This window comes from Cypionkella sp. (assembly GCF_030652235.1).
Lineage (GTDB): Bacteria > Pseudomonadota > Alphaproteobacteria > Rhodobacterales > Rhodobacteraceae > Cypionkella.
This window is the reverse complement of sequence record NZ_JAUSBA010000034.1, coordinates 224,821-338,074: the sequence shown is the minus strand read 5'-3', so window position 1 is coordinate 338,074 and position 113,254 is coordinate 224,821. Positions and strand designations below refer to the sequence as shown.

The 113,254-nt window shown below is 59.7% G+C and carries 111 protein-coding genes, 2 tRNA genes, 1 other RNA gene and 2 pseudogenes (2 of these 116 running past the window's edge); 47 read left to right on the top strand and 69 right to left on the bottom strand.

The window, feature by feature from the left end; all coding sequences use genetic code 11:
* From Q7V03_RS12240 to Q7V03_RS12195, 10 genes are all read right to left on the bottom strand, one after another.
* Positions 1–514: the 5' portion of an OmpA family protein gene (locus tag Q7V03_RS12240; protein ID WP_304925871.1), read on the bottom strand. Its footprint begins 455 nt before the window's first position; the window shows 514 of its 969 coding nt (coding positions 1–514); it begins with the start codon at positions 512–514; its stop codon lies beyond the left edge, outside the window.
* Positions 514–2,547: a hypothetical protein gene (locus Q7V03_RS12235; protein WP_304925870.1), complete on the bottom strand. Its 2,034-nt coding sequence runs from the start codon at positions 2,545–2,547 to the stop codon at positions 514–516. Before Q7V03_RS12235 ends, Q7V03_RS12240 begins: the two co-directional genes overlap by 1 nt.
* Before the next feature lie 123 nt (positions 2,548–2,670).
* The gene (locus Q7V03_RS12230; protein ID WP_304925869.1) at positions 2,671–5,304 is read right to left on the bottom strand and encodes an AAA family ATPase; all 2,634 of its coding nucleotides are present in this window, start codon (positions 5,302–5,304) and stop codon (positions 2,671–2,673) included.
* On the bottom strand, positions 5,301–6,425 hold the full coding sequence (locus Q7V03_RS12225; protein WP_304925868.1) for a metallophosphoesterase: 1,125 nt from the start codon (positions 6,423–6,425) through the stop codon (positions 5,301–5,303). The genes Q7V03_RS12230 and Q7V03_RS12225 overlap by 4 nt, the downstream gene beginning before the upstream one ends.
* A gap of 155 nt (positions 6,426–6,580) precedes the next feature.
* Complete coding sequence (locus tag Q7V03_RS12220) at positions 6,581–7,906, bottom strand: McrC family protein (protein ID WP_304925867.1); 1,326 nt, start codon at positions 7,904–7,906, stop codon at positions 6,581–6,583.
* Positions 7,903–10,536 carry an AAA family ATPase gene (locus Q7V03_RS12215; RefSeq protein WP_304925866.1) on the bottom strand — a complete coding sequence of 878 codons (2,634 nt, stop codon included), beginning with the start codon at positions 10,534–10,536 and terminating at the stop codon, positions 7,903–7,905. Before Q7V03_RS12215 ends, Q7V03_RS12220 begins: the two co-directional genes overlap by 4 nt.
* Positions 10,537–10,920: 384 nt before the next feature.
* Positions 10,921–11,700: a metallophosphoesterase gene (locus Q7V03_RS12210; protein WP_304925865.1), complete on the bottom strand. Its 780-nt coding sequence runs from the start codon at positions 11,698–11,700 to the stop codon at positions 10,921–10,923.
* Between the two features lie 133 nt (positions 11,701–11,833).
* Positions 11,834–12,865 (bottom strand): MBL fold metallo-hydrolase, encoded by a 1,032-nt coding sequence (locus Q7V03_RS12205; protein ID WP_304925864.1) that lies wholly within the window; start codon positions 12,863–12,865, stop codon positions 11,834–11,836.
* A complete protein-coding gene (locus Q7V03_RS12200; RefSeq protein ID WP_304925863.1) occupies positions 12,862–13,842 on the bottom strand; it encodes a hypothetical protein in 981 nt (326 codons plus the stop codon). Before Q7V03_RS12200 ends, Q7V03_RS12205 begins: the two co-directional genes overlap by 4 nt.
* A 344-nt stretch (positions 13,843–14,186) precedes the next feature.
* On the bottom strand, positions 14,187–14,588 hold the full coding sequence (locus Q7V03_RS12195) for a hypothetical protein (RefSeq protein WP_304925862.1): 402 nt from the start codon (positions 14,586–14,588) through the stop codon (positions 14,187–14,189).
* A gap of 101 nt (positions 14,589–14,689) precedes the next feature.
* Here Q7V03_RS12195 and Q7V03_RS12190 point away from each other — a divergent pair, with 101 nt between their 5' ends.
* The 6 genes from Q7V03_RS12190 to Q7V03_RS12165 all read left to right on the top strand — a co-directional run bounded on the left by Q7V03_RS12190 (position 14,690) and on the right by Q7V03_RS12165 (position 20,436).
* Positions 14,690–15,667, top strand: a complete 978-nt coding sequence (locus tag Q7V03_RS12190) for a YafY family protein (RefSeq protein WP_304925861.1) — start codon at positions 14,690–14,692, stop codon at positions 15,665–15,667.
* Positions 15,668–15,743: 76 nt separating this feature from the next.
* Positions 15,744–16,439, top strand: coding sequence for a HEPN domain-containing protein (locus tag Q7V03_RS12185; RefSeq protein WP_304925860.1), 696 nt, complete (start codon positions 15,744–15,746; stop codon positions 16,437–16,439).
* Between the two features lie 196 nt (positions 16,440–16,635).
* Entirely contained in the window at positions 16,636–17,223 is a 588-nt protein-coding gene (locus Q7V03_RS12180) for a hypothetical protein (RefSeq protein WP_304925859.1), read from the top strand.
* Complete coding sequence (locus Q7V03_RS12175) at positions 17,129–18,466, top strand: hypothetical protein (protein WP_304925858.1); 1,338 nt, start codon at positions 17,129–17,131, stop codon at positions 18,464–18,466. The genes Q7V03_RS12180 and Q7V03_RS12175 overlap by 95 nt, the downstream gene beginning before the upstream one ends.
* A 6-nt stretch (positions 18,467–18,472) precedes the next feature.
* Complete coding sequence (locus Q7V03_RS12170; RefSeq protein ID WP_304925857.1) at positions 18,473–19,615, top strand: ImmA/IrrE family metallo-endopeptidase; 1,143 nt, start codon at positions 18,473–18,475, stop codon at positions 19,613–19,615.
* A gap of 50 nt (positions 19,616–19,665) precedes the next feature.
* Positions 19,666–20,436 (top strand): HNH endonuclease, encoded by a 771-nt coding sequence (locus tag Q7V03_RS12165; protein WP_304925856.1) that lies wholly within the window; start codon positions 19,666–19,668, stop codon positions 20,434–20,436.
* A gap of 76 nt (positions 20,437–20,512) precedes the next feature.
* Here Q7V03_RS12165 and Q7V03_RS12160 read toward each other — a convergent pair whose 3' ends face one another.
* The 4 genes and pseudogenes from Q7V03_RS12160 to Q7V03_RS12145 all read right to left on the bottom strand — a co-directional run.
* Positions 20,513–21,523 carry a hypothetical protein gene (locus Q7V03_RS12160; RefSeq protein ID WP_304925855.1) on the bottom strand — a complete coding sequence of 337 codons (1,011 nt, stop codon included), beginning with the start codon at positions 21,521–21,523 and terminating at the stop codon, positions 20,513–20,515.
* 304 nt (positions 21,524–21,827) lie between these two features.
* Entirely contained in the window at positions 21,828–22,454 is a 627-nt protein-coding gene (locus Q7V03_RS12155) for a hypothetical protein (RefSeq protein ID WP_304925854.1), read from the bottom strand.
* The gene (locus Q7V03_RS23875) at positions 22,441–22,656 is read right to left on the bottom strand and encodes a recombinase family protein (protein WP_370651115.1); all 216 of its coding nucleotides are present in this window, start codon (positions 22,654–22,656) and stop codon (positions 22,441–22,443) included. Before Q7V03_RS23875 ends, Q7V03_RS12155 begins: the two co-directional genes overlap by 14 nt.
* A 291-nt stretch (positions 22,657–22,947) precedes the next feature.
* A pseudogene (locus Q7V03_RS12145) lies at positions 22,948–23,217 on the bottom strand (transposase); the annotation flags it as partial.
* 12 nt (positions 23,218–23,229) lie between these two features.
* Here Q7V03_RS12145 and Q7V03_RS12140 point away from each other — a divergent pair.
* The 3 genes and pseudogenes from Q7V03_RS12140 to Q7V03_RS12130 form a co-directional block, all read left to right on the top strand.
* Positions 23,230–23,643, top strand: a pseudogene (locus Q7V03_RS12140) (ATP-binding protein); the annotation flags it as partial.
* Positions 23,644–23,831: 188 nt separating this feature from the next.
* Entirely contained in the window at positions 23,832–24,026 is a 195-nt protein-coding gene (locus Q7V03_RS12135; RefSeq protein WP_304925853.1) for a hypothetical protein, read from the top strand.
* Positions 24,023–25,618 carry a UvrD-helicase domain-containing protein gene (locus Q7V03_RS12130; protein WP_304925852.1) on the top strand — a complete coding sequence of 532 codons (1,596 nt, stop codon included), beginning with the start codon at positions 24,023–24,025 and terminating at the stop codon, positions 25,616–25,618. Before Q7V03_RS12135 ends, Q7V03_RS12130 begins: the two co-directional genes overlap by 4 nt.
* Positions 25,619–25,648: 30 nt before the next feature.
* On the opposite strand, the gene Q7V03_RS12125 is transcribed toward Q7V03_RS12130, so the two are convergent.
* The 14 genes from Q7V03_RS12125 to Q7V03_RS12060 form a co-directional block, all read right to left on the bottom strand.
* Entirely contained in the window at positions 25,649–26,917 is a 1,269-nt protein-coding gene (locus Q7V03_RS12125; protein ID WP_304925851.1) for a tyrosine-type recombinase/integrase, read from the bottom strand.
* 173 nt (positions 26,918–27,090) lie between these two features.
* A tRNA-Ser gene (locus Q7V03_RS12120) sits at positions 27,091–27,180 on the bottom strand.
* 202 nt (positions 27,181–27,382) lie between these two features.
* Complete coding sequence (locus Q7V03_RS12115) at positions 27,383–28,105, bottom strand: alanyl-tRNA editing protein (RefSeq protein ID WP_304925850.1); 723 nt, start codon at positions 28,103–28,105, stop codon at positions 27,383–27,385.
* Entirely contained in the window at positions 28,102–30,540 is a 2,439-nt protein-coding gene (locus Q7V03_RS12110; protein ID WP_304925849.1) for a DUF3772 domain-containing protein, read from the bottom strand. Before Q7V03_RS12110 ends, Q7V03_RS12115 begins: the two co-directional genes overlap by 4 nt.
* Positions 30,537–31,571 carry a cysteine synthase A gene (locus Q7V03_RS12105; RefSeq protein ID WP_304925848.1) on the bottom strand — a complete coding sequence of 345 codons (1,035 nt, stop codon included), beginning with the start codon at positions 31,569–31,571 and terminating at the stop codon, positions 30,537–30,539. The genes Q7V03_RS12110 and Q7V03_RS12105 overlap by 4 nt, the downstream gene beginning before the upstream one ends.
* A gap of 440 nt (positions 31,572–32,011) precedes the next feature.
* Positions 32,012–33,397: an aspartate aminotransferase family protein gene (locus tag Q7V03_RS12100; protein ID WP_304925847.1), complete on the bottom strand. Its 1,386-nt coding sequence runs from the start codon at positions 33,395–33,397 to the stop codon at positions 32,012–32,014.
* Positions 33,398–33,518: 121 nt separating this feature from the next.
* Positions 33,519–34,187 carry a GntR family transcriptional regulator gene (locus Q7V03_RS12095; protein WP_304925846.1) on the bottom strand — a complete coding sequence of 223 codons (669 nt, stop codon included), beginning with the start codon at positions 34,185–34,187 and terminating at the stop codon, positions 33,519–33,521.
* A 447-nt stretch (positions 34,188–34,634) separates the two neighbouring features.
* Positions 34,635–35,768, bottom strand: a complete 1,134-nt coding sequence (locus Q7V03_RS12090; RefSeq protein ID WP_304925845.1) for a Gfo/Idh/MocA family protein — start codon at positions 35,766–35,768, stop codon at positions 34,635–34,637.
* Positions 35,769–35,771: 3 nt separating this feature from the next.
* Positions 35,772–36,527, bottom strand: a complete 756-nt coding sequence (locus Q7V03_RS12085; protein WP_304925844.1) for a sugar phosphate isomerase/epimerase — start codon at positions 36,525–36,527, stop codon at positions 35,772–35,774.
* A 10-nt stretch (positions 36,528–36,537) separates the two neighbouring features.
* On the bottom strand, positions 36,538–38,928 hold the full coding sequence (locus tag Q7V03_RS12080) for a glycoside hydrolase family 2 protein (RefSeq protein WP_304925843.1): 2,391 nt from the start codon (positions 38,926–38,928) through the stop codon (positions 36,538–36,540).
* Positions 38,929–38,932: 4 nt separating this feature from the next.
* Positions 38,933–40,015 carry an ABC transporter ATP-binding protein gene (locus tag Q7V03_RS12075; protein WP_304925842.1) on the bottom strand — a complete coding sequence of 361 codons (1,083 nt, stop codon included), beginning with the start codon at positions 40,013–40,015 and terminating at the stop codon, positions 38,933–38,935.
* A gap of 3 nt (positions 40,016–40,018) precedes the next feature.
* Positions 40,019–40,945 (bottom strand): carbohydrate ABC transporter permease, encoded by a 927-nt coding sequence (locus tag Q7V03_RS12070; protein ID WP_304925841.1) that lies wholly within the window; start codon positions 40,943–40,945, stop codon positions 40,019–40,021.
* Entirely contained in the window at positions 40,938–41,831 is an 894-nt protein-coding gene (locus Q7V03_RS12065; RefSeq protein ID WP_304925840.1) for a carbohydrate ABC transporter permease, read from the bottom strand. Before Q7V03_RS12065 ends, Q7V03_RS12070 begins: the two co-directional genes overlap by 8 nt.
* 85 nt (positions 41,832–41,916) lie before the next feature.
* Entirely contained in the window at positions 41,917–43,146 is a 1,230-nt protein-coding gene (locus Q7V03_RS12060; RefSeq protein WP_304925839.1) for an ABC transporter substrate-binding protein, read from the bottom strand.
* Between the two features lie 350 nt (positions 43,147–43,496).
* Between Q7V03_RS12060 and Q7V03_RS12055 the strand changes: the two genes are divergently transcribed.
* Genes Q7V03_RS12055 through Q7V03_RS12045 form a run of 3 tightly spaced genes read left to right on the top strand, consistent with a single transcriptional unit; the run spans position 43,497 to position 46,757 of the window.
* Positions 43,497–44,528, top strand: coding sequence for a LacI family DNA-binding transcriptional regulator (locus tag Q7V03_RS12055; protein ID WP_304925838.1), 1,032 nt, complete (start codon positions 43,497–43,499; stop codon positions 44,526–44,528).
* A 9-nt stretch (positions 44,529–44,537) separates the two neighbouring features.
* On the top strand, positions 44,538–45,593 hold the full coding sequence (locus Q7V03_RS12050) for a sugar phosphate isomerase/epimerase (protein WP_304925837.1): 1,056 nt from the start codon (positions 44,538–44,540) through the stop codon (positions 45,591–45,593).
* A 3-nt stretch (positions 45,594–45,596) separates the two neighbouring features.
* Positions 45,597–46,757 (top strand): Gfo/Idh/MocA family protein, encoded by a 1,161-nt coding sequence (locus tag Q7V03_RS12045; protein ID WP_304925836.1) that lies wholly within the window; start codon positions 45,597–45,599, stop codon positions 46,755–46,757.
* 76 nt (positions 46,758–46,833) lie between these two features.
* Here the strand turns inward: Q7V03_RS12045 and Q7V03_RS12040 are convergent, their stop codons facing one another.
* From Q7V03_RS12040 to Q7V03_RS12020, 5 genes are all read right to left on the bottom strand, one after another.
* The gene (locus Q7V03_RS12040) at positions 46,834–47,979 is read right to left on the bottom strand and encodes an NUDIX domain-containing protein (protein ID WP_304925835.1); all 1,146 of its coding nucleotides are present in this window, start codon (positions 47,977–47,979) and stop codon (positions 46,834–46,836) included.
* A complete protein-coding gene (locus Q7V03_RS12035) occupies positions 47,955–48,395 on the bottom strand; it encodes a TrgA family protein (protein WP_304925834.1) in 441 nt (146 codons plus the stop codon). The genes Q7V03_RS12040 and Q7V03_RS12035 overlap by 25 nt, the downstream gene beginning before the upstream one ends.
* Before the next feature lie 27 nt (positions 48,396–48,422).
* On the bottom strand, positions 48,423–49,652 hold the full coding sequence (locus Q7V03_RS12030; RefSeq protein WP_304925892.1) for a cyclopropane-fatty-acyl-phospholipid synthase family protein: 1,230 nt from the start codon (positions 49,650–49,652) through the stop codon (positions 48,423–48,425).
* Positions 49,652–51,100 carry a deoxyribodipyrimidine photo-lyase gene (locus Q7V03_RS12025; protein ID WP_304925833.1) on the bottom strand — a complete coding sequence of 483 codons (1,449 nt, stop codon included), beginning with the start codon at positions 51,098–51,100 and terminating at the stop codon, positions 49,652–49,654. The genes Q7V03_RS12030 and Q7V03_RS12025 overlap by 1 nt, the downstream gene beginning before the upstream one ends.
* 126 nt (positions 51,101–51,226) lie before the next feature.
* Positions 51,227–52,459 carry an aminotransferase class V-fold PLP-dependent enzyme gene (locus Q7V03_RS12020; protein ID WP_304925832.1) on the bottom strand — a complete coding sequence of 411 codons (1,233 nt, stop codon included), beginning with the start codon at positions 52,457–52,459 and terminating at the stop codon, positions 51,227–51,229.
* 423 nt (positions 52,460–52,882) lie between these two features.
* On the opposite strand from Q7V03_RS12020, the gene Q7V03_RS12015 reads away from it, so the two are divergent.
* From Q7V03_RS12015 to Q7V03_RS11975, 9 genes are all read left to right on the top strand, one after another.
* Entirely contained in the window at positions 52,883–53,932 is a 1,050-nt protein-coding gene (locus Q7V03_RS12015; protein WP_304925831.1) for an extracellular solute-binding protein, read from the top strand.
* Positions 53,933–54,099: 167 nt separating this feature from the next.
* Positions 54,100–54,457: a transfer-messenger RNA gene (ssrA, locus tag Q7V03_RS12010) on the top strand.
* 122 nt (positions 54,458–54,579) lie between these two features.
* A complete protein-coding gene (locus Q7V03_RS12005) occupies positions 54,580–55,380 on the top strand; it encodes a sulfurtransferase/chromate resistance protein (RefSeq protein WP_304925830.1) in 801 nt (266 codons plus the stop codon).
* Positions 55,377–56,624 carry a chromate efflux transporter gene (chrA, locus tag Q7V03_RS12000; RefSeq protein ID WP_304925829.1) on the top strand — a complete coding sequence of 416 codons (1,248 nt, stop codon included), beginning with the start codon at positions 55,377–55,379 and terminating at the stop codon, positions 56,622–56,624. The genes Q7V03_RS12005 and chrA overlap by 4 nt, the downstream gene beginning before the upstream one ends.
* A 62-nt stretch (positions 56,625–56,686) precedes the next feature.
* A complete protein-coding gene (locus Q7V03_RS11995) occupies positions 56,687–57,142 on the top strand; it encodes an SspB family protein (RefSeq protein WP_304925828.1) in 456 nt (151 codons plus the stop codon).
* Between the two features lie 26 nt (positions 57,143–57,168).
* Positions 57,169–57,723 carry a class I SAM-dependent methyltransferase gene (locus Q7V03_RS11990; RefSeq protein ID WP_304925827.1) on the top strand — a complete coding sequence of 185 codons (555 nt, stop codon included), beginning with the start codon at positions 57,169–57,171 and terminating at the stop codon, positions 57,721–57,723.
* Between the two features lie 80 nt (positions 57,724–57,803).
* On the top strand, positions 57,804–59,198 hold the full coding sequence (gene fumC / locus Q7V03_RS11985) for a class II fumarate hydratase (protein ID WP_304925826.1): 1,395 nt from the start codon (positions 57,804–57,806) through the stop codon (positions 59,196–59,198).
* A complete protein-coding gene (locus Q7V03_RS11980) occupies positions 59,198–59,386 on the top strand; it encodes a DUF4169 family protein (protein WP_304925825.1) in 189 nt (62 codons plus the stop codon). Before fumC ends, Q7V03_RS11980 begins: the two co-directional genes overlap by 1 nt.
* A complete protein-coding gene (locus Q7V03_RS11975) occupies positions 59,383–59,598 on the top strand; it encodes a ribbon-helix-helix domain-containing protein (RefSeq protein WP_304925824.1) in 216 nt (71 codons plus the stop codon). The genes Q7V03_RS11980 and Q7V03_RS11975 overlap by 4 nt, the downstream gene beginning before the upstream one ends.
* Here Q7V03_RS11975 and Q7V03_RS11970 read toward each other — a convergent pair.
* The 3 genes from Q7V03_RS11970 to Q7V03_RS11960 all read right to left on the bottom strand — a co-directional run bounded on the left by Q7V03_RS11970 (position 59,595) and on the right by Q7V03_RS11960 (position 62,958).
* Entirely contained in the window at positions 59,595–60,938 is a 1,344-nt protein-coding gene (locus tag Q7V03_RS11970; protein WP_304925823.1) for a cytochrome P450, read from the bottom strand. The two genes, Q7V03_RS11975 and Q7V03_RS11970, sit on opposite strands and share 4 nt — an antisense overlap.
* The gene (locus tag Q7V03_RS11965; RefSeq protein ID WP_304925822.1) at positions 60,935–62,155 is read right to left on the bottom strand and encodes a hypothetical protein; all 1,221 of its coding nucleotides are present in this window, start codon (positions 62,153–62,155) and stop codon (positions 60,935–60,937) included. The genes Q7V03_RS11970 and Q7V03_RS11965 overlap by 4 nt, the downstream gene beginning before the upstream one ends.
* A gap of 62 nt (positions 62,156–62,217) precedes the next feature.
* The gene (locus Q7V03_RS11960; RefSeq protein WP_304925821.1) at positions 62,218–62,958 is read right to left on the bottom strand and encodes a cytochrome c biogenesis CcdA family protein; all 741 of its coding nucleotides are present in this window, start codon (positions 62,956–62,958) and stop codon (positions 62,218–62,220) included.
* Positions 62,959–63,094: 136 nt separating this feature from the next.
* Here Q7V03_RS11960 and Q7V03_RS11955 point away from each other — a divergent pair, with 136 nt between their 5' ends.
* On the top strand, positions 63,095–63,322 hold the full coding sequence (locus Q7V03_RS11955) for a sulfurtransferase TusA family protein (RefSeq protein ID WP_304925820.1): 228 nt from the start codon (positions 63,095–63,097) through the stop codon (positions 63,320–63,322).
* Positions 63,323–63,369: 47 nt separating this feature from the next.
* On the opposite strand, the gene Q7V03_RS11950 is transcribed toward Q7V03_RS11955, so the two are convergent.
* The 7 genes from Q7V03_RS11950 to Q7V03_RS11920 all read right to left on the bottom strand — a co-directional run bounded on the left by Q7V03_RS11950 (position 63,370) and on the right by Q7V03_RS11920 (position 72,749).
* The gene (locus Q7V03_RS11950) at positions 63,370–66,111 is read right to left on the bottom strand and encodes a ribonuclease E/G (RefSeq protein ID WP_304925819.1); all 2,742 of its coding nucleotides are present in this window, start codon (positions 66,109–66,111) and stop codon (positions 63,370–63,372) included.
* 455 nt (positions 66,112–66,566) lie between these two features.
* Positions 66,567–67,895: a sigma-54 dependent transcriptional regulator gene (locus tag Q7V03_RS11945; protein WP_304925818.1), complete on the bottom strand. Its 1,329-nt coding sequence runs from the start codon at positions 67,893–67,895 to the stop codon at positions 66,567–66,569.
* 7 nt (positions 67,896–67,902) lie between these two features.
* The gene (locus tag Q7V03_RS11940; RefSeq protein WP_304925817.1) at positions 67,903–69,666 is read right to left on the bottom strand and encodes a sensor histidine kinase; all 1,764 of its coding nucleotides are present in this window, start codon (positions 69,664–69,666) and stop codon (positions 67,903–67,905) included.
* A gap of 46 nt (positions 69,667–69,712) precedes the next feature.
* Positions 69,713–70,381 (bottom strand): phosphoribosylformylglycinamidine synthase subunit PurQ, encoded by a 669-nt coding sequence (gene purQ / locus Q7V03_RS11935; protein WP_304925816.1) that lies wholly within the window; start codon positions 70,379–70,381, stop codon positions 69,713–69,715.
* A 129-nt stretch (positions 70,382–70,510) separates the two neighbouring features.
* On the bottom strand, positions 70,511–71,548 hold the full coding sequence (locus Q7V03_RS11930; protein ID WP_304925815.1) for a zinc-dependent alcohol dehydrogenase family protein: 1,038 nt from the start codon (positions 71,546–71,548) through the stop codon (positions 70,511–70,513).
* A 133-nt stretch (positions 71,549–71,681) separates the two neighbouring features.
* Complete coding sequence (gene purS / locus Q7V03_RS11925) at positions 71,682–71,921, bottom strand: phosphoribosylformylglycinamidine synthase subunit PurS (protein ID WP_304925814.1); 240 nt, start codon at positions 71,919–71,921, stop codon at positions 71,682–71,684.
* Between the two features lie 63 nt (positions 71,922–71,984).
* Entirely contained in the window at positions 71,985–72,749 is a 765-nt protein-coding gene (locus tag Q7V03_RS11920; protein WP_304925813.1) for a phosphoribosylaminoimidazolesuccinocarboxamide synthase, read from the bottom strand.
* Positions 72,750–72,964: 215 nt separating this feature from the next.
* Here Q7V03_RS11920 and Q7V03_RS11915 point away from each other — a divergent pair, with 215 nt between their 5' ends.
* Together Q7V03_RS11915 and bmt are read left to right on the top strand one after the other, a co-directional pair.
* Positions 72,965–73,279, top strand: coding sequence for a DUF1476 domain-containing protein (locus tag Q7V03_RS11915; RefSeq protein ID WP_304925812.1), 315 nt, complete (start codon positions 72,965–72,967; stop codon positions 73,277–73,279).
* Positions 73,280–73,479: 200 nt separating this feature from the next.
* On the top strand, positions 73,480–74,496 hold the full coding sequence (bmt, locus tag Q7V03_RS11910) for a betaine--homocysteine S-methyltransferase (RefSeq protein WP_304925811.1): 1,017 nt from the start codon (positions 73,480–73,482) through the stop codon (positions 74,494–74,496).
* Positions 74,497–74,588: 92 nt separating this feature from the next.
* Here the strand turns inward: bmt and Q7V03_RS11905 are convergent, their stop codons facing one another.
* Positions 74,589–75,674, bottom strand: coding sequence for a PA0069 family radical SAM protein (locus tag Q7V03_RS11905; RefSeq protein ID WP_304925810.1), 1,086 nt, complete (start codon positions 75,672–75,674; stop codon positions 74,589–74,591).
* A gap of 153 nt (positions 75,675–75,827) precedes the next feature.
* Here Q7V03_RS11905 and Q7V03_RS11900 point away from each other — a divergent pair, with 153 nt between their 5' ends.
* The 3 genes from Q7V03_RS11900 to Q7V03_RS11890 all read left to right on the top strand — a co-directional run bounded on the left by Q7V03_RS11900 (position 75,828) and on the right by Q7V03_RS11890 (position 77,396).
* A complete protein-coding gene (locus Q7V03_RS11900) occupies positions 75,828–76,523 on the top strand; it encodes a B12-binding domain-containing protein (protein WP_304925809.1) in 696 nt (231 codons plus the stop codon).
* Between the two features lie 88 nt (positions 76,524–76,611).
* Entirely contained in the window at positions 76,612–76,767 is a 156-nt protein-coding gene (locus Q7V03_RS11895; protein ID WP_304925808.1) for a hypothetical protein, read from the top strand.
* Positions 76,758–77,396: a DUF1638 domain-containing protein gene (locus tag Q7V03_RS11890; RefSeq protein WP_370651112.1), complete on the top strand. Its 639-nt coding sequence runs from the start codon at positions 76,758–76,760 to the stop codon at positions 77,394–77,396. The genes Q7V03_RS11895 and Q7V03_RS11890 overlap by 10 nt, the downstream gene beginning before the upstream one ends.
* A 73-nt stretch (positions 77,397–77,469) precedes the next feature.
* Here the strand turns inward: Q7V03_RS11890 and recN are convergent, their stop codons facing one another.
* The 14 genes from recN to Q7V03_RS11820 form a co-directional block, all read right to left on the bottom strand.
* Entirely contained in the window at positions 77,470–79,107 is a 1,638-nt protein-coding gene (gene recN, locus Q7V03_RS11885) for a DNA repair protein RecN (RefSeq protein ID WP_304925807.1), read from the bottom strand.
* 50 nt (positions 79,108–79,157) lie between these two features.
* Positions 79,158–80,012, bottom strand: coding sequence for an outer membrane protein assembly factor BamD (locus Q7V03_RS11880; RefSeq protein ID WP_304925806.1), 855 nt, complete (start codon positions 80,010–80,012; stop codon positions 79,158–79,160).
* 126 nt (positions 80,013–80,138) lie between these two features.
* Positions 80,139–81,056, bottom strand: a complete 918-nt coding sequence (gene lpxC, locus Q7V03_RS11875; RefSeq protein WP_304925805.1) for a UDP-3-O-acyl-N-acetylglucosamine deacetylase — start codon at positions 81,054–81,056, stop codon at positions 80,139–80,141.
* Between the two features lie 376 nt (positions 81,057–81,432).
* Entirely contained in the window at positions 81,433–83,061 is a 1,629-nt protein-coding gene (ftsZ, locus tag Q7V03_RS11870) for a cell division protein FtsZ (RefSeq protein ID WP_304925804.1), read from the bottom strand.
* Positions 83,062–83,274: 213 nt separating this feature from the next.
* Positions 83,275–84,609, bottom strand: coding sequence for a cell division protein FtsA (gene ftsA, locus Q7V03_RS11865; protein WP_304925803.1), 1,335 nt, complete (start codon positions 84,607–84,609; stop codon positions 83,275–83,277).
* Entirely contained in the window at positions 84,606–85,511 is a 906-nt protein-coding gene (locus tag Q7V03_RS11860; RefSeq protein ID WP_304925802.1) for a cell division protein FtsQ/DivIB, read from the bottom strand. Before Q7V03_RS11860 ends, ftsA begins: the two co-directional genes overlap by 4 nt.
* The gene (locus tag Q7V03_RS11855; RefSeq protein ID WP_304925801.1) at positions 85,499–86,419 is read right to left on the bottom strand and encodes a D-alanine--D-alanine ligase; all 921 of its coding nucleotides are present in this window, start codon (positions 86,417–86,419) and stop codon (positions 85,499–85,501) included. The genes Q7V03_RS11860 and Q7V03_RS11855 overlap by 13 nt, the downstream gene beginning before the upstream one ends.
* Before the next feature lie 43 nt (positions 86,420–86,462).
* Positions 86,463–87,386 (bottom strand): UDP-N-acetylmuramate dehydrogenase, encoded by a 924-nt coding sequence (murB, locus tag Q7V03_RS11850; RefSeq protein ID WP_304925800.1) that lies wholly within the window; start codon positions 87,384–87,386, stop codon positions 86,463–86,465.
* Between the two features lie 48 nt (positions 87,387–87,434).
* Entirely contained in the window at positions 87,435–87,680 is a 246-nt protein-coding gene (locus Q7V03_RS11845; RefSeq protein WP_304925799.1) for a DUF2484 family protein, read from the bottom strand.
* Complete coding sequence (locus Q7V03_RS11840; RefSeq protein ID WP_304925798.1) at positions 87,677–87,943, bottom strand: DUF2484 family protein; 267 nt, start codon at positions 87,941–87,943, stop codon at positions 87,677–87,679. The genes Q7V03_RS11845 and Q7V03_RS11840 overlap by 4 nt, the downstream gene beginning before the upstream one ends.
* The gene (murC, locus tag Q7V03_RS11835; protein WP_304925797.1) at positions 87,940–89,349 is read right to left on the bottom strand and encodes a UDP-N-acetylmuramate--L-alanine ligase; all 1,410 of its coding nucleotides are present in this window, start codon (positions 89,347–89,349) and stop codon (positions 87,940–87,942) included. Before murC ends, Q7V03_RS11840 begins: the two co-directional genes overlap by 4 nt.
* A 9-nt stretch (positions 89,350–89,358) precedes the next feature.
* Positions 89,359–90,438, bottom strand: a complete 1,080-nt coding sequence (locus Q7V03_RS11830) for a glycosyltransferase (protein WP_304925796.1) — start codon at positions 90,436–90,438, stop codon at positions 89,359–89,361.
* Positions 90,438–91,601: a putative peptidoglycan glycosyltransferase FtsW gene (locus tag Q7V03_RS11825; protein WP_304925795.1), complete on the bottom strand. Its 1,164-nt coding sequence runs from the start codon at positions 91,599–91,601 to the stop codon at positions 90,438–90,440. The genes Q7V03_RS11830 and Q7V03_RS11825 overlap by 1 nt, the downstream gene beginning before the upstream one ends.
* 174 nt (positions 91,602–91,775) lie before the next feature.
* Positions 91,776–92,693: a fatty acid desaturase gene (locus Q7V03_RS11820; RefSeq protein WP_304925794.1), complete on the bottom strand. Its 918-nt coding sequence runs from the start codon at positions 92,691–92,693 to the stop codon at positions 91,776–91,778.
* 68 nt (positions 92,694–92,761) lie between these two features.
* Between Q7V03_RS11820 and Q7V03_RS11815 the strand changes: the two genes are divergently transcribed.
* Positions 92,762–93,661, top strand: a complete 900-nt coding sequence (locus Q7V03_RS11815) for a helix-turn-helix domain-containing protein (protein ID WP_370651111.1) — start codon at positions 92,762–92,764, stop codon at positions 93,659–93,661.
* On the opposite strand, the gene Q7V03_RS11810 is transcribed toward Q7V03_RS11815, so the two are convergent.
* The 3 genes from Q7V03_RS11810 to Q7V03_RS11800 are packed head-to-tail and all read right to left on the bottom strand — an operon-like array spanning position 93,655 to position 95,714.
* The gene (locus Q7V03_RS11810) at positions 93,655–94,146 is read right to left on the bottom strand and encodes a lipocalin family protein (protein ID WP_304925793.1); all 492 of its coding nucleotides are present in this window, start codon (positions 94,144–94,146) and stop codon (positions 93,655–93,657) included. The two genes, Q7V03_RS11815 and Q7V03_RS11810, sit on opposite strands and share 7 nt — an antisense overlap.
* A complete protein-coding gene (locus Q7V03_RS11805; RefSeq protein WP_304925792.1) occupies positions 94,134–94,661 on the bottom strand; it encodes a hypothetical protein in 528 nt (175 codons plus the stop codon). The genes Q7V03_RS11810 and Q7V03_RS11805 overlap by 13 nt, the downstream gene beginning before the upstream one ends.
* Positions 94,662–94,670: 9 nt before the next feature.
* Positions 94,671–95,714 carry an aldo/keto reductase gene (locus tag Q7V03_RS11800; protein ID WP_304925791.1) on the bottom strand — a complete coding sequence of 348 codons (1,044 nt, stop codon included), beginning with the start codon at positions 95,712–95,714 and terminating at the stop codon, positions 94,671–94,673.
* Between the two features lie 151 nt (positions 95,715–95,865).
* Here Q7V03_RS11800 and Q7V03_RS11795 point away from each other — a divergent pair, with 151 nt between their 5' ends.
* The 7 genes from Q7V03_RS11795 (at position 95,866) to Q7V03_RS11765 (ending at position 102,320) form a co-directional block, all read left to right on the top strand.
* Positions 95,866–96,426 carry a YceI family protein gene (locus tag Q7V03_RS11795; RefSeq protein WP_304925790.1) on the top strand — a complete coding sequence of 187 codons (561 nt, stop codon included), beginning with the start codon at positions 95,866–95,868 and terminating at the stop codon, positions 96,424–96,426.
* The gene (locus Q7V03_RS11790) at positions 96,427–96,984 is read left to right on the top strand and encodes a cytochrome b (protein WP_304925789.1); all 558 of its coding nucleotides are present in this window, start codon (positions 96,427–96,429) and stop codon (positions 96,982–96,984) included.
* 64 nt (positions 96,985–97,048) lie between these two features.
* Entirely contained in the window at positions 97,049–98,767 is a 1,719-nt protein-coding gene (gene metG / locus Q7V03_RS11785; RefSeq protein WP_304925788.1) for a methionine--tRNA ligase, read from the top strand.
* 47 nt (positions 98,768–98,814) lie between these two features.
* Complete coding sequence (locus Q7V03_RS11780; RefSeq protein ID WP_304925787.1) at positions 98,815–99,822, top strand: GlxA family transcriptional regulator; 1,008 nt, start codon at positions 98,815–98,817, stop codon at positions 99,820–99,822.
* Between the two features lie 256 nt (positions 99,823–100,078).
* Positions 100,079–101,389, top strand: a complete 1,311-nt coding sequence (hisD, locus tag Q7V03_RS11775) for a histidinol dehydrogenase (RefSeq protein ID WP_304925786.1) — start codon at positions 100,079–100,081, stop codon at positions 101,387–101,389.
* A complete protein-coding gene (locus tag Q7V03_RS11770; RefSeq protein WP_304925785.1) occupies positions 101,386–101,865 on the top strand; it encodes a UPF0262 family protein in 480 nt (159 codons plus the stop codon). The genes hisD and Q7V03_RS11770 overlap by 4 nt, the downstream gene beginning before the upstream one ends.
* A 2-nt stretch (positions 101,866–101,867) precedes the next feature.
* A complete protein-coding gene (locus Q7V03_RS11765) occupies positions 101,868–102,320 on the top strand; it encodes a low molecular weight phosphatase family protein (protein ID WP_304925784.1) in 453 nt (150 codons plus the stop codon).
* Between the two features lie 79 nt (positions 102,321–102,399).
* On the opposite strand, the gene Q7V03_RS11760 is transcribed toward Q7V03_RS11765, so the two are convergent.
* Complete coding sequence (locus Q7V03_RS11760) at positions 102,400–102,765, bottom strand: helix-turn-helix domain-containing protein (RefSeq protein ID WP_304925783.1); 366 nt, start codon at positions 102,763–102,765, stop codon at positions 102,400–102,402.
* A 104-nt stretch (positions 102,766–102,869) separates the two neighbouring features.
* On the opposite strand from Q7V03_RS11760, the gene Q7V03_RS11755 reads away from it, so the two are divergent.
* From Q7V03_RS11755 to Q7V03_RS11715, 9 genes are all read left to right on the top strand, one after another.
* Positions 102,870–103,706 carry an SDR family oxidoreductase gene (locus Q7V03_RS11755; RefSeq protein WP_304925782.1) on the top strand — a complete coding sequence of 279 codons (837 nt, stop codon included), beginning with the start codon at positions 102,870–102,872 and terminating at the stop codon, positions 103,704–103,706.
* Positions 103,707–103,831: 125 nt separating this feature from the next.
* The gene (locus Q7V03_RS11750; RefSeq protein WP_304925889.1) at positions 103,832–104,239 is read left to right on the top strand and encodes a nuclear transport factor 2 family protein; all 408 of its coding nucleotides are present in this window, start codon (positions 103,832–103,834) and stop codon (positions 104,237–104,239) included.
* A complete protein-coding gene (locus tag Q7V03_RS11745; protein WP_304925781.1) occupies positions 104,236–104,841 on the top strand; it encodes a GNAT family N-acetyltransferase in 606 nt (201 codons plus the stop codon). Before Q7V03_RS11750 ends, Q7V03_RS11745 begins: the two co-directional genes overlap by 4 nt.
* Positions 104,842–104,914: 73 nt before the next feature.
* Positions 104,915–105,805: a carbon-nitrogen hydrolase family protein gene (locus Q7V03_RS11740; protein WP_304925780.1), complete on the top strand. Its 891-nt coding sequence runs from the start codon at positions 104,915–104,917 to the stop codon at positions 105,803–105,805.
* 201 nt (positions 105,806–106,006) lie between these two features.
* On the top strand, positions 106,007–106,225 hold the full coding sequence (gene infA, locus Q7V03_RS11735) for a translation initiation factor IF-1 (protein WP_054005112.1): 219 nt from the start codon (positions 106,007–106,009) through the stop codon (positions 106,223–106,225).
* A 55-nt stretch (positions 106,226–106,280) separates the two neighbouring features.
* Entirely contained in the window at positions 106,281–106,856 is a 576-nt protein-coding gene (locus Q7V03_RS11730; RefSeq protein ID WP_304925779.1) for a nucleoside triphosphate pyrophosphatase, read from the top strand.
* Positions 106,853–107,878, top strand: coding sequence for a ribonuclease E/G (locus tag Q7V03_RS11725; protein WP_304925778.1), 1,026 nt, complete (start codon positions 106,853–106,855; stop codon positions 107,876–107,878). The genes Q7V03_RS11730 and Q7V03_RS11725 overlap by 4 nt, the downstream gene beginning before the upstream one ends.
* Positions 107,875–108,051, top strand: coding sequence for a DNA gyrase inhibitor YacG (locus Q7V03_RS11720; RefSeq protein WP_304925777.1), 177 nt, complete (start codon positions 107,875–107,877; stop codon positions 108,049–108,051). Before Q7V03_RS11725 ends, Q7V03_RS11720 begins: the two co-directional genes overlap by 4 nt.
* A gap of 98 nt (positions 108,052–108,149) precedes the next feature.
* Positions 108,150–108,225, top strand: a tRNA-Phe gene (locus tag Q7V03_RS11715).
* A gap of 53 nt (positions 108,226–108,278) precedes the next feature.
* On the opposite strand, the gene Q7V03_RS11710 is transcribed toward Q7V03_RS11715, so the two are convergent.
* The 6 genes from Q7V03_RS11710 to Q7V03_RS11685 all read right to left on the bottom strand — a co-directional run bounded on the left by Q7V03_RS11710 (position 108,279) and on the right by Q7V03_RS11685 (position 110,907).
* Positions 108,279–109,376 (bottom strand): tyrosine-type recombinase/integrase, encoded by a 1,098-nt coding sequence (locus Q7V03_RS11710; protein ID WP_304925776.1) that lies wholly within the window; start codon positions 109,374–109,376, stop codon positions 108,279–108,281.
* The gene (locus Q7V03_RS11705; RefSeq protein ID WP_304925775.1) at positions 109,376–109,615 is read right to left on the bottom strand and encodes an AlpA family transcriptional regulator; all 240 of its coding nucleotides are present in this window, start codon (positions 109,613–109,615) and stop codon (positions 109,376–109,378) included. The genes Q7V03_RS11710 and Q7V03_RS11705 overlap by 1 nt, the downstream gene beginning before the upstream one ends.
* The gene (locus Q7V03_RS11700; protein ID WP_304925774.1) at positions 109,615–110,076 is read right to left on the bottom strand and encodes a hypothetical protein; all 462 of its coding nucleotides are present in this window, start codon (positions 110,074–110,076) and stop codon (positions 109,615–109,617) included. The genes Q7V03_RS11705 and Q7V03_RS11700 overlap by 1 nt, the downstream gene beginning before the upstream one ends.
* A gap of 284 nt (positions 110,077–110,360) precedes the next feature.
* Positions 110,361–110,495 carry a hypothetical protein gene (locus Q7V03_RS11695; RefSeq protein ID WP_304925773.1) on the bottom strand — a complete coding sequence of 45 codons (135 nt, stop codon included), beginning with the start codon at positions 110,493–110,495 and terminating at the stop codon, positions 110,361–110,363.
* The gene (locus Q7V03_RS11690; RefSeq protein ID WP_304925772.1) at positions 110,495–110,707 is read right to left on the bottom strand and encodes a hypothetical protein; all 213 of its coding nucleotides are present in this window, start codon (positions 110,705–110,707) and stop codon (positions 110,495–110,497) included. Before Q7V03_RS11690 ends, Q7V03_RS11695 begins: the two co-directional genes overlap by 1 nt.
* The gene (locus Q7V03_RS11685) at positions 110,704–110,907 is read right to left on the bottom strand and encodes a hypothetical protein (RefSeq protein ID WP_304925771.1); all 204 of its coding nucleotides are present in this window, start codon (positions 110,905–110,907) and stop codon (positions 110,704–110,706) included. Before Q7V03_RS11685 ends, Q7V03_RS11690 begins: the two co-directional genes overlap by 4 nt.
* Before the next feature lie 87 nt (positions 110,908–110,994).
* Between Q7V03_RS11685 and Q7V03_RS11680 the strand changes: the two genes are divergently transcribed.
* From Q7V03_RS11680 to Q7V03_RS11670, 3 genes are all read left to right on the top strand, one after another.
* Complete coding sequence (locus Q7V03_RS11680) at positions 110,995–111,228, top strand: helix-turn-helix domain-containing protein (RefSeq protein ID WP_304925770.1); 234 nt, start codon at positions 110,995–110,997, stop codon at positions 111,226–111,228.
* Positions 111,218–111,652, top strand: a complete 435-nt coding sequence (locus tag Q7V03_RS11675) for a hypothetical protein (protein ID WP_304925769.1) — start codon at positions 111,218–111,220, stop codon at positions 111,650–111,652. The genes Q7V03_RS11680 and Q7V03_RS11675 overlap by 11 nt, the downstream gene beginning before the upstream one ends.
* Positions 111,653–111,794: 142 nt before the next feature.
* Entirely contained in the window at positions 111,795–112,379 is a 585-nt protein-coding gene (locus tag Q7V03_RS11670) for a hypothetical protein (RefSeq protein WP_304925768.1), read from the top strand.
* Positions 112,380–112,606: 227 nt separating this feature from the next.
* On the opposite strand, the gene Q7V03_RS11665 is transcribed toward Q7V03_RS11670, so the two are convergent.
* On the bottom strand, positions 112,607–113,254 hold the end of the coding sequence (locus tag Q7V03_RS11665) for a Mu-like prophage major head subunit gpT family protein (RefSeq protein ID WP_304925767.1). 861 nt of this gene lie beyond the right edge of the window; only the last 648 of its 1,509 coding nucleotides appear in the window; its start codon lies off the right edge, out of view; the stop codon is at positions 112,607–112,609.

Sequence of the window (113,254 nt, the reverse complement as noted above, 5' to 3'; positions counted from 1 at the left end):
AGCCTGATCGAAACAGCCCATCGCCCTGAAAGCGCAGTGCATCGGACTCCTCGCTGAGGATCACATCCAATTCAGGAAAGTCGAGCATGATGCTGTCGCGTAGCGTCTCCAATATTCTTTTGCGCTCGGCAAGACTTCGGTTGATATAGGTTTCCAGCGGATCCGGCGCTTTCAACTGGGCAATTTCGGCCTCTAGCTGCGCGATCTTCTGCCGTAATTCGGCGACGATCAGGCGGGTGTGATCCAGCTCTTGCCGCAGCGCCACGTTGATCGTCTGCTGCAACTTCAGCTTTTCCTCAAGCGCTTTCAGCTGTTCTAACAAAGCATCACGCTCGGCCAAAACGGATTTATGCACGGGAAGCGGCACGGTGGTCGAAGGATCATACTGGCTGGCAAAGAACGCCAACAGCAGAATAACGATGAACAGAAAGCCCACCGTCATATCGGTCATCGACACGAAGGCGGATTCTTCCTCGTCTTCGTCATGTCTGCGCCGGATAACCCCGCCGCGCATTATCGGCGCACCTGTTGAGGTTGAAATTCTTGCAGCCCGTCAAGAATGGTCTGCAATGTCGCCAAGGCGGCGTTCAGCCCCTTGGACATCTCGTCTACATGGCTGCGCACCGATTGCATCGCCTGTTCGGTTTGCGTGGTGTAAAGATCAAAGGCCGTTCCCAGCTTTTGATCAATGGTGTCCATCCGATCACCCTGCCCGCGCATCCGCCCCAGCATGTCAGTGACCGCGGCCAAGGAGGCATCAATTCCACGCCGCTCGGCTGCCAGTGTCTCGCGTGCTGTGGTCAGTGTCTGGGCTGCACTTTCCGCCGTCGCCCGCGCGCTTTGGGTGACTGTCGCGACGGCATCCCTTGTGCCATCGGCCATTTGGCGCAAAGCCCCCTCGATACGTTCCGACGTTGCCCGCACCGGGCCCGCCGCGGCAACCAGATCTTGCGAAGCGCCGAGGAAACTGCCCGCAGCCTCGGCCCCGGCTTTGGCACCATCGCGCACACCATCCACAAGGCGGCGCATCTCGGTCGCACTGTCGGCCAGCGCCATCACCATATCTTCCAGTTGATCGGCGATTGCCCCGATCGGCTGCACCAGATCCGCCCCGGCTTTGGCTGACAACTCCTCGGTCAGCCTTGCAATATCGCCGCCCGCCTTGCCAAAAGCCGCCATCATCGACTGGCCCGCAGCGCCGATGGCGGCCCCGGCCTCATCCCCCGCCACCTGCATCCTCGCCCGCGCCGCTTCTGCGCCCGATTGCGCAGCACTTTCCATGTCGCTGCGCATCGCACCTGCGGCTTCGCGCATATCAGTAGCCGCAGACGAGATCGCCCGCGCGCCTTCAGAGGTATTGTCGCGGATGCCCTCTAGTGTCTGGTTCATCACCGCCAACAACTGCTCGGCCCCTTGGGTAAACGCCCCCGAAGTGCTCTGCGCCGTGTTAGCCATTGCGCCGCGCAGATCATCCACCGCTTGCGCCACCCGCGCGACTGCCGTTTCCATCTCGGTGCCCATCCGCCCCGAGGATTGATCCATCCGGTCAGCCAATTGCCCGATTTTGTCACCTGCCGTGGCCAAACGCTCACTCGCCGCCGTCAATGCATTGCCGACACCCGAGGACAGTTGCTGCGAAATATCCGCCGCCATCGTTGACATGCTGTCCGAGCCCTGCTGGCTGACCTTATCCAGCAACGGCTGCATCGCGTTGCTGATTGAGGTTGAAATTGCCAATGGCAGCTCGTTTTTCAACGGTCCACCGATTTCGGCAATCATCTGAAGCGTCAGCTGGCGATGATGCTCGCGGTCTTCCACCATTGCAGCCAACTGGCGCATGCCAATTTCTTCAAGGCTGGCAAAGGTCAGCTGCTTTTCCAACACCCGGCACAGCTTGTGCAAAGTGTGATCCAAAGCCCCGGTGCGTTTACGCAACAAGATGGTCAGCACAATCGAGCAGACCAGCCCCGTCAGCGACATGATGAACTTGGCCGAGGCGATGCCCAGCAACCGCTTCATCGTCTCATCGTCGATGCGGTCGCCTTGCGACATCTCGGTCAGTGCGGCAATTAGGCCAAGAAAGGTTAGCGCAAGGCCAACCGACACGAACACACCGGGCAACACGCGATAAATACCGGCGCCAAAATGCAGATCGTCCAGATTGAAAAACGCAGCCGGACGCACTGCATTGCGCAGCACAGGTTCGCCTTGGGTCTCATCAATGAACAGGGTTTCGTTGAACTCGTCCCACGCATCCGACAACGACTCGGCTGCGGTGCCTTTGGGTTGCCCCATAAACCACGCCGAGATCGCCTCACGCCCCTGAAGCAACGAGCCGCCTGCCTCTGGCTTTGCCAGCTTGGCGGTAAGGCGGTTCACTGCATTGATGCGTCTTTGGAAAGTCGCATAGGCCAATGCCCCGCAGATCAGCGCCACCAAGCTGATTGCCAGAACCACCAACCCCGGAAAAGCGTCCCCCACCAAAAGCGAAGCAAAGGCAAGAATGTGGTCTTTTACAAAAATACCCAAAACAATAAAATCTGGCATATGGTCCTGTCTAATTTTAGCGCATTTCAACCGTGCATGGCGGCGGTTCAGCCTTCAAGCCTACAAAAACACTATGTTTTTTCTTTGCTGCAGTTGTCACTGCATTGCCACAACCTCGAGGTGTCAGGCTTGTGTAACAACCACCTTGGCGCGCTCGCCTCCTAAGGCGGCAAAGGCGCGTTGACGGCAGGTCAGCACCAGAATTTGCTGATCTTTCGCCACGCGGTGCAGGGCGGTGAACATCGCTTCGATCCGGTCGTCATCACTGTGGACCAGCGCATCATCCAGGATCACCGGCACCGTCTGACCGCCGCGCGCAAACAACCGCGCAAAGGCAAGTCTGGTGAGGATTGCCAGCTGCTCGCGGGTGCCGCCCGACAGGATATCCAAAGCTTCCGGCTGACCGTCGCGAGTCAGTGCCACCGGCAGCAGGCTTTGATCGTCGATCAGCAAGGCGGCACCGGGATGCAGGATCGCAAGCAGCGGCTCTAGTTCTCGCATCACTGGGCCGAAATAGGCGTCACGCGCTTTGGCGCGGGCATCTTCCAGCGCGCGGCGCAGACGGCTTAACGCCTGCACTTCAGTCTCATAGCGCCCGGCGCGCGCTTCGGCGGCGCTGCGGGTGCCGATGATCTCGTCCAGGGTTTCCTCGATGCCCTGTTCGGCCAGCAACTCGATCCGGGTGTTCAGGCTGGCGAGTTCCTCGCGCAGCGCATCCGCTTCGCGTCGGGCCTGATCGCTGGCAGTGCTTGCACGCGCCAGCCGCGCCGCCGCAGTTTCCAGATCAGGCGCCTCGGCTTTCAGACGCGCCGACAGTGCCGCCGCTTCGGCCGCGCGTTGCGCCAACTCTGGCAAAGCGGCCCGCAGATCGGCCAAACCCTGGGCCAAAATTGCCAGATCACCCGCCTCGTCCGCAGCCTCGATCGCCGTGCGGTGGGCAGATTTCTGATCGGCCTCGGTCTGGGCGCGGTGCTCGCCCGCTGCCACAGCCAGTGCATGCGCCGTTTTGGCGATGGCCACCTGTTCGGCCTCTGTCCTTTCGGCAGCAGTGACCATGACTTCCAATGTGGCGGCATCTTCTGCGGGGCCATCCGCATCGCCTGCTTCGGCTAGCGCTGTGACATGCGCTTGGCGCAGCGCATCCACCCCGTCAGGTGCGACGTCGGCCAAAAGCAGCGCGGTTTGTTGCAAGGCACCATCCAACCGCTGCGCGTTTGCAAGATGCCTTCGCGCCTCGGGAAGATCTGCGGCATCACAGGCCGCAAGGTGCTTCGCCAACGCCGCAGTCGCCTCGGCGATGCTGGTGCCAATATCACCACCGCGTGCGATACCGGGGTCAATCCGCAAGCGCCCTATGCCGGGAAGGCTGAATTCGGTCGCCTCTTGCAGCCGTTGCGGCGTATCATCGACGACGCGCGCAGAGCTTATAGCCCGTGCATCCCCGCTGTAGCTGAATTGCAGCAGCACCGCTTGGGCTTCGGATTGCGCCGTCAGGCGATCAAATAGATTCTGTGATTTTTCTGCTGAAGCAATGGCTTGCGGTGTGATCTTCAACAAACCTCCCAAGGCGTGATCAGCTTGCAGCTGCTGCTGCAATTCCAGCGCGCGGGCCAGCAAGCGCGCCAATTCGCCCGCCCTTTGCCGGGCAGAGCTTGCCAGTTGCGCCTTTTGCGCAACCGCCAGACGCAGCCGAAAGCCGCGCGACACCCCTGTGGCCGCGGCGGCGATTTCGGTAGCGCTGCGGTCTTTAGCCGCCAGTTCCTCGGCGCGGCTATGGGCCAGACTGGCCTTATCCGATGCGGCCTTCTGCGCCTCTGCCGCCACCCGCACCCGTTCAGACAGGCGGTCCAAACGGGTGATATCTTTGGAGGCGGCATCTAACGTCAGATCAGCCAGCGTCAGATCACGCGCGGCGGCCTGGCGTTTCTCAACATGTGCCAAAGCGGATTGATGGGCTGCGCGCGCATCCGCAACGGCGGTGTCGCGCGCAACGACGGCTTGGGGATGCGCCAAAGCGGCTTGGCTGCGCATCACCTCGCTGCGCCGCCGCAGACCGTCGCCCAGTTGCAGCATCTTCGCGCGCAGACCCTGTTCCTGCGCCGCCAATGCTGCGGCTTCATCCACCGCGCGCGCCCATTCGCCACCCGCTTTGGGCTTGCCGGTTGTGGTTGCAAGCCGCGTCAGCGCCGCATTGGCACGGTCCAGCACGCCATCCATCCGACGCCCGCCGGTCATCATATCAATCTCGCCCGCGACCGATGACATCAGATCGCGCCGCGCCGCAAGGCCGCGTTCACGCTCGCGATTATCTTCGGCGCTGCGGCCTTCGGGTTCCAGCCCCATCAACCCCTGCCTGACCCACAAAAGCCCCGACGGCCCCGCAAGCCCTGCCCCCAAAAGCTGCGCTATCCATGCCTCGGCCTCGTCGTCCAGCGCCACAATGCGGCCATTGGCATCGCTGACGCGGGCCATGGCGCGCGACAGCCAGCGCTTGCTGATTTGAAAGCGGCCATCTGGCAGATCAACCTCGACCGTGACTTCCGGCGCACCGCCCGCATAAGGTTGCAGCGCCTTGACCGGGGCTTTGCTGCTGCGGTGCTTTTCAAAAAACAACGCGTGCAGCGCATCGAAAAAGGTGGATTTGCCGAATTCATTCGGTTCAGACAGCACAGTGATGCCATCGCCAATGCCCGACAGGCTGGCACGACGACCTGCGAAATGGCGGATGTTGCTTAACTCAATCGCGCGGATTTTCATGGCCGTTCCTCTTGCGCATAGGCGTATAGCCGCGACAGCGCGCTTGCGGCGACATCGCGGGCGGATTGCGCAAGGCTTTGATCGCTGGCCTCTGCCATCAGCGCCTCGGCGGCCTGACGCAGCGCCCCAGCGCGGTCGATCAGGTCGAGATCATCGGGGTGCGCGTCAACCGCCAGAGACGCAAGATCACTGGCGAACCAGCCGAAATCGGGTGCAATGCGCGCAAGTTCGACCTCAAACGCCGCGCGTTCGGCCAAGGCCAAACGGCCCGTCGCGGCAAGGCGGATCAACTGATCGCGCCGCCCCTGTGGTGCGGGTAAGCTGTCTTGCAAGCGGGCAAGCACATCGTCCCCCGGCAACAGATCAAGGTTGGTCGCGATCCACACCAACGCCCCGGTTTCAGCCACCGACACCTGCGGCACAGCACCCGGCCCATCCAATGTCACCAGCAGCGCCCCCGGCGTAAGCGCATGCTTGAAGCCGTCGCATTCGGGCGTGCCGGAATACCATGTCGACAGGTTGACCTGCATCCGGCCGTGCCAATCGCCAAGCCCCAGATAATCCAGCCCCGAGCGCGCCGCCCGATCTGGCGGGATGATGCCCGCGACACCTTCCTCGCCCGAGAAATCGGTGATCGCGCCATGTCCCAGCCCGATGCGGATCGCAGCCTCGGGTGTTGCCGTATCCATCGCCTCAGTCAGATCGCGCCCCGGACGGCGCTGCGTGCAAGGCGCTGGTAGCATGTAGGCGTTGGGCGCAAGCGCCAGTGGTTCAGTTGACAGAACAGGCCGCAGGTTGGTGGGACCATCGGCGGCGATCTTGCGCCAAAGCTCGGTGGCAGCCAGACTGTCATGATTGCCCGGCATCATCAGCCAAGTGATATCGGCCTCGTCTGCCATCGCGCTCAGAGCATGGCGCAAGGTTTCTGGTGCCGGAGTTTCCGCATCGAACGTGTCGCCCGCCAGCAGCACGGTCGCCGCCCCGCCTTGCCGCGCCGCTTGCGCCAACCGGGCGATAGAGCCATGCCGCGCCTCACGCAGACGGTTGCGGATGGCTTCGGGATAGCCGCCAAAAGCCTTGCCCAAATGCAGATCTGACGTGTGCAAGAACCGAAAGCTCATATGTTTTCCTTACGAAAGAGCGATGCAAAAACAGCCGCCCAAAATAATTCCAGCGGGCGCACAACAAAAATCTTAGGTCATAAGGGTTTGACAATTTGGCAAAGCGATACATCGCGCCGCCCGCCCCGCAAACCCTGAACTGATGTTCACAACCCTCATGCCGTTGTTCGAGCGACTGACGCGCCGCCCGCCAACAGCAGGCGTAGTCGGCCAAGGATGTTATTGCTATTCGACACATCAATGCTGGCCGTCTCCAAAATCACATTGCGCCCGGTAATCTTATGCCTCGCATGGATGTCTTCCATGTCCCCCAGCCCCAAGTGATATGGATAGAGCAGCGTTAGTCTAGCCGCTCCATATAGCTGGCTATACGCCATCATTTGGTAAATGTCGGCCTGTGAAACGCCCTGTTTGGGATCATCAATCCGCGACGAGAGCCGTTTCCACTTGGTATCAATCACATGCGTGACGATGCCAGCGGAGCGTATCAGTATATCGGGCTTGGTCTGGAAAAGGCCGCGCTGAGTGTCCTGTGCCGCCAGACAGTAAAGCCGTCCGCCTTGCAACGAAACGCTGGTGCCACTGCCCGCGACCGCGCGCATCAGCAGACGGCCAATGTAGTCTTCAAAAAGCGCATTCATTTCAAACAGCAGCGCAGTGCCCTGTCCCGCGCCCCGCGTTGTCGATTGATAAAGATTCTGCAGGAAAAGCCGCGCCATGCCGAACAGATCCTGCCAACGCCGATTTGTGCGGTCGATCACGATATCATCCCATCGCAGCGCCGAGACTGGGACATCGGTTATCTCTGCATAAACAAAGGAAAGCTCGCGCAGGCGGCGTTGGTTGGCTGGGCTTCGCGACAGCCGCGAAAGCTGGCCAACCGCCGCCTTCATGACGCGGTTGAGTGTGATGTCCTCAGACAGAATATCAAAGCGGCACGCCAGTTGCGACGGATTTACAGCATGCCGGGTGAACTGGCGCGCGATGTTCAACGTGCCACGCAGGGCGGCAAGATCATCCTCGTGCTGCAGATAGCGGCGCGGCATTCCCTGCCGGACGGCATCGGTTAGCTTTTCACAAAAAATGCGGATCAAGATTTCCAGCAAAGTTTCGCGCTGAAACTCCAGTTCGGTGATAAGCCCGGTGTCGATCTTCAGATCAAGCGCCACCGCGAGCATATGGATCAAACGCCGCCGGATTGCTGCGTTCTGTTGATCGGTTGTCTGTGCCGCTGCGGTGTCAGCCGGAATTTCAATTTTCGGCAGTATTTCCAGCGTGCAGCCCTGCACGGCCAGCACCCCGACCACACCTCGCGCCCGCAAGGCGTGCCGTCCATGCTCCAGCACGCCACCACCACCCCGGCCCGCCAAAGACGATCCTGCCGCGACAACAGCAAGTTTATCCGCCAGATTGGCAGGAATTTTCTCCTCGCCATCGCCGTAAGGCAACGTTTCCCATTCGCGGATGGTGCGGCGGATCATGGCGCTTGGAATTTCGCAAAGTCGAATTCTGCCTTGACGCTCCACCGCCATTTTTCTTCGGCCATATCGTCTGCCCCCAGACTGTCGGGGGGTGCAAGACGCTTGGCCTCGAGAAAATGCGTCTGCGCAGCGTCAGGACGATCTCCCAAAACCGCCGCCACTTTTGACCAATCGTCGTAGAAATATTCCGACAGCAGCGGAATGACCTTGTGCTGCATCACGTCTTCAACGCCCGCTTTGTCGCTGCAGCCGGTGAAAAAGCCATGGCCAATCTGATGATCGCGGTCAAACAGATATTCGATCCGCTCATTGAGGGTGGTCAGCATCCTGCACAGATTGATACCGTCCAGATTGTCCGCAGCAAGTCCACGCTCGGCCAAAGCCGCGCGCAGGGCGTTCACATCGGGCATAAGTTCCCGAAACGTAAACCTGCGGCGCAGCGCGGTATCCAAAAGTGCAATCGAGCGGTCCGCGGTGTTCATCGTGCCAATAATATGCAGGTTCGACGGCACGCCAAAACTCAGCCCCGAATAAGGCAGCCGCAACCGCACCTCGTTCAGACACCCCAGACGCTTGTCGGCCTCTAGCAAAGTGATCAACTCGCCGAAAACCTTCGAGATATTGGCGCGGTTGATTTCATCTATGATCAATACGAAGTCACGCGCGCCAGCGGTGGGCGGCAAAGCATCGCGCTTGTAAGCGATGCTTTCCAAACCATCCCAGTCTATCGCCGCATCATCCAGCTTGTAGATTGGTTGAAATGCGCTGAATTTCTCAGGATAAAAGGCTGATCTGTCGGCCCCCTCGATGTCTGACCAAATCCACTCCACGCTGCGGGCATGGGGAAATTCGTCCTCTGCGGAAATAAACTCGTAAGCGCCGGTCACGCGCCCGATAGCCACAATCTGATTTTTGCCTACGGTCAGAACGACATAATCGTCAATTTCAACGCCCGCTCTGAAATACCAACTGCCGCTGATATCCGCGTAACGTCCATTCGCATCGGGGTGGTCCTCGCGCCACTGCGCTTTAATCGCTTCGAACTGTTCATATTCCGAGGGCGACCAATCAACTCTGCCACCGAATCCCCAAAACATCTTGCTGTCTTCAAGCGATTTTTCCAGCCGAGCTCGCCAATCACTTCCGATCAAGCTCAGCTTAAACAGGTTCCGATTCCGATCAAGCCGGTTTTCGGCGCTGCTGCCGGTGTTCTCCGCAGTGCTGCCCGTATCAAGGCGGGCACGTTCGCTGATTTGCTTAAACACGCCGGCATGGGGTTTCAGACTGAACCCAGCCGATGCGGGCGCCTCTGACTCTGTGTCGTCTTTGGCTTTGTCCGTCGTCGGTCGCAGCCCCTCAACGAAATCCTCATAGGAAAACGATTGGTGGAAGGTGACAAACTCGATGCGACCCTCACTGACAAGTTTGCGATAAAGCGTCATCAGCTCAGCGCGATCACTCCGCAGCGTCACGGCAACCGCGTCGCCCAGGCAAATTCGCACCGCTTCATAGGCCGTGGCGAAAGTCTTGCCCGTCCCGGGAGGGCCATAAAGGATGATGTTTGTCGGTGCGGTCATAGCGGCATTCCTTGCGTCAGCAATAGGTTGGGTGGGGGGCATCACGGCCGCATCTTTGGCGTTGAAAGCCACCCAAAGCAGGCTTTGCACATCCATCAGATCACGCGGAGCCAAGCCTTTGTCACGCAACGCGTCTCGGATGCGGTGGGCAAAGCCAAGTTCGGCGGTATATTCCGGCGCCGCCTCACCGCGCGGAAAGCGCAGGCCGGTGGCTTCAAAATACATGGCATCCAGAAAACTGCGCCGCAGCAGCAGTGCCTCTGCGGGGTTCAACAGCATCAGGGCGAATTCGGCAACCTGCCGGGCGCTGTCGCGTGTTGGATTGGGGCAATGCTGCATCCATGCGGCAATGAAAGACGCGACCGCAGCCGCGTGCCTTGGTGCATCGGGGACAGCCGCGATCAGTGCGGATACCGCCAGCGACATCGCGGCATGGTCGCAGTCACCCTTGGGCGAAAGCGGCCAATAGACCTGCCATTGCAGCAAATTGATCCCCGCCATCGCGCCATGCAACGCCTCCAACCTTGCGCGGTCATCCTGTGCTGCCGCCAGCGCCTGCCGCAGCTTATCGGCGGCTGCGTCTTTATACTCGCGCTCGTCCGCTTCAAAGGCGGGGTCAGCTGGCACAAAGCCTTGCCAGTTTGGAAATCTGGCTTTCACGCGCTGGATCCAGCGTGCCAGCGCGCGGGGGAACGGATCGCCTGACAGCGCGTCCAGCAACACCAGATCCTCTGGTTTGCGCAGCTCAAGCGCTGGCCCTTCATACGAATCCAGATAGGTTTTGCGCGCCGAATGCAGCTTTATCGGCAACGTGCTGCGCACCTCTGGCGGCAGCAGCGCCGCCACCTCCGCCGTCAGATAGAAATTCTGCATCCCCGTCGACCCGATCCCCCACAACATGCGCCTGCCCGCCGCATCACCCAACACCACCACCTTCTTCAGGATTGCTTCGGGAATAAACCCAGAACAATCGCGCAAATGGGCGATGATCTGGGCACGAAACGGCGTCGCGGAGTCTTGTGGCATCTGGGCTTCGATTTCAGACCAGTTCATTATAGGATTCCTATCTTGGGCAATTTGTTCCAAGCACACAGCTTATGTTCCGGACCGGTGCCCCGCGCGGGGGCCATAACCAGGATCGCTGCATGCGCGCAGCCCATAGAGCGCTTCAGGTTTGACCCTGACAACAATGTGCGGCCGTCGAGAATTCTCATTACTTCTCCAACATTTACCCAAAATCAATCGCCGAGGCGATCGGCTCGACGGACCTCAATTTTAGCAATAACCGAGCAGGGTGACATTTTTTGGCATGGCCAAATCGCGCTTTGGAAATAATTTCTGTGCTTTGCGTTGGCTTAGTGGCGGCTTTGCGGCCTTATGGCGAAGCTTATCGCGTGAGGCGTCCGGGTAATCGGGTTTCGAAGCCGCCGCCTTCGCCTACAAGATTTGTGTTACCTTTGGATCCCAAGGCAACGGCACCACAAAACCCTCCTGATAGCCCAACGCCCGGAAATGCGTGTCATCAAACTGCGCCTCCCATCCGTGATGCCAGTGGCCGAACATCCACAACTGCGGCGCTAGAATCTGCACCACTTCGGCAAGAAAGGCGCGGGTTCGGGTCGGGCGAATTTCCAAGCCCGGCACGGCCCTGTCGCTATTCATGTCTGCGTGCAGCGCTTGGGCCACAAATTGTGGAGCATCGTGGCTGATCACAACCCTGATCTGTGTCTTGACCTTGTCCAGTTGTGACAAAATGTGGTCGGCCGCCCGTGCCGTTATCTCGGTATCCTCGCCGAGCAGACCGCCGTCAGCCCCACCCAGAAACAAAACCGACCCGGAAACCGCCCCATCCGGTAAAAACCCCGGCGCCGCATGGATCAGCGAGGGCGCGTCATGATTGCCACGCAGGAACCGATGTCTGGGATGCCTGCGGTGAAACTGCTGCACCTCGCGCTCTTCGCGGGGCGAAAAATGGCCAAACCCGTAGTCACCGACATGGATTGACGGCAGCGGCCCGCCAAAGCGCGCCTCCTCTCGGTCAATCAATGCGCGATAGGTGTCAATATCAGCATGCGTATCACCGATCACGATGGTCGGAATCAAGGGCAGACGCACCCGGCCCTGCGCATCATCCCCTTCAAACATAGACAGGTTGACCGTCTGCAACGCGGGCAAGACCGCTAAAGCCTTGTCCTTCGTGGTCCCAGTTCGTGCCATGCACTGGCACAATCTGACGTGCCGCGATGGATGCCGCAAAGGCGCGCAGATCTGCCGGGCCGGCATGGCCGCTGGTGTGAATATACCGTAAATCTGCGCCACCGCTGCGGCACCACTCAACTGCGGTGGAGGGTTAGTCGAGATAGCCGCGCCACATCGACCAAACCACAGCATCCGCCGCAGTCGGGTCCACGCCGCTGGCACGATAGTCGCGCACCAAACCATCGCGCAGCATCACAACAGACCGACTGCCCTTGATCGCCCGCGCTGACATGCCATACTTGGCCATCCGATCCACGAACGCGCCACACCCGGAATTCCGGTAGTGATTTGCAAGACCTCGTGTGATCACAACCTTCAGCTGATCCATGCCCGGGCGTGGCAGGCGCGTGCCTTGTGCAATCGTGTCCAACACCTCTGCCGTGTAAAGGTCAATAACCAGAGTCCGCCCCGTCTTTAGCGCCGCCCGGTAAAGTGTTACGGTGCGGTCAATGTTCTGCCCAGACCAGCAACAGAACACCTGCCCCTGCACGCGGCTGAAAAGTGACACGAAATCCGCCTCAAGCGATGCTTCAGAAATGACAGGCTTGTCGGTTCCAAGGTTGGTGCCTTCAAGGATCAGCAGATCAACGGTGCCAATTCCAGCCTGCATAAGCCGATCAACAAGGGCTGATTTTCGGCCATGCCTGCGAAAATCGCCGCTGTAAAGCAAGCGCTGCCCAGCGCCTTCGATCAGCAGCATATAGGCATCAAAGGCCGAGTGATCCGTCAGGATCGGCGTCACCCGAAACGCCCCAACGCTGAATGCACCGCGACTGTTCCAGCGGTTCAACACCCGCCCAAGTGGGGCGCGCGCCAGCCCCGCGGTGATCTCGATCAGCTTGGCCGAAGCAGCACCGCTCCACACCGGCCAGGCCAATGGCAGCTCGTTGATCAGCCCCGAATGGTCCTGATGCGAGTGGCAGATCAGCACCGTGGCTTGCCCCGAGAGATCAAGCGTCCTAGGCAGCAACCCGGTTGCGTCTTTCGGTGCGTCGAGCGGCCGCCCGGCATCAAGGATCAGGCGTTCTCCATTGGGATGGCGAATCTCAATGCAGGTGCCGCCAATTTGGTAGCCGCCACGATGCACTGTCAGTTCAAGTTGCGTTGAGGTGGCGTGGATCAAGGCAGTTCCAGCTTGGCGTTGGGGTTGACCATATGCACCGCAACCGGGCTTTGGTCTACGGGAAGGCGCGCCGCTTCTGTTAGCTTAGGCAGATGGGCCTTGCAGAAAAGCGCGTCATTCTCGCGGTTGTCGATCAGCAAACGCACGTTCGGATCGACCCCCACCAGCTTTGACGGATCAGCCGCGACGGCGCGAATGGCGGCGCCCAAAACCGGAATTGGCTTGCCCTCACTGGCCCATACCGCTGCGGCAATCTTGTGCAACGCGACCAGGATCTCGCAGTTTTCCCGGTAGGCATCTCGCACCACGTCCAACGATCCGGGCGCATCGAACCATGTCGCATAGCTGGCGAGTTGCCTGAAAACCTCTGGCGTGGTGGTGGAACGGATGCGCCCGTCCTTCACATGCTTGGCTTCCCAAAACACCACTTTCCATCCGTCGCCCGATGGCTCCAGTGCCACCAGATCAATGCGTGGAGCCACCCGTTCGATCGCACCATGTAGCGCCGGAAGTCCCATCTCCAGATCAATGATTTGTGCATTCGCACCGACAACAAGATCAACAAATATCTTCTCGATGCCTTGATAGCCATGCGTGCGGCGGATCCAGCAATCCAGATCACCCGCATCCGGGAAGTCTTGCGCAATCGCATCGAAGCGAATGTATTTTTGCGCGTCGCCACCCCCAAGGTATTTATTATGGACGCGCGCAGTAATCTTTGAACCGAAATCAGCCTTAGCAACCGATTGCCCGCCGCAGTAAAAATTCACATAGCCATTGCGGATCGCAAGCCGCAGCTGAACTGGCCGAGCTCCCTCCGATTTTTTATCACCGTTCTTGGGCTTCCAATTTTCGCTTTGGGCCGCCGTCCCGGCTGGCTGCCAGCGCAGCAACAACTCCCGCAACCAAGGTTGCGCTTTCAACTCTGGATCAGCCGCCAAAGCACCCAAGTTCAACACCCGCTTGAAGTCACTCATGTCCCGCACCTTCACTGTTAAAGACATCGCCGAGAATCAATTCGACAAACCGCCAGCCGATACATACGCCGCAATGGTGTCAATTATTGTCATGGACCGGGCATAATTTCACTTTGCGACATTCGAAAAACTATAAGTCATTGTGAAACCTATACTTTCTGCACAAAGCTTGACCACTGCTGCACTGCCTGTTCGCGGCTGGCAATCCAATGGCGCAGATCGCGGGTGGCAAGTATGCCGCTTCGCACAGCCTCAATCTGCGCGTCGAAATCAATGAAATGATCCAGCTTTAAGGCGGAAGGGGAACAGGATCAGCCTGACCAGAACCGGCTCGTTGTCTTCACTCATCTCAAGCGCGCCCAAGCGGCGGCCCCTGCTGCGCGCGCATCAGCCACATGATGAAAGCGCCCCTCACATGCCACCCCCATCACCTCGACCGAATAGACCTCTTTATCGTCGGCTTTATGCGTAGTGCGCTTCAGGATGGTCGCAACACGGCGGGTGCCTTCGGGGTCGGCATAACCGTGACACTGCGGGAAATCGGCGTCATGGGGCTCCCACCACAAATCGCCCTCCCGCCTGATGCGGGCCACACGGCGGCGCGCAAACTCGGCCCCTATCCCAGCCCGCAGCAGTGCTGCATCCGGCTGTCCGCGCAGAGCAGATCGCCCGACATTCCCCAACAAACGCTTCAGCGCCGCATCCGTTATGCCTAGCAGTGCGGCAAGCCTTTTCTCGATCATCATTGTCTGCTCCGGCCTCCTTCGGCTGGGCGAAAGAATCGCCTTTGCCGCCTGTCCGATCAGGACTAGCGTTAAGCCATGCCAGAACTTGTCATGGATCCTTGATGTCATTTTCCAAAGCTCAGGATCTGCTGCGTCTCGCACTGATGGCATCAGCGCGCCACGGCGGCGTCAGCCTTGAAGAAATCGCTAATGAATTCAACATCTCGCATCGCACCGCCCAGCGGATGACCGATGCGCTAGAGACGCTGTTCCAAACCGACACCCAAGACGGCCCCGACCGCAAACGCCGCTGGAGACTGCAAGATCAGCGCCCGGCCCGCCTGCCGACACGCGCCGAACCCACGATCGAGGCGCTGGATCTGGCCATCCGCGCCGCCCGCAGCGAAGGCCGCATTCCCCACGCCGACACCCTGTCGATGCTGCGCGATGAGTTGGTCGGGCGGATGCGGCCCAGTGACGCCCGCCGCGCCGAAGCGGATGCCGAGGCACTGCTGCAATCCATGGGCCATGTCGCCCGCCCCGGCCCCCGCGCCGTGATCCCGCCCGATGTGCTTGCCCCGATCACCGATGCTTTGCGCGGCCCGTTCCAACTTCTAGTCCGCTATCACAAGGATACCGCACCGCGCGTGCTTGAACCGCATGGGCTGCTGCTGGGCCACCGCGCCTATCTGGTCGCCCGCCAACCGTCCCGCAGTGATCAGCTGATCAACTTCCGGCTTGACCGTATCCACGAAGCCCAGTGCTTGACGACAAGTTTCGCCATCGACGCGGGATTCACCATCGAAGCACATGCAGCGCAGGCGTTTGGAGTCTGGCAGAATCCCGATCAGCTTGGCGAAGTGGTCTGGCGTTTCGCACCGGACGCCGCCGACCATGCGCAGGGTTTTCGCTTTCACCCCAGCCAAACGCTGGAACCGCAGCCAGATGGCAGCCTGATCGTGCGGTTTGAAGCCTCTGGCTGGCTGGAAATGGCTTGGTTCCTGTATCAATGGGGCAATAAAGTCGAGGTTCTGGCCCCCGAGGGCTTGCGCAAATTGGTCGAAAACCACCGCCGCGATGATTTTGACGGATTGCCGTGACATTATCACCCTGATTTCGCCTGATTTATCGTAGCAACTGATTTCGCGTAAAGATTGTATGGGGACGAGATAGGGTATGCTGACATTCACAGCTTTGAAGGAAAAAGAACGACATCTGCGCGCTGATTTCCCCGAAACCATGGGCCTGCGCGTGCATCGGGCGATTTCATGGATCGGGCGGGCGCAGAAAGAACCAGACGACCCGGATGCGGCTTTCCTGTTCCATTGGATCGCCTTCAACGCGGCCTATGCCGACGAGACAGAGTTTCAGTCGATCCCCTTAGGTGAACGCGCTGCTTTCACCGATTTCTTCAGCCGCGTGGTGCGGCTTGACACATCCCGCCGGATTTATCGCGCGATCTGGAGCACTTATACCGGCCCGGTGCGCCTGCTGTTAGAGAACCGCTTCGTGTTTCACCCGTTCTGGCAGCATACCAACGGCATCCCCGGCCATGAAAATTGGCAAGACCGCTTTGAGGCGTCGCGCAAGGTGTTCCACAAGGCGACGCAAGATGGCGATACTGCAAAGATGCTCAGCTTGGTGTTTGATCGGCTTTATGTGCTGCGCTGTCAGTTGGTGCATGGCGGCACAACTTGGGGCAGCTATGTCAACCGTGGGCAGGTCAAAGACAGCGCCGCGATCCTTGGCACACTGATGCCGCTGATCGCCGATATCATGCTCGACAATCCCACCGAGCCTTGGGGACGCCCGTTTTACCCGGTGATCGATGCTCCAGAGGCTGGGGTTTCGGGGTCGGCAAAACTTGGGTGACAGAATTTGCCACCCATTAGCCGCCTAATGGCATCGTAACTTTCTCTGATTCTGGTTGATTGAATGCGCATTGCACCATTGATGACCCGCGCGCCACTGGCTGGCGCAACAAGGCCCGTGACCTCAGGTCTGCTGCGCGACGCCTATCTGGTGCCTGCAAGCAAACCCGTTGATCTGCAAAAGCTGCTAACCGGGCGTGCAGCGCCTTGGTCAGACAGCTTTGCCGCAGCCCCTGCCGACAACCGAGGATGTCTGGCAAGCGCTGGACAACGGTCAGGTCTGGGGCCCGCTGATTGGCCGCGCCACCGTCGCCCGCACCGCCCGCGCCCTGCACTGGCCGCTTGAATTCCCCGATGTTATGGCAAAAGGCGGCTTTGATGTTGTGCTGGGCAACCCGCCGTGGGAACGCATCAAACTGCAAGAGCAGGAATTTTTCGCCGCCCGCTCCCCCGCCATTGCCAATGCTGCCAATAAGTCCGCGCGTGAGGGGCTGATCAAGGCGCTGGCCGCCGCCCCCGAGGGAAGCGCCGAGCGCGCGCTTTATGCCGAATTCCAGACCGCCAAACGCGTGGCCGAGGCCAGCAGCGAATTCGCCCGCACCCCGGCGGAAGAAGAGTTCACCACCCGCGAACGCAAGGTGGTGCTGCGGCCCGTGGGGGGGGCGTTTCCCGCTGACCGGGCGGGGCGATGTGAACACCTATGCGCTGTTTGCCGAACATTTTTCCCGCCTGACCGGGCCAAAGGGGCGCGCGGGCATCATCGTGCCCACGGGTATTGCCACTGAGGCTACAACAAGCCACTTCTTCGCTGAGTTGCAACGCGAAAAGCGCATAGCAAACATTTTTGATTTCGAAAACCGCGGTCACATTTTTTCTAGTCTTCACACCAAAACGAAATTTTGTCTGCTTACGATTTCTCGTGCGGCCGTGAAACAAGTTCAGATGTGTTTTATGGCGACCACGGTCTCGGATGTGACTGACACAAGAAAAGTCTTCAACATGGAGGCCCAAACTGTCGCACTATTCAATCCAATTACCCTTACCTTACCCATTCTCCGAAGCAGGGAAGACGCTAGGATACTGACAGACATATATCGCGGCGTTCCGATCTTATTGACCAACGCTGAAAGCATCACGGCTTGGCATGTTAACTTTGGCACCATGTTCCATATGTCAAACGACAGTGATTCATTTGTGAATCATTCCGAAATTTGCTTGCTTCCGTTATTCGAGGCGAAGATGTTTTGGCATTTCGACCACAGGTGGTCGTCGTTTTCAGATGCCGAAGATGAGGGCGCTGCATTGAACATGCGTCGAGACGAGAACTATGAACCCTCGCCTCGCTATTGGATCGCGGAACATCAAGTGTTGGCAAGACTTTCAGAAAAGAATTGGTCCAGAAAATGGATGATAGCTTCGCGCAATGTCTCAGACTCGCGCAATGAAAGGACTTTCGTCACGGCAATACTGCCAATTGGCGGGCTTGGTCACAGCGGTTCAGTGCTGGCACTGAAAAACGACGATCCTGCACTCGCATCATGCTTAGTTGCAAATTTTAACAGTCTCGTTCTGGATTTTGTCGCCAGGCAGAAGATCCCCGGGATGAACATCAGCTACTTTATGATCGAGCAATTCCCCATCCTCCCCCCCATTTACTACACGCCCGAGCACCTCGTCTTCCTCACCCCCCGAGTCCTCGAACTCACCTACACCAGCCACGCCCTCGCGCCCTTCGCCCGCGACCTTGGCCACAACGGCCCGCCGTTCGCATGGGACGAACCCCGTCGCGCGCAGTTGCGCGCCGAACTCGACGCCTTCTTCGCCCGCGCCTATAACCTCACCCGCGACGATCTGCGCTACATCCTCGACCCCGCCGACGTGATGGGCCCAACCTACCCCTCCGAAACCTTCCGCGTGCTAAAAGACAAAGAAACCCGCACTTACGGCGAATACCGCACCCGCCGCCTCGTGCTGTCTGCATGGGACGCGATGGCGGAAGACGGCACGTTCAAAGCGATGGGGATGTAGGAAGCTATGACCGTCAAGCCTGACGACAATGTGGAATTTTATCTTGCGATGGCAATCATCCAATGGTCGAAGGTCTCAGACTCGGTCGCTGTCGCCGCAAAATCTGTCGCTGATGCCCTCGTCGGTGATTGGGACTGTAGTGACGCGACGCGCATTTATGTTCTTGATGCGGTGCCCACTTTGCTGGCAAGGCTCCATCAAGGTGACAAGACAGCATTCGAGCAAGCTTATTTAGCGCTCGATGAATTCGGGCCTGATGAAGTCGCAGAACACTTGGATCGTTGTGTCGCGATTCAAAATGCAGCTGCTTTGCATACTAACCGCTCATTGATCGACGAACTAATCCAGCAGACCAACCTTTACGCCACCTCGGCCTCATTCATCAGCCTTCTGGAATTTGTTGCAAAGATGCGCGGTTTCGCCCCGTTCAACGCCATGCTGCTGCACGCGCAAAAGCCCGGCATCACCCATGCCGCAACGGCCACTGATTGGACCAGAAAATTCAACCGCACGCCCAAGCCCGACGCGCGCCCCTTGATCGTATTGCAGGTCATGGGGCCAGTTGGCTTTGTCTTCGATATTCTGGATACCGAAGGCGATGACCTGCCGCCTGACGCCTTTGCTTTCCCGACCCTTGGCGATCTTTCGGCGGCGCAGATGGCAGAAATTGTCACGGCCATAAAACGCGCCAAGATTGCGGTTGAGTATGTCGACAAAGGCGATGGCGCTGCGGGGTCAGTCTCGCGCACGAACGTCATGCTCAAAGGTGAGGAACGCCCCGTTTGGAAAATTCGGCTGAACCAAAATCACGCACCCCCTGTGCAGTTTGTAACCTTGGCGCATGAATTGGCGCATTTGTTTCTTGGCCATTTAGGGGCAGATCACGTGCGCCATATTAGCGCGCGCAGCCATCTGAAACATGATTTGCAAGAGGTCGAGGCGGAAACCGTGGCTTGGTTGGTTGCCCACCGCAACGGGTTAAAACCGAAAAGTGAAGCCTATCTTGATCAGTATAAGCTGGCTTTCAAGGCCCTGGATGTCGCTACCATACTGCGGGCCGCAAACGCCGTTGAAACCGCAATGGGAATTTCGGCAGCGCAGTTGGCAAAGGTTTCCAAAGGTGAACAAAACCTTAACACTCCTCATTAAGCCATTGATTTTACACAGCCCAAAAAGGCGCCACGCGTGGACACATTGAAATGACCCCACAAAACCCACCCGGATTCCTGATCGAAACCGAGGCGAACAAGGCCGCCTATCGCATGGGCTGGCGTATCCCTGCGGTAATTCAGGGAGCATGGCTGCCCTACACCTCGCACACCATCCCCGGCACCCTCTACCTCGCCGCCGTCCACCCCGAAGGCCCGTGGATCGCAGCCCTATCCGACCCCACCCAACTCCCCGTCCCGCCCTCGGATATTCCCGGCCCCGGCACCGTTCGCCTCGTCATCCCAACCCTCGCCCAGCTTCACACCATCCTAGATCAAATCTACCTCCAAGCCCTGCTACCCCCCACCCCCCTACAAACCTTCCAATCCCTCACCGCCACCCTGCCCCGCGAAACCGAAGCTGAAAGGCTGCGCGTGGAACGGATCGGCCAAGACATCTTCCGCGCCCGCCTGCTGCAAATCTGGAACCACACCTGCCCACTGACCGGCATCACCGAACCCGCCCTCCTCCGCGCCAGCCACATCATCCCCTGGGCCGCCTGCGACACCGACGCCGAGCGCCTGAACCCCGACAACGGCCTGCTCCTGTCAGCTCTATGGGACGCCGCCTTCGACCGCGGCCTCGTCACCTTCACCGATGAAGGTTCCCCTATCTTCCACGAAACTCTATCCGCCGCCGCCCGCGCGCAGCTCACCCACACGGCCCGCCTGCCACTCACAGCAGCCCAACAATCGCGCATGGCACGCCACAGAAATGAAACCTTCGCCTTACCGACTGCGTCTCCAGCCCTACATGCCTAAACTGGGCGGAGCTATGCCATGTGATGAGATAGAAGGGTTGTGGGCGCGACAAAATGCGCGCGCGCATTGGACCATTTTACTGCTGAGGTTCTGATGTTAAAGTGCCCGCAACATATTTGCCGCTCTCAGTAAGAATGTAACCGCCAGATGAATGCAACTTCCAGACACCGCTTCCAACTGCCTCAAAAATATTTCCGGTGGATTTGTCGCCCGAAATACCGACAATGTAGAGACAAAGCACTACGCCAATAATCACCGAAGCGGAACCTCCTGCCTTTCCCGGATTGATGAGGATCCATCGGCCTAAAGTATATAAGCTTATTACAAAAATATTAGCTTGGATGAGAATACGCTTAAGTTTGGATTTGCTCTGCCAAGCCACTCGCTCAGCTTGGACATACGCAGCATTGGCGGCGACTTCTGCGTTCCGTTTGCTTCTGAACTCAATGACAAGCTTATTGGGGGTATCAGGTATATCGCCTCGCCAAAACAATAACGTAAATATTGCGACAATCATCAAAAAGATGAAGGCTGCCGATGCAACACTTTGCTCGTTTATGATAGCATAAAGCAAACCTGATAGAAGCATGGCAGCTGACAGCTCCGACCGAAGTGTCACGGGAAATATCTTAATCGCAACAACGACGCAGAGACAAGCGTTAGCAAGGAGGAAAGCAGGCGACAAAATACCAAGTCCGTAGGCTCCGCCAGGCGGAAACCATATTTCACCATATCCGATTGGCGGCGACAAAGTATCTGCGAAAAGATGGATACTTATGGCAGCAAGAATAATGGCTATCGCGAACTTGGCCGCGACATACCGACGCAACGTCAGGCACAATATCCCCGGAATAAGAATAGAATGTGTTATAATTGAACGATGATGTAACAGCGGTTCCATGCTGAAATCAACGTCAGGTAGCCACGATATCGACGACGTTACGAAGGATATCGCGACCACAAATGCGAAGAACTTTAAAAACATAAAGATCACCGACGCATAGAACCGCGCCGAGGGGAAATGTCGGAATTCAGGAGCGGTTGCCTGTGAAATTTCCTCCCCAATGTCTACTGCTTCTTCAATCATTTTCCGCCTTAACTCCGGATCAGTTTCCAATGACACTATGGTCAAGCTTGGAATGTGACCAGCAGAAAAACTGAACTCACTGCGGCAGGAATGCGCTTAATATGTAGTCCAGTCACGCCCCACGCGGATTGGCTGACATCATTTCGGGGCCCGGCATTACTAGAACTGCGATGATCACTTCGACCGAGGCGCGCTATCTACAGCTGTCTGTCAAGCAGGGTGGACGCCCAGAGAGCCTATATTGATCTTCAGCGCCAAAGGCTAGCCCGAACATTTTATGATCAGCCATGGCTTGCCGACATGTTCAGAAGTCGCCCGAGCCGGGAATGTCAGGCTGCTGCGCTGCTTGGGGTTCAGTCGCCTTAGTGACGGCGGCCTTCGTATCTGCGCCTATCGGAGTTTTCAGTGCTTCAACTTGGTCGACGTCTGACGCCATCGCAATGTCCACTTCTTCGTCATCGCCGAGCCGGGCTTGAATTACTTCGAGCGCGGCCTTGCGCGCCCGTTTGACCGACGCAGGCGTCCACTCTCTGCCCCAGCCTGATCGAACTCCACGCCGGTTCAACAGCTTAGCCAGCGCTGGCACTGATAGATCAACGTATGCAGGGTCTTCCCTCATCATGTCAGCTATCTGAAACACGATCTCTTCCGCGCGCTCTGCACGCACCTTGGCTGAAGCCTTGTTTGCTGCTGACTTGTCGCTAGGCGAACCGAGAGCAACCCCCGCGCACTTGCGACCCTCCAGAGCCAGCTTAGTGCCTTCACTGATGTTTCGCGCGGCGACGGCACCTTGCTTGATGTGTTCCACCACCGTCACATGATCAACAACACCGCCATTGCTGATCGAAAACAGCGGCACTAGGAGCGTTCCCAACGACTCAGAAATCGAGAGAAGATTGCGATCAAGCCGGGTGAGATCAGTGACCAGCAAACCAGCACCTTCGTTGTTCGCAAGCGTGATCGTCCATCAGCCCATCGCGCCCCGACGAATTTCCGTCTGCCACAGCTGAACCAACATCTTCGTAGATGGAGAGGCAGGTAAGACCTCTTTCTCGACAGAACTGCCTGATCCTCTCTGCTTGACGTTCGAGCCCATCCGCTTCTGCATCCTGCCTCTCCGTCGATACCCGCATATATCCAACGATTGTATCAGGGAGGGGATGGCCTGCTGTTATGGTCATGGTGTGGGCCTTTGGGTGGAGCATTTACATACGGTTTTGGAGAAAGACGGTGCGGTCACATCCGTAATTGATCCCATATCGGATCATTTACAAGTATCAGGGCGATATTTTCTCCTGATCGTGAGACGGAACATTTGCTGGCTCTTCGGCTGAGGCATGGCACGCTGCCATCGGGGCGCGCAGCGCCGTTGCCGTCATACCTCCGCGCAATACAGCGCGGCCATGGTTGGAGACTACACCCGGCGCTCGGGGACTCACCGAAACTGTCCGCACCAGCATCGGTGGCTTGCGCGTCAGCATCTCGCCCAGCCATGTGCCCGGGAGGGCCGAGGCGTGGACATGTCGTTTGATGATGACGCTGTTGGCATCGATGATCAGCAGGCGTCGCAGCGATCGCTCGCCCATCTTCGTCGTGACCCCGAGGCGCTGCTTGCCACCGATCGAACGCTGCCGGGGCGTAAGGCCGAGCCAGGCCACAAAATCGCGCGCCTTGCGGAATGTCTCAGGTGACGGGAGTGTCGCGGAATCCCGATGCTGTCGCAACTGCTGAAGGCGGAGTTGGCCGAACGCGAAGTCCGCTCCATTGCCTATCAAATGAAGTCCGCGCGGTTCCCGGCCTACAAAGATCTATCAGGCTTCGGCTTCGCCGCCAGCGAGATCAACGAGGCCCCCGTCCGAACCCTGCACCGGTGCGAGTTCACGGATTGTGCGCAGAACGTCGTGCTGATCGGCGGTCCGGGCACAGGCAAGACCCATGTCGCAACAGCCTTGGGCATCCGGGCCATTGAACATCATCGCCGAAAGGTCCGCTTCTTCTCGACCATCGAACTGGTTAACGCCATCGAACAGGAAAAGGCCGAGGTCAAGGCCGGGCAAATCGCGGAAGGCTTGACCAAGCTCGACCTCATGATCCTGGACGAGTTGGGATACCTGTCTTTCCACTTGGGGGCAGAAGCTTGGAAACGATGGGATATTCGTCTCCATGATAAATTGGATCGAGGTGCTGCCGGTTGACATCTTTGACGACATCGACCTAAAAATCTTTGGAAGCAGGAATACACATGCGATATCTTGTCAATATGTGCGATTTATTCGCCGACTATCGGTGTCTACACGCACGATATAATATGAATGAGCTGGGTTCAGAAGATGTGGCTGCGGAGCACCCTGCTAAACGGCAGCCATTGAAGGCGACGACCTCACTCAATTTTCACGCCAGCTATTTCCGCCAGTCCGGGTTCTTGATGAGTATTGGCAACGTGTGGCCGATCAATGGGATTTCAATGATCGCAGGAACGCTACCGGCTGGCGCTTTCCTGTGATCGAATGGCTTGCCTTGGGAGCGGTTGCTTTGCTCAGCAATATGTTCGGCTCGGAGACCAAGAAATCTGCGGGTCCAAGCGGCGGATCGATACTTTCGCGTTTTAACGAAGATGAGTGGAAACGAAAACGCGAAGCCGGTGTGGTGGCTTGGCGCGAGAGCTGGGAGAAGGAGATCGATCGAAGCCGATGGATTCCACAGAGCACTGCCCATCGAATCGTCGAGGCATATCCTCACCCTAATTCCGAGAGCGGCCTTATTTCCTTGAATTTGAAACCGAGTATTTTGCGCGACCTGCTGGCTGAGTTCGCAACGCATAACCTTGAGCACCTCGCCGGCCAGAAGACCAAGCTTAAGAGCTTTTTTGATACCGTGGAGGCATCGTCGCTTACTGAAGAGCAGACCGATGCTTGCATTTGCATGGACGACGCCGTTCAAATTGTTGCGGCTGCCGGATCAGGCAAGACCTCCACCATGGTTGCGAAGACGGGATACGTGCTTCACGAGGGACTAGCGAAGCCCGAAGAGATCCTATTGCTAGCCTTTAACTCGAAGGCGGCTGAGGAACTGCGTCAACGCGTCCATGGGCGCCTGAGCGGGTTCGAGGGATTAGATAAGGTCACTGTGTCGACTTTCCACGCATTCGGCCACAATCAGGTTCTCGGAAAGACCCGTGACGTCGCCAGGTGGGTTGGTTCACCTACCCAAGAAAAAGAGATGATCGCTGCGATCGTGCAGGATCTGCGTATGCGCGATCCTACGTTTGGAAATGAGTGGGACCTTTTCCGCACCGTCTACGGCCGTGCTGTCGACCAGCTCAGGGATATGGTCCAACCGCGTGACGACGGACGTGGCAACATCAGGACTGCTAATGGTGAATGGGTGAAAAGCCAGGAAGAGCGGCTTATTGCTGACTGGCTCTTTTTTCATGGCGTCCGTTACCAATATGAACGCGATTACGAGCATCCCACGAGGACGCAAGACCATCAGCAATACCGTCCCGATTTCTACTATCCTGACGCAAAGCTTTACCATGAGCACTTCGCATTGGATCGCAACGGAAAGGCACCTCCTCACTTTAGTGGCGACTACATAGCCGGCGTGCGATGGAAACGTCAGTGCCACGCCGAGTATGAGACCGATCTGTTCGAGACGACGTCGGACAGCCTGCGCAACGGAAAGGGATTTGAGCAACTTGCCAACGTCCTGAGAGAACACGACGTCGAACTTGTTTTTGATGCCGAGCGGCCGACAAAGGGGCAGCCGCCCCTTTCCACGCTTGAATTAGCAGGGTTAGTCCGAGCCTTTCAGCAGCACATGAAGAGCGGCGGTATCGCCACCGACGATATTGCGAAGGCACTCAAATCTGACAGTGCAAGCGATGCACATGTATCTCGTGCGTCGAGGTTTCTGTCGCTTTATGACCGGATCGCCAAGGAGTGGGAGCACCGTCTGCAAGAAGCCAACTGCATCGATTTCGACGATATGCTCAGCCTTGCTGACTGTGGCGAAATTGGTAGACGCAGATCCGGTCTATCTTCCGCTTTTCGAACGCCTAGAAATCGAGATCGCGCTGGACGAGTCGATGGGTGACGCGATCACACGGGCGCGCTTGATCGCGCGTCAGAGGGCAATGGTCTGAACGACCTGTTGAAGGTGCTCCATGGTGGCGCCCTTGCCGTAGCGTTCTCGGTCCAGGGCGTGACCAAACAGATCGCGCCGGATCCGTTCATCGACGCCAGCGGCGAGCATCCTGTCTTCAAACGCATGACGTAAGCTGTAGAGGGTGTGGCCAGGCGTCTCCATCAGGCCGTTCTCACGCATGAACTTGTTCACGGTCGCTGAAAGGGAAGGGTTGTCGCGATAGCGCGGAAACCCTTCTGGACACTCACGAAACGCTTCCAGGCTAATCCCGGCCAGCGGGATCACGCGCTTGGCGTGCTTGCTTTTCAGCTGACGACCTGCAGGTTCGATTGAAATATGCGGCACCTTAGCGGCCAAGTTGATATGTGCGCCCAGCAATCCCGCGCCCTCACTCGGACGATATCCGGTGTTCACCATACCTAGCACAATGCAACGCGCTTCGGTGTTCAAGCCAGCTAGCGCGCCAGGTGCCAAGATCTTCTCCTTGATCCAGTTCACCGAGAATGGCGGCCGCTGGCGTTGCTCGCCTTCTTTGATTGCCAAATCGGACAGCGGCAACACCAAGCCCAGCCGCTTCATCCGGTTCACGGTCTTGAAGATGTCGCCGAGGTGAACGAGGTCCTTGTTGCCGCTGTTGGCGGTCAGATCCTCAAGTTCCATCCGTTCCATCCACCAGCTGCGGAAATCAAGCATGTCATCGCCAGTGATCTTGGCGAGCGCCTTGTCGCCGATGAGATCGATGAAGTTTTTCACCGCCTTCAAGCGTGGGTTTTTCCAGCGGCGCAACTGATCCTCGCTTTTGCCAAAGGTTTTGTCCTTGGCGAGCGTCCAGTAAAGCTCCAGCGCCTTGCTCACCGAAATCTCCGGTTCAACAGCTCCGCCTAGGATCGCCGCGGCCTCGATCAAATTCGGGCCTGATCTCGTCTGCGTGACCGCCTCTATCCGGGTCAGTAGTTCCTCGCGCTCTAACTTGGCGACATCGGTTACCTTCATGAAACGGAAACCGCGGGCGGATGCCAGCTCCCGCGCGGCCTCGAACCGCGTCTCAGCATCACTGCTATCCCCAGCGAGGAGCGCTTCCCATCCCTCGACCATGTTGGCCCAAGCGGTCACCTCCTTCGTGGTGGCAAGGGCTTCCGAGTCCGTGTGAAGACTTACCCAGACAAACTGACGCGGCTCGACACCCGCATAGCGCTTCGGAACGCGCCTATAAAGATACTGAGTTTTGCCACGCTTCTTGATTGCCATGATGCCGCTGACCTCGTTGAGTAGGTCAAGGATGCGTCGCTGAACACGAGGTGTAAAGCAAAATGTAGCGCAAAATGTATAGCACTCAATGGTTTTGGATTGAAGCCAGTCGATTAAAAATCAATATAAGGCCGTATTTTCAATAACTTACAGCAAGAAACTAGCAATGAAAATGGCGGATCGATAGGGATTCGAACCCTAGAGACGGTTCCCCGCCTACACACTTTCCAGGCGTGCGCCTTCGACCACTCGGCCACCGATCCGTTGCGGGTGTTTAGCCTGCAACGCAGCGCGGGCGCAAGGGGGGAAACTTGGGTTTTGCTGCGGTTTTTGCGGGACTTTCGGCGGGGTTTAGAGCGTGTTGCGGTCGATTGGGGTCATGCATCCACGCTGCCGCCGAGGCAGCGATTGTCTTTGCAAACGCGCTCAGAGGGCAAAGTGACTGCGGATAAACGCGGGCATGCCCTAATCGACGAGCAACAGGTTGACCCGGCGGTTTTGTTTGCCTTTGTTCTCGATACGGCCGATCTCAACCCGGCCAATCTCGGCGGTGCGCGCGACATGGGTGCCGCCGCAGGGTTGCAGGTCAATCTGCGCCGCGCCCTGCCCGATCCGCACCAAGCGGATACGGCCCTGCCCCATTGGCGGGCTGACCGACATGGTTTTGACAAGTTGTGGATTGGCCAGCAATTCGGCCTCGCTGATCCAAGAGTCTGTGATCGGAAGATCACGCTCGATCAACAGGTTAAGCGCGGTGTTCAGGGCTGCAACATCTTGCGGCGGCTCTGGCATCATGAAATCCAGACGGCCCTTGTCGGCACCGATCTGCCCCCCCGTCACCGGCAAGGGGATCACCACCGACAACAGATGCAGCGCGGTATGCACCCGCATGTGGCGGTGGCGGCGGTGCCAGTCAAGGCGCTGGGTGATTTTGCTGCCCACCGGCGGCAAGGCGGTGGCCTCGGCTGGCACCAAAGCGATCAGCCCGCCTTCAACCTTCACCGCCGTTGCAATCGGCATCCGCCCGCCCGACCAAACGATCATGCCGCTGTCCCCCGGCTGCCCACCTGCGGTGGCGTAGAAGATTGAAGCATCCAGCACGATGCCACCTTCCGGCGTATGGGCCAGCACGGTCGCCTCAGCTTCACGCAGATAGGCGTCGTCACGAAACAGCAGTTGAGTTGTCATACGTCAGGTTTTCCTTGCGCAGGCGGAAGAATACCAATTTTTTGCAACTCTCGCAGGGCAGCAGCCAGCTCATCGACGTTGCGCAGATGAATATCCTGCTGGGTAAACGGAATCTCGATCTTGTTTTCGGCAAAGCAGCGGACGATTTCATGGTTGATTTCTGAGCGCACCTCCAAGCTGAAATTTACATCCCGCAGGATCATCCTGATTTCAAAGTTAATCGAATCTGCGCCAAAGCCGATCAGCGCAATCACCGGCGGCGGGTTCAACACCACCAACGGCTGTGCCTCGGCGATCTCGCGCAACACCTGATCAACCCGCCGGGTATCCGAGCCGAAAGCCACGCCAACCGGCACAATCAGCCGCCCTGACATGTTGAAGCGGGTAAAGTTTGTCACTGCCCCCGAGATCAGATCCGAGTTCGGCACGATCACGTCGGATCGGTCGAAAGTCTGGATTCGGGTGGAGCGCACCGAGATTGATTTGACGATGCCCGTTGTGGTGCCAACCTCGATCCAGTCACCCTCGGACACCGGGCGTTCGACAAGCAAGATCACGCCCGACACAAAGTTCGACACAATCGTCTGCAAGCCAAAACCGATGCCGATCGACAAAGCCGAAGCCACCAGCGCAAAGCCCGACAGATCAATCCCCGCCGCCGTGATCGCCAGCAGCGCCGACAAAAACACCCCAGCGTAGCCCACGCCCGAAACGATGGCATTTCGTCCGCCCTGATCCAGCGAGGTGCGCGGCAGGATTGAGGATTTCAAGCCGCCCTGCACCAGTCGCGTCACCGCATAGCTGACCCCAAACACCGCGACGAGGACGATGAAATTCGTCGGTGATATCCGCACCCCGCCCAACGAGACGCCAGAGCGGAACGAGGTCCACAGATCGACCAGATCAACAACCCGCGCACCCCAGATCAGCGCCAACAGCGGCAGCGCCGCACAGGTGATCACCAGGCCGGCAATGATCGGCATCAAGCCATCGTGCCGGGCCTCAGGCGTGCGCGCCACCGTCACATACAATTCGGCAAAGAAGCCTTGCACCACCACCACCATCGCAAACAGCGACAACGTGTTGATCGCAGGCCAGATCAGCGCATTGGCGGCACTGACATAGCCGATCAGGCCCAGCGCCGGGGCCACCACCGCGATGGCGATGGCGGCAGAGGAGACCCAATAGATCAGCTCAAACCGGAACGCGCCCTCGCCGCCACTCCGCCCAGCCGCACTTTGCCGCCGCAAGATCTGGCCCAACCGATACAGCGCAACCGCCGCGAACACGTGTAACGGCACCACGATCACCGAAATCGCCGCATCGGTCGCCTGCGCCACCTGCTGCGCACGATCTGCGGCGATATTGCTGGCCGCCCCGCCGAGGAAATTCGCCGCCCGCGGCACGATCCACGTCGCCATCAGATCGTAAAGCGCCACCGAGACCCCCAGCAGCACCGCCTGCAACCGCCCCTCGGCACGGTCCTCTAGCCCAAGGCCAATAGCGCTTTCCTGTTCGGGGTCGGCCGGGAAGACATGATGCGCCAGCCAGCGTGTCAGGAAGATCACCAACACCACAGCGGGCAGCGCTGAAAACAGCGACAGGATGATTGGCCCAAACAGCGAGGCCCGCTCCAGCGCCATATACAGCAACACCGCCCCTGCCACGGGCAAAGCCACTTGACCCAAAGACATAATGCCGGAAATCAGGTTGCGCCCGCGCATCTGGGTCTTGGACAGCAGCCAAGTGGTCAGACGCCGCATCCAACGGCCGCCGCGCACCAACAACAAAAGTGCCGCCAACACCAAAACCACGATCAACGGCGCATTGTCGCGCAACTGGTCGACATTCATCGGCCGCGTGAAGCGCCAACGGGTCTCATCCCAGATCCACTGCCCCATCCAGCGGAACATCGACACCGCTGTCGGCCAATTCACCGGGTTCAGCGCCGAGGGCGACAGGCGCAGCAATTTATCGGCGTGCCGTTCGCGGATCAGCTTGTCAATCGAGGCGATGGTGCTGTCGGCGCGGGTGGTGGCCTCGGTGGCGGTCAGCACCGGGGCTTGCAGCTTGGCCAATTCGGCGCTCAACTCGACACGCCGCTTGGCGATCATCGCATCTTCGGTCTGCCCCTCGGCGGGCACCGGGCCCAGCGCCGCGATCTGGTTTTTCGCGGTGGCAATCTGGTCGGCATTGCTGCCCTGTGCGGCACTAAAGGTCGAGCGCCATTTCACCATCTCGGCGCGCATATTGCTCAGGCGTTCGTCATCGACCTGCGCTTTGACCACAACATCCTCAATCTGCGACACCGTGGTGTCGAAGGTCTTGTAGTCATCGGCTTTAAGCGCATCCTGGGCAGCGACTGGGCCAGCCGGCCCCAGCGCCGCCAGTAGCACCAGAACCAGCAGCAGCCTGCGCAGTAAAGGCGCGATCATGCGTCTTCAAACACCGTCGGGATATTCGACGGCCCGCGATCCAGCCACTTCGGCACTGGCAGACCCTTTTCCTTCAGGAACGCCGGGTTATACAGCTTGGACTGATAGCGGTTACCATAATCGCATAGGATGGTGACAATGGTATGGCCCGGCCCCATCTCGCGCGCCATCCGCACCGCCCCTGCAATGTTGATACCGGATGATCCGCCCAGACAAATGCCTTCCTCCTCCAGCATCTCAAAGCACAAAGGCAAAGCCTCGACATCCGGAATGCGATAGCTGAAATCGGGGGTGAAGCCTTCCAGATTGGCGGTAATCCGGCCCTGCCCGATGCCTTCGGTGATCGAGTTTCCGGGGCTGTCAAACTGACCCGTGGTGTAGAACGCATGCAAAGCCGCCCCCTCCGGGTCCGCCAGACCGATCTTCACGCCTTTGGGCTGCAACGCCAAGGCAACCCCCGCCAAAGTGCCGCCAGAACCCACAGCACAGATAAAACCATCAACCTTGCCGCCGGTCTGCTCCCAAATCTCTGGCCCGGTGGTCTCAACATGGCTCAGCCGATTGGCGACGTTGTCAAACTGATTGGCCCAGATCGCACCATTCGGCTCGGTGCGCGCCAAAGCTTCCGCCAGACGGCCCGAGTAGCGCACATAGTTGTTCAGGTTCTTGTAGGGTGCCGCCGGCACCTGCACCAATTCGGCACCCGCCAAGCGCAGCATGTCCTTTTTTTCCTGCGATTGCGTCTCAGGAATAACGATCACGGTGCGAAATCCCATGCTCGCACCAACCAGCGCCAAACCGATCCCGGTGTTGCCCGCCGTCCCTTCCACAATCGTGCCGCCCGGCTGCAACTGGCCTTTGGCGACCGCATCGCGGATCATGTAAAGCGCCGCGCGATCCTTCACCGATTGGCCGGGATTAAGAAACTCACACTTGCCCAAGATCGTGCAGCCGGTGATCTCTGACGCACGTTTCAGCTTCAAAAGCGGGGTGTTGCCGATCGTGTCAGCCAAGTCACTGTGAATCCGCATGGGAAAACCATCCTTTATACCGTTGCTAAAGGAATAGGCGAGCAGGCGGGCAAACTCAAGCGCAGCCAGACCGAAAAGGAAATCCGCACGGCTTGCGCTGGTGGCGTTGAACCGCGTTCCAGCAATCCCCCACCAGCCCAAACAATCCCCACCCCAGCGATTTCATACTGGCTTAAACATTCCCGCGCGGCGCTTAGACACAAACCCCAAGAACCGTCCCCGCAGAACATCCAGAGCCGGTTCCGATTTTTGAGAAAAATCGTGGCCACATCCTGACCCAGTCGCGCCTATGGCCTGCGACACAGATGAACAAATCCTAAACATAAATATTCAACCTATTGATAACACAGCACAACCAAATCTGTCCACGCGGGGACACCCCAAAGAAAAGGGCGGAGCCTTTCAGCCCCGCCCCAATTCCGCTCAAAACCAGCCTCAGATCACTTAAACAACCCGTCTGCCTTAAGACCCGCATAGCATTCATCCAAGCTGGTCTTCGCCCGCGCGATCAACACGTCGATTTCTTCCGGCGTGATCACCAGTGGCGGCGCGATGATCATCCGATCGCCCACATGCCGCATGATCAGATTGTTGGCAAAGCACCGCTCACGGCAACGATAGCCGACAGTGCCGGTCTCGCTGGAAAACTTCGCCCGCTTCTCTTTATTCGGGGTCAGCGCAATCGATCCCATCAACCCCACCAACTGCGCGTCGCCCACCATCGGATGATCCGCCAGCGCCGCCCATTTCGCAGCCAGATGGGGATGCGCCACATCGCGGACGTGCTCGACGATGCCTTCTTCCTGAATGATCCGCAGGTTCTCCAACGCCACCGCCGCCGCGACCGGATGGCCGGAATAGGTGTAGCCGTGATTGAACTCATCGGTGCCGATCACCGCCGCCACCTCATCGCAGACAACCGAGCCGCCAATCGGCTGATAGCCCGAACTGAGCCCCTTCGCGATGGTCATGATATGTGGCTTGATGCCGAAAGTCTGGCTGCCAAACCAATTCCCGGTGCGGCCAAACCCGGTGATCACCTCATCCGCGATCAGGAGGATGCCATATTTGTCAACGATGCGCTGAATTTCCGGCCAATAGGTTGACGGCGGCACGATCACCCCGCCCGCGCCCTGAATAGGTTCGCCGATGAAAGCCGCGACATTCTCGACCCCAAGGTTCAGGATCATCGCTTCCAGTTCCTGCGCCCGCATCAGCCCGAAGGCCTCTGGCGTCATGTCGCCGCCCTGATCCCAATAGTTCGGCTCGCCGATATGGACGATCCCGGCCAGCTTGCCGCCATGGGCATGAATGCCCGACATCCCGCCCAACGACCCACCACCAATGGTGGAGCCGTGATAGCCATTCGTCCGCGCGATGATCACCCGCTTTTCCGGCTGGCCCTTGATATCCCAATAGCGCCGCACCAGACGGATGTTGGTGTCATTGGCCTCAGATCCCGAGCCTGCAAAGAACACATGGTTCATGCCCGCAGGCGCCAGTTCGGCGATCTTGGCGGCCAAAGCGATGGCCGGCACATGGCTGGTCTGGAAGAAGGTGTTGTAATAGGACAGCTCATCCATCTGCCGCTTGGCGACTTCGCCCAGTTCCGGGCGGCCATAGCCGATGTTGACACACCACAGACCGGCCATGCCGTCGATGATCTTGTTGCCTTCGCTGTCGGTCAGCCAGACGCCTTTGCCCTGCGTCATGATCCGCGCGCCCTTTTTGCCAAGGGCGGTGTTGGCGGTGAACGGGTGCATGTGGTGGGCTGCATCCAGCGCCTGAAGTTCAGCCGTCGGCATGTGGTTGGTGATTTTGTTCATCGCATGATCCCCTTGATACGCGCGGCCATGCCCGAATCCGGTGGCCTTTGGATCAGGATATGATCAAATGCAGCGGCGTTCAAGAAATTTGATCAAATTATCTCGAGACGGCGTTCCAGGCCTAAATTTCACCGCGCTGCAAGGCCGCGCGGACCTGATCAACGCCCTGCGCAATGTCGCGCTGCATCGCGGCGGACAGGCCAGCGGCATCGCCTGCCCGCATGGCAGCTAAGGCCTCTTTGTGCGAATCCGGCAGGCTGGTTGCGCCACTGCGCGACGAAACCACCCGCAAGCTGGGACCAAAGCGCAGCCAAAGCGAGCGCGCCATGTCGAACAGCACCCCCGCCCCCGCCGCCTCATACAAAGCGAAATGGAAGGCGTGGTTGCTTTTCAGATAGCCAGAGACATCGTCGGCGCTTATCGCCGCATCGACGGCGGTATCCAGCATTTCCAGTTTTTCGATCAACGCAGGCGTAACCACGGCAAGGCCAGCCAAATGCGGTTCGATGGTCAAGCGGGCGAAGGCAACTTGATCAAGATCCGCGGCACTCAGGCGCGGCACGGTTACGCGGCGGTTGCCCTGCGGCAGCAATGCGCCTTCGGCCGCCAAGCGGCGGATGGCTTCACGCACCGGGGTCATCCCAGCCTCTAGCCCGGCGGTCAGGCCTTGAATCGTCACAGGCTGGCCCGGCTGCAAAACCCCAAACAGGATCATGTCGCGCAGGCGGGCGTAGGTGACCTCGTGGGTCGGGATTTTACGGGCGTCTTCGGTCATACGGCCTGCACTCATTGCGTTTCTGCCGTTTATGACGGCAATGGCCAGCGTTGCAAGCCCGGCGTTTGTCGCAGGCGTTTCTGATACGCCCGGATGAAAGCCAAACCGGGTAAAATCAGCGCTCCCCCCCCTGCCCGTTCAGATCATAAGCCACCATGCCCACGAAAGCCTCGATGAACGAGGCATGTTCACCGCGCCACTTGACTCCCCCAAAAAAACTGCTGGGCGGTGCGGTCAACCTTGACCGCCAGAGAGATCGGGCCGAACAGTCACGGCATCGGGTCGGCGAAGGTCAAAGACTCGGTCGTGTCGCAATCACCGCCAACCCGGCAGAGCTTGGGATCAGCATTGAAGCCGCGCAAAACTGGGTTTTCGATCAGTCCCACGTCTCTCGATCGCTTTTCCGTCCTGTCAGACGTCATCGCGCGCGCCAGCGACAACGCTGACAGGGCAGAGGCGCACCTATCGCAACAAGGCCCGCGCCTGATCTGGCCCCAAAGCCGCAGGCCGGGTGCAGGTGGTGGTCAGGGTGATAAATTCCCCCGTCTCGCCCGATTTCAGCGCCGCCGTCATGACATCCACGCCGTGCAACGTCCGCTCCAACGAGCAGCGCGCATCGCGCCCCTCAGTGATCGCCAGCACCATATCGGCCATGCCTGCGGTGCGGTAATTCGCCTGATCCTCACCGAGATGGCCCTTCTGGTTGACGATGCTGAACGGGTGATCCCAAGCCTTAACCTGACGCAGCACGCCATCGCGCCCTGCGATTTCCAGCGGCCCGCCGAAGAAGTTTGGATCGGGGACATAAAGCGTGCCTTCGGTGCCATAGAGTTCAAAATGGTTGCGCTTGTGGTGCCAGACGTCCCAGCTGGCCGAGAAGCTGATGGTCGCCCCGGAATGAAACTCCAGCAAAGCCTGAATGTTGCTCGGGGTCTTCACCGCAATCTCTTGCCCCGCCCGATCCCCTGATCCGATGGTGCGGGTGGGTGTAGCCGAAGAGGTCAGCGCACCGACGCGCCGCACCGGACCAAGCAGGTTGATCAGATTGGCGATGTAATACGGGCCCATATCCATGATCGGGCCAGCCCCCGGCAGATAAAAGAACTCTGGGCTGGGGTGCCAGCTTTCCGGGCCGTGACCTTGGATCGCCGCACAGCCGGTGGTGATTTGCCCCAGCTTACCCTCGTCAATCAGCGCGCGGGCCTGCTGGTGGGTACCGCCCAAGAACGTATCGGGCGCGCAGCCGACGGCAAGGCCCTTGCTGGCCGCAAGATCGCGCAAAGCCACGCCTTCCGCCAGCGTCAGCACCAGCGGCTTTTCGGAATAGGCGTGCTTGCCCGCCTCTAATATCCGCTTTGTCACCGCATAATGCGCGTCAGGGATGGTCAGGTTGATCACCACATCGACGTCATTATTCGCCAAAAGGTCATCGACCGACTGCGCTTTCACACCAAATTCCGCCGCCCGCGCCTGCGCGGCGGCTATGTTCATATCAGCCACCGCCCGCACCTCCAGCCCTTTGAACAAGGGTGCCAGCCGCAGGTACGAGGTCGAAATATTGCCGCATCCGATGATACCAATGCCTAGATTTGCCATGATCTACCCTTTCAGCTTTTCCGCCGAGGCCAGCGAGCGGCGTGCAAAACGCGCGTGGTCGGCGGGGTTGTCGTGTTCCATCACGAAGTTCGTGACGCCGATTTTGCGCAAAGCGGGCAGGATCGTCGCCCAATCCACCACGCCGTAGCCCAGATCGGCCCAACCATCCTCGGCCAAGTTTTCACCTTTGGCAGCGATGTCTTTGACATGCGCCGCGATGATGCGAGATTTGTGATCGACAATCCACGCCAAGGGGTCCGCACCGCCGCGCACCACCCATGCCACATCCATCTCCCACGCCAAATCTGGGCCGCCTTCAAACAAAGCGGTTTGCGGCACGGCCCCGTCAGCGGTTTTGATGAATTCGAAATCATGGTTATGCCAGCCGAATTTCAACCCAGCATCGCAGATCGGTCGCCCCGCCTTTTGCAGCCGCACGCCAAGATCATGCCAGCCTTTGCCCGTGGTGGGCCGCTCATCGGGATGAATCCACGGCACGATGACCTGTTCCATGCCCAAGGTCTGTGCCACTTTGATCGCCCAGTCCGGGGTATCTTCAACTTGTGCCAAGCCAAAATGGCCAGATGGCATTTTTAGCGCGCAAGCCTGAAGCCCCGCGTGCAGATCGGAAAGGCCCGCTGGGTCGGCGTAAAGCCCGCCAAAGCCTTCGACGGCGCGGTAGCCGGTTGCCGCCAGCATTTCCAAGGTTTTCGCCAAGGGCGGGAAGTTGCGCGAGGAATAGAGTTGATAGCTGAACATAAGTGCCTCCTCAGGCAGTCGGACCATAGGTCGCGGAATGAAGGTCTTTGATGGTGAAACGGGGCGCAGCGCCAATTTGCGCGGGGGTGAAGGTGATCGTCGCGGGAGAGCCGGGGAACAATGCGACCGCGTTGTGCGAGAACCGCCCCGGCTGATCGGATTCGACGGCAACAAACAGCGCCAAGGCTTCGGCGGAGAGGGTGATTTCGTAGCTGCCGCTGGTCTTTTGAACCTGATGATTTAGGCGGGCGGGCAACAGATCATAATGTTTGTAAGGCTTTGGCGCGAAGATATCGCCAGAAATCAGCGCACTGCCGTCTGACCAAATGTAAGCCAGCATCTCTTGCGCACCAAGAGCACTGGCGTCGATTTCCAGGGCAAGAACGGCGGTATCAGCGACGTTCACCGTGGCTTCGGCCAGCGGGCGGGTGCTGCCATCCATCGCCACGGCCATCACCTTGACCGTCACATCCAGCGCAGCGCCATCGTTCACCGCGCGCAATTCAATGCCACCCGCTACGGGAACCGCCGAGACGAACACGGCTTGGAAAAACTGTTTCGCCATATGGTGCAGCAACTTCCAACCGCCGCCATGGTCCAGACTGGACCACGAACACACCGGCCAAGTGTCGTTCAACTGCCAGATCAGCGCGCCCATGCAATGCGGCTTCAGGCTGCGCCAATGCGTGACAGCGGTTTTGATAGCCAAGCCCTGCTGGACTTGGCTGACGTAAACGAAATTCTCAAAATCCACCGGGAAGCGGAAATAGCGGAACATGGTTTCCGCAATCCGCGCGTTGCCACCAGCGTTCTTCTGATGGCTCTCCATCACCGGGGCTGCGATGTTGAAATCCTTGGGGTCGGCGAATTTGCGGATCACATCCATCGACGGATAGCTTTGAAAGCCAAACTCTGAACAAAAGCGAGGACTTACATCGCGGTAATGATCAAAATCGCGGCCCTCGTGCCAGACGCTCCAGAAATGCATGTCGCCCTTGGAGTCGTCATGCCAAGCGTCACCAAAATCCATCGGGCCGGGGCTGGGCGAGGATGGCCACCAAACTGCATCTGGCACGGCGGCTTTCAGCGCAGTTTCAATGCAGCGGTTCAGCCGATCATAGCCGACCAGATACAAATCCCGATTGGCGCGGGTTTCGGGGAACCATGTCAGCGCGCCGATCAACTCGTTATCGCCGCACCACAGCACAAGGCTGGCGTGGTGATGCAGCCGCTTGGCTTGCTCGGTCACTTCAATCGCCACGTCATTCAGGAAAGCGTTGTCAGCGGGGTAGATGTGGCAAGAGAACATGAAATCCTGCCAGACCATCAGGCCCAGTTCATCGCAGAGATCGTAGAACCAGTCCGGCTCGTACCGCCCGCCGCCCCAGACCCGAATCATGTTCATATTGGCGAGCGCGGCCGATTGCAGCAGATCGCGGGTGGCTTCAGGCGTGATGCGGCCCGACAGAGCATCTTGCGGGATCCAATTCGCACCCTTGGCAAAGATATCGCGGCCATTGATGCAGAATTTGAAACCCAACCCAGCAGCATTTTTCTCGGTGATCAACTCCGCCGCGCGCAGACCGATGCGGCGGATCAAGACTTGATCGTCGAAACCGATCACCAGATCATGCAGCACTTGCGCGCCCTGCCCGGCTGGCCACCAGAGCGCCGGATTATTCACCACCAGCGCCGCCACCGCCTGCCCGCGCCGCACTTTCGCTTGTGCGGTGACACCACAAAGAGCGAAAGACACGTCGGACCCCTCCGCGTCGCCTTTCACCTCTGCCGTCACCGTCACCACAGCGCGATGGGCGGAATGGGATTGCGCGATGACGATTGCTGCGATCCGCGATTGGGTCAGGGGTTCGAGATAAAAGTCGCCATAAACCCCGAAACTGCCCAGCGCGATGTTCCAATCCCAACCGAAATCGCACGACGGTTTGCGCAGCATATTGCCGTTGTGGATGGGGGTGTTGTTGGCAGAGAACGGCACGAAATACGGCTGGGCGGCTTGGCGCTTGGCGGCCTCCACCTCTGGCGAGCGGAAGGTGATCGCGATGTCATTCACCCCCATCCGCAGCGCGGCGCAGAGATCGACGCGGTAGCTGCGGAACATGCTATCCGATGCCAAGACCGTGACCCCGTTCACCGCGACTTCCGCCACGGTGTCGAGCATCGACACCACCAGCACCAGGTCGGTGCGCGTGACGCTGAAGCTGCACTTGGCGACCCAGTCGCGGCCACAAATCCAGCGCAGATCATATTCGTTACGGCCCCAATAGGGATCGGCAATCGCACCCGCGCTATGCAAAGCGCTGATGCCATCCCCCGGCAGGGTGAAGGCGACAGAATATGCGCCGCTTTCGTCGCAAAGCGTCCAGCCCTCGGCCAAATCCATTGCCTTAGACCCGCTGTTCGGATGCCGTGTCGAAAATCGACGCCTTCGGGATATCCACTTTCAAATGCACCGCTGTGCCCGCAGCCATCCGGCGTTCCACCGGCACGCGGACCGACATTTTCAGACCACCCTCAGCCTCCAGCCAAACCAGACTGTCAGCCCCCATCGGCTCGTCAATCTCGACCACCGCCGGGATCGTCAGGCCGGGTTCGGCATGGTCCTGAATGTGCAGATGCTCGGGGCGCAGGCCGAGGATGGCTTTCGGGCGCTCCAAAATCGCACCGCCCTCATAGCCCGCAAGGTTGATCTTGGTGTTGGCGAATTGGAAGGCAGCCCCGCCGTCAATCGTCGCCCCATGCAGGAAGTTCATCGACGGGCTGCCGATGAAGCCCGCCACGAACAGGTTCGACGGACGGTTGTAGATTTCCTGCGGGGCGGCGAGTTGCTGGATCAGGCCGCCGCGCATCACCGCAATGCGGTCGGCCAGCGTCAAAGCCTCAATCTGATCATGCGTCACATAGACCATCGTGTTGTTCAGCCGGCTGTGCAAGCGCTTGATTTCCACACGTAATTCGCTGCGCAACTTGGCGTCAAGGTTCGACAAAGGCTCGTCAAACAAGAACACATCAACGTCACGCACCAAGGCCCGGCCAATCGCCACCCGCTGCCGCTGGCCACCTGACAAAGCGGCAGGTTTGCGGTCCAGCAACGGCTCAATCTGCAAAATCTCTGCCGCCCGCGCGATGCGTTTGTCGATTTCTTCCTTCGGCATCCGGGCATTCTTCAGCCCGAACGAAAGGTTTCCGCGCACCGTCATTTGCGGATAAAGCGCGTAGCTTTGGAACACCATGCCGATGCCCCGCTCGCTGGGTTCGGCCCAAGTGACGTTCTTGCCCTTGATCCAAATCTCGCCGTCGGTGATGTCCAACAGCCCCGCCAGACAGTTCAGCAAGGTCGATTTCCCGCAACCTGACGGCCCCAACAGCACGATGAACTCGCCCTCTGCCACGTCGATATTCATATTCTTCAACACCGAAACCGAACCGAAATTCAGCGTCAAGTCTTTGACTTGGATGGAATGGGTCATGGGTCAGCCTTTCACGGCGCCAGCAGCAATGCCGCGAACAAAGAGTTTGCCAGAGACGAAGTAGATGAACAGCGGCACAAGCCCCGTCAGCAGGGTCGCCGCCATATTGACGTTGTATTCCTTCACCCCCTGCACCGAATTGACGATGTTGTTCAGCTGCACCGTCATCGGGTAAATTTCGGGCTTGGTGAACACGACGCCAAACAGGAAGTCGTTCCAGATCCCGGTGATTTGCAGGATCAGCGCCACCACAAAAATCGGCAGGCTCATCGGCACCATGATTTGCAGGTATATCCGCCAGAACCCTGCGCCATCGACGCGGGCGGCTTTGAACAATTCCTCCGGCAAGCTGCTGAAATAGTTGCGAAACAGCAGCGTCAGGATTGGCATCCCGAAGATCGTGTGCACAAGGATCAGACCGTAAAGCGTGCCGTAAATATGCAACTCGCGCAGCAGGATGACGATGGGATAAAGCATGATCTGATATGGGATGAACGAGCCGAAAATCAGAATGGTGAAGAACACCTCTGACCCTTTGAAGCGCCAGTTCACCAAAGCATAGCCGTTCACGCTCGCCACGATGATCGAGATGATCACCGACGGCACCGTGATCATCACCGAGTTCCAGAAGCCCCTTGAAAGCCCGTCGCAGTTCAACCCGGTGCAAGCCTCGGACCACGCTTTGACCCAAGGTTGAAAGGTGATCTCAACCGGCGGCGCAAAGATATTGCCCATGCGGATTTCCGGCATGCCTTTCAGCGAGGTCATCACCATCACCCACAAGGGCAGCAGGTAGTAGACCGACACCACAAACAATGTGCCGTAAAGCATGATATTGCCGCCCGAGAACCGCCGTTTCGGCTTGGCCCCGCGTGGCTGCACGCCCGTCGCGCCGTGAGCCGTCGCGCCGTGAGTTGCCACATCAACCATGCTTTTTGCCCCCAAATTCCAGATAGGCCCAAGGCACCAGCACGATCAGCACCGACAGCAACATCATTGTGCTGGCGGCAAAGCCTTGGCCAAGGTTTTGCGCGGTGAACATGTAGCGATAGACATACATTGCCGGCACTTGGCTGGCATTGCCCGGCCCACCCGAGGTTTGCGCCACCACCAGATCATAAAGCTTGATGATGCCTGCGGCGACGATCACCAAAGTGGTCATAAACACCGGACGCATCATCGGGATCACCACGAAGATATAGGTTTTCCACTTTGGAATGCCGTCCACTCGAGAGGCTTTCCAGATATCTTCGTCAATGCCGCGCAGGCCCGCCAGCATCAGGCACATGGTAAATCCAGTGCCCTGCCATAACCCCGCGATCAGCAGACCATAGAGAACCGTATCCGGATTGTGCAGCGGATCGAAGGTGAAGGTCTCAAACCCCATCCGGCGCACCACCTCTTGAATCCCCATCTCGGGGTTCAAAATCCACTGCCAGACGAGGCCGGTGACGATGAAAGACAAAGCAAACGGATACAGCATGATGGTGCGGAAGGTGTCTTCAAAGCGGATTTTCTGATCCAGCAGCACCGCCAGTACGAAACCCATCACGATGGTGAAAACCAGCGACATCACCCCGTAAAACGCAAGGTTCCAGATCGCGGCATTCCACAGATCGTTCGACCAAAGCCGCTTGTATTGGTCGATGCCGACAAACTCCAGCCTCGGTAACAGCTTGGAATTGGTGAAGGAATACAGCACCGTCCACAACGTGCCGCCGACAAACACCACCATGGTGGTCAGCACCATCGGCACCGCCGCGACCTTGGCGTTCAGGTTGCGAAAAAGCCGCAGCCCCTTTGGTTTTCCTGCCATGCTCTGGCTTCTCCCCTGCAAATCCGCAGTTGGTTGCAAAAGCGCCGCCCGAACTGGCCCGAGCGGCGCTTTTGCAGCGACAGGCTTAAAGCCCGGTCTTCAGGATTTCGACATAGCGCGCTTGGGCGTCTTCTGGGGTCATATCACCGCTCCAGAATTGGCTTTGCATATCGCCCAGTTGGGTTTGCACGTCCGGCGACCAGACCTGATCGCCCGCAGGCACCACATTGCCGGATTTCAAAATCTCCAGCCCCTTCTTCATGCAATCATTGGCGGCAGACATATCAATGTCGCCACGGATCGGCAGCGAGCCTTTCTTCAGGTTGAACGCCACTTGCACATCCGGGCTGACCAACAGCGCCGCCAGACGCTTCTGTGCGGCTTCCTGCTCGGGGTCCGCCAGTTTCGGGAAGTAGAACGCATCGCCGCCGGTCGACAGATACGCATTCAACCCCAGACCCGGCAGACAGGTGTAATCCTTGCCCGCAACCTTGCCCGCCACCGCGAATTCGCCCTGCGCCCAGTCGCCCATGATCTGACCCGCAGCATCGCCGGTGATCACCATATTGGTGGCTTGGTTCCAATCTTGAACGGTCGATTTCGACGCCAGTTTGCGCGCATCCGCCGAGGCTTGGAACACCTTCAGCATCTCAGGCCCAGCGGCGGCTTCCATATCCTTATCGACATTGACCTTCTTCCACAGATCAAGCCCGCCAATACCGATCGCAATCGCGTTGAATGCAAGGTTCGACTGCCAAGCCTGACGCCCCAAGGCCAACGGGATCTTGCCAGCAGCTTCGACCTGCGGCGCCGAGGCCACAAATTCTGTCCAGTTGGCCGGCACCGGGATGCCCAGATCTTCATAAATCTTGTTGTTGATCCACAGCCATTCTGGTGAGTGAATGTTCATTGGCGCACAATAGACCTTGCCGTCAATGGTGCAGCCGTCCAGCAGCGAGATCGGGTTGATCACATCGCGCCACTTGTTGGCTTCGGCCACATCGGTCAGGTCCAGCATCAAGCCAGCCTGCACCAGTTCCAAAGCTTGCTGTCCGTGGTTAAACTGCGTCGCCCCCATCGGATCGCCACCGGTGATGCGTGCGATCATCACCGGACGGGCGGTATCGCCGCCGCCCGCAATCGCACCATCAACCCAGTGATCGCCCGAGGCATCAAAGGCTTTCGCAAGCTCAGCCACCGCCGCCGCTTCACCGCCAGAGGTCCACCAATGCGTCACTTCCAGATCGGTGGCATAGGCCCCGGACGGCAGTGCCACCGACAAAAGCAGGCCAGCGGCCAGTTTCCAATTCTTCATAAGATCCTCCCAGATCGTTTGGTATTCTGCCAAATCGTTTGATAGTCCTGCCGTCTATATCGTTATAGCCCGATCCTATAACGTTATAGTTTTTTCAATCAAGCAATCTTTTCGCTTGTCGGTTGTAAATTTCTGCGGCTTGATTATGGGTGGTATGCGCAGGATCTTTGGTTTGGGCGGTGCCGCTTGCGGGTGAGGAAGTCTCTGAAATTATGGGCAAGTTGGCGCGGTTTGCCATCGCAACTCATCGGGCATCCACCGCAAGTCACAAGGCGAGACGGCGAATCACTGGGCTGGAAGATTGCGCGGATTACCGCCAAAAGAAGCGGCAGGTTTCGGGAATGGATGCGATGACAGAATCACCCCTGCCCCTTGTTGGGGCGGAACGGCCCACGCTGAAAACCATCGCCGCCGCCACCGGGCTTGCGATTGCCACAGTCAGCCGGGCGCTGAAGGATGCCCCCGATATTGGTGAGGAAACCAAGCGTCGGGTGCGCGAAACCGCCTTGAAGCTCGGCTACCGGCAGAACCGCGCCGCTGTGCGTTTGCGCACAGGAAAGACCAATGTGATTGCCTTGCTGCTGTCGACTGAATCCGATGTGATGAACCACACCTCGAAACTTCTATACTCCATCGCCGACGCCCTGCGCGGCACGGCCTACCATCTGGTGGTGATGCCGTTTTTCCGCGACCAAGACCCGATGGACCCGGTACGCTATATTGTTGAGACTGAAAGCGCCGACGGCATCATCCTGAACCAGACCAAGCCCGACGATCCGCGCATCCGCTATATGACCGAGCATCACATCCCCTTCGCCACCCATGGCCGCACCGATATGGGGCTCGATCACCCTTATTTCGACTATGACAACGAAGCCTTTGGGCATCTTGCCGTGCAAGCGCTGGCCGAGCGTCAGCGCCGCCATGTCTATATGATCGCGCCGCCGCGCAACCATATGTATGCCCGCCACATGATCATGGGCGCCAGCCAAGAGGCCACCGCACGCAACATGCGGTTCGAATTGGCCGATACTGTCACCTCGGACAGTTCGGCGGATGATATAGAAGCGGCGGTCGCCCAGCGATTTTCCGATGCAGCGCCAGATGCGATCATCGCCGGATCGACCACAGGTGCGATTGCAGCGGTGGCGGGCGTCGAAAGCGCAGGCTTGCAGATCGGTAAAAATCTGGATGTTGTCTCAAAAGAAGCCATCCGGCTGTTGCACCGTTTTCGCAAAGAGATGATCGTGGTGAACGAGGATGTGGCGCGCGCCGGGAATTTTCTGGCCCGCGCCGTGATGGCCGCGATCGAGGGTCGCGCGCCGGATCAAGGACAAGCACTGGAAGTGCCGCAAGCATCGGACTTCCGCACGGGAAATTAGGGAGAGACCATGAAGACGATCAAAGGACCGGCGCTGTTTCTAGCGCAATTCGCAGGCGATGCAGCGCCGTTCAACAGCTTTGATGCCATCACCAAATGGGCCGCCGACTGCGGGTACAAAGGCGTGCAGGTGCCGTCTTGGGACGCGCGGCTGATTGATTTGGACAAAGCCGCCAGCTCAAAAACCTATTGCGACGAATTGAAGGGCATCGCCGCGCAGAATGGCGTGGAAATCACCGAGCTTTCGACCCACCTGCAAGGCCAGTTGGTCGCCGTGCATCCCGCCTATGACACCCAGTTTGATGGCTTCGCCGCCCCAGAAGTGCGTGGCAATCCGAAAGCCCGGCAGGCTTGGGCGGTGGATCAGGTCACCAAAGCCCTGACCGCCAGCAAGAACCTTGGCCTCACCGCGCATGCAACCTTCTCGGGTGCGCTGGCTTGGCCCTACCTTTACCCATGGCCGCAACGCCCGGCGGGTTTGGTCGAGGAAGCCTTTGACGAACTCGCCCGCCGCTGGACGCCGCTGCTCAACCACGCCGACGCCTGCGGCATTGATTTGGCCTATGAGATTCACCCCGGCGAAGACCTGCATGACGGCATCTCGTTTGAGATGTTCCTAGAGCGTGTCAACAACCATCCCCGCGCCAACATGCTGTATGATCCCAGCCACTATGTGCTGCAACACCTTGATTACCTTGCGCATATCGACATCTACCACGAGCGCATCAAGATGTTCCACGTCAAGGATGCAGAACTCAACCCCACAGGCCGCCAAGGCGTCTACGGTGGCTTCCAGTCTTGGATCAACCGCGCGGGCCGCTTCCGCTCGGTCGGCGATGGGCAGGTTGATTTCGGCGGCATCTTCTCGAAACTCACCCAACACGGCTTTGACGGCTGGGCGGTGGTGGAATGGGAATGCTGCATCAAGCACCCCGAAGACGGCGCGCGCGAAGGCGCGGCTTACGTCGCCAAACACCTGATCCGCGTCACCGAAAAGGCGTTTGACGATTTTGCCGATGCAGGCACCGACCGCGCCGCCAACCGCCGCATGTTGGGATTGGAGTAGATCATGGCCATCACCGCAGCTCACACCGCCCGCGCGCCCCGCATCCGTCTTGGCATGGTTGGCGGCGGTCGTGGCGCTTTCATCGGCGCCGTCCACCGCATCGCCAGCCGCATTGACGATCAATACGAACTGGTGGCCGGGGCGTTTTCGTCCGACCCCGAACGCTCCGCCGCCTCTGCCGCCGATATTGGCGTGGCGCGTAGCTATGGCAGCTTTGCCGAGATGGCCCAAAAAGAAGCCCGGCGCAAAGACGGCATCGAGGCCGTCGCGATCGTCACCCCCAACCACATGCACGCCCCCGTGGCGTTAGAGTTTCTCAAACGCGGCATCCATGTGATCTGCGACAAACCGCTGACCGCGACGCTGGCGGAGGCGAAAAAGCTGGCCAAAGCCGCCGAAGCCTCGGGCGTAGTGTTTGCCTTGACCCACAACTACACTGGCTATCCGATGATCCGCCAAGCCAAAGCCATGGTTCAGGCCGGCGATCTGGGCGATATTCGGCTGGTGCAAGTTGAATACGCCCAAGACTGGCTGGCGCATGAGGTCGACAACAAACAAGCCGATTGGCGCACCGATCCGGCGCGCTCTGGTGCCGGTGGTTCGACAGGCGATATCGGCACCCATGCCTTCAACCTCGCCAATTTCGTCTCTGGCCTGACGCTTTCCGAGCTCGCCGCCGACCTGCAAAGCTTTGTCCCCGGAAGGCGAGTCGATGACAACGCCCATGTCCTGCTGCGCTACAGCTCTGGCGCGCGCGGGATGCTGTGGTGTTCCCAAGTCGCCGCAGGCCAAGAAAACGGCCTGCGCCTGCGGATTTATGGCACCAAAGCCGGGATTGAATGGGAGCAGGAAAACCCCAACTACCTCTGGGTCACCCCCTTGGCCGCGCCGCGCTATCGGTTGACGCGGGGCGGTGCAGGCACCGGCGACGCTGCCGCCCGCGTCACCCGCATCCCGCCCGGGCATCCCGAAGGCTATCTGGAAGGCTTCGCCAATATCTACGCCGAGGCCGGACGCGCAATCATCGCACGGCGCGATGGGTCGGCACTGGACAGCGCAGTCAGCTTCCCGGGGTTGAAAGAAGGTCTCGAAGGTGTCGCCTTTGTCGATGCCTGCGTGCGGTCTTCCATCAAGAATGGCGCTTGGACTAAACTGGCGCTGTAACACCGCCTGTCCCCCGCGCAACCGGAGTTTTCGAAAATTCCGGCACGATTTTTCTCAAAAATCGGTTGCGCGGGGCTCAGGCGCGGCGCAACCGATCCCTATTCTGGGCCAGCCAAAATGCCGTCAGCACGGTGGGCGCGTTGGAAATTTCACCCGAAGCCACCAGCGCCATCAGCCGATCAAAACTGATCAGATGGCCGCGAATATCTTCCGCCTCGCCCTCGACACCAAACACCCCCGCCGCCGTATCCGGCAGATCGGTCAGCGCAACAAACGAATACAGAAACTCTGCCGAACAGCCGGGGCTGGGATAATAGCTGGCAACGGGCAGCAAATCGGCCAACACCAACCCCGCCTCTTCCACAGCCTCGCGCTTTGCCGCCTCAACAGGCGTCTCCCCCGGATCAATGCGGCCCGCTATCGCCTCGATCTGCCAAGGTTGCGGATCACCGCGCAAATAAGGTCCCGCGCGAAACTGATCAATCACCAACACCCGGTCGCGCACCGGGTCATAAGGCATTACCGTCACCGCATCGCAGCCAATGAAGCTCGCCCGCGTCACCTGCGGGCTCATACTGCCGTCAAAACGCCGGAAGCTGACGTCGATTTCCTCCATCGCGAAAAACCGCGCGTAGGGTTCACGCTGCGCCGCAACCGCCACGTCCCCCACCCCGGCAGGATGGCGCAACTCGGTCGGTGCAGCACCCGATGCCCGCACCCGCGATGCCCCGCGCGCCAGCATCTGTTCAAACCGCGCCGCCACCGCGAGCGGCGGTTTCACCGCGAACAGCGCCAGATAATCCTTGGCCATAGCCACAAATTCAGCGCCAAATTGCGGCTGCCACTGCTCCAGCGCCCAAACGTCGCCGCGCTTGCATGTCGCTGCGCAAACCTCGGGGTGAAACACCACAGCCTCAACCGCCGCGTTGTGCTGCATCACCGCCATGGTGCGGCCACTAAAGCCAAAACCGCCTTCAAAGAAATCCATCCGCGCCACATCGTCCTGAGAGCTGGCCGAGACCAAAATCCCCTCAACTCGCGCGCCAGGCTCCGCGATCAGAATCGGAAAACTGCGATCCTTCACCCAGTAAAGCGCATGGTCCGCCAACCAAGCCGGGGTGCTCGCCACCGCATGCCCCAACACGACCTCAAGCAGCGGCATATGCCGCAAGGTGCCACAGAAGAAATACGGATGCTTCACGACCAGCGCTTCCCGGCCCATTCGCAGACCAATCCGGCGACGATGCCGCCCACCAGGATCACCCCCAGCATATCCGGAACCAACAGCATTTTGCCGTAATCAAACATCAGCTGGAAAACCCCCAAAACCGCTTCCATCGGGCCGTCATACATCATGCGCATCGACTTCCTCACCATGAAGTACAGCGAGAACGCCAGCAGCGCCCAGAACACCAACAGCAGCGCCGTCACCAGCCCCGAATTGATCGCCTCGCGGTAGCCCTTGCGCGTCAGCTTGCCCATCACCAGCCAGCCCACGATAAAACCAATCGCCGCCGTGATCTCGCGGAAATAGCCCAAAGGCGTGCCATCTGGCAGATATTTGACAAAAGTCAGCGCTGCAAGAAAGCCCAGCAGCGCATAAGCCACCGCAGCAACAAGTTTTGAGGCAGTGGGCATGGCGATCCTTCTCAGCTGCGCGCCAGATCACGCCGCGCCCACCTCGGCAATCGGGCGGGTCAGTGTGATCTGCGTTACATCGCAGTTTCCGCCCTCAAACGTGCCAGCACAAGAGGCGAGATAAAAGTTCCACATCCGCCGGAACCTCTCATCAAAGCCAAGTCCCGCCGCCTCGGCCCAGCGCGCGTTGAAACTGTCGTACCAGCGCCGCAAAGTCTGGCTGTAGCTTTTGCCAAACTCAATCGAGCCTTTCACCTTAAGCCCTGCACGTTCAGCCTCGCGTTTCAGCACCGAAGGGCTGGGCAGCATACCGCCGGGGAAGATATACTTCTGAATGAAATCAACGGCCTTACGGTAAGTCTCAAACCGCGCTTCCTGCACGGTGATGATCTGCAACGTGGCATGACCGCCGGGCTTCAAACGATCCCGCACGGTGTCAAAATACACCGGCCAATACTTCTCGCCCACCGCCTCAAACATCTCAATGCTGGCAACCCCGTCATAAACCCCGGTTTCATCGCGGTAGTCTTGCAACTTGATCTCAACCCGGTCCTGCAGCCCCAACCGTTGCATCCGCGCCACGGCATAATCGTGCTGGGCCTGACTGATCGTCAAAGCCGTTACCCGCAGCCCACGTTCTTTCGCGGCATATTCGGCAAAACCACCCCAGCCGCAGCCGATCTCCAGCACATGATCGCCGGGTTTCGACCCCATTTGATCGACCATCGAAGCGTATTTCTGCGCTTGTGCTGTCTCAAGGCTTTCCTGCCCGGTGCGGTAGATCGCCGCCGAATAGGTCATGCTGTCATCCAGCCACAGCTTGTAGAAATCATTGCCCAGATCATAATGATGCGCGATGTTCTTCTTCGCTTGGGCTTTCGAGTTTGATTGCAGCCAAAACCGGAACCGCTCGTAAGCCCGCACCAAACTCATGCCAGGAAAGGCGTCATAAACCGCGCTGTTACCCTCATGCATCAGATCCATGAACGCCATCAAATCTGGGCTGGACCAACCGCCTTCGACATAAGCCTCGCAAAACCCCAGATCGCCCTCGCGGATCAGCCGCGCGAACAGGTCGGGGTCGTGGATGTCAATGCGCGCCATCGGCCCCGGATCAGCTCCCTCAATGCGAAACTGTCGCCCATCGGGCAGGCCAAACTCTAACCGCCCGCGTTGCAGTTTTTTCGCCATGTCGAACACGGTTGCGAAGTAGCGCGGCAACCGCTTTTGGCCTTTGGTTGTCGTCAACACGTCCATCATTCCCTCGCCTCTGTATCGATTTGCGCAGCGTCATTGCCGCGCGCAGCATAAGCCGCAAGCGCGCGTGCACGCCCCTCAGCCAAAGTGACAATCGCTGCGGGATAAGCCCCAGCGCGCAACTGCCACGCCTTTGGCACCGCCTCAAAATAACTCATCGCCTCTGGCCCCGGTTTGGCTGAGATCTCAGCGATCCAACGTCGCCGATATGCCCCATCGCTGTCAAATTTTTCGGCCTGACCGCTGGGGTTGAACACCCGAAAATACGGTGCTGCATCAGGACCAGAGCCTGCCACCCACTGCCAACCCATCGCATTGGCGGCCTCATCCCAATCGGTCAGACACGCGGCAAACCACGCCTGGCCAATGCGCCAATCCGTCAGCAGATGCTTGGTGAGGTAAGACGCCACCACCATCCGTGCCCGATTGTGCATCCGCCCGGTGACATACATCTCGCGCATCGCTGCATCGACAAACGGCTCGCCCGTCATGCCACGCCGCCACGCCTCGGCGTCGCGGTTGTCGCCGCGCCACGGAAAAGCGTCCCATCCCTCACGCCAGCTTTGCGTGAGAATGTGCGGCGAATGATGCATCAGATGATAAGCAAACTCGCGCCAGACCAACTCTTTGCAAAAATGCTCCGCCCCATCTTCACCCTGATGCAAAGCCCGCTGGCCCGTCGCCCAAATCGTCCGCGGCCCAATCTCGCCCCAAGCGAGGTTCTCCGACAGACCCGAGGTCGCCCCAATCACCCCCGGAAAATCCCGCGCCGCCTTGTAGCGATCCACAGCCGTATCGATAAACTCATCCAGCCGCGCCAGCGCCGCCGCCGCGCCGACACGCTGATACGGCAAACACACCGAAGCGCCGCGCCGCATCGCAGCCCCCATCTGCCAATCGGCCAGATCATCCGAGGCAGGCCAGATATCTGGCGCGCGCATTGCCGTCACCGCAGGCACTGGGCTTGCAAATCCCCGCGCCGACACCGACCGCCAAAACGGTGAATACACCTTGTAATATCCGCCTTGCCCGGTCGCCACCTCCCAAGGCTCGATCAACAAAGCCCCCGAAAAACTTTCCGCCACCAACCCCTTGGCGCGCAACGCCGCCTTCACCGCAGTATCGCGCGCCACCGCGTGCGGATCATACATCCGCTGCCACATCACCCCTGCGGCCCCGGTTTCTGCAGCCAGCGCTTGCAAAACCTCCAACGCATCGCCGCGCCTCAGGATCAGCCTTTGCCCAAGCGCAGCCAGCGTTTCAGCAAACCGCGCCAGCCCCAACCCCAACCGCCATTTCGCCGCCGCCCCCAAAGCCTCAGCCTGCGCATCCAACACGAACACCGGAATCAAAGCCCGCCCAGAGGCCACAGCCGCCGCCAGCATCGGGTGATCCGAAAGCCGAAAATCCCGCCGAAACCACAAAATCAAAGGCTGATCTGCCATCATATCCCACACTCTTTCAAACGCTTACGCGTCAACCCTTCGATCAGATCACTTGTTCATCCTCTGTGCGCAAATATCCTTGCTGGGGGGGGGCGGCGCAAAGCCCCCCCCGATTTTTCTCAACAATCGCTACAACACCCGGTCCAGCGCTGCGATCAACTGCGCAACCTCCGCCGCCGAGGTGTAATGCACCAACGACATCCGCAGCACGCCCTGCTCCAGATCAACCCCCATCGCGGTGAGCGGCCGCACCGCATAGAAATCGCCAGCCCAACAGGCAATCCCCGCCCGCCCCAAAGCCTCAGACACCGGCTCTGCCGCGCGGTCCAACACCACCGCCACCGTCGGCGCCCGCGCCTCAGCCGCCCTAGGCCCGATCAACCGCAAATCATTGCGCGCCGCGAGATAATTCAGCAGCGGCGCCACCACCGCCACCTCATGGCTGCGCATCAGATCATGCACCGCCCGGTTCCGCGCAACAGGGTCACTTTCAACGCCAAAATGATGCGCGTGCAACGCATCAATATAATCCGCCATCCCCGCACAAGCCGCGATCTGCGCATGGTCCGGTCCGGCAGGGGTGAAGCGTTTATACAGCGATCCGGCGTTGAAATAATGCCCCTGCGCTGGCAATTCCGCCCCAAAATCTTCCGAAATCAGCATGATGCCCTGATGCGGCCCGTAGGTCTTATAGGCCGAGAACAAATACACATCGCACCCAAGTGCTGCAAAATCCGGCAGCCCATGCGGTGCGTAAGACACGCCATCCACCACCACCCGCGCCCCCGCCGCCTTGGCCAGCGCCGAAATCGTCGCCACATCATTGATCTCGGCCACCACATTCGAGCAATGCGGCAAACACACCAACCGCACGCGGCCGTCCGCCAAAAGCGCGCTCAAATCCGCCGGGTCCAAACTCCCGGTCTGCGGATCAATCTGCCACTCGCGCACCTCAATGCCCTCGTCTGCCAACCGCCGCCAGACGCCAGAATTCGCCTCATGGTCCTGATTTGTCACCACAATCGCAGCCTTAGCCCCGCGCAACCAAACCCGCACCGCTTGCGCCAAAACATAAGTATTGGCCGATGTTGAAGGCCCAAACGAAACCTGCTCTGCCTTCACCCCCATCAGCCCAGCCAGCCGATCCCGCGCCTCATCCATCTCGGCCCCGCCCGCCTGCGCGCCCGGATAGGGGCCATAGGGCTGCACTTTGCGATCCAGGTAAAACCGATGCAGCCGGTCCACCACCTGACGGCAAGGATAAGATCCGCCAGCGTTTTCAAAAAACGCATGGCTGCCCAGCACAGCACTCTCAAAAGCCGGAAACTGGCTGCGCACGAAATTCAGATCAAGTTGGGTCATCAGACATCCCTTTGCGGTTCAAACAAAACGGCCCGGCGAAGTTCCACGGTAAAGCGAGGCCGTGGCAGGTCTTCCAGCCAAGCCGCAGGCCCGCACAGGCGCTGTGGCAGATCCCGCGCGAAACGGGTTCAAAGCAAACCTAGCCAAGGTTTCTCACGCGGTAAACCCCATCCAATCGCCCAAAACTTATCTAAAATTGTCATCCTCGCTGCTCAAATATCCCCCGGGGGTGCAGGGGGTGTGAAACCCCCGCTACCGCGGCCAGCAAAATCGAGAAACTTTGATCAAAATTCAGCCAATCCCCGCCCTCATCCACCAATCTCGCAATAACCGCTTGAGCCAACCGCTCACCCGCTCTAGCCTTGCGGCATCCTAAGGTCGCAGCAGACACAAGCGGCGGCCCCAACAGCCGGAAGGAACCCCATGCGCCTTACGAAACTTTTTGCCAGCACGGCCATCGTCCTCAGCTTTGCCAGCCTTGCCCATGCCGCCGACCCAGATCTCACCGTGTTCGACTGGGCGGGCTTTGAGGATCAGGCGCTGATCGAGGCCTATGTTGCCAAAAACGGTGACATGCCGACCTATTCCTTCTTTGGCGACGATGACGAAGCCTTCCAGAAAGTCTCCAACGGTTTCAAAGCCGATGTCGCCCACCCTTGTGCGCAAATGGTGCAGAAATACCGCGATGCAGACCTGATCGAGCCGTGGGATATCAGCAAAATCCCGCTCTACGCTGAGATTGGCGATCGCTACAAGAACTCGAAAGTTTTCGCCGATGACACGGGGGTTTGGTACATCCCCACTGACGGCGCTTATACCGCCATCGCCTACAACACCGATCTGGTGAAACCCGAGCAAGTCGCCTCATTGCAAGTGTTCACAGACCCGGCCTTCGCAGGCAAAATCTCGTTGCCCGACAACACCGATGACACTTGGTCGCTGGCCCTGCTGGCCACAGGCGTTTCGGATTGGACCAATGTGACCGACGAACAATTCGCCGCCGCCGCCGCTTGGTTGCGTCTGGCGCATGCCAATGTCCGCACCTATTGGGCCGATCCGTCAGAACTGGCGCAGCTGATGAAAACTGGCGAAGTGGTGATCGCTTGGACATGGAACGACGGCGTTGCCAACTTGAAACGCGAAGGCGTCCCCGTCGCCTTCCAACGCACCCCGAAAGAGGGAGTGGCGAACTGGTTCTGCGGCTATGTCAACTTCAAGGACGGGCCCGGCAAAGAAGAAAAAGCCTATGATTTCATCAATGCGTGGCTCGATCATGGCTCGGCCAAGGGCCTGCTTGCCAACTTCGGTTACGTCCACTCAAATGACGTGGCGATGAAAGATATTCCGCTGGAAGACCTCAAGGCCGCCGACGTTGATCCCGTCGATGGCATCCTGCTCTCGCAGGTGCCGATTGATCCCGCCATGCGCGACCGCATGACGCAAGAGTTTGAGATGATCAAATCTGGCTTCTGATGACGTGCTAAAACTGTCAAAACGCCTGCAAGCCATTGCAGGCGTTTTGCCTTGCATGGCATGCGCCCCGCAACAAACACACGCAATCCTTAACAAAACGTTAAATTGCCACCCCCAAGTCATTGATATAAAACAGATAAAAAAGGTCCCGAGTTGGGACCGCACACCACCTTGCGCGCCCTGTCCCCTGCCCCTATATTCAACCTGTCCGGGGCAACTCGGACTATGGCGATAAACGCACCCATAATAAACGGCTCGGACCCGGGGGCGGTACCCGGCGACTCCACCAATTCACCCTTTCATTTGGGGCGTGTGGGGTCGAAATAGGATCGACGAACGTCTAAAGGGGCCAGCTTTTGCTCGGTGAGGTACTACCGTTATCGGTCCAAACGTACAGTTGCAAATGACAACCGTGCTCCGGCAATGGCTTTGGCTGCGTAAGCAGTTCGAGTCGCCGAAACTAAGTCCTTGCGCTTAGCCGCGTAAGGCGGGGTCCGCCGGAACCTGGCAACAGAATCCGGCACTTTCCCCCCTTCCAGGCTTGACGCATACCGCCGAATTTCCTATCCAAACAGCATGGGGTTCGCGAACACCCCGTGAGGCTCAGGCTTAAGTGTCGCATCCCCTCATAGCAGATCGGATGCCGCATGCCCGGACCAAACCAGATCACCCCCGCCCAACTGCTGCGCCTGATCGGCCTGCCCGATGCCCCGGCTATCGTCGATATCCGTATCCCCGAAGACCTCGCTGCCGACCCGCGCCTGATCCCCGGCAGCTTCACCCTGCCGCATGATCGCTTCGACCCCGCCCCGGCCAATCTGCTGGGACAAAAGGTCATCGTGGTCTGCCAACGGGGGCGCAAACTTTCCGAAGGCGTCGCAGCCCTGCTGCGCAGCCAATCCGTTGACGCGCGGGTTCTGGAAGGCGGCTCCATGGCTTGGGCCGAGGCAGCCCTACCGATGATCCCGCTGGCCGCTTACCCCAAAACCAACCTTTGGGTCACCCGCCACCGTCCCAAAATCGACCGCATCGCCTGCCCGTGGCTGATCCGCCGCTTCATTGACCCCTCCGCCCGCTTCCTGTTCGTCTCCCCCACCGAGGTGCAATCGGTGGCTGATCGTTTCAACGCCACCCCTTTCGATATCGAAGACTGCTTTCACAGCCACCGTGGCGACACCTGCACTTTCGACACCCTGATTGCCGAATTTTCCCTGCACACCGACCCGCTGCAACGCCTCGCCGAAGTCGTGCGCGCGGCTGATACCGACCGTCACGACCTCTCGCCGCAAGCCGCTGGCCTGCTGGCGATTTCTGTCGGCCTATCCCGGCAATACCGCGATGACCTTGAACAACTGGCCGTCGGAATGACCCTTTATGATGCGCTCTACCGCTGGGCGCGCGATGGCCATGACGAAGGCCACGATTGGCCCGCAGGACGCAGCGCATGACCACACTTCCCGAACTCACCCGCGCCTTCGCCCGCATCGGCATGCTGTCGTTCGGCGGGCCCGCCGCCCAAATCGCGTTGATGCACCGCGAATTGGTCGATGAAAAACAATGGGTGACTGAGGAGGAATACCTCTCAGCCCTGTCGTTTTGCATGCTGCTGCCCGGCCCCGAAGCGATGCAGTTGGCGACATGGATCGGCTGGCGCAAGCATGGCACCCTGGGCGGCCTGATCGCAGGGGGCCTATTCGTCCTCCCCGGCGCAATCATCGTCCTCGCCCTCTCGATGATCTATGCCGCATGGGGCACTCTCCCCCTCGTCGCCGCCCTATTCACCGGGGTGCAAGCCGCCGTCTTGGCCGTGGTGGTCGAGGCCCTGCTGCGGGTCTCCAAGCGCGCCCTGAAATCCCGCGCGCAGTGGATCATCGCGACCCTCGCCTTCGCTGCCCTGTTCTTCTTTGCGGCCCCCTTCCCCGCCGTGATCCTAGCGGCTGGTCTTTGGGGATTTTTCACAGCGAAATCAACCCCCTCCACCCTCGCCACAGCCCTGCCGACCCCTTGGGCGCAGTCGCTGCGCGCCACCGCAATTTGGGGCGCAGTCTGGTTGGTGCCGCTTGCTCTGATTGTGCTGTTCGCGCCGCCCATCCTCGCCGACATCGCGCTGTTCTTCTCCAAGCTCGCGATGCTGACCTTCGGCGGCGCCTACGCGGTGCTGACATGGATGGCGCAGGACGTTGTACAGCAAAAACAATGGCTGACCCTGCCGCAAATGATCGACGGTTTGGGTCTTGCCGAAACCACCCCCGGCCCGCTGATCCTTGTCACCGAGTTTGTCGGCTACCTCGCCGCCGCCAAACAGGGCATCGCCATGGGGCTCGCAGGCGCGCTGATCACCCTGTGGATGACCTTCGCCCCCTGCTTTTTGTGGATCTTCGCAGGCGCGCCATGGATCGAACGCCTGACCCACGCCCCGCGCCTCAGCCAAGCGCTGAAAGCCATCACCGCTGCCGTGGTCGGTGTGATCGCCAACCTGTCGCTATGGTTCGCAGCGCATGTGATCTTCGCCAGTGTCACCCCGCTTAACTATGGCCCACTGCAGATGATCTGGCCCGACCCCACCAGCCTAAACGCTCTCCCCGCCGCCCTTGCAGGCATAGCAGCCTACCTGCTGCTGCGTCGCCACTGGCCGCTGCCGGGGGTGCTTGCCCTCTGCGCGATATCTTCCGCTGCAGTTGCAGCATTCTGAGCCGCCCCCCTTCCCTTTAGGCCCGAATCCCCTATGGTGGCAGCATTACGAAGGGGTGGCTCATGGCGAAGTCGATTGATTACGGAAACCTCATGCACCGCGCGATGCGGGGATTGATTCAAACCGTTCTCAAGGATGTGTCGGTCCACGGCCTCCCCGGCGCGCATCATTTTTTCATCACCTTTGACACCACGGTTGAGCGGGTTGTGATGGCCGACTGGCTGCGTTCGCGCTACCCTGGTGAGATGACGATCGTGGTACAGCATTGGTTTGAAGACTTGATCGTTACCGACGAAGGCTTTGAAATTACGCTGAATTTCGGTAATCAACCCGAGCATCTTGTGATCCCGTTCGACGCCGTACGCACCTTTGTTGACCCGTCGGTTGAGTTTGGTCTGCGGTTTGAAACCCATGACGATGATGACGAAGACGACGAGGATGAAGACCCCGAAGACGATCCGCCGCCGCCGCAGGGCGAAGCGCAGATCGTCCGGCTGGATAAATTCCGCAAGCAATAGAATGCTGTAAATCAAGGACCTCTGCCATGGCCAAAGAGGCTGCGCTATTTTTGCGTCAATTTCTGACAAACCCACTGCAAGTATCGTCCGTCGTCCCGTCCTCGCGCTGGCTTGCCCGCGCCATGGCCCAGGGCTTGGGCCCTCATTCGGGCCGCGTCGTTGAATTCGGCCCCGGAACAGGTGTGCTGACCGAAGGGATCCTCGCCGCTGGCGTTACCCCCGAAAACCTGACGCTTTATGAAATGAGCCCCAGCTTCTCCAAACTGCTGCGCGCGAAATTCCCCAAAGTCACGGTGCACAACGCCGCAGCACAATCCGCGGTGAGCACCGTAGAACCCGGCGTTTCTGCCGTGATCTCCGGCCTGCCCCTGCTGTCGATGCCACTTGCCGTGCGCGAATCCATCGTCAAAGCCGCCTTCGACATTCTCGCCTCCGATGGTGTCTTTGTGCAATTCACCTACGGCACCAAACCCGCTTTGTCCGCCGAGCAGTTGCAAAGGATGGGCCTCAAGGTCAGCCCCGGCCCAAAGGTCTGGCTGAACATCCCGCCCGCCCGCGTCTTCCACTTCCGCCGCGCCTAAACCGGTATACTTCTGCATACCGATTGAAACTGCTACCTTTCCGCGCTATGCCGCAGCCATCCCTTACACGAGGCTTGCAGATGTCCGCCACCCGTACCGAAACCGACAGCTTTGGCCCGCTTGAGGTTCCTGCCGATAAATACTGGGGCGCGCAAACACAGCGCTCGATCCAGAACTTCCCGATTGGCTGGGAGCGTCAGCCGATTGCCATCGTACGGGCTTTGGGCGTGATCAAAAAGGCCTGCGCGCTGGTCAACATCGCGCAGGGCGACATTGATCTGGGCTTGGGCGAGACGATTGCCAAGGCTGCGCAGGAAGTCATCGACGGCAAGTTTGATGACAACTTCCCGCTGGTGGTCTGGCAAACCGGCTCTGGCACCCAGTCGAATATGAACGCAAACGAGGTGATCTCAAACCGCGCGATTGAGATGCTGGGCGGCGTGAGGGGCAGCAAGAAGCCGGTGCATCCGAACGATCATGTCAACATGGGGCAGTCGTCAAACGACACTTTCCCCACCGCGATGCATGTCGCCATCGGCATGATGGCGCGCGATGTGCTGTTGCCGGGGCTGGTCAAACTGCATGCGGCTTTGGATGCCAAGGCCATTGAATTTAAAGACATTATCAAAATCGGCCGCACCCATACCCAAGACGCGACCCCGCTGACATTGGGACAGGAATTCTCCGGCTATGCCAAGCAGGTCGAAAAAGGCATCGCCCGCGTCAAGATGTGCCTGCCCGATATCTATGAATTGGCGCAAGGTGGCACCGCTGTTGGCACCGGCCTGAACACCCGCGTCGGCTGGGATGTGCGGGTCGCGGCAGCGATTGCCAAGATCACTGACCTGCCGTTTGTCACCGCCCCGAATAAGTTCGAGGCTTTGGCCGCGCATGACGCCATGGTGATGTTCTCGGGGGCGTTGAAGACCGTCGCAGCCTCACTTTTCAAAATCGCCAACGACCTGCGTTTGCTGGGCTCTGGCCCGCGTTCCGGTCTGGGTGAATTGATCCTGCCGGAAAACGAGCCGGGAAGCTCCATCATGCCGGGCAAGGTAAACCCGACCCAAGCCGAAGCGCTGACCATGGTCTGCGCGCAGGTGATGGGCAATGATGCCGCGGTGGGCTTTGCAGGCTCGCAGGGGCATTTCGAGTTGAACGTCTACAACCCGATGATGTCCTACAATGTCTTGCAAAGCATGCAACTTTTGGGCGACGCTGCGGGGTCGTTCACCGACAATATGGTGGTCGGCACCCAAGCCAATATCGCGCGCATCGACAAGTTAATGAAGGAATCTCTGATGCTGGTGACGGCTTTGGCCCCCACCATCGGTTATGACGCAGCCACCAAAGTCGCCAAAACCGCGCATAAAAACGGCACCACCCTGCGCGAGGAAGCCATCGCTTTGGGTTATGTCGACGGCGAAACCTTTGACCGCGTGGTGCGGCCCGAGGATATGGTTGGGCCGAAAGGCTAATGGCCGAAATCATCAACTTGCGCGCGGTGCGGAAGGCCAAAGACAAGGCCGATACCCGCGCGCAGGCCGATGCCAACGCGGTAAAATTTGGCCGTCGCAAGGGCGATAAAGCGCTTGAGGCGGCGCGTCTGGAAAAGGCGCAGCGCGATCTGGAAGGCCATAAGATCGCCCCAAAAGACCCGGAATGAGCGGGCGTCCCGTCAAACATTCGGTGACACTGAAGCGACATCGCACCTCGATCTCGCTGGAATCCGCATTTTGGGACGGCTTTTGTGAAATTGCCCGTGCGCGTGGCCAAACCCTGAACGCTCTGGCCGCAGAAATCGACGCAGGCCGCGCGGATGACATCGGCCTTGCCTCGGCCATTCGGGTGTTCGTGCTGGAAACGCTGCGGCGTTAGCGCCGACTGATCCGCAGCCAGATGCCGTCTTTCGCGCGCACCGTCAGATGCGCCACGGGCACAGCCTCACGCCCCGCGACACATTCAAACCGGAAAGCGCGCGCCAGAAGTGCCAGCAGTAGGGTGCCTTCAACCATCGCAAAGCCCGCCCCAGTGCAAACCCGTGGCCCCGCCGAAAACGGCATATAGGCATCGCGGACGCAGGCGCGGTTTTCTTCAGTTTGCCAACGGCTTGGGTCAAATTCATCGGGTCGCGCCCAGATGCGTTCGTGGCGGTGCAGATGCCACGGGCTTAGCACAATTTGCGCCCCGCGAGCCACCTTACGCCCCCGCATCTCCTCAGGCACCGCGTTTTCGCGCACCATCATCGGCACCGGAGGATACAGCCGCAGCACCTCACGAAACACATCGCGGGTGAAGCGCAATTTGGACAGCGCAGAAAACTCAGGCTGATCGCCCAAAGCCTGCGCCTCGCCTGCGACCTTTTCCTGCACATCGGGGTCCATCGCCAGCATCAGCAGCGCCCATGACAAAGCCGAGGCGCTGGTTTCATGGCCGGCCAGAAAGAAGATCGCCACCTGATCGACCATCTCAGCGGTTTCAAACCGGTCTCCGGTCAGCGGATCGGCGGTGGTCATGATCTTGGTCGCCAAATCATCCGGTGCGGTTCCGGCAGCAATCTCTGTCGCGCGGCCTTCGGTCAGCCGGGTGATCAACCCGCGGATCACCGCCGCCGAACGCTTGGTGGCACGGCGATGAAACCGCGGCACCCATTTTGGCAAGGGCAGAAAAGCCGCAAGGTTCAGAATGGGTTGCGTGCGTTGATAGGTGCGAAATTCAGCGAAGACCGCTGCGGCCACCTCATGCTCAATTGGGATCGAAAACAACGTGCGGAAAATCACATCTGCCGCCGCGTGGCTCATCTCGGCCTCTACCTCAACCTCGCCCAACGGCATCCGCGCCACAGCCGCCTGCCCTGCCGCGACCATCGCCGGGAAGGTATCGCGCAGCCGCCCGCCCTCAAACGCCGGGTCGATGATACGACGCTGGCGCTTCCAGACCTCACCATTGGTGACGAACACCGAATTGCCCAGCAGCGGGGTCAACCCCTCGCGGATACGGTTGGATTTGGGGAAATCACCCGGACGCTCGACCAGAACACGGGTAACCAACGCCGGATCATTGCACATGTAACTGCGGAAAAACGGCGTGCGAAACTCGGCCATCCAGGCCCGATAAAGCCGCGCGGGCTGCGCCGACAGGATATCGGCACGAAACAGCCGCAGGTACTGCAGCAGCGAAACCTTGTCGGCGCGCGGGCGCGGCTTGGGCGGGATCATGCCATATCCCGATAGCCAGAGACGGGGCGGGTGATACGGCTTTTTGACGGCGCGCGGTCGCGGTAGCGGTCGGCCAGACTGAGCGGCCCGGCGGTAATCTGGAAATAATCGTAATCACCGGGGCGGTCAAAGGCGCAAAGATATTGAAAATGCAGCCGGAAAAACTTCCAGCGCAGTTGCTTCCACCGTGCGGGCGACAGGGTTTGGCTGAACGCTGCCGAGATCACCAAGGGCCAACGTTTATCCGGCGGGGACACGCCCGTCACAGCCACCGGATCGCACAGAGCAAAGGCGCAGCCATCGCCGGGGGCGGTGACATCGACCCAAACCAGGTCATCGCGTGCGGAAAGGTAGTGCAGATCGGCGCGCAGACGCTGGGCTTTCGGCAGGAAGGACATCATCGGCACCACTTGGCCCAGCGACAAAAACCCCAACCGCGCCGCAGGTGCGGGCAGACCTTCGCGCAACAAATCAGCCAGAATCGACACCGCCAGATGCGCGCCCGAGGAATGGCCAACCACCAAAACCTCGTCAAACCCCGCCGTCATAGCGTCGCGGATGGATAGCCGAAACGCCGTCATCCGGGCTTCAAGTTCCGGCGGATTGGCCCCGCCTGCCTGCGCTGAATAGGCGTAATCATGCATCAGGTAGTAGGCGAAGACCTTGTTATCCCAGCGTTTAAACGTTCGCAGCAATACCCATATCACCCCCAGACCCGCCGCCCAGCCCAAAGCCGGATGCACGTAAGCCACCAATTCGCCCACGCCCCAGCCCGCCAAACACGCCAGCAGCAGCTCTGCCAGCAGAAACACAATCGGATAAAGTGCCGCGATCATCGGCCCCTTGCGCAAACCCGCCAGCCGAAACAGCGCACCCGAGCCGATATAGGCATAGGCGGTGCGCAGCAGTTGCAGATAGGTCGCCAGAATCCCGCGCGCCATCGAGGTTTTGACGATATCGGACCACACCAGCACCTCGACATCCGCCTCGGTCACCGCACCATCCATCGTGCCCGTCACATGCCAGCCATAGGGCCCACCGGTCTTTTTCGGTTTCAAAGCAATCTCATAGCCCGAGATCTGCGCCTGCGCTTGGCCTTCCTTGCGGTAAAGCTCGCGGTAGCGGCGCGGATGAATAGGATCATAGCCGGGGATATAAAACACCCGCCTACGCCGGACGCGCTGATCGGAAAATGCTTGTAGGGTGATCGGTTCCATCATGCCTCTGTTCAGTTGATGGCATCATGGCAGAGGAATTGGGCGATTTTAAGAGAAGAATTTTAGCCCAGATTGGCAAGGAAGGGCACATGCTCCAGCAGCCAGTAGGAGAAGGATGAAAAGCCGCCGGTCAGCATCAACAAGCCAATGGTCCACAGCAGCAGGCCCATGATCTTCTCGATCCGCTCGGCGTGGCGCTTCATGAAAGCAACGAAGGGCGCGAGCCGGACGAAGAAGGCGGCGACCAGCAGAAAAGGGATGCCAAGGCCAGCGGCATAGACCGCAAGCAGGGTCATACCGCGCGCGACATTGCCCTCTTGCGCCGCCAGCGACAAGATCGCGCCCAGTTGCGGGCCGATACACGGCGTCCAACCGAAGGCGAAGGCGAGGCCGAGCACATAAGCGCCGAAGGCCGAGCCACCTTGATCGCCCGCGTCCATCCGCATCTCACGGTCGAGAAAGCCGATGCGGTAGATGCCGATAAAATGCGCGCCGAAGATCATCACCACCACGCCGGCGATGGTGGCGAAGGTGCTGGCATTACCAAGAAAGAACGCGCCAAAGGCCGAGGCGGCGAGGCCGAGCAGTAGGAAAACCGTCGAGAGGCCAAGCACGAAGAACAGCGCAGCTAACAGCGGCGAGCGTCCGGTTTTCATCTCGGTGACTGAAATGCCGGACATATAGGCCAGATAAGGCGGCACGATTGGCAGCACGCAGGGGCTGAGGAACGACAGGATGCCCGCGACAAGGGCCACCAGCATCGCCGGGATCAGGCTTGCGTCAAAGATGTCGATGCCGAACATGGAAACTCCGTTTCGAAAGGGTTTAGCGCAGTTGGCGGCAAAGGTCACGCGCGGGTGCGTCACGTCTGCGTGCGGCATTTTGGGCTGGTGTCGCGGCCTCCGGCAAGGATATTGGGGCGCAGAAGAAGGGCTTGGTATGGATTGGGATGTGGAGTTGGATTGCCTGGGGCTGCTGTGCCCCTTGCCCGTGTTGCGCGCGCGCAAGCGGTTGATTGGCATGGCTGCGGGACAGATTTTGCGGGTGCTGGCCAGTGACAAGATGGCGGCGATTGATCTGCCGCATTTCAGCGCAGAGGCGGGTCATGATTATCTAGGGGCCAGCGAAGTGGACGGCGGTAGCGCCTATCTGATCCGGCGCGGATAGAGAAAGGGCGGCGGGTTTCCCCACCGCCCTCCATAAAATTCTAGACTTTAGCGACCCAAAGACCACCAGCCGCGCTTTTTCGGCTTGGCGGGACCATCGTCTTCGGCGGGTTCAACCGCAGCGTCGGCGAGGCCGGGATCGACGTGCAGGCTGGCCACCCGCGCCGCCTCAACCAAACCCGGATCGGCTTGCAGAACCGGCGCGCTTGGCACCTGAGCGGTTTCTGCGACAGCCATAACCGCGACCGAAGTTGGCGCTTCCAACGCAACAGCTTCAACCACCACTTCGGCTTTCGGCTTGGCACGGCTCGTGCGGCTCCGCGTGGCTTTCGGCTTTTCTTCCGCCACAACCGGGGCTTCCACGACCACAACTTCGACCGCGACGTCCGCCACAGGTTCCACCTTTACAGTCCGGCTGCGCGAGCGGCTGCTGGCGGGCTTCACCACCTCGGCTGCAGGCGCTTCAGCCGCAGCCAATGCCACCGCCGATTTGCTGCCACGTGGCGCGCGGGTGCGGGTTGGCTTTTTCACGGCGACTTCGACCGGAGCCTCTGTTGCAGCCACTGCGCTTACGACCTCAGGCGCATCATCACCCGCCTCGTCGTCGCCATCATCATCGCCGTCGTCGGCTTCAGCGTCCGCGCCAGCGATAGCCTCACCCGGCTGACCGGGCTTCTTGCGACGACGCCGACGGCGGCGTTTCTTGCCCGTGCCGCCATCACCATTCGCCGCAGCAGGTGCGGTCGCTGCCGCCGCAACGGCGGTCGATTCCACCACTTCCGCTTCTTCGACATCATCCACATCGTCGATGATATCTTCGTCGTCTTCTTCCGCCACCGGCGCGCCCATCAGCGAGGCATTGCCCGAGATCACTGACGAGATTTCCGGCACCACGCGTGTCGCGGTCTTGAACTTCTCAATCGAGAAATCCGGAGTGATCATCGCCGGATCACATTCAATCCGCACCGACATGCCGTAGCGCGCCTCGATCAGCGCGATATGCTCGCGCTTGCCGTTGATCAGAAAGTTCACAATCCCAATCGGGGCGCGCAGCAGCACTTCTTTGCTGCGTTTCCGCGTGCCTTCTTCTTCCAGCGCGCGCAACACTTGCAAACCAAGGCTGTCATCCGAACGGATCAACCCAGTGCCGTGGCAATGCGAGCAAGGCTGTGTGGTCGATTCCAGCATCCCCGGCCGCAGCCGCTGACGCGACATTTCCATCAGGCCAAAGCCAGAAATCCGCCCAACCTGAATCCGCGCGCGGTCAGTTTTCAGCTTATCTTTCAGCTTCTTCTCGACGGCGGCGTTGTTGCGACGCTCTTCCATGTCGATGAAGTCGATCACGATCAGGCCGGCCAAATCGCGCAAACGCAACTGGCGTGCCACTTCTTCGGCAGCCTCAAGGTTGGTCTTCAAAGCGGTGTCCTCGATGGACCCTTCTTTGGTGGCACGACCCGAGTTCACGTCAACCGCCACCAGCGCTTCGGTGATACCGATCACGATGTAGCCGCCGGATTTCAGCTGCACGGTCGGGTTGAACATGCCGCCGAGATAGCTTTCGACCTGATATTTCGCAAACAGCGGGGTGGGATCATCATAGCGCACCACCGATTTGGCGTGGCTTGGCATGATCATCCGCATGAAGTCTTTCGCGGTGCGGTAACCCGCCTCGCCTTCAACCAGAATCTCATCAATCTCGCGGCTATACAGATCGCGGATCGTGCGTTTGATCAGATTGCCTTCCTCGTAGATCGCGGCGGGCGCGATCGACTTCAGGGTCAATTCGCGGATCTGTTCCCACAACCGCATCAGGTATTCGTAATCGCGCTTGATCTCGGGCTTGGTGCGCTTGGCACCTGCCGTCCGAATGATCAGGCCGGCACCTTCCGGCACTTCAATCTCGGTCGCGATCTCTTTCAGCTTTTTGCGGTCTGCGGCTTGGGTGATCTTGCGGGAAATCCCGCCGCCGCGCGCGGTGTTCGGCATCAGCACGCAGTAGCGGCCAGCGAGGCTGAGGTAGGTGGTGAGGGCAGCCCCCTTGTTGCCGCGTTCTTCCTTGACCACCTGCACCAGCATGATCTGGCGAACCTTGATCACTTCCTGAATTTTATAGCGGCGCGCACGCGGCTTGCGCGGAGCCGAGATTTCTTCCGACACATCTTCGTCTGCGATGGATTCGATCTCATCATCGGTGTCCGAGGCGTGGTCGATCGAGCGGTAAACCGGTTCGGCTTCTTCGGCATCCACAGAGGCCACGTGATGCGTATGGCTGTGGTCGTGATGGTCATGGTCGTGATGCGGCTGTTCAACCACATCAGCGGGCACCGATTGCACCAGCGCATCAGCACCAGTTTCTTCGCCAAGATCCACCACATCCATGCTGCTCATCGCCGACGACTGTACGGCATCGCCGTCAACAGACTCAGCGCGCGGGCGCTGTTGTTGTTGCGGTTTGGGACGCGGGCGTGAGCGGCGGTTGTCTTCTTCATCCTGCGCGCGGTTGAAGGCGCGTTCTTCGTCCAGCAAGGCTTTGCGATCAGCCACCGGGATTTGATAATAATCCGGGTGAATTTCGGCAAAAGCCAAGAAGCCGTGACGGTTGCCGCCATATTCGACAAATGCAGCTTGCAGCGAAGGCTCTACTCGCGTGACCTTTGCAAGGTAGATATTTCCGGCAAGCTGACGCTTGTTTACGGTTTCAAAATCGAATTCTTCGACCTTGTTTCCATCGACCACAACAACCCGAGTTTCCTCGGCATGGGTGGCGTCGATAAGCATTTTCTTTGACATATCAATCCATTGCGCCTGTCATGCGAAAACCCGCTTGGGCTACCAAAGCGGGTGTTTGACATAAAGAGGCGGCTTGTTCGGGCGGCTGCGCGCAACGCAAACAGGCGGGCTGTGCCCGGTGGGCACCCCTCGCCTTGAATTGCCAATGTCGCGCACATCATCGCGGTTCACGTTTGGGCAGCTTGCGCCACCCACCTAAAAAAGCCCGGTTCGATCCTGTGTTATCAGTCACTTGCGGGCAATAATCCGGCCTTGCAGCCGATCCGACCACCCCGGTTTTCGGCGCGATAAGCGCGCCAGATCAACAGGGCAGAGAATTCTTTGGCGACAGATTGCCACCTGACTGTAACCCTAACGGGAAACGGGCCGCGATGACAATGGGTGATTTGCGTCAGCAAGGCGTAGGGTGGGGTTCCACCCCACCGCCCCCGCGCATGGTGGGCTAAAAACCCACCCTACACATAATCCTGCCGCTGCAAGCCGTACTTCGCCATCTTCTCGTTCAGCGTCCGGCGCGGCAGGCACAACTCATCCATCACACCCGTGATCGACCCCTTATGCCGCCGCATGGTGTTGTCGATCAGCATCCGTTCAAACGCCTCGACATAGTCCTTCAGCGGCTTGCCTTCGGTGGTCAGTGCCGGCCCCGAAGCCTCGTTATCCGCCATCAGCAGCGAGGCGATCGAACCCGAGCCCCGCCTGTTCTGCAACACGGCGCGTTCGGCGATATTGACCAACTGCCGCACATTGCCCGGCCATGGCGCCTGCAGCAGTTGTGCTGCTTCCTGCGCCGTCACCTGCGGCGCTTCACAGCCATATTCCTCGGCAAACTGTTCCGAGGACCGGGTGAACAGCGTCAGAATATCCTCGCCCCGCGCCCGCAGCGGCGGGCAGATGATCGTCATCGCACCCAAGCGATAGAACAGATCCGAGCGCAGCACGTCTTCCAGCGTCTTATCCGGCGCGTGTTCGTTGCAGATCGCGATGATCCGGGTTTCTGGTGGCGTGCCCTGCTCGTTGATCAGCGTCAGCAGGCGCGATTGCAGCGGATGGCTTAGCGCCTCGATATCCTCAAGACACAACGTGCCACCGCGGGCTTCTTCCACCAAAGGCAGGTTGCCATCATCCGAAGGCCCGAACAGCTTGGCCGCCAGCTGATCCTCGCTCCACGCCGCACAGGACACCGTGACGAACTTCTTCGATCCACGCGGGCCAACGGCGTGCAACGCATGCGCCACCAAGGTCTTGCCCGTGCCCGTCTCTCCATCAATCAGCACATGGCTGTCGGCTTGCCCCAGATCAAGAATATCCTCGCGCAGCCGCTCCATCGCGGGGCTGGCACCGACCAGCTTCTTCATCAGGATCGAGCCATCCGACAATTCGCGTCGCAAGGCCCGGTTATCAAGCGTCTGCCGCCGCGCCATCGTAGCGCGCTTGGCAAGCTCGGTCATCCGGTCCGGGTTGAACGGCTTTTCGAGGAAATCATAGGCCCCAACCCGCATCGCCTCGACCGCCATCGGCACATCGCCATGCCCGGTGATCAAGATCACCGGAAGGCCGGAATCCATCCCCATCAGCCGCTTCAAAAACGCCATGCCATCCATGCCCGGCATCTTGATGTCCGAGACCACAACCCCCGGCCATTCCGGCCCCAAAGCCTTCAACGCCTCTTCCGCGCTGGCATAGGTTTCGGTGTCAAACCCCGACAGGGCCAGCCACTGGCTGATCGAGGCACGCATATCCGCCTCGTCGTCCACAATCGCCACTTTCATCGCCCGTGCCATGCCGTCCTCATTCCGCTGCTTTTGCTTCTTTGCCCAACAGGGGCAGTTGCACCTCGAACACCGCACCACCGTTTTCGGCGTTATGCGCCGTCAAACGGCCACCCAAATCGGTGACAATGCCCGAAGAGATCGCCAGACCAAGGCCCACGCCCTCACCCGGCTTTTTCGTCGTGTAGAATGGCTCAAAGATCGAGCCGATATCGCCGATACCAATGCCGTTGTCGCGCACACCTAAAGTGGCGCCCTCCCCCACCGTCAACAAGAGGTCGATCTGCGGATCAGCCATGTCTTTGGTCGCATCCAGCGCATTTCGCAGTAAATTGATGATCACCTGCTCAAGTCGCAAACGATCCGCCAGAACCATCACCGGTTGACGCGGCACCGTGCGGGTTATCTTGACAACGCGCTGTTTCAACTGTGGTTCCATCATCGCCAGAGCTGACGAAAGACAAGCGCGCAGATCGACAGGCTCAAACGCCTCACCGCCCTTGCGCGCGTAAGATTTCAACTGGCGGGTGATGGCACTCATACGGTCGATCAGATCGTCAATGCGCTGGAAGGATGAGAGCGCTTCATCCGGTCGCTTGCGCTGCAACAACAACCGCGCGCCCGCGAGATAAGTTTTCATCGCGGCCAAAGGCTGGTTCAACTCATGGCTGACCGCCGCCGACATCTCACCCAAAGCCGCAAGCTTTGAAGATTGCGCCAGCGTCAGTTCCGCCACTTCCAGCGTTTTCTGCACCTTTTCCCGCTCGGCAATCTCGCGCGACAGGCGCGCGTTCAGCAACCGCAGTTCCGCCGATTCGCGCTGGAACGACACCGATTGCGACCAAGCCCGGCGCGACAGCAGATAAAACGTCAAAGCGGTGAAAATCGCGAAACCCATGATTTCCAACGCAATCACGCCGTTCACCCGCTCGCGCACAGAATCGTAAGCGGTGAAGGTCACCATCTTCCAACCCTGAAACGGCACCCGCGCCTCGGTGCGCAACACCGCTTCGCCCGAGACATAGGCATCTGGCGGGTTCTGCGCCCAATCCGCCGCCCCCTTCAGGGCGCGATCCAAGGCCGAGGGGCTGTCGGTCGGCGATAGCGCCTCGGCCACGGGCTTGCTGCGCCAAGACGGCTCGGTTGCAAGGATCACGGTGGCTTCCGAATTGGCCACCAAAACCGCATCCTGCAACCCCGCCCAAGCGCGCTCGTGCTTCATCATATCGACGCCGACCACGATCACGCCCTGCACCTGACCATCCGCCTCAACCACCCGCGAATAGGTGAAATCATAAGCACCGCCGGGCTGCGGCGTGACCGAGAACACCGTGTCTTTGGTGCGCTTGGCGTCAACAAAATAGCCGTCATTGCGGTGCGAGGTGCCCAGCAGGTTGCGATTGGTCGCCCCCACCGTCCAGCCGTCTTTGTCCAAAAGCAGGATTGACGCGACGCCGATTTCTTTTTGCACCTCGATCAGCCGCAAGGTGGTGCGGGAAAATGAATTCTTCTTCAACGAGTCGCGAATCGCCGGATCATCGGCCAGCAGCAGCGGGACGACGGCCGTGCGCTGCACTTCAGACAGCATATTGCCCGAATAGAGTGCCAAGCGCAGCTCGGCCCGGTTGCGGGTGGTCTCAGTAAAGCGTTCTGACAGCCAGCGGTTGGTGATCAGCACAACGCCGATTGCCAGCAAGATCAATAGGGTGGCGGCCAGCCTGATCCGCCAGGATTTCCCCGGCGCTGCATCTGAAATACGTTTGGATCGGCTGCGGCTTTGCATCAGTTAAGTTTAGGCCTGCCCAAGCCCGGCCTCAAGCCGAAGAGGCTCAGGCCAGCGCCATCCCGCCCATCAGGCTGGCAAACAGCGCAGCACCATCGGTGCCACCTGTGCGGGCATCCACCACCCGCTCCGGGTGCGGCATCATCCCCAGCACGCGGCGGTTGGCCGAGAGCACGCCTGCGATGTCAGCCGCAGCACCGTTGGGGTTTTGGGTGTAGGTAAAAGCGATGCGATCTTCGGCACGCAAAGCGGCCAGACCATCGGCATCAATGGTGTAATTGCCATCGTGATGCGCCACCGGCACCGCGATCTGCTGGCCTTTGGCGTAAGCACTGGTGAAAGCGCTGTCCGTGCTGACAACTTGCAAACCAATGGTTTTGCAGATGAATTTCAAGCCCGCATTGCGCATCAATGCCCCCGGCAGCAGTTGCATCTCGGTCAGCACCTGAAAGCCGTTGCAAATCCCCAGCACATAGCCGCCGCGGTCTGCATGGCTGCGAATGGCTGCCGCAATCGGCGAATGCGCCGCAATCGCCCCACAACGCAGGTAGTCACCAAAGGAAAAGCCACCCGGAACCCCAACCACATCAGTGCCCGCAGGCAGCGCCGTGTCCTTGTGCCAGACCCGCGAGACCTCAAACCCGGCGCGCTCAAACGCCACAGCAAGATCACGGTCGCAGTTTGATCCAGGAAAAGTGACGACGGCGGCTTTCATGGGCAGCACTCCGAAAGTTTGGGATAGCCTGCGGATACCGCAATCAGCGCGCCGCATCCAGCCCAAAACACCCGCAGCACAGGGCGGAATTCGCGCGAATTCCGTGCACGATTTTCGCGCGAAAATCGCCTACCCAGCAAAGTCGGTGATCACCGCCACACCGGGCGGCATCGGCGCGTTGAACATCCGCAACTCGGCGCTCGCCTGCGACAAAGCCACCCGCCGCGCTACAATCGGGCGCACGTCGATCCGGCCCAGCTCGATCATCGACAACAAGGACGGATAGCGCCAGCTTGGCATCCCACGGGTGCCATAAAGTGCCAGTTGCTTCATATAGACCGCGTTCATATTGATCTGCATCCGCGCGGTGTGGCCGGTCGGTAGCCCTACCTGAACGTGCCGCCCCAGCGGGCGCAGACATTCGATCGAGCCGTTGGTGGTGGCTTCGATCCCCAACGCCTCGACACTGACATGCGCGCCGCCTTGGGTCAGCTCGACAATCTGCGCCGCCGCGTCACCTGCGCGGGCATCAATCGCGGCTTCGGCCCCCAAAGACAGCGCGTGTTCCAACCGTTCCGGCACGACATCGACCACGATCACCCGCGCGCCCAAAGCTTTGCCGATCAGCAGCACCGACAGGCCGATCCCACCGGTGCCGTGCACGGCCAACCACTCCCCCGCCTGAACAGCGGCACGGCCCGTCAGGGCGTGCCAGGCGGTCGTCACCCGGCAGCCCAGACCTGCGGCCAAGGCGGGCGTCAGGCTTTCTGGCAGGCGGGCAAGGTTGTGGGCGTGCGGGGCGCTGACATATTCGGCATAGGCGCCGGGCTCACCAAAACCGGGCACACGTTGGTTCTTGCAGATTGTGGTCTGGCCGGATTGGCACTCTGGGCAAGCACCGCAGGACAGGATGAAGGGGGCGATCACGCGGTCGCCGGCCCGCCACTTGGAAAGCGGGCCAGATTCCACCACTTCGCCGCAGTATTCGTGGCCGGGGATCGCGCCGGGTTTCACTTTTGGATGCTCGCCGATCCAGCCGTGCCAGTCAGACCGACAGATGCCACAGGAGAGCACTTTCAGCACCACACCATCAGCTTCACAAACAGGATCAGGGACGGTTTCAAGGGAGAGGTCGGCGTTATAGTCGCGGATGATGGCGGCGCGCATGAAAAGCCCCTTGTTGCCGAATGAAGGGCTTGGGGAAAGTGTCCACGCGTGGACACTCTAGCGGCCCAATATTTTTCAATAGGTTACGGGTAAGCGTTCATCAAATATCAACCCTCGTCCCGCAGCCAGAGTATCAGATCAGCTCAACCCGGTAGCTTTCGATAACGGTGTTGGCGAGCAGCTTGTCGCACATGGTTTTCACAGCAAGCTCTGCTGCCGCTTTATCCGTCTCGGCCAGATCCAGCTCGATCAGCTTGCCTTGCCGCACACCATTCACCCCGGCGAAGCCCAGCGTGCCTAGCGCGTGGCGCACGGCCTCACCCTGCACATCCAGAACGCCAGATTTCAACATGACTGTGACGCGCGCTTTCATAGCAATCTCCTCAAAGGGGCGGGGTTGCCGCCCGATACCGCCGCTTGCCCTGACGGGCAAGCCTTAGTTGATCAAAGTCGGTTTCACCGTATGCGTGACGTTCGAGGGCAACACGCCCAAGCGCCGCGCAAGTTCGGTGTAGACATCGGGCAGCGGTCCCGGCTCGGGGATCGGTTGGCCGTCGCCACGATCGACCAGGCCACGCAGATCCCAGAGGCGGCAGCTGTCGGGGCTGATCTCATCCGCGACGATCAGGCGCATATAATCGCCTTCCCAAATCCGGCCGACTTCGATGCGGAAATCGACCAGACGGATGCCGACGCCCAGCATCACGCCGGACATGAAATCATTCACCCGCAGCGCCAAAGCGATCACGTCATCAAGGTCTTGCTGGGTGGCCCAGCCGAAGGCAACGATATGTTCTTCGGCGACCATCGGCAGCGACAGGCGATCATCCTTCAGGTAATATTCGACAATCGGGCGCGGCAGCGGCGTGCCTTCGGGGATGCCCAAACGTTCAGAAATCTCGCCTGCCGCAAAGTTGCGCACCACGACTTCCAACGGGATGATCTCGGCCATCCGCACCAGTTGCTCGCGCATGTTGACCCGGCGGATGAAATGCGTCGGCACGCCGATGGCATTCAGCCCCGACATAAAGAATTCTGACAGTCGGTTGTTCAACACGCCCTTGCCCTCAACCGCCGCCGGGGTGGCTTCGGTTGCGGTTGGCGCGGAGTCGTCCTTGAAATACTGGATCAGAGTGCCCGGTTCCGGTCCTTCATACAGGATCTTCGCCTTGCCCTCGTAAACCTTCTTCCTGCGCGCCATGGATGCTCCGATGCCAATAGGTAACGGGGGCGGCCAACGCCACCCCTGCCCTTTTTCGAGCCTATATGCGATGCCAGCTGTGGGGGCAAGGCTTGGGCTTTGTGCTGAATGTGGCAAGACCAAAGGCCGGGGCGGAAGATATGGCTTTTTGTCTTGAACGGCGGCCGCGGCATGGGCATATGGACAGGAATGTTCCATGACCCAGAGGGCCAGCCATGACCACATTTGACGACCGCGAAAATGCTTTTGAATCCAAATACGCGCATGATGCCGATATGCAATTTCGCGCCGAGGCGCGGCGCAACAAGCTGACCGGGCTTTGGGCGGCTGCGCTGCTGGGCAAAACCGGCGATGAGGCTGCGGAATACGCGATGGCCGTGGTCAGCGCCGATTTCGAAGAAGCCGGTATCGAAGACGTGGTGCGCAAAGTCGCAGGCGATCTTGGCAGCTTGTCCAGCGCGGATGCCGTGCGCGCAAAAATGGCCGAACTTTTGCCAGTTGCCAAAGCACAACTGATGTCGGAAGTCTAAGTCTTAGGTTCCGCAACCTAGGCCAAAAGGGTCGCAACCGGGTTCGGTGTGCGGCCCTTTTCAGTGGTGGAACTTGCGCTGCACCACATATTGTTATGCGGAATATAGATTTGCCTCGCCCCACTGCGCATGGCAAACACAGTCTTGATTTAAGCAGCGTGGCAAACACGCGCGCCACACGCATGAAACGAGGTCGCCCGATGTCCCAAGACGCGCTTTCCAAATTGCTTGCCAGCCGCGACTGGCTGATGGCCGATGGGGCCACTGGAACCAACCTCTTCAACATGGGTCTGGAATCAGGCGAGCCGCCAGAGTTTTGGAACACCGACAAGCCCGACAATATCCGCAGCTTGTATCGCAATGCGGTGAATGCCGGGTCGGATATTTTTCTGACCAACACCTTCGGTGGCAATGCCAGCCGTTTGAAACTGCATGCAGCCCAAGGCCGGGTGCGTGAATTGAACCGGGTGGGGGCCGCCTTGGGCCGCGAGATTGCCGATGCCTCGGGGCGTGTGGTGGTGGTTGCGGGCTCGGTTGGCCCCACGGGCGAGATTTTTGAACCGATGGGCACGCTGACCCACCGGGTGGCGGTTGAGATGTTCCACGAGCAGGCCGAGGGGCTGAAAGACGGCGGCGTGGATGTGCTGTGGGTGGAAACCATGTCGGCGCCCGAAGAATATGCGGCGGCGGCAGAGGCTGCGGCTTTGGCCGGAATGCCGTGGTGCGGCACGATGAGTTTCGACACCGCCGGGCGGACGATGATGGGGATGACCTCATCAGCGATGGCCGAGATGGTCGAAAAACTGGCAAACCCGCCGATCGCCTTTGGCGCAAATTGCGGCGTCGGGGCATCAGATCTGATGCGCACCGTGTTGGGGTTTGCAGCGATTGGCTCGGCACGGCCTTTGATTGCCAAGGGCAATGCTGGCATCCCGAAATATCACGACGGCCATATCCATTACGATGGCACGCCGGAACTGATGGGCGAATATGCCGTGCTGGCGCGCGATGCTGGGGTGCGGATCATCGGCGGCTGCTGCGGCACGATGCCAGAACATCTGGCGGCGATGCGCAAAGCTTTGGAAAACACCCCGAAAGGCCCGCTGCCAACGCCCGAGGATATCACCGCCAAGTTGGGTGCGTTTTCCTCGGCCTCAGACGGCACCGGGGATACCTCGGGCGATCCGAAACGCGAGCGGCGCAATCGGCGCGGGTGATGTTAAGCGGGGCGCTTGACCCAAGCGCCCCGGACTTTAAGAAATTCCGGCACGATTTCCGCATCGGAAATCGGTTGGGCCGACGCTGGCCGTCAGAACAGGCTTAACTGATCGCCCGCACGTGCCGGGGCCGCAAACAGATCGCAGCGCATCGGCGGCAGTTTTACCGCCAGCCCCAGCCGATCCGCCGCCACCCGAAACCGCCGCGCCATAAGATCAGCCCAAGGCCCCTCGCCGCGCATCCGTTTGCCAAAGGCCGGGTCGTAATCCATGCCACCATGCAACTCGCGCACCCTTGCCATCACTTTCGCGGCGCGGTCGGGCACATGTTCGGCCAGCCAATCTTGGAACAGTTGCGACACCTCGCGCGGCAGCCGAAGCGAGATATAGCTCGCCGCCGTCGCCCCGGCATCGCGGCAGGCGGCCATGATCGGTTCCAACTCGTGATCGGTCAGGCCGGGGATCATTGGCGAGATCATCGCCCGCACCGGGATGCCGGCTTGCGCCAGCCGCGTGATGGTCTGCAACCGCCGCTTGGGTGCCGCCGCCCGAGGTTCCATCTTGCGCGACAGATCGGCATCGAGCGTGGTGACCGATACCCCCACCCGACACAGGCCCTGCCCCGCCATTTCGGCCAAAAGATCAATGTCGCGCTCAATCATCGTGCCTTTGGTGGTGATTGCCAGCGGGTGTTTAAACGCGCGCAGCACTTCAAGCACTTCGCGCATCACACCATATTCACCCTCAATCGGTTGATAAGGGTCGGTATTGGTACCCAAAGCCATCACCGCGACCTTATAGGATTTCGCCCGCAGCTCTTTGTCCAACACCGCGCCAATCCCCGGTCGGGCGATCAATTTGGTTTCAAAATCAAGCCCCGGCGACAGGTTCAAGAACGCATGGCTGGGGCGGGCAAAGCAATAAATGCAGCCATGTTCGCAGCCGCGATAAGGGTTGATCGCGCGGTCAAACGGCAGGTCGGGCGAAGTGTTGTAGCTGACAGCCGAGCGTGGCACCTCAACCCGGACCTCGGTGCGCAACACCCGTTCCTCTGGCGGCTCCCAGCCATCTTCAAACGCCAGCCGAGCGGCGCCTTCAAACCGCCCCACCGCATTGCCCAATGCGCCGCGGCCGCGCGGGCGCACCCCCGGCATGATTGTGCTCTCGGACTTATCCATCCCGCCAAACTAGAACAGAACAAGAACAAACCCAAGCTCTTTCTGCTTGTCCTGCCCCACAAAGTCGGCTTTCTGTTGGCGTATGTCGCTATTCGAATAGTGTCTGCCGGGCTTTGGCCCCATCACACAGTCAACCGCCCAAGGAGTTCCCAGATGGCCGACGACGAAATCATCCTTGCTGATCTTTCCGATGACGAACTGGTTATGCAAATGCATGACGACCTCTACGATGGTCTGAAGGAAGAGATCGAAGAGGGCGTCAACCTGCTGATCAGCCGCGGCTGGACGCCCTATGACACGCTGACCAAAGCTTTGGTCGCCGGCATGACCATTGTGGGCGCAGACTTCCGCGACGGCATCCTGTTTGTGCCCGAAGTGCTGCTGGCCGCCAATGCGATGAAGGGTGGCATGTTCATCCTCAAGCCGCTGCTGATCGCCACGGGCGCTCCGCGGATGGGCAAAATGGTGATCGGCACCGTCAAAGGTGACATCCATGACATCGGCAAGAACCTTGTCGGCATGATGATGGAAGGTGCTGGCTTTGAGGTGCGCGATCTCGGCATCAACAACTCGGTCGAGAAATATCTTGCAGCTTTGGAAGAAGAAAAGCCCGATATCCTTGGCATGTCGGCGCTGCTGACCACCACGATGCCCTACATGAAAGTCGTGATCGACACGATGAAAGAAAAGGGCATGCGCGAAGACTACATCGTTCTGGTCGGCGGTGCGCCGCTGAACGAAGAATTCAGCAAGGCGATTGGCGCGGACGCCTATTGCCGTGACGCGGCCGTGGCTGTGGAAACCGCCAAGGCGTTGGTTTTGCGCAAGCACAATCAATTGACCGCCTAACCCGGCTTAAAGGCCAAAGATATAGCCTCGGGGTCTTGCCCCGAGGCTTTTTAATTGCCACCTTAAGAGGACAATAAGGAGGATGCCAATGCCGCTCCCAACCTTTCTGGCCCTGATTTTCGGGGTAATCCTTGCCGCCGCAGCCTCTATTGCCGTGCTGCAAGTCGCGGGCCTATCGTTTGTCTGGCTAGGGCTGTTGGCTCTGTGCCTCGCGCTGTTCGTGCGCACGTTGAAATGGCACTGATCAGCGATGATCTGCTGACCGTCAAAGGTTTGGAACCTGCCCAGCAAGGCCGGGTGCTGTTGATCGCTTGCGGTGCCCTTGCACATGAGGTTTTGGCGTTAAAACGCTTGAATGATTGGCAACATCTCGATTTGCAGTGCCTGCCCGCCAACTTGCATTTATATCCTGACCGGATCACTGAAGCGGTCGAGAAAGCCGTGCTGGCACATAAGTCAGACTATGACAGCATGTTCATCCTATACGCCGACTGCGGCACAGGTGGACAGTTGCAGGCGAAATGCGCTGAATTGGGTGTCGAGATGATCCAAGGCCCGCATTGCTATTCATTCTTTGAAGGCAATGCAGTGTTCGCTGCCCATCCCGATGAGTTCACCGCGTTTTATCTGACCGATTTTCTGGTGCGGCAGTTTGATGCCTTTGTCTGGCGGCCGATGGGCCTCGATCGGCACCCGCAGCTGCGCGATATGTATTTCGGCAATTACACCAAGCTGGTCTATCAAGCGCAAACCAATGATCCGGCACTTGATGCTAAGGCCGAAGACTGCGCGCGCAGGTTGGGCCTGGCTTACGAGCGGCGCTTTACCGGCTATGGCGATCTGGCCGTGGTGATGGCGCAGGCGGCGGGCTAAGGCGGAACCGATTTCTGCGACAGAAATCGTGCAAGGAATCTTTGAAAATTCCGGTTTGGCGGCCGGGTTCGAACTATGCCAGCAAGGCCCGTGCCGCCTCGCGCGCGGCCTCGGTCACGCGGTCGCCTGCCAGCATCCGCGCGATTTCCTCGATCCGGGCATCGTCGCCCAAGGCAATGACGGTGGACAGGGTCTGCCCCTTGGCAACGCGCTTTTCCACCCGCCAGTGATGACCGCCCAAGGCCGCCACCTGCGGGCTGTGGGTCACGACCAAGACTTGCGCCGTACTGGCAAGCGCTTTCAGGCGGCGCCCTACCGCATCCGCCGTGGCACCGCCCACGCCCCGGTCGATCTCATCAAAGATCATCGTCAGACCGGGGGTGTTGGCGGTCAGGCACACCTTCAGCGCCAGCAGGAAGCGCGAAAGTTCGCCGCCAGAGGCAATTTTGTTCAGCGCGCCCGAGGGTGCGCCGGGGTTGGTGGCGACGGTGAATTGCACTGCATCTGTGCCATCTGGCCCCGGATCACCGGCGGTGACGTCGGTGGTGAACACCGCGCGTTCCATTTTCAAGGGCGTAAGTTCGGCGGCCATGGCTTTGTCCAGCCGCGTCGCAGCCGTTTTGCGGGCCTTGGCAAGCACCATCGCCTCGCGCTGATAAGCCAATTCCGCCTCGGCCAGTGCTTTCTCCAGCTTCGCAAGCCCCGCAGCACCACCGTCAATCGCAGCCAGTCGCGCACGGGCGTTTTCGGCGAAATTGCCCAGATCATCCGCCTGCACGCCATGTTTGCGGGCCAAAGCGCGGATGGCGAACAGGCGTTCTTCCAAGCTTTCCAGATCGCCGGGGCGGAAATCAAGGCCCCGCAGGCAGGATTCGATGCCGTCTTGTGCGTCACCCAGTTCGACCAAGGCGCGGCCCAAGGCGGCGAGTGCTGTATCGAGACGGCCTTCGGCCCGGTCCGCCGCTGCCTCCAGCCAGCGCAAAGCGTCGCCGATGGCATTCTCGGCACCGTCACTCAGCGCGGAATGGGCGCGCTGCACATCGGTGCGGATGCGCTCGGCCCCTTGCATCGCGCGACGGCGGGTGTCCAGGCTGGCTTCTTCGCCGGGTTCGGGGTTCAGCTTGTCCAACTCGGCCACGGCATGACGCAGGAAATCTTCCTCGACCTGTGCGCGTTCCAACGCCGCCCGCGCCTTGGCCAAAGCCTCGCGCGCTTGCGCCTGCGCCCGCCAAGCACTGCGGGCGGCGCTGGTATCAACGCCTGCGAAGCTGTCCAAAAGATTGCGGTGGCCGCGCGGGTTCAACAGGCCACGGTCGTCGTTCTGGCCATGCAACTCGACCAGAGTGTCGGACAGATCGCGCAGCACCTCGCCCGACACCCGGCGATCATTGACGAAGGCGGTCTTACGGCCATCGGCGGTGTTGACGCGGCGCAGAATCAACTCATCAGGGTCATCAAAGCCAGCCTCCAGCAGCACCGCGCGCGCTGCATGACCGGGGGGCAGATCAAACTCGGCCACCACCTCACCCTGAAGCGCCCCAGCCCGCACCAACTCGGCCCGACCACGCCAGCCCAGCACGAACCCCAAGGCATCAAGCAAAATCGACTTGCCCGCCCCGGTCTCGCCGGTCAGCACGTTCAAACCCGGCGCAAATTCAAGCGTCAGCCGATCAATGATCAACACATCGCGGATATCAAGACTGCGCAGCATCGCCTAGCCTTTACAGAGCAAAGGGCCGCCTGCGCCGCAGCGCAGGGGCTTCACAACCACTCGCCCTTGATTGTCTGCCGGTAAATCTGCGACAGCCAACTGGTGCCTTTGGCTTCAGGGGCCAGACCCTGCTTTTTCAACAGGTTGAAACTGTCCTGATAGAACGGCGAGGATTGGTAGTTATAGCCAAGGATCGCGGCAGCGGTCTGCGCCTCATCGGTCAGACCCAAGGCGAGATAACTCTCCACCAAACGATGCAAAGCCTCCGCCGTATGCGTGGTGGTCTGGAAATCCTGCACCACCGAACGGAAGCGGTTGATCGCGGAGGTATAGTTGCCGCGCTTCAGGTAATAGCGCCCGATCTCCATATCCTTCGCCGCCAAGTGATCGAAGGCCAGGTCGAACTTCAGCGTTGCCGATTTGGCATATTCGCTGTCGGGATATTCTTCAATCACCACGCGCAGGGCTTGCAGCGCCTGATAGGTCAAGCCCTGATCGCGGCCCACCTCGTCAATTTGATCGTAATAAGACAGTGCCAGCAGGTAAGACGCATAGGCCGCATCTTCATCACCGGGGTAGAAATCGAGATAGCGCTGCGCGGCAATGCGGGCTTCTTCGTATTTCTTGTTCTTGTGCTGGGTGAACGCCTGCATGATCAGCGCGCGTTTGGCCCATTCCGAATAGGGATACAGCCGCTCGACCGCTTCGAAATCCGCCAAGGCATCTTCGTTCTTGCCCTTGCGCACTTCCAGCGCCAGCTCTCCACGTTTGTAAAGCTGCTCAGCCGTCAGGCTGTCTAACGCCGCAGTATCATTCTGCTTTTTCTGTGAACAGGCGGCCAAACTGGCCACAAGCACCACCATACCCAGCATCCGCAGAGCTTTGCCCGACTGTCCGCCTGCCATCTTCCGCCTACCCCAATAACCCGCGCCGAGGGCCCCAAACAAGGGGCCGCGTTCACAGCGCTTTCGCCCCTCGTAGCACAGAAAAATCGCAGGCGCAAAACGGCTTTCACGCTTTGCCGAATGGTTTTAGCCGCGCAGAGGCAGATCACCGCGATGAACGCCAACGCCGGGCAGCTTTCCGCCCGCAAGGCCTTCACAATCTTGCTCTATCCAAGCGCCGGGCGTCGCGAAAAGCACGCGCAACAGGCGGTTGGTCATCGCGTGGCCCGCCCGCTCACCGGTGTAGCGGCCAAGGATCGGCGCACCCGCCAAAGCCAGATCGCCCAAGGCATCCAGCATCTTGTGACGCACCGGTTCATCCGAATGGCGCAAGCCACCGGGGGAAAGCACGTTCGCGCCGTCAAACACCACAGCGTTTTCCAGCGTGCCGCCCAAGGCCAGACCGCGCGCTTGCATCGCGATCACATCGGCATTGCTGCAAAAAGTGCGACTGTCGGAAAGTTCGCGTACGAAGGCGCCGTTCGACATGTTCAGCACTTTCGATTGCTTGCCAATCGCGGCATCCTCGAAATCAATTTTGAAGTCGATCTCCAGCATGTCTGAAGGCTCCAACCGGGCAAACGCCGCGCCGTCGCGCACTTCGACCGTGCGCAGAATACGGATGGCGACCACGGGGACGGTTTGCTCCACGATACCTGCGTTCAGGAAGCCTTCGACAAAAAGCGCCGCCGAGCCGTCCAGAATGGGCACTTCCGGTCCGTCAATTTCGATCAGTGCGTTGCTGACAGCCGAACCTGCCAAGGCCGCCATCACATGTTCAATCGTCGAGACACTGGCCCCCGCCGCATTGGCGACCAAAGTGCAAAGCTTCGACGGCACAACCGCATCCCAACGCGCAGGGATCCGCGCATCGCCCGTTACATCCGAGCGTAGGAACCAGATGCCATGGTCCGCTGCCGCAGGATGCACCTTCATCGTGACGGCTGCACCCGAGTGCAAGCCGAAGCCGGTAAAGACAGCCGTGGTTTTCAGCGTATTTTGCAACGGAACTCTCCGAGACCTTCATCATTTGGCCAGACATATGGCCGCAACAATGATTTAAGTCGGAAGACGCCCGATCTCAACTCACAGTTTGTAACGAAGTGTAACAGGGAAATAATGGATTAACCTATTGAAATTAATATATTTTTATATTGGCCTACGCCAGTGCCAACATGGTGCGCAATCTGCGCAACGATAACAAATCCGCCCGAGCTTGGTGAAGGATCGCAACATATAGTATGAACCCCGCACATTTGCACAAGTCAGTCCCAGCTGGGAGAGCAGTGTATACGGGGGTTCAGAGCCGCCCGGCTCCAATAAAAAAGGCCCGGACATTTCCGGGCCCCCATCAAAGTGTCAGATGACACAGACGTCCGTTTTAGTTCGCCTGACGGCGTAGGAAGGCCGGAATCTCGATCCGCTCTTGATCTGCCGACAGTTCTTGCTCGTCATCATAGGCGGTGACGGGGGGCTGTTGGCGTGCAGATTGCGTGCGTTCTTGCGGTTGTTCCGCCGCCCCACCTGCCATGCGGTTGATCAGGTTGCCGATGCCAAAACGCGGACGCTCGGCGGGTTTCGGTGCAGGCGCCGGGGCCGCCATTCGTTGTTGCGGTTGCGGCGCGGGTTGACGTGCGGCACCGGCTTGTGACGGCGATTTCGACACAGCGGCTTGCAGACGGGCCAGTGCCTCGGGCGATGGCGTGCCAGCGGCGCGCGGACGCGGGGCGACAAAGCTGCCTGCATCATTGTCCAGAGACAAAGGCGCCGGAGCTTGCGTACGCGGCTGTTGCACCGGGGCTTGTTGTGCCGGGCGGTAGACCGGGGTCGGCAGATCGTCTTCCATCATCTCTTCGGCGCGATCATGGAAGCTGGGCTGCTGGGCGTGGAACAGATCCTGCGCCGGGGCTTGGTATTGCTGCGCCGCAACAGGCTGTTGCACCGGAGTGGGCGCTGCCGCTTTCGGTTCAGGGGCCGCGGCGGCTGGTGCCAGCGGCTGCGCCATCGAGCGGCGGGTGGCGGGCATCTCAGCCCGGTTTTGGCCAACGTCGATGCCAGTGGCCACCACGGAAACCCGCAGAGTGCCTTCCATCGAGGTGTCCAAAGTGGAACCGACGATGATATTCGCGTCAGGATCAACCTTTTCGCGGATGATGTTTGCGGCTTCGTCCAGTTCAAACAGCGTCAGATCATAGCCGCCGGTGATGTTGATCAAAACACCCTTGGCACCATGCAACGAAATCTCATCCAGCAGCGGGTTGGCGATGGCTTTCTCGGCAGCTTCCACGGCGCGGTTGTCACCTGTAGCCTCGCCGGTGCCCATCATCGCCTTGCCCATCTCATCCATCACCGCGCGCACGTCGGCGAAGTCGAGGTTGATCAGGCCGGGGCGCACCATCAGATCAGTGACACCCTTAACGCCTTGATACAGCACATCATCCGCCATCGCGAAGGCGTCGGTGAAGGTGGTGCGTTCGTTCGCCAAGCGGAACAGGTTCTGGTTCGGAATGATGATCAGCGTGTCGACCACTTTTTGCAGCGCGATAATGCCGTCTTCGGCCTGCTTCATCCGCTTGTTGCCTTCAAACTGGAACGGCTTGGTAACAACACCCACGGTCAGCACGCCCAATTCGCGCGCCGCTTGCGCGATGATCGGCGCGGCCCCGGTGCCGGTGCCGCCGCCCATACCCGCGGTGATGAAGCACATGTGCGCGCCCGCAAGGTGGTCAACGATTTCTTCAATCGTCTCCTCAGCCGCAGCCGCCCCAACGGTCGGGCGCGCCCCGGCCCCCAGACCCTCGGTCACCTTCAGGCCCATCTGGATCTTCACCGGCGCGTTCGATTGTTGAAGCGCCTGCGCGTCGGTGTTTGCGACAACGAACTCGACCCCTTCAAGGTTCTTCTCGATCATGTTGTTGACAGCATTGCCACCCGCGCCACCGACGCCAAACACCGTAATACGCGGCTTCAACTCTTCGCGTGCCGAGGCCATGATCAGATTCAATGCCATTTTTATCCGCCTGTTCTTATTACGCGGGCTGCCGCCGCCGGTTTGCCGTATCGGTCTTGCCCTGCTTGTCCCGAAGCAGAGTGTGCCGAATTATCCTCAATTCTATCCACAGATAGCCCGAAGGTCACGCAAAAAACACACTGGCCCCACAAAATATGGGGCCAATGTTGCTGATATTAGCGGTATTTCGCCAATGTTACCCGATTTAGCGGATTACCAGTTGTCCTTAAACCACCGGAAGGCACGTTTCAGGGATCGCGCCGGATAGCGCTCGGTCGGAATGTCGAAATCCCACCATTCGTCTTGCGGATGGGCGGCGAACAAACACAGGCCCACGGCGCTGGAAAACGCCGGCCCGGTTGCCGCCTGCGGCAGACCCTGCACCCGCAACGGGCGACCCATGCGGACACGCTGGCCAAGGATACGGCTGGCCAATCCATCGAGGCCGGGGATTTGGCTTGCGCCGCCGGTCAGCACGATTTGCTGGCTGGGCAAGCTGTCAAACCCCGCCGCATCCAGACGCGCACGGACTTCTTCAAGAATTTCTTCCACCCGAGGCCGCATGATGCCGATCAGCTCGGTGCGCGAAATCTGGCGGCGGTCTTTCTCCCAATCGCCAGAATCGCCGCCCATCTCGATCATCTCGCGGTCATCCATGCCGGTTGCATGCACGCCGCCGTGCTTGGTCTTTATGCGCTCGGCCACCACCAGCGGCACTTGCAGACCTTTGGAAATGTCAGAGGACACATGATCGCCGCCCATCCGCACGCTATCGGCGTAGATCATGTGCTTTTTCATGAAGATTGAGATGCCCGTGGCACCGCCGCCCATATCAACGCAGGCAGCCCCGAGTTCTTGTTCATCTTCCACAAGCGAGGAAATCCCGGAAACATAAGCCGACGAGGCAATCCCAGCGAGTTCCAGATCGCAGCGCTTGATGCAATACAGCAGGTTCTGCACCACGCTTGCATCGACCGACAGCATGTGCAGATCGCAGGCCAGACGATTGCCGATCTGCCCGCGCGGATCGCCCAGGCCCGAGCGGTGATCCAAGGCGAAGTTCACCGGTTGCGCGTGCAAAATCTCGCGCCCTTCGCCGAAATCCGGCACATCGCAGGCGGCCAGCACGCGGGCCACGTCTTGCTCGGTCACCACCGAATCTTGCAATTCCCATTCGCCGGCCAAGCCATAGCTGCGGGGCTCTGCCCCCGAAAAGCAGGCGATGACGTGATCGACCCGCACATTCGCCATCTTCTGCGCGGCTTGCACCGCGGTCCGAATAGCGCGCTCGGTCTCATTCATCACGGCGATTTCGCCAAAGCGCACCCCGCGCGAACGGGTGGTAGCCGCGCCAATCACCCGGAAGCTGGATTGCCCGGCCATCGGCCCCACGCCATCCTGATCGCGCTCGTCTTCAAGGCCGTCAAACCGCAGCACCAGACAGGCAATCTTCGAGGTGCCGACATCCAAAATCGCCACCACACCGCGCTGCATTGCCGCGCGCCGCATGTGGCGCATCGCGCGTTGAGATTGGTAAAGGTCTGTCATAATCCGCTCTCCGTCGTCGGTGCCAGCCCTTGCGCGCGGCGGACTTCGTTCATTGCGAACGGAGCCAGCCGGATCGCCGGGCGGTCTTGATTTCTTAGGTCTATCGAAAGAATGTCGCGTTCCAAAAGTTTGTCAGCGGCGCTCAGCTCCAGCAAGCGTTCGACGGCCGCCACCGGGTTCACCGAGGGCAGCATGATGCGCTGATCACGGTCAAGGATCAGATCCCAGCGGCGCGCGCCAACCCGGACCAAGCCGCGCACCCGGTCACTGATTGGGCGGGCGGTGTCGAAAATCGCCAAGGCTTCGGGCATCGCCGCATCCGCGCCCTCGCCCGCCACCAGTGGCAAATCGGCGCGATCCGCCCGCGCAGACAGCCCCGCGACACGGTGGCCAGTGGCATCCAGCAGTTGCAAGCCATTAGCGCCGCGCCACACCACCACCGGCACCCGCTCGGTCAAGATCACTTGCAGCACGCCGCCAGACCGCACCCGCAGTTCGGCAGAGGCCACGGCATCTAAGGCTTCAGCGCGCGCGCGCAACTCGGTCATATCCAGATCGAACGAGGATTGCGGCAGCTTCAACGCCAGTTTGGCGCGCACCGCATCGGTCAGATCGCGCGAGGCCCCTTCGACCGAGAGCAGTCCGACCCGAAACTCGGGCCGCTGTTCAAATTTGGTGCGCAGATCGACAAAGCTTTGCACAATCGCCGCCCGGCGGGCATCGCTGTAAAGCACGCCGGTTGCGATCAGCGCCACCACCGTCAGCGGCACTCCCAAACGGCAAACCACCCGAAACAGCGGTGTCAACCACAGCCGCTGCATCCGGTACTGCCAGCGGCTTGGCGCGGGATCGCGGCGCAGGCCATTGACGGGAGGTGGACGGGTGCGGCCTAGCGATTGCATGACGCATCCTCCACCATCCAAGCGCAAAACGCGGGGAAAGAGATGCCCAGATGGCCCGCTTGCTCGGGGGCAAGTGAAGTCGGCGTCATCCCCGGCTGGGTGTTGGTTTCCAGCAGGATCAGCCCCGCCAAGCCGCGCGCTTCATCCCAGCGAAAATCGGTGCGGCTGACGCCCCGGCAGCCAAGGGCGTTGTGCGCGCGCAGGGCGTAATCAAGGCAGGCTGCGGTGATGTCTGTCGGCAATTCAGCAGGCAAAACGTGCCGCGAACCACCAGTTTTGTATTTCGCATCAAAGTCATACCAGCCATTGGTGATGATGTCGGTGACGCACAGCGCCCGATCCCCCATCACAGCGCAGGTGAGTTCCCGCCCCGGCGCATAGGTTTCCACCATCACGCGTTCCGGCATGGTTTCGGCCAGACGCGGCGCGTTCGAGCCTTCGCGCACGATATAAACCCCAACCGACGAGCCTTCGTTGTTCGGTTTCACCACATAGGGCGGCGGCAGGATATGGCCTTTACTGACGTCTTCGCGCGCCGCGATCACCGACCGAACAGTCGGCAGACCAGCGCGGGCAAACACCTCTTTGGCGCGCGCCTTGTCCATCGCCAAGGCCGAGGCCAGCACTCCGGAATGGGTGTAGGGAATGTTCAGCCATTCCAAGATGCCTTGGACGCAGCCATCTTCGCCCCAGCGGCCATGCAAGGCATTGAAGCAGACATCGGGTTTGATTTCAGCCAGCCGTACGGGCAGATCGCGGTCGCAATCGACCTCGACCACCTGATACCCTGCTTCCCGCAACGCGGCCGCGCAAGCACGACCCGAGACCAGTGAGACTTCCCGCTCTGCGGAAGGCCCCCCCATCAACACCGCCACTTTGGAAGCCGCTTTTGATAAGCCGCCCGCCATGTACTGCCTCATCCAGACCTTTGGTGGTCCATGATATTGTTATTTATGCGGTGCGTTGACCGACCCGCATAATTTCCCACTCTAGCGTGATACCGCTCTGTTGGAAAACCCTTTTTCGCACTTCCTCGCCTAAATCTTCGAGGTCGGCGGCACTTGCCCCGCCTATATTGATCAAGAAGTTAGGGTGCATCGGCGACATTTGGGCCCCGCCCAGCGTAAAGCCGCGCATCCCCGCATCGTCGATGACTTTCCAGGCTTTCAGATCATGGCTGTCATCGGCCCGCCCAGTGCTGGAATGGCCAACCGGATTGCGGAAGGTGGACCCCGCCGAGCGGTCTTTCGTCGGCTGGCTGGCATCGCGCTTGGCGATCTGATCGGCCATCCGGGCTTCAAGCGCCGCCGGATCGGCGGGGTCGGCGCGGAACGTCGCCGAGACAATCACCCAACCCTCAGGCAACTGGCTTTGACGGTACGCCAACTTCAGATCGGCGGCGGCCAATTCGACAATCTCACCGCCCCGCGTGACACACCGCACCGAGATCAGATGATCGGCCACATAAGACCCATAGCAACCCGCATTCATCCGCACCGCGCCGCCGATAGAACCCGGAATCGTGCGCAAAAACGTCAGGTCCAGCCCCGCCTCTGCCGCTTTGCGCGCCACATGGGCATCCAAGGCCGCAGCCCCCGCCGTGACTGTGCCCTCGCACGCAATCGCGTTAAACCCCCGCCCCAACCGGATCACCACCGCGCGCAGACCACCATCGCGCACGATCAGATTACTGCCCACGCCCATCGGGAACACTGGCACCTCTAGTGGAAGCGCCGCGAGAAAATCACATAAATCCGCCTCATCCGCAGGCTGAAACAGCCAATCCGCAGGCCCGCCAACGCGCAGCCAAGTCAGGTCCGCCAAAGGGCGATGCGGTGTCAGGCTGCCGCGCACGGGGGGAAGGGTATATGTCATGCCCACCTTTTTAGGCGATTTACCGCCAGCCTCAAGGGCGAAGGGGCCTCAAGCCCCCACGCGCGCCCTGATCCAGCGCCAAAGATACCTAAGCGGCCAACGCAGCACAGATCCCGCAGCGATCACAAACGCCAGCCCCCACCACGGCCCGTTTTCACAGATCAGCCAGATCAACAGCGGCACGCCCACCGCGATCAAGCCATAGGCGTTGCGCCAGTGGTGGTCTTTGCTGGGCAGCATCCCGATCAGATTGGCCGCGACAAGCCATACCAGCCCGGCGACCAACGCAGTCACTTGCGCAAATCCGGAGGCAGTACGACGGGCAACCCCAAACCCCGCCGCGCGAAATACATCAGCGGACGGCGAAACATCGACAGGAACGCGAACAGCCCCAGCCCGACCCAAAGCAAGCCATGCGCAAGGCCGATCCACAAAAGCAGCACCGGTGCCAGCACCAGCAATGTCATCCCCGGCACCATTTGCTGCTTCATCGGCAGCAGCGCGGTGATCGTCGCGGCGATCACCCACAAACAGCCCATCAGCAGCGGCAGGCTCATGCCGCTTTCCCGGTCAAACGCGCGGGCAGGCCATTCGCCCAAGCCGAGATCGAGCCCGCGCCAAGGCAGACCACCATATCGCCCGGTTGCGCCTGTTCTTTCACCAGCCGCGCCAAATCGGCCTCGTCGGTGATGGCGCGGGCGTGGCGGTGGCCATGGGCGATCAGGCCCGCCACCAGATCATCGCGGCTTGCCCCCGGAATCGGTTCCTCGCCTGCCGCATAAACCTCGGCAATCGCCACCACATCGGCCTCGTTGAAACAGGTGCAGAATTCTTCGAACAGATTGGACAGCCGCGAATAGCGGTGCGGCTGATGCACGGCGATCACCCGGCCCTTGGTGGCTTGACGTGCGGCTTTCAAGACGGCTGCGATTTCCACCGGATGATGGCCGTAATCGTCGATGATCGTCACACCATTCACTTCGGCGACCTTGGTAAAGCGGCGGTTGACACCCGCAAAGCCCGCCAAAGCCTCGCGGATTTCGTCTTTCTTCATGCCGAGATGCCGCGCCACCGCAATCGCCGACAACGCGTTCGAAACGTTGTGATCGCCCGGCATCGGCAGGATGCAATTCTCAATCACCGCGCCCTGCCCCTCGCCCTGCAACGCCACATCGAAATGCGCGACGCCATTGTCGTAGGTCAGGTTGATCGCCCGCACATCGGCTTGGGCGTTAAAGCCAAAGGTCACCACACGGCGATCGGTGATGCGGCCGACCAAAGCCTGCACTTCCGGGTGATCCGTGCAGCACACTGCGAGGCCATAGAACGGCACGTTGGAGACAAAATCGTAGAAGCCTTTGCGCAGCGCATCAAAGGTGTGCCAATGCTCCATGTGCTCGGGGTCAATGTTGGTCACAATCGCAATCGTGGCAGGCAGACGGTTGAACGAGCCATCGGACTCGTCGGCCTCCACCACCATCCATTCACCGGCCCCGGCGCGCGCGTTCGATCCATAGGCATGGATCACCCCGCCGTTGATCACGGTCGGATCAAAGCCGCCCTTGTCCAGCAACGTCGCCACCATCGTCGTGGTGGTGGTTTTGCCATGGGTGCCTGCAATCGCGATGTTACTGCGCAACCGCATCAACTCCGCCAGCATTTCTGCCCGCCGCACCACCGGAAGACCGCGCCTGCGCGCTTCCTCTAGTTCCGGGTTGCCCTTTTTGATCGCGGAAGAAATCACCACAACCGCAGCTTCGCCGATATTGCTGGCCGCTTGGCCTTCAAAGAACGCAGCACCCAAAGCGACCAAACGATCGGTGATCTTGCTGGCCTTGGCATCCGACCCCTGCACCCGGAAGCCCTGTGTCATCAGCACTTCGGCAATGCCCGACATGCCAATGCCTCCGATGCCCACAAAGTGGATCGGCCCCAGTTCCATCGGAAGTTTCGTCGCGTTCATCGTGTTATCCTAACTCGCCAAAGCCTCAACCAGCGCGACCAGTCGGTCGGTCGCATCCGGTCGGCCCTGCGCTTGCGCCTTACGCGCCATATCTTCCGCGCGCGGCGGATTTTGCAAAACAGCAGCCATTTGGGCGCTTAAGCTCGCCGCGTCAAGCTGAGCCTCTGCAATCAGCACCGCAGCCCCTGCCTCAACCAGCCCGCGTGCGTTGGCGGTTTGGTGATCGCCCGTTGCCGCCGCAAACGGGATCAAAATTGACGGCCGCCCGATCACCGAAATATCCGCCACCGAAGACGCGCCTGAACGCGAGATCACCAATTGCGCTTCGGAAAGACGGCGCGGGATGTCGGTGAAGAACGGCTCGACCTCGGCGCGCACGCCTGCTTCTGCGTAGGCTGCAACCACAGCGCCCAAATCTTCTGCCCGCGCTTGATGCGCCACGCGCAGGTGCCGCCGCAGGCCTTCGGGCAAGGCTGCAACCGCCGCAGGAACCACCTGCGACAAGATCCGCGCGCCTTGCGATCCGCCGATCACCAGCATCTCCATCGGGTAGTCGCCGGGCGCGATATAGCCCGCACCCACCCGTTCCAGCACCGAAGCGCGCACGGGATTGCCGGTATGGATGCCCTCAACCCCGCCGGGCAAAGCCGTAGGCCAAGTGCCGCAAGCCACTTTATCGACGCGCTTGGCGAACACAGTGTTCACCCGGCCCAACACGCCGTTTTGCTCGTGGATCATCCGCGGCCTGCGCAACATCCACGCCGCCGTCAGCGCCGGGATCGACGGATAACCGCCAAAGCCCACCACGACATCCGGCCTGTCGCGTAAAGACGACAGCAGCGCCAAGACAACACCGCCCGCAATCCGAAACGGCACCGCCAGCTTGGCCAACACGCCGCCGCGCGCGAAGGTCGCCGAGGATAGCTCTACAATCTCGACCGCTTGCGGAAAGCCCCCGGCATAGCGCGCACCACGCGCATCGGTTGACAGTTTCACCCGCCAACCCTTGGCAATCATCGCCTCGGCCAAGGCCTGCGCCGGGAACATATGCCCGCCGGTGCCGCCCGCTGCAATTAACAGCAAAGGCATCAGCGCCCCCGCTTGAAAATATCAGACATCTGACCCTGCGGACGTGAACGGGTCATCGCCAAAAGCATCCCCACCGTAATCCCCGCCGCAATCACCGAACTGCCGCCATAGGACACAAACGGCAAAGTCATCCCCTTGGCAGGCAGCAAGCGCACCGCCACCCCCATATTGATCATCGCCTGCACGCCAAAGATGCACGCCAACCCGGTGCCCGCCAAACGGGTGAACGGATCCCGTTCCCGCGTCAAGCGCACAAGGCTGCGCACGACCACCGTCGCGTAAAGCGCGATGATCACCAGCACCAGAACAAGGCCATACTCCTCTGCCGCAACCGCGATGATAAAGTCGGTATGCGCATCGGGCAGCGTCCATTTGACTTGGCCCTCACCCACACCAACGCCAAAGAAACCGCCCTCTTGTATGGCGCTGGTGGCATAGCCCATCTGGCTGCGCGGATCGACATCCGAGTTCAGAAAACCGTCAATCCGCCGCGCGAAGTGTTCGGACGAATGATAGGCGGCAAAGCCCCCAACCCCGGTCAGACCCATCACCGTTACGATCAAAATCATCGGCGCGCCCGAGACGAAATAGATCACGCCCCAGCCAAACAGCACCAACATGGCTTGGCCAAAATCCGGCTGAAACGCCAGAAACAGCACCACCGTCACAGTCAGCGCAAATGAGATGAACTTACCGGGCGGGCCGTTGATATCCTGACCCGATGCCGTCAGCCATGCGATGACAATCATGAAGCCGGGCTTCAGAAACTCGGACGGCTGCACCGAGGCAAAGCCAAAGCTGAACCAGCGGATAGCTCCTTTGCCAAAATCGGTGCCAAACACCGGCAACAGCATCAGCGCCAGCATCGACACTGCAAAGCCCAGCACACCAAGCCTGCGCACCATCACGGGCGACATCATTGACACGCCGAAGATCGCGGCCATCGCCATGCCACCGAAGAACGCCTGCCGCGTGACATAGTAATAGGGATCCAGCCCGTTGCGCTCGGCCAAGGGCACCGAAGCCGCAAGGCCCAAGAGCAGCCCGATGGCAAACAGCACCAGCACCGCCGTCAGCGTCCATTTGTCAATCGTCCGCCACCAGCGGGGAATTACCGGTTCCGATACCCTGCTGGGCATCGAGCCATAGACCATCTCAGTCATGGAAAATCCGCCTGTTTTGCCGTCTGCTCTGCCGATACCGGGTTTCCCCGATACTGCCGGGTTGTCCCGGTCTAAGCCAAAGACTAGCCAAAACGAAGCACAAAGGCCAGCAGAAACAGGGGGTCACAAATCGCTTCGGTGGCAATTCTCCGCCACACACGCCGCGCGCGGCGCCTACAGTTGATCCTGCCCGGCGGCATCGTGCCGAACCGGCCAGATCGGATGCGGCACCGGGTCTTTCGCGTGCCAAAAATACTGCCGAAAAATCTGGCCATAGTTGCGATAGACGTAAGCCTGGTTGCGGCGCAGATAATGCTCACGCCGACTGGCATAAAGCGCTGGCAACTCATACCAAGGCACAGCAGGATGCATGTGATGCACGACGTGGAAATTGTTGTTCAAAAACAAATAGCTTAACGGGCCGCGATCCTCGATCACCACGGTGCGGGCGCGAAACGCCTCATGCGCGCGGTGCTCCAGATAAGTGCGTATTTTCAGCAAACCCGTGCCAAGATAAACTGCCAGCAGATAAGCCCAGGTCGGCATCCCCACCCATTGCAGCCACAGCAGCACGGGCACCAATCCGATCAGATGCAAGCCCCAGGCCAGCAAAACCCGGCCATCGCCCGCGCGCAGCAAGGCCAGTTCATTGCGCAGAAAGATAAAGCTGCCCAAAGCCGGGCCAAGCAGCATTCGTCCAGCCAAGGTGTTGTTCCAACGCAACAAAACCCGCATAAGCGGCGCGGTTTTGGCCCAGACTGCAGGCTCCAGATAATGCGACTCGGGGTCATCATAGGGGTCTGTCAGCGCCGGGTCGAAATGGTGCTGCAAATGCAAGTCCTTGAAGCGCAGATAGGGCGCGAAGGGCATCAGCGCCGGAAACACCAGCGCTTCGTTCAGCCATTGCGAGCGAAACGGATGCCGATGCAACACCTCATGTTGCAATGACGAAAACTGCGCCAAGGCGATCCCGGTGAGAAAGATCGACACCGCGCCCGTGCTGGCCCAAACCCAGCCGCCCAGCGCAAATCCGACATAAGTCGCCAGCAAAACCCCCAAAGTCGGCCATTCGATAATACGAGTCTGCGGCATATCTTTCCTCATCAAGGGGTTACAGTCGTATGCTAGCACTTGCCAAACCGCTGCGGAACTCAGAGGATATGCAACATCCCATCACCATTGCGGATAATACAAAACAGATGCCGGATTTTATCGACAAGCGCGACCGCGCCCCGTTGTTTCGAACCCGCCTAGCCGAGGCCATGACGCAACGCGGCACCAGCCAGGCTGCCTTGGCCCGCGCCACCGGGGCGGATCGCTCGACGGTTTCAGCGCTGCTTGCCCCCGGCATCCGGCTGCCCAATGCGCAACTGACCGCCGATTGCGCCACAGCTTTGGGGGTGTCTTGCGATTGGCTTTTGGGCCTGACCGATCGGCCCGAGCCGGTGGATGCGCTGCTTGCCAGCTCCGTGATCTTTTCCGAAGCGCCGCGTGCGTTGTTTGACCAAGAGCTGATCGGCTGGCACCGCGCCGCTGCGGGCTATAAAATCCGCCATGTCCCGGCCAGCCTGCCAGACATGCTAAAGACGCCCGAAGTGGTGGCTTGGGAATATGCAGACTACCTTGGCCGCTCGGCTGATCAGGCGATTGCGGCGTTTCAAGACCAACTGGATTGGATGAAATCCGCGCAATCCGATTACGAAATCGCTATGCCACTGCATGAAATATCGAACTTTGCCAAAGGCTTGGGCTATTGGTCAGGCCTGCCGCTGGCCGCCCGCCATGCGCAGATGGATCATTTGATCGCAATCTGTGACACGCTTTATCCCGCGCTGCGGCTGTATCTGTTTGACGCGCATCGGGTCTATTCCAGCCCGGTCACGGTGTTCGGACCGCATCTTGCCGCCGTCTATCTCGGCCGCCAATACATCGTGTTTCGCGACCCCGACCGGGTGCAATCCATCCTGCACCATTTTCACGGACTGGTGCGCGCAGCCCCGTTTGGCGCGCGTGGCGTGCGCGATCATCTGGCGCGATTGCAACGGCTTATGGATCAGTAAACCACCAACCCCCGCGGGTCATAGCCGTTCCATTCGAAGATATCCCGCGCCGCTTTTAGCCGATCCGGCGGAAACGGCCCCCGGTTCAGAATGAAGCCCAGCCGACCGTTCGGGCTGCCGACCACCAGCGTGCGATAATCGCCGTCCGCCCACAAAATCCACCACGGCCCCGGCTGCCCCGGCACCGCGAACCGCCCGACGGTCTCGGATGCCATCGTCCCCGCCGCCGCCATCTGTACGCCGGATTCGCACAAACGGTAGCGGATTTGCAGCCCGCCGGCGCCTCGCGAAATCTCGGCACCGCCCGGCTTGCAGCCCTCGCCGCCGAAAGCCGCCACCTGGCTCCAAGTGCCAACCAATCGGTTTTGATCCATCACCGCATTGGAATACATCGGCGCATCGGGCGCGCGGTAGCGCCCAACAACCACGGTTTTTGGGGCTGCCACACAGGCGCTCAGCAGCAAAAGCGCGATCAGTCGATACAAAGGGTCACCATCACGCCGTTATCCTGCAAAATTTCATTACAGCCAAACAACGGCGCGATTGGCGCGCAAGTATTTGATCTGGCGAGGCAATCGCCCTCACAATCGCTTTTCTTACGGCAAGACTTGCCCGCATCGCGCATCCTGTGCACGCAACTCATCCCGCCCGCTTTGCCCGCAACAGACCACTGCCCGCCCTTTTTGGCACAAGCCAGTTCTTCCGGCCCCAGCACCCGCGCGGGTTCTTCTGCCACCGGCGGCGCAGCGGCTTTGGCGGGATCGACGGCTGCGGGATCGGGCTGCGCCGCTACAACTTGCGCCCGGTCAGGCTTTGCAGGTTCCGGTTTCACGACATCTGCCGCCGGATCAGCCACACCCGCCACTGCAGGCGCATCCAGCGAGGTCACCGCAATCGCATCGCCGGTGATCGGGTTGGCGCTATCGCTGGGCTTCGCCAACTTGCCGCTGGCCAAAGTGCAGCCCGCCAACACCAGCGCCAAAATCATGCAAAACCGCATCGCGCGCCCTTAGTACGGCATCGGATGCGCGCGGTGTGCCGCATCAATTTCGGCCAGAACCTCGGCGTCCAACACAACATCCGCCGCCCCCAAAGCCACCTCAAGCTGCGCCAGATCGGTGGCACCAATGATCGGAATACAGGGGAACGGCCGCGCCATGCAAAACGCAATCGCCATCTGCGCCGGGTTCAACCCGTGCCGCGCGGCGATGCCCAGATAGGCCGCCACCGCCGGAAACACCTGTGGCGTCACCCGTCCCGACAGGGTCGGGTTCACCGCTCGCCGCGTGCCTTCCGGGATCACATCGCCGGCATATTTGCCCGTCAGCAAGCCAGTGGCGAGTGGCGAGAACGCCAGCAACGGCATATCCTCCAGCGCCGACAATTCGGCCCAATCGCTGTCAAACTGCCGACACAGCAGCGAGTATTCATTCTGTACCGTCGCCATCCGCGGCAGTGCATGCGTGTCGGCCAGCGCAAGCCAACGTCCTGCCCCCCAAACCGATTCATTGGAAAGTGCAATATGACGGATTTTACCCTCTGCGATCAGATCGGCCGATACCTGAAGCATTTCAAGCATATGTGCTTCAATATTCGCCTTATCTCCGCCCCGCGGGTCAAAATGCCAAATGTCGCGAAAGTGATAGGCAGCACGGTTGGGCCAGTGCAGTTGATAAAGGTCGATGTAATCGGTTTTCAGCCGCAGCAGCGAATCTTCCACCGCCGCCCGCATCACTGCACCCGTCAGCGGCGCGCCACCGCGCACGGCGTCCTGCCCCTCTCCGGTCACCTTGGTCGCCAGCACCAGCCGATCGCGCCCACCCCGTGCGGCAAGCCAAGTGCCAATGATTTCCTCGGTACGTCCCACGGTTTCCGCCCGCACCGGATTGACCGGATACATCTCGGCAGTGTCCCAGAAATTCACGCCGTGATCCAACGCCAGATCCATCTGCGCATGGCCCTCGGCCTCGGAGTTCTGGCTACCCCAAGTCATCGTGCCCAGTGAAATCGCCGATACCGAAAGCCCCGTCTGCCCCAATCGCACTTGCCGCATCGCGTCCTCCTGTTTCAGCGCAGACTAGGCGGCGCGCCCTGACAAGGAAAGCCCCCGTGCAGGACCCGATCAGACCGAAGTCTGACCTCACGCGAATTTGTGCAGCCTTGACCATTTTGATGTTACATTACGTTAGGATAAGGAGGCTTACATGCGCATAATGCTGTTGCTTTTAGCGCTCGGGGCCAGTCCCGCCTTCGCTTCCCCTGCCACATACACCCTGCAACCCGATGCCTCGCTGATCGGGTTTGAAACCGATTTCGGCAGCGATAAAATCACCGGACAGATGCCGATCACCCGCGCCGATCTTACGCTCGATTTCAAGAATGTCAGCGCCAGCCATGTTGCTGTGACGCTGGATTCCGCCCATGCCGAGGCCTCGTTTCCCTTTGCCGCGCAGGCGATGAAGGGGCCGAAAGTTCTGAATTCAAAGGAGTTTCCGCAGATAAGCTTTGAAAGCACCTCGGTCACCGCCAAGGGTGAAGGGGCCGAGGTCAAGGGCCAAGTCACCATTCGCGGCGTCACCAAGCCGATGGTGATGCAGGCGATGATCTGGCGGCAGAAAGGGCATGAGGCGGGCGATCTCAGCCATCTGACCATCCGGCTGACGGGTACCGTCAACCGATCCGATTTCGGCGCGGTGGGCTGGTCGGATATGGTCGGCGATCAGGTGCGCTTGGATATTCTGGCCCGCATTGCGCGCAGTGATTAGATGTGGCGAAATTCTTCCACCGGGTTTGGCCGGATCTCGCGCCTGCTGCATTGGACCATGGCGGCGCTGATCTTGGCTTTGTTGGTGCTTGGCACCGCACTTGGCTGGATTAAGCCCAATCTTTCAACGCTCTGGCTCTATGGCCTGCACAAGACCATGGGGCTGACAGCACTTAGCCTCGCCGTGATCCGGCTGATCTGGCACCGCATCAGCCCGCCACCACCGCCGCTTGGCCCCGCCGCACACTGGCAAAACCGCGCTGCCCGCGCCACCCATCTGACACTTTACGCGCTGATGCTGGCGATCCCGCTGTCCGGTTGGATCGCCAGTTCCGCCACGGGTCTGGATCTGGTGATCTTTGGCCAGATCACCCTGCCCCCCATCGCTCCCACTTCGGAAGCACTTGAAAACGCTGGCTTTGCCGTGCACGGCATCCTGACCAAACTGCTGATGGCGCTGCTGCTGGCCCATATCACCGGGGGGATTTTGCGCGGGCTGAAAGGTGACGCCACGCTGCGACGCATCACAAAAGGCTTAGAATCCCCCTCTAGGCTTTAACCTCGTCTGGCCCTTGGCCCGCGCATCGGGTAAACGAGGCGCAACTGACGGGAAAGGGCATCGCATGGCACGGATTCTGATCACCTCCGCCATTCCTTATATCAATGGCATCAAGCACTTGGGCAATCTGGTGGGCAGCCAACTGCCCGCCGATTTGTTCGCGCGCTACAACCGCGCCCGCGGCCACGAGGTGATGTTCATCTGCGCCACGGATGAGCACGGCACGCCTGCCGAGCTTGCAGCCGCCAAAGCCGGCAAGCCTGTCGCCGCATATTGCGCCGAAATGCATGATGTACAGGCCGAGATTGCGCGCGGCTTTCGATTGTCGTTTGACCATTTCGGGCGCTCGTCTAGCCAGCGCAACCATCTGTTGACGCAGCATTTCGCAGGCAAGCTGGCCGAGGCGGGGCTGATCCGCGAGGTCGAGGAATCACAGATCTATTCCATTGACGATCACCGCTTTCTGCCCGACCGCTATATCGAGGGCACCTGCCCGAATTGCGGCTATGAATCTGCCCGCGGCGATCAATGCGACAACTGCACCAAGCAGCTAGACCCCACCGATCTGATCAACCCACATTCGACGATTTCGGGATCAACCAATCTTGAGGTGCGCAAAACCAAGCATCTTTATCTGCGCCAACGGTCGTTGCGCGATAAGCTAGAGGCTTGGATTGACAGCAAAAAAGACTGGCCAATTCTGACCACTTCAATCGCGAAAAAATGGCTGAACGACGGCGACGGTTTGCAGGATCGCGGCATCACCCGCGATTTGCACTGGGGCATCCCGGTCAAAAAGGGCGATCAGATCTGGCCGGGGATGGAGGGCAAGGTGTTCTACGTCTGGTTCGACGCCCCGATCGAATACATCGCCTGCACTGCGGAATGGGCCGATGCGCAGGGCTTGCCAGATGCCGCGTGGCAACGCTGGTGGCGCACCGATATGGGCGCGCAGGATGTAAGCTATTACCAGTTCATGGGCAAAGACAATGTGCCGTTCCACACGCTGTCTTTCCCCGCGACCATTCTGGGGTCGGGTGAACCGTGGAAGCTGGTCGATTACCTCAAGTCCTTCAATTACCTGAATTATGACGGCGGCCAATTCTCCACCTCACGCGGGCGCGGCGTGTTCATGGATCAGGCTTTGTCGATCCTGCCGTCGGATTACTGGCGCTGGTGGTTGCTAAGCCACGCCCCGGAATCTGCGGATTCTGAATTCACTTGGGAGAATTTTCAGGTTTCGGTGAACAAAGACCTGGCGGATGTGCTGGGCAACCTCGTCAGCCGCGTCACCAAATTTTGCGTCGCGAAGTTCGGCAGCGAAGTGCCAAGCGCCGGCGAATTTGGCGAACAGGAAGCCCGGCTGATCGAAGACCTCGGCACCCGCATCAAGGACTACGCCGCCTGTATGGAGACGATGGAGGTCCGCAAGGCGTCCGCCGAGTTGCGCGCAATCTGGGTGATCGGCAACGAATATCTGCAAGCCGCAGCGCCTTGGACGGTGGTGAAAACCGACCCCGAGCGCGCGCAGGCGATGATCCGCCTTAGCCTGAACCTGATCCGGGTTTATGCCATCCTTTCCGCACCCTTCATCCCCGATGCGGCCGCCGCCATGATGGCCGCAATGGGAACGGAGGATTGGACTTGGCCCGATGACGTGGCCGCCGCGATGACAGCCCTGCCCGCAGGTCACGCCTTCAGGGTGCCGGAAAACCTGTTCCGCAAAATCACCGACGAAGAACGCGCCGATTGGCAGCAACGCTTCGCGGGCATTCGCACCTGATGCAGCCTGCAGGCGGTTCTGCTATGCTTGCGCCCGAGGGGGCCGTTATGAGCGATGCGCAGAAATACGTTGCCAAAGGCTCGGCGCATGTGATGCTGCCCGGGCATCCAGAGCCGCTGGACGTGGCCTTCGTGCTGCTGCCGAAATTTACCATGCTGGCGTTTTCCTCGGCGATCGAGCCTTTGCGGATGGCCAATCAACTGACGCAACGGGTGCTGTTTCGCTGGCAGGTGCTGTCAGATGATGGCGGCCCGGTGGCCTGCTCCAACGGTGTACCCATTATGGTCGATGGTGCTTGGGGTCAGGCGAAACCGGAGGGCATGGTGCTGGTCTGTTCTGGTGTGGAACCCGAGGGCAAAGCCAGCCAAGCCTTGGGCGATTGGCTGCGGTCGTTGTGGCGGCGGGGGCGCGTGGTGGGGGGGCTGTGCACCGGGGCCTATGCTTTGGCGCAAGCGGGCATTCTGAAGGGTCACCGCTTTACCATGCATTGGGACAATATCGACGCTTTTGCCGAGAACCACCCCGATCTTCTGCCCGCGCGGCAAGTGTTCTGCATTGATGACCGGGTGATGACCTGTGCAGGCGGTGTCGCAGCCGCCGATCTGATGCTGAAGCTGATCAACGACCGCTTCGGCCCCGCCTTGGGGCAAGAGGTGATGAACATGTGCCTTTTGACCCAGCGCAGGCAGGAAGAAGATCTGCAAACCACCTCGCTTGCCGCCCGCCTTGGCACCCGTCACGACAAATTACTGCAAGCGGCGGCCTTTATGGAGGCGCATATCGAGGAGGACTTTGAACTTGATGCCTGTGCGGCCCATCTGGCCCTGTCACGCCGCCAGATCGAGCGGCTGTTCAACCGCTATCTCAACATCACGCCCGTTCGCTACATGAACGACCTGCGTTTGGCGCGCGGGCGCGCGCTTTTGGCGGAAACCGATCTGAAGGTGACAGAGGTGGCGGTGGCCTGCGGTTATGCCTCGACCTCGCATTTCTCGAAATCGTTTCGGAAGAAATACGGCACCTCGCCCTACCGCTTCTCACATTTTGGCGGTTAAAGCGGTTCAGGTTTTCAGGGAAACAAAAGCATCGGAAACCGCGTTCGAGGGAAACGCGAGGCCGCGGTGTCCGATCCCTTGTAAACCCGCACCGCTCTGAACGCCTGTTGGCAGGATCTGACAGTGCGGCTTACGCCGCAAGCCTCTTTAGCGCTGACGCGCGGTTGGGATGCGACATCAACGTCTGTCCTCTGCGTTTTTCTTGCAGCACCTTGCCCCAGCCGCTATGCAAGCGCAGCAATTCCCGGAGGCCGCCATGCCCAGTTTTCTGTCAACCCAGGACGCCGACTTTGAGGCGCGTTTCAACGCCCTGTTGGGAATGAAGCGCGAGGAGGCCGAGGATGTCGATCAGGCCGTAGCGGGCATCATCGCCGATGTCCGCGCCCGTGGCGATCAAGCCGTGCTGGATTTGACCACCAAATTCGACCGACTGACGCTGACGGCTGAAAGCCTCGCCTTCACCCCGGACGAGATCGAGGCAGAATGTGCCAGAGTATCGCCCGAAGATCGCGCGGCATTGGAACTCGCCGCACAGCGCATCCGCGCCTACCACTCCCGCCAAATGCCAAAAGACGAGATGTGGACAGACAGCGCAGGCGCAAGCTTGGGCTGGCGCTGGACGCCTGTCTCTGCCGCGGGCCTTTATGTACCGGGCGGCACCGCGTCTTATCCGTCATCCGTGCTGATGAACGCCATCCCCGCCAAAGTTGCGGGCGTGCAGCGGCTGGTGATCACCTGCCCGACCCCCGGCGGCATCGTCAACCCGCTGGTGCTGCTGGCGGCCCGGATCGCAGGTGTTGACACCATCTACCGCATTGGCGGCGCGCAGGCGGTGGCGGCCCTCGCCTATGGCACCCAAACCATTGCAGCAGTTGATAAAATCACCGGGCCGGGCAATGCCTATGTGGCCGCCGCCAAGCGCCGGGTGTTTGGCCGGGTTGGCATTGACATGATCGCCGGGCCGTCAGAGATTCTGGTGATCGCGGATCGTGACAATGACCCCGACTGGATCGCGCTCGATCTGCTCAGCCAAGCCGAACATGACACATCTGCCCAATCTATCCTGATCACCGATGACGCCGCTTTTGGTCAAGCCGTTGCTCTTGCCGTCGAAAAGCGCCTTGTCACGCTGGAGCGTCGCGATATTGCGGGCGCATCTTGGCGCGACAATGGCGCGGTGATCATCACCCGCGATCTGCATGAGGCAGCGGCGCTGTCGAACCGCATAGCCCCCGAGCATCTGGAGCTGTGCACCGCAGATCCCGAGGCGTTGAGCCTTGAAATCACCCATGCCGGCGCAATCTTTTTAGGGGCATGGACACCGGAAGCCATCGGCGATTACGTTGGCGGTCCGAACCATGTGTTGCCCACCGCCCGCTCGGCACGGTTTTCTTCAGGATTGAGTGTGATGGATTTTGTCAAACGCACCACCTTGGCCAAAATGACGCCCGAGGCGCTGGCGCTGATTGGCCCCGCCGCTGAACGGCTGGCGATCTCGGAAAGCCTGCAAGCGCATGGGCTGTCGGTGCGCGCGCGGCTGGATCGCTTGAACGGCGGGGCGGCATGACCAACCGGATTTGCGCCATCGACATTGATGAGAAGGGCCTCGCCCGTGTCACCCCGACCATCGAGCAGGAACGCAATGTCGCGATCTTTGATCTGCTGGAGGACAACACCTTCACCCTGCCTGCACGCGACGACCGCGCCACGGTGCCGGGGCCGTACCGCTTGGGTCTGGCGATCCGCGAGGGGCGGCTGGTGTTTGATATCGCCAATGACGCCACGGAAAAAGTTGGAGAGTTCCATCTGTCGCTTGGGCCGTTCCGCCAAGTGGTGAAAGACTACTTCCAGATCTGTGAGTCGTATTTTGAGGCCGTCAAACGCTTGCCCCCCAGCCAGATCGAAGCCATCGACATGGCAAGGCGCGGCATCCACAACGAGGGCGCGCGGGTGTTGCAGGAACGGCTGGAGGGCAAGGCCAAGGTCGATATCGACACCGCCCGCCGCCTGTTCACCCTGATCTGCGTTCTGCACTGGGGCTGATGATGGCATTTCCGCAATCGGTGCTGTTCTGCTGTGATCACAACGCTGTTCGCTCTCCGATGGCCGAAGCGATGATGAAGAAATTCTACGGCCAACGCGCCTATGTGCAATCGGCGGGGGTGAAGAACGATATGGAGGTCGACGGCTTTTCCATCGCCGTCTGCGCCGAGTTGGGCATCGAGCTCGCCCGCCACCGCGCGCGGTCGTTCGAGGAAATGCAAAATCTTGGCGACGATCTGGGCCAGTTCGATCTGATCATAGCGCTATCCCCCGCCAGCCAACACGCCGCCCTCGATCTGACCAAATCCTACCATCTTGAGGTCCAATACTGGCCGATCATCGACCCGACAGCCTTGGGTGAGGGTCGCGATGCCAAACTTTCCGCCTACCGCCAAGCCCGCGATCAGATCAAAATCCGCATCCTCGACCGCTTCGGCCCGCCAACCGAACTCTAAACCCCTAAACTTTATCTAAAATTTGCTTTCAGACTGGCCCAAATATCCCACGGGGTTTGGGGGTGTGAAACCCCCAACCTTATCCCCGCACAGCCCGCGCCGCCTGCATCTGCGGCAAATTCGCCTCAATCCAGCGACCCAACGCCCCTACCAGTTCTGCCGCCTCCGCTCCCAGTACGGTCAGCGAGTATTCCACATGCGGCGGCACCACCGGATGCGCCACCCGCAGCACCAGCCCGTCGCCCTCCAAAGCCTGCAATGTCTGCGCCAGCATGCGCTCTGACACCCCGCCCACCCGTCGCCGCAGGGCCGAGAATCGCAAGGTGCCATCCTGCAAGGCAAACATCACCAGCACCCCCCATTGGCTGGTCAAATGCTTCAACACCGCCCGTGACGGACAATCCGCTGCCAGCACATTCGGCGGAAACTCCACCTCGACATTCATCCTGCACCCCTTCGCGGCAAAACTTTAAACTAACAGAAATGTACGTACTTCCCTTTCGTAAGTACAGGCGTATCTCTGCGCCATCGACCACACAGGAGACAGCCATGACCATCGCACTCACCGGCGCCACAGGTGCCCTCGGCCAACTCGCCCTTAAAGCCTTGAAAGCCCGCGCGCCGCAGGCTGATCTCGTCGCCCTCGTGCGCGACCCCGCCAAGATCAGCGGCACCCCGGCCCGCGCTTTCGACTATACCAAGTCCGAAACCCTTGCGCCTGCCCTCAAAGGCATCGACACGCTCGTGCTGATTTCCTCGAACGATTTCAACGACCGTGCCGGACAACACCATGCAGTGATCACCGCCGCTCAGACCGCAGGCGTCAAGCGCATCGTCTACACCTCGATCCTCAAAGGCGACGCCTCGCCGATGATCCTGGCGCAAGACCATATCACCACCGAAGCCGCCCTCAAGGCCGCCGGCATCCCCGCCACCATTCTGCGCAACGGCTGGTATACCGAGAATTACACCGGATCACTGAAAGCCTCGGTTGAACACGGCGCCCTGATCGGCGCTTCCGGCGATGGCCGCATCGCTTCTGCCGCCCGCGCGGATTATGCCGAAGCCATCGCGGTGACGGCGCTGGACGACAGCCATGCAGGCAAAACCTACGAACTCGCAGGCGACGTGCCCCATACGATGGCCGATTTCGCCGCCGAAGTCTCAAAGCAAACCGGCAAGACCATTCCCTTCAACAATCTGCCGAAAGACACCTACGCGGGCATCCTGCAAAGTTTCGGCCTGCCCGAAGCCTTCGCCAACATCCTTGCTGACTGCGACGACACTGCCTCCCATGGATCGCTGCTGGATGAAAGCCACACCCTGTCAAAACTGATCGGCCGACACACCACGCCAATCGCCGCCACGATCAAGGCGGCGCTGTAAGCGCAATCCAAGCACCTTGCGACAGTGGGCAACCCCTGTCGCAAACCGCCGCCATCCTGCCGATCCCGGTCTGGACCATGCCTGCCCCGCGTGCCACCATGCGCAAAATCCTGCATGAGGCCGCCATGACCCGATCCGCCCGCAACACCGTCACCGCCTATTACGCAGCTTTCAACGCCGAGAACCCCACGGGCATGCTCGCCTGCGTCACCGATGGCATCGAGCACCGCGTCAACGAGGGCGGCATCCGGCTTGGCCGCGAAAAGTTTGCCGAATTCTGCACGCATATGGGCGTGTCCTACCGCGAGCAGCTGAAAGACATTGAGATTTTCGTCAACGAGACGGGCACCCGCGCCGCCGCCGAATTCGTGGTCCACGGCGCCTATCTTAAAACCGACCCCGGGCTGCCCGAGGCCCGCGGCCAGACATACATCCTGCCCGCCGGGTCGTTCTTCGACCTTCAGGACGGCAAAATCTCCCGCATCACCACCTTCTACAATCTCAACGACTGGATCGCTCAGGTCTCGGTGTGACCGCCGATCTGGCCGCTGAGATCGAGGTGCGCGCCCTGACTGGCCCAGCACTAGAGGCCGCCTTGGATGATGTCGCCGCCCTGCGCATCGCGATTTTCCGGGATTGGCCCTATCTTTACGACGGAAACCTCGACTACGAACGGGCTTACCTGCAAACCTACCGCGACAATCCCGGCGCGCTTTTGGTCGGCGCCTTCCATGAAGGTCGCTTGGTCGGCGCCTCGACCTCAACCCTGATGGAGGACCATGCCGAGGCGTTCTCCGCCCCGTTTCGCGCCCTGAACACCCCCCTCACGGAAATCCTCTACGGTGCCGAATCCGTGCTGCTGCCCGCCTATCGCGGCATTGGTCTGGGCCACCGCTTCATTGATCTGCGCGAAGACCATGCCCGCGCCATGCACCGTGCCTATGTCGCGTTCTGCTCGGTCAAACGCCCGGAAAGCCATCCGATGAAGCCAGAAAACGCCCGCTCTAACGATGCCTTCTGGATGGGCCGGGGTTACGAGCCGCTCCCTGGCGTGCTGGCCGAATTTGCGTGGAAAGACCTAGGTGACAGCGCAGAAACCACCAAACACCTGCAATTCTGGATGCGCAAACTGTAGGGTGGGGTTCCACCCCACCGCGCCACCGCCCCATAACGGTGGGTTAAAAACCCACCCTACCCAAAGGCCCGCCATGATCCTCGCAGCCGCCGCCTACCCGCTCTCCCGCCTTGTCGATTTCGCGGAATATACCAACAAACTGACCATATGGGTTGAAGACGCCGTAGCAATGGGCGCGAGCCTGCTGGTTTTTCCGGAGTATGGCAGCATGGAACTGGCCTCGCTTGCGCCCCGCGAAGTCTCGGAAGATCTTGAAGCGGCCTTGCACGCAGTCGCCCGCCACGGCCCTGCCGTCGATGCTCTGCACTGCCAACTCGCAGCAAAGCATACCCTCTATATCCTTGGGGCCTCCGCCCCATATTTCGGCACGACCCGCCCCTCCAACCGCGCCACCCTCTACGGCCCGAACGGCATCATCGGCCATCAAGACAAACAGATGATGACCCGATTTGAGCGCGAGACTTGGAATGTGGTCGCAGGCAACCCGCTGCAACTGTTCGACACCCCCATAGGCAAAATCGGCGTGCTGATCTGCTATGACAGCGAGTTTCCCCTGCTCGCCCGCGCGCTGATCGAGGCAGGCGCGCAGATTATCCTCGTGCCGTCCTGCACCGACACTTTGGCCGGATATACCCGCGTCAAAGTGGGCGCGATGGCCCGCGCGCTGGAAGGTCAATGCGTCGTCATTCACGCTCCAACTGTGGGCCTGTGCGATTTCTGCCCCGCTGTGGACGAAAACGTAGGCGCCGCCGCGATCTACGGCCCCTCTGACAAAGGCTTCCCCGAGACCGGGATTCTCGCCCAAACCGCGCTGAACGAACCCGGCTGGGCCATCGCCGAAATCGACCTTGCCGCCGTCGAAACCGTGCGCAGCACAGGCTCCGTTTTCAACCACAAACACTGGCCCGAACAAGCCGTCCGCGCGGCCCAAACCGTCGAAATCGTTAAAAATCCCTTAATATGACCGCCCTATCCATCTGTAATCAATGAATAAAAAAAGGTCCCGAGTTGGGACCAGCCCATCCTTTGGGTCCAAATACCCCCGCCGGAGGCTCTTGCTTTCCTCCCAAAGCACCCCGATTTTCCCCTTGAAAATCCCCCGCAACAAGTCCATATCGCCCGCAATGCCTGCGGCTTCCGCGGGCTAAATCCTATTGGAGAGACCATGGCCAAGGAAGATATCCTCGAATTCCCCGGTGTCGTGAAGGAACTCTTGCCCAACGCGACATTCAAGGTTGAACTCGACAACGGCCATGAATTGATCGCGGTGATGGCAGGCAAGATGCGCAAGAACCGCATCCGGGTTCTGGCAGGCGATAAGGTGCAGGTCGAAATGACGCCTTACGATCTGTCGAAAGGCCGCATCAACTACCGCTTCAAGTGAGCGTGTCCCGAAAAGTGGGTACCGGTTTTCGGATCAAGACGCGCGGGGCAAGCTGATGCGGTTCATCCTCGGATCAGGCAGCCCGCGCCGGAAGGAACTTCTGGCGCAGCTTGGCATCATACCTGACGCCATCCTCCCTCCCGACATCAACGAAGACCCGCATAAGGGCGAACTGCCGCGCCCCTACTGCGCCCGCCTCGCGCGGGAAAAGGCGCTTGCGGTCATGGCAAGCCCCGATGATATCATCCTGACCGCAGACACCACGGTTGCCCTCGGCCGCCGTATCCTCGGCAAACCCGCCGACGCAGGCGAGGCGGCGCGGTTTTTGACCGACCTCGGCGGGCGGCGGCATCAAGTCATCACCGCCATCGCGGTGCGCCGGGGTGACAAGATCTGGAGCCGCGAAAGTGTCTCCGCCGTGAAGATGAAACGCCTGTCCGACGTAGAGCTGAACGCCTATCTCGCCTCACTGGAATGGCAAGGCAAAGCCGGCGCCTACGCCATCCAAGGCGCTGCTGGCGCGTTCATCCCGTGGATTTCCGGCAGCTTTACCGGCATCGTTGGCCTTCCCTTGGCTGAAACCGCAGCTTTGCTTGCCGCCGCAGGCTACCCCGTCTGGAAAAGCCAATGACCCGCACCGTCCTCTTAGATACCCTGAAAGACCGTCCTGCCGCCGCGCTGATCGTGGATGGCCAGCTTGATGATCTGGCGATTGACCCGATCACCGACGCCCCACTGCCGGGTGCAATCTACCGCGCCGTCGCCGACCGCCCGATGAAGGGCCAAGGCGGGTTGTTCGTGAAGCTGCCCGAGGGCTCAGGTTTCTTGCGCCAAACCGCAGGTATCGCGCCGGGCCAACGCCTGCTGGTGCAGATCACCGGACCGGCTGAGGCAGGCAAGGCATACCCCGTCACCACCCGCCTGCTGTTCAAATCCCGTTATGCCATCGTCACCCCCGGTGCCCCTGGCCTGAACATCTCACGTCGCATAAAAGACGAAGCACTGCGCGATGGTCTCGAAGCCCTCGCCAAAGCTGCCATGAAGGGCGCTGATGAGGCGCTTGGCCTAATCCTGCGCTCCGCCTGCACCCATGCCAATGATGACGAAATCGCCGAAGACATCGCCGCAATGCGCGAATTGGCGCAAGCCGTTCTGGCCGACACCTTGGGCAATGCCGAACTGCTGGTCGAGGGCGCAGGCGCGCATGAAACCGCTTGGCGCGACTGGGCCGATCCTGAACCCGATGAGGTGATTGAGGGCGGTTTTGCTGACCACGACGTGCTGGAGATGATCGACGCCCTCCTAACCCCGCGCGTTGACCTTGGCCAAGGTCACATGATGATCGAGCCCACCCGCGCCCTATTAGCGGTTGATGTGAACACCGGAAATGACACCTCACCCGGTGCAGCTTTGAAGGCCAATATCGCCGCTGCCCGCGAACTGCCACGCCAACTGCGCCTGCGCGGCCTTGGCGGCCAAGTGGTGATCGACTTCGCACCGATGCCGAAAAAAGATCGTGCCATCCTCGACCAAGTCATCCGCGCCGCGTTCAAATCGGAATCCGAGATCAATCTAGCGGGCTGGACCACGCTTGGCCTTTACGAGATCACGCGCAAGCGGGATCGCTTACCGTTGACCGAGGTGTTGGCATGACCTGCCCGATTTGTGCCCGCAAATCGGACGAGAAATACAAGCCCTTCTGCTCACGCCGCTGCGCAGATGTTGATTTGGGTAAATGGCTTACCGGCAGTTATGCCATCCCCGCTGCGGCGATTGACGACGAAAACCCGGAAGATTTAAGTGACCCGAAGCACCGCCCGCAATGATCTACTGCGCAGTGCATTTTTCTGGCAAAACCCTCTGGACAGCCCCGCGCCTGTAACGTATCACCCCGCCACCAAGCAAGGTAATGCCTTGTAGATGTGCCCGGATAGCTCAGTTGGTAGAGCAGCGGATTGAAAATCCGCGTGTCGGCGGTTCAATTCCGTCTCCGGGCACCACATTATCCCATTGTTATCGCTAGATAATTTCGAGTTCACAGATCAATCCTTTCTTACGGCTTGACGCTTTTGGGAAAATGTTTGACAACTTTTGTTCGCCGTTCAGTCTCACTCTCGAGGGTTTCAATGGTCTTGCGGTTGCTATCTGCAAGGCGCGCATTCCTAGAGTAGTGATGCGCCATGCTCTCAGTTTTCTGACCTAGCAAATCGGCAATCTCTCGCGGATGCACGCCTGCCTCGCGCAACACGGTCGCGACTGTGTGGCGCAGGCCCTTCAAAGTCAGATCAGCGGGGATTACCCCGGCTTCAACCTGCTTTACCTTGAATCGGTGCCAGACAGTCGAAAACCCGTTGTAAGTCCACGGTAGGCCAGAAGCGTTCGCCAGCACAGTCAAGGCGTCATGCTTGGGTGACGCGTCAAAAGCTGCCTGCAAATTCGGGGCAATGGGCAACGGAACCTCTTGCCCCGTTTTGCCGCGACGTGCCCAGATAACGCCTTTTGCGATTGCATCGCGGCGCAGGTGCAGAGCGTCCGAAGGGTCAAGGCCAGTGTTTGCCATTAACGCCAGCGCGACCCGGATATGTGCAGGAGCTAGGGCAAGAACGGTTGCCCGCTCGTCGTCGGTCCAAGGCCGGTTTGCATAGGCCAGGTCGCGCGGTCGCGGCTTTACAATCACGGCTTCGGCAAAGTTGGCGCTAATCAGCCCCTTGGGCACACAATGGCGGAAAACTTCGCTCAGAAAAGTGCGCAGCATATTTGCCTGACGCCAGCCAATCTTGCTTGCCGCCTTCTCGTGGATTCCGGCAATCAGCGGCGTGTCGATAGAATGCACCGGGGTGTTGAGGATCTTCTCAAGGAAAGCTGCACACTTGCGATAGTCGCGCCGGGTGCGGTCTGACAGGTTTTTGAAATGATCCTCGGCAAAGTAAATTGCGATGATGCCGCCCAGCGTTCCCGCTTTGGGTTGCTTCGATTTCAACGCGTCGGCCAAAGCTTTGATTTTCTCGCACTCAGCGAAAAACTGGGCGCTGCCAATCGGTGCTTTTTCAAGGTCGATCTTGTGCCCGGTCGCGCGATGATAGCACCGCAAAGCAAAAGGCAATTTCTTATCCCTGAATATCTTAAAACCTTTGACGCGAATAACTGTCATCAAAGCCTCGACAGAATGGCTTCGCGGCTGTTGTCAGCATCGCCTGTCTTTTCGGTGTCTATCCACTGGTCGAGGTCGCGCTTGTCATATCGCAGAACCTTGCCGCCCAAATTGACCGGCTGGACGTTGCAGCAGACCTTGAAATGCTTAGCAGCCACGAAACCGCAATAGCTTGCGGCTTCGGCCTCACTCATCATCCGCTTTTCGGTGACGTTGATATTGAGGTTCGCGCTTGCCATTACGCTTCCTCGCTGATCTTCGCGAATTTTTCCGATAGCCGCTGCATGATCGAGGCATAGTCCACCACCACGTAGCAGCCATAGCATTTGTCAGCAGAAAGCATCTGCTTCAAGTGATGGCTGATACCATCAGCGCCGTAAACGACTTCGGAGTGAAGGCCCAATTCTCGGTGCTTTGCCCCAATGAAATACGGCTTTGCGCTACCTCGGATTTCATCGGCCATCTGCGGCGCGATTCCACCCGCGAACCCAGCCAGCTCATGGCTACCGACCGAACCGATGACCTCAGAAAAGACGGCGATGGAAAATAGCTCGTCCCAAGAAAACCGCTGCCACCCAATCGCCGCACTCTTTTCGAAGGTAAAGTATCCGCGTTTCCGCCAAGTCTTGACGGTTTCAACCTTTTCGTCGGTCAAAGATGCGACTTCCGAGACTGTGAACGTGAGGTCGGTAAGGTTCATTCTCTGTTCCTAAATATCTATCGGGCCACCCGAACCCGTTTGTGGATGGGTTCAGATAAACCCGTTGATCCCCCTGTGTCAATACGGGTTTTTCCGAACCTGTTTTAGATCATTGCTCGCTCGCGCTTGTCATTGATCGGCAAAGGATCCGCAGCGCCTAGCTCTGCGCAGTAGCGTTCGACTGGGTCTGCAAGGGCATTGAAAATCTTGTGATCGTGTGTTTGCAACATTTCCACCATTCTTGCATGGCCTGCTTTGTCCATCCGTCGCAAAGTCTGGAAAAACTAGAGCAAGGAATTATCCTCGACCACAAGCTGCGGCGGACCGCTTGGCGGCAGGGCGGGTGATTCCGGCATGAAGGCCAGAGCAAGCACAGGTGCGGCTGTCAGCAGGGTGCGGCGCGTGAATTTGGTGCCCATCACATCACCCTCTCAATATCGCGGGAAATCTTGCGCGCGAGCGGCACCGCGCTTGTGACCACCGCCCAGATCGGCGCGGACTTCGCACCGCCCAGCTCTTGCAGCATGTCGAGCGCCTCGATCAGGCCCTGCAACTGGAGTGTATCAAGGAGAATGTCGGAAATCGCCGGTAGGTCGGGCGCGCTGTCCAGCGCAGGATTCGGCTCGGTCATTGGGCACCGCCTTCCGATGGAAGCAACCGCTTCACTTGGCGCAGGGCGTTGCGCATGTAGCCGCGAGCCTCTGGCAATTGCCAGCGCTGCGCATCGCCATCGGTCGCGTCCAAGGCGAGGGTCAGCATGTCGTGAACGTCGAACAGTCTAGCGACAGGCAAGCCTATACCGGCCCGATGAATCGGGGTTTGTTGGGCCATTGATTTAACTCCATTTCGATGGTTTAATACGGATAGTATCAAATAAGGGCAATCAAGTTGTCAATACCAAAAGTATCAATACGGCAGGTGAAGGCGGCACGGGCGTTGCTTGGCTGGTCGCAATCTGATCTTGCGCGAGCGTCGGGAATTTCGGAGCCCACTATCAAACGGCTCGAATCTGCCGATGGCGACATAGGTGGCAGAGCTGCGACTGGTGATGCCATTTGCACCGCCTTGGAAACGGCCGGGGTGATCTTCGTCTCAGAAAATGGCGAAGGCGCAGGGGTGCGCTTAAAGAAGGATCCTCGGAATGCCGGATGAAAGCCACGAAGTGCGATATGTTTCAAACGCAGAAACCGGCCAAGCTTGGGCGGCCTTTATCTTGGGCGAACTATACGAGATTTGGCCTCAACGCTGCGATTTTCACTACCTCGAGGTGATGACCAAGACGCACGTTACAAGCAAATATGACCAAGAACTGGTGTTTGATCATCTTTTGCTCTGGATGCGCGATGAAGGCTTTATTCGCTTCAACCAAAGTTTTGAGGCTAACGTTATGGGTGTATCCCTGACACAACAAGGCATGAACATACTTGGCCAAGTGTCGCCATTAGCTGATAGCCCCTCAGTCGGCTCTGCGCTCAAAAAGGTTGCAGGAGGAGCTGCTAGCGAAGCTGGAAGGACCGCGATTTCGCAGATCATGGGATTGGTGATTGGCAGCGCAGCGAAGGCCTATGGTCTGTAGTCGCTGATTCATGAAGTAAGGGTTGCCGATCCTGGCCCCCCAAAACCGCTAAGCCAGAAATTCCACGCGTTGATCAGGGCCGTATGATACACATAGCCGAGGCTGGCAATTCGGCTGGCAAAAGAGTGCGGAAAGCTGCGACATGGAATGGTTTAGCCAAATTTTAGACTCTGGTTTCTGGCAGGCAATTCTGCTTGCAGTATTAACGGGCATCGGAGGCAGATTGCTTGTCGCTCGCGGCAAGCTCATTTGGTCAGTTTCGCACCAACATTACTACTCATTGCCGCGCCTAGATGAAGATGGCAGCTTCCCTGTAAGAACCCAACAGATATGGTTTCAGAATGTCGGACGCGCCTCAATAGAAGATATTGAAATCATTCTGAATTGGCGGCCTCAGCATTTTGAGATTTGGAATCCACGCCAACATACTCTTTCTCTCTTGCCGGATGGACGGCTGGTCATTTCGATTCCCAATCTTTCAGGCTATGAAGCGTTCACACTGTCGATAATTGACACATTTAGAGACTTGCCAGTGGTCCTGAACGTGCGTTGGAAGTCAGGCCTGGGAAAGCAAATTAACATGTTTCCTCAGCGTGCTTGGCCTCAGTGGGTTATTTTAGTTGGAACTGCGGCAATGCTTATCGGCATAACCGCAGTGCTCTATGGCGTTCTCCAAGGCGTGTTGTGGGTAATAGCAGAATACTCTGCCGCACAGCCTAGTGGCTGACTCTTCTTCACCATCATCCCCGCCGTTGCGCCTTTCACTTTAAGCGGGAACGGCCTTCCAGCGACCTGAACTGGTGCTGATATCGCCTGCACTTACTAATGCCCCAGCCTATCGCTTAGATGACCCCCTACCGCCTCTAGTCTCCTGGAAGGTTGACGCGTAACCCCAAGCATGACGAAGCCGGGCAGGTTTCCCTGCCCGGCCCTTGCCGCCCCTCCTGCGCGTGTTTACGCGCCTTGGGTGCGATACCAGCTCGAGCGGATGAATGCCGCCGCCAGAGGCCATTGGACGCGCCAGGTCATCCCAAAATCCGGCCAAGCGTCGCGCGCCTCGACTTGCGGCGAATCCATGCCTTCCATCGTGATCAGCGCCAAGCCATCGGTCGTGGCCGGATTGGGCAACACATACCAATGATAAGTCGCAGTTCCCGCAAGGCCAGGGTCGGAAACCACCTGAAGATTGCCCGCGAATGGGTTTGCATCAGATGACTTTGTCGCAGTGATCTGGGCAATGATCTGCTCAGCCTCGGTTTGCTTTTCTGGCGGCACCAGGATGATATATGGCGTCACTGGGCGCGCGGCTTTGCGGCTGTCAATAAACCGCTGCATTGCCGTTCGCGCCGCGCCCAGGCTGGTCACGGTGATCGCCGATGCCGCGCCCGCGATGTTCGCGTGCTGCGAAGAAAACATAAGGTTTCCGTCAGCCATAGCCGCGTTACCCGTGATCGCCGCCGCCAAGACACTCCGTTGCGATTCCTGTGCGGCGTCCAACAGCGCCTTTGCAATCGCAATCTCGAGGTCATAGCCACCAGCCGCCGCATTCGTCAGCAGTTCCTCGGTCGCGCGGAAGGCACCGGCATAACGATCAGGTGCCGG

Bases quoted from the DNA above. Each gene is read 5' to 3' on its own strand.
- Q7V03_RS12235 (WP_304925870.1), bottom strand. From the start codon at position 2,547: ATGCCAGATTTTATTGTTTTGGGTATTTTTGTAAAAGACCACATTCTT.
- Q7V03_RS12230 (WP_304925869.1), bottom strand. From the start codon at position 5,304: ATGAAAATCCGCGCGATTGAGTTAAGCAACATCCGCCATTTCGCAGGT.
- Q7V03_RS12225 (WP_304925868.1), bottom strand. From the start codon at position 6,425: ATGAGCTTTCGGTTCTTGCACACGTCAGATCTGCATTTGGGCAAGGCT.
- Q7V03_RS12220 (WP_304925867.1), bottom strand. From the start codon at position 7,906: ATGATCCGCCGCACCATCCGCGAATGGGAAACGTTGCCTTACGGCGAT.
- Q7V03_RS12215 (WP_304925866.1), bottom strand. From the start codon at position 10,536: ATGAACTGGTCTGAAATCGAAGCCCAGATGCCACAAGACTCCGCGACG.
- Q7V03_RS12210 (WP_304925865.1), bottom strand. From the start codon at position 11,700: ATGGCACGAACTGGGACCACGAAGGACAAGGCTTTAGCGGTCTTGCCC.
- Q7V03_RS12200 (WP_304925863.1), bottom strand. From the start codon at position 13,842: ATGAGTGACTTCAAGCGGGTGTTGAACTTGGGTGCTTTGGCGGCTGAT.
- Q7V03_RS12195 (WP_304925862.1), bottom strand. From the start codon at position 14,588: ATGATGATCGAGAAAAGGCTTGCCGCACTGCTAGGCATAACGGATGCG.
- Q7V03_RS12190 (WP_304925861.1), top strand. From the start codon at position 14,690: ATGTCATTTTCCAAAGCTCAGGATCTGCTGCGTCTCGCACTGATGGCA.
- Q7V03_RS12185 (WP_304925860.1), top strand. From the start codon at position 15,744: ATGCTGACATTCACAGCTTTGAAGGAAAAAGAACGACATCTGCGCGCT.
- Q7V03_RS12170 (WP_304925857.1), top strand. From the start codon at position 18,473: ATGACCGTCAAGCCTGACGACAATGTGGAATTTTATCTTGCGATGGCA.
- Q7V03_RS12165 (WP_304925856.1), top strand. From the start codon at position 19,666: ATGACCCCACAAAACCCACCCGGATTCCTGATCGAAACCGAGGCGAAC.
- Q7V03_RS12160 (WP_304925855.1), bottom strand. From the start codon at position 21,523: ATGATTGAAGAAGCAGTAGACATTGGGGAGGAAATTTCACAGGCAACC.
- Q7V03_RS23875 (WP_370651115.1), bottom strand. From the start codon at position 22,656: ATGCGGGTATCGACGGAGAGGCAGGATGCAGAAGCGGATGGGCTCGAA.
- Q7V03_RS12135 (WP_304925853.1), top strand. From the start codon at position 23,832: ATGAATGAGCTGGGTTCAGAAGATGTGGCTGCGGAGCACCCTGCTAAA.
- Q7V03_RS12125 (WP_304925851.1), bottom strand. From the start codon at position 26,917: ATGGCAATCAAGAAGCGTGGCAAAACTCAGTATCTTTATAGGCGCGTT.
- Q7V03_RS12115 (WP_304925850.1), bottom strand. From the start codon at position 28,105: ATGACAACTCAACTGCTGTTTCGTGACGACGCCTATCTGCGTGAAGCT.
- Q7V03_RS12110 (WP_304925849.1), bottom strand. From the start codon at position 30,540: ATGATCGCGCCTTTACTGCGCAGGCTGCTGCTGGTTCTGGTGCTACTG.
- Q7V03_RS12105 (WP_304925848.1), bottom strand. From the start codon at position 31,571: ATGCGGATTCACAGTGACTTGGCTGACACGATCGGCAACACCCCGCTT.
- Q7V03_RS12100 (WP_304925847.1), bottom strand. From the start codon at position 33,397: ATGAACAAAATCACCAACCACATGCCGACGGCTGAACTTCAGGCGCTG.
- Q7V03_RS12095 (WP_304925846.1), bottom strand. From the start codon at position 34,187: ATGAGTGCAGGCCGTATGACCGAAGACGCCCGTAAAATCCCGACCCAC.
- Q7V03_RS12090 (WP_304925845.1), bottom strand. From the start codon at position 35,768: ATGGCAAATCTAGGCATTGGTATCATCGGATGCGGCAATATTTCGACC.
- Q7V03_RS12085 (WP_304925844.1), bottom strand. From the start codon at position 36,527: ATGTTCAGCTATCAACTCTATTCCTCGCGCAACTTCCCGCCCTTGGCG.
- Q7V03_RS12080 (WP_304925843.1), bottom strand. From the start codon at position 38,928: ATGGATTTGGCCGAGGGCTGGACGCTTTGCGACGAAAGCGGCGCATAT.
- Q7V03_RS12075 (WP_304925842.1), bottom strand. From the start codon at position 40,015: ATGACCCATTCCATCCAAGTCAAAGACTTGACGCTGAATTTCGGTTCG.
- Q7V03_RS12070 (WP_304925841.1), bottom strand. From the start codon at position 40,945: ATGGTTGATGTGGCAACTCACGGCGCGACGGCTCACGGCGCGACGGGC.
- Q7V03_RS12065 (WP_304925840.1), bottom strand. From the start codon at position 41,831: ATGGCAGGAAAACCAAAGGGGCTGCGGCTTTTTCGCAACCTGAACGCC.
- Q7V03_RS12060 (WP_304925839.1), bottom strand. From the start codon at position 43,146: ATGAAGAATTGGAAACTGGCCGCTGGCCTGCTTTTGTCGGTGGCACTG.
- Q7V03_RS12055 (WP_304925838.1), top strand. From the start codon at position 43,497: ATGACAGAATCACCCCTGCCCCTTGTTGGGGCGGAACGGCCCACGCTG.
- Q7V03_RS12050 (WP_304925837.1), top strand. From the start codon at position 44,538: ATGAAGACGATCAAAGGACCGGCGCTGTTTCTAGCGCAATTCGCAGGC.
- Q7V03_RS12045 (WP_304925836.1), top strand. From the start codon at position 45,597: ATGGCCATCACCGCAGCTCACACCGCCCGCGCGCCCCGCATCCGTCTT.
- Q7V03_RS12040 (WP_304925835.1), bottom strand. From the start codon at position 47,979: ATGGGCCGGGAAGCGCTGGTCGTGAAGCATCCGTATTTCTTCTGTGGC.
- Q7V03_RS12035 (WP_304925834.1), bottom strand. From the start codon at position 48,395: ATGCCCACTGCCTCAAAACTTGTTGCTGCGGTGGCTTATGCGCTGCTG.
- Q7V03_RS12030 (WP_304925892.1), bottom strand. From the start codon at position 49,652: ATGGACGTGTTGACGACAACCAAAGGCCAAAAGCGGTTGCCGCGCTAC.
- Q7V03_RS12025 (WP_304925833.1), bottom strand. From the start codon at position 51,100: ATGATGGCAGATCAGCCTTTGATTTTGTGGTTTCGGCGGGATTTTCGG.
- Q7V03_RS12020 (WP_304925832.1), bottom strand. From the start codon at position 52,459: ATGACCCAACTTGATCTGAATTTCGTGCGCAGCCAGTTTCCGGCTTTT.
- Q7V03_RS12015 (WP_304925831.1), top strand. From the start codon at position 52,883: ATGCGCCTTACGAAACTTTTTGCCAGCACGGCCATCGTCCTCAGCTTT.
- Q7V03_RS12005 (WP_304925830.1), top strand. From the start codon at position 54,580: ATGCCCGGACCAAACCAGATCACCCCCGCCCAACTGCTGCGCCTGATC.
- chrA (WP_304925829.1), top strand. From the start codon at position 55,377: ATGACCACACTTCCCGAACTCACCCGCGCCTTCGCCCGCATCGGCATG.
- Q7V03_RS11995 (WP_304925828.1), top strand. From the start codon at position 56,687: ATGGCGAAGTCGATTGATTACGGAAACCTCATGCACCGCGCGATGCGG.
- Q7V03_RS11990 (WP_304925827.1), top strand. From the start codon at position 57,169: ATGGCCAAAGAGGCTGCGCTATTTTTGCGTCAATTTCTGACAAACCCA.
- fumC (WP_304925826.1), top strand. From the start codon at position 57,804: ATGTCCGCCACCCGTACCGAAACCGACAGCTTTGGCCCGCTTGAGGTT.
- Q7V03_RS11980 (WP_304925825.1), top strand. From the start codon at position 59,198: ATGGCCGAAATCATCAACTTGCGCGCGGTGCGGAAGGCCAAAGACAAG.
- Q7V03_RS11975 (WP_304925824.1), top strand. From the start codon at position 59,383: ATGAGCGGGCGTCCCGTCAAACATTCGGTGACACTGAAGCGACATCGC.
- Q7V03_RS11970 (WP_304925823.1), bottom strand. From the start codon at position 60,938: ATGATCCCGCCCAAGCCGCGCCCGCGCGCCGACAAGGTTTCGCTGCTG.
- Q7V03_RS11965 (WP_304925822.1), bottom strand. From the start codon at position 62,155: ATGGAACCGATCACCCTACAAGCATTTTCCGATCAGCGCGTCCGGCGT.
- Q7V03_RS11960 (WP_304925821.1), bottom strand. From the start codon at position 62,958: ATGTTCGGCATCGACATCTTTGACGCAAGCCTGATCCCGGCGATGCTG.
- Q7V03_RS11955 (WP_304925820.1), top strand. From the start codon at position 63,095: ATGGATTGGGATGTGGAGTTGGATTGCCTGGGGCTGCTGTGCCCCTTG.
- Q7V03_RS11950 (WP_304925819.1), bottom strand. From the start codon at position 66,111: ATGTCAAAGAAAATGCTTATCGACGCCACCCATGCCGAGGAAACTCGG.
- Q7V03_RS11945 (WP_304925818.1), bottom strand. From the start codon at position 67,895: ATGGCACGGGCGATGAAAGTGGCGATTGTGGACGACGAGGCGGATATG.
- Q7V03_RS11940 (WP_304925817.1), bottom strand. From the start codon at position 69,666: ATGCAAAGCCGCAGCCGATCCAAACGTATTTCAGATGCAGCGCCGGGG.
- purQ (WP_304925816.1), bottom strand. From the start codon at position 70,381: ATGAAAGCCGCCGTCGTCACTTTTCCTGGATCAAACTGCGACCGTGAT.
- Q7V03_RS11930 (WP_304925815.1), bottom strand. From the start codon at position 71,548: ATGCGCGCCGCCATCATCCGCGACTATAACGCCGACCTCTCCCTTGAA.
- purS (WP_304925814.1), bottom strand. From the start codon at position 71,921: ATGAAAGCGCGCGTCACAGTCATGTTGAAATCTGGCGTTCTGGATGTG.
- Q7V03_RS11920 (WP_304925813.1), bottom strand. From the start codon at position 72,749: ATGGCGCGCAGGAAGAAGGTTTACGAGGGCAAGGCGAAGATCCTGTAT.
- Q7V03_RS11915 (WP_304925812.1), top strand. From the start codon at position 72,965: ATGACCACATTTGACGACCGCGAAAATGCTTTTGAATCCAAATACGCG.
- bmt (WP_304925811.1), top strand. From the start codon at position 73,480: ATGTCCCAAGACGCGCTTTCCAAATTGCTTGCCAGCCGCGACTGGCTG.
- Q7V03_RS11905 (WP_304925810.1), bottom strand. From the start codon at position 75,674: ATGGATAAGTCCGAGAGCACAATCATGCCGGGGGTGCGCCCGCGCGGC.
- Q7V03_RS11900 (WP_304925809.1), top strand. From the start codon at position 75,828: ATGGCCGACGACGAAATCATCCTTGCTGATCTTTCCGATGACGAACTG.
- Q7V03_RS11895 (WP_304925808.1), top strand. From the start codon at position 76,612: ATGCCGCTCCCAACCTTTCTGGCCCTGATTTTCGGGGTAATCCTTGCC.
- Q7V03_RS11890 (WP_370651112.1), top strand. From the start codon at position 76,758: ATGGCACTGATCAGCGATGATCTGCTGACCGTCAAAGGTTTGGAACCT.
- recN (WP_304925807.1), bottom strand. From the start codon at position 79,107: ATGCTGCGCAGTCTTGATATCCGCGATGTGTTGATCATTGATCGGCTG.
- Q7V03_RS11880 (WP_304925806.1), bottom strand. From the start codon at position 80,012: ATGGCAGGCGGACAGTCGGGCAAAGCTCTGCGGATGCTGGGTATGGTG.
- ftsZ (WP_304925804.1), bottom strand. From the start codon at position 83,061: ATGGCATTGAATCTGATCATGGCCTCGGCACGCGAAGAGTTGAAGCCG.
- ftsA (WP_304925803.1), bottom strand. From the start codon at position 84,609: ATGACAGACCTTTACCAATCTCAACGCGCGATGCGCCACATGCGGCGC.
- Q7V03_RS11860 (WP_304925802.1), bottom strand. From the start codon at position 85,511: ATGCAATCGCTAGGCCGCACCCGTCCACCTCCCGTCAATGGCCTGCGC.
- Q7V03_RS11855 (WP_304925801.1), bottom strand. From the start codon at position 86,419: ATGGCGGGCGGCTTATCAAAAGCGGCTTCCAAAGTGGCGGTGTTGATG.
- murB (WP_304925800.1), bottom strand. From the start codon at position 87,386: ATGACATATACCCTTCCCCCCGTGCGCGGCAGCCTGACACCGCATCGC.
- Q7V03_RS11840 (WP_304925798.1), bottom strand. From the start codon at position 87,943: ATGAGCCTGCCGCTGCTGATGGGCTGTTTGTGGGTGATCGCCGCGACG.
- murC (WP_304925797.1), bottom strand. From the start codon at position 89,349: ATGAACGCGACGAAACTTCCGATGGAACTGGGGCCGATCCACTTTGTG.
- Q7V03_RS11830 (WP_304925796.1), bottom strand. From the start codon at position 90,438: ATGCCTTTGCTGTTAATTGCAGCGGGCGGCACCGGCGGGCATATGTTC.
- Q7V03_RS11825 (WP_304925795.1), bottom strand. From the start codon at position 91,601: ATGACTGAGATGGTCTATGGCTCGATGCCCAGCAGGGTATCGGAACCG.
- Q7V03_RS11820 (WP_304925794.1), bottom strand. From the start codon at position 92,693: ATGCCGCAGACTCGTATTATCGAATGGCCGACTTTGGGGGTTTTGCTG.
- Q7V03_RS11815 (WP_370651111.1), top strand. From the start codon at position 92,762: ATGCAACATCCCATCACCATTGCGGATAATACAAAACAGATGCCGGAT.
- Q7V03_RS11805 (WP_304925792.1), bottom strand. From the start codon at position 94,661: ATGCGGTTTTGCATGATTTTGGCGCTGGTGTTGGCGGGCTGCACTTTG.
- Q7V03_RS11800 (WP_304925791.1), bottom strand. From the start codon at position 95,714: ATGCGGCAAGTGCGATTGGGGCAGACGGGGCTTTCGGTATCGGCGATT.
- Q7V03_RS11795 (WP_304925790.1), top strand. From the start codon at position 95,866: ATGCGCATAATGCTGTTGCTTTTAGCGCTCGGGGCCAGTCCCGCCTTC.
- Q7V03_RS11790 (WP_304925789.1), top strand. From the start codon at position 96,427: ATGTGGCGAAATTCTTCCACCGGGTTTGGCCGGATCTCGCGCCTGCTG.
- metG (WP_304925788.1), top strand. From the start codon at position 97,049: ATGGCACGGATTCTGATCACCTCCGCCATTCCTTATATCAATGGCATC.
- Q7V03_RS11780 (WP_304925787.1), top strand. From the start codon at position 98,815: ATGAGCGATGCGCAGAAATACGTTGCCAAAGGCTCGGCGCATGTGATG.
- hisD (WP_304925786.1), top strand. From the start codon at position 100,079: ATGCCCAGTTTTCTGTCAACCCAGGACGCCGACTTTGAGGCGCGTTTC.
- Q7V03_RS11770 (WP_304925785.1), top strand. From the start codon at position 101,386: ATGACCAACCGGATTTGCGCCATCGACATTGATGAGAAGGGCCTCGCC.
- Q7V03_RS11765 (WP_304925784.1), top strand. From the start codon at position 101,868: ATGGCATTTCCGCAATCGGTGCTGTTCTGCTGTGATCACAACGCTGTT.
- Q7V03_RS11760 (WP_304925783.1), bottom strand. From the start codon at position 102,765: ATGAATGTCGAGGTGGAGTTTCCGCCGAATGTGCTGGCAGCGGATTGT.
- Q7V03_RS11755 (WP_304925782.1), top strand. From the start codon at position 102,870: ATGACCATCGCACTCACCGGCGCCACAGGTGCCCTCGGCCAACTCGCC.
- Q7V03_RS11750 (WP_304925889.1), top strand. From the start codon at position 103,832: ATGACCCGATCCGCCCGCAACACCGTCACCGCCTATTACGCAGCTTTC.
- Q7V03_RS11740 (WP_304925780.1), top strand. From the start codon at position 104,915: ATGATCCTCGCAGCCGCCGCCTACCCGCTCTCCCGCCTTGTCGATTTC.
- infA (WP_054005112.1), top strand. From the start codon at position 106,007: ATGGCCAAGGAAGATATCCTCGAATTCCCCGGTGTCGTGAAGGAACTC.
- Q7V03_RS11730 (WP_304925779.1), top strand. From the start codon at position 106,281: ATGCGGTTCATCCTCGGATCAGGCAGCCCGCGCCGGAAGGAACTTCTG.
- Q7V03_RS11725 (WP_304925778.1), top strand. From the start codon at position 106,853: ATGACCCGCACCGTCCTCTTAGATACCCTGAAAGACCGTCCTGCCGCC.
- Q7V03_RS11720 (WP_304925777.1), top strand. From the start codon at position 107,875: ATGACCTGCCCGATTTGTGCCCGCAAATCGGACGAGAAATACAAGCCC.
- Q7V03_RS11710 (WP_304925776.1), bottom strand. From the start codon at position 109,376: ATGACAGTTATTCGCGTCAAAGGTTTTAAGATATTCAGGGATAAGAAA.
- Q7V03_RS11705 (WP_304925775.1), bottom strand. From the start codon at position 109,615: ATGGCAAGCGCGAACCTCAATATCAACGTCACCGAAAAGCGGATGATG.
- Q7V03_RS11700 (WP_304925774.1), bottom strand. From the start codon at position 110,076: ATGAACCTTACCGACCTCACGTTCACAGTCTCGGAAGTCGCATCTTTG.
- Q7V03_RS11695 (WP_304925773.1), bottom strand. From the start codon at position 110,495: ATGGGCACCAAATTCACGCGCCGCACCCTGCTGACAGCCGCACCTGTG.
- Q7V03_RS11690 (WP_304925772.1), bottom strand. From the start codon at position 110,707: ATGACCGAGCCGAATCCTGCGCTGGACAGCGCGCCCGACCTACCGGCG.
- Q7V03_RS11685 (WP_304925771.1), bottom strand. From the start codon at position 110,907: ATGGCCCAACAAACCCCGATTCATCGGGCCGGTATAGGCTTGCCTGTC.
- Q7V03_RS11675 (WP_304925769.1), top strand. From the start codon at position 111,218: ATGCCGGATGAAAGCCACGAAGTGCGATATGTTTCAAACGCAGAAACC.
- Q7V03_RS11670 (WP_304925768.1), top strand. From the start codon at position 111,795: ATGGAATGGTTTAGCCAAATTTTAGACTCTGGTTTCTGGCAGGCAATT.